We start from the raw sequence: 87,345 nt of genomic DNA, 5'->3' as shown, positions 1-87,345 counted from the left end.
TCCGCATCTGATGGTGTCGACGTCAATGGTATACGGGTGCACCATCGACGTCTTCAATTCAGAAGATATCAGTGCGGAATGTTCCGGAGAGAAACCCCGTCACGCCCCCGGATCCCCTGCGTTTACGGCCTTGAGGTCGGCGTGGGCGGAGATCGTGGCTGATGGGGATACGTGTCCCGGTCGCTGTTTCGCGGCTTTGCCGCGAAAGGCGCGTTACTTTGGCGTGGACGGAGAACGTGGTTATCGCGTTAACTTGTCCCGCTCGCATTTCTGGAGCGTTCCCCCCGCCATAAATTAGCCTCAGCATACTTGCACGAATACCCTCTCGTGCTACACTTGCAGTTGCTGTTTCAGGGCGGGGTGGAATTCCCCACTGGCGGTAAATTGGGCGGTGCCAAAGGGGTGCCGTGGCGCAGGCGAGGACCTGCGTCGAGCCGATGAGTCCGCGACCCGTGCGTGTGTTGGTTCGCATGCCGGCTGAACTGGTGAGATTCCAGTACCAACGGTTAGAGTCCGGATGAAAGAGGCAGGTGATCTTATGTCTGAACAGTCGCAGCATATCCATTTTGAGAACACGAATAGGTGGAGCACCAAACAGCTCGTTACCATGGCGCTGATGTGCGCCTTGGGTGCCCTGTTTATGTACGTGCAGTTGCCCATCCTTCCTTCGGCGCCGTTTTTGACCTATGATCCGTCGCTGGTACCGGCGATGGTGTGCGGGTTTGCGTACGGCCCTGGTGCCGGCACTGCCGTCGCCGCCATGGCGATTGTCATCCATGCGCTCACTACGGGTGACTGGGTCGGCGCGCTTATGAACCTGGTTGCCACGCTGGGCTACATTCTGCCCGCGGCTATCGTCTATCAGAAGATGCATACCTATAAGGGTGCCGTGATTGGCCTGGTGCTCGGCGTTATTGCCGCTACGGCATTGTCTATGGTCGCAAACCTTACCATTGGCGTATGGTTCTGGTATGGCTCGGTCGATGTGATCGCCCCGCTCATGATTCCTGCCGTGCTGCCGTTTAACCTCATCAAGACCGTGCTCAACTCGGTGTTGACGCTGGCGGTGTACAAGGCGGTCTCTAATCTCATCACGCCTAAAAAGGACCAGGTCAAAGGTCGCGCATGATTGAGTGTCGGGGCGTTTCCTTTAGCTATGACGGTGCCGTGTCGGCACTCGACGGTATCGATCTGAACATCGAGGACGGGGAGTTTTTCTGCATTCTCGGTGGCAATGGGTCGGGCAAGTCGACGTTTGCCAAGCATCTGAATGCACTGTTGCAGCCCGATGCGGGCACGGTACGCATCAACGGCATGGATGCGTCCGACCCCGAGCTGGTCTACGACATTCGTTCGACCGCGGGCATGGTGTTCCAGAATCCCGATGATCAGCTGGTGGCAACGCTTGTCGAAGATGACGTTGCGTTTGGTCCCGAAAACCTTGGCGTGCCATCGGCGCAAATTGCGCAGCGCGTACGCGAGGCACTGAAGGGCGTGGGCCTGGTGGGCTTTGAGCGCCACGAGACCCATGCGCTTTCGGGTGGCCAAAAGCAACGCGTGGCGCTTGCCGGCGTGCTCGCCATGGAGCCGCGCGTGCTCATATTGGATGAGGCTTCCTCGATGCTTGATCCGCGTGGGCGCAAGGGCCTCATGAAGGCTTGCCGCGCGTTGCACGATCGCGGCATGACCATCGTGATGATTACGCACTTTATGGAGGAGGCCGCCGAGGCCGATCGTGTCGCGGTGTTTCGGGCGGGGCGCGTTGCCATGCTCGGTACGCCCGAGGAAATCTTGACGCGAGCGGACGAACTTGCGCAGCTCAACCTGGACATGCCGGAGTCGTGCTGCCTAGGTAGGGCACTTCGTGAGAAGGGCGTTTCCGTTTGCGCGCAGGTGCGCGAGGCAGATATGGTTGCCGAGATTGCACAGGCTTATGCCGAGCGGAGCGGGACGGACATCGCAGGGCAGCCTTCCGCATCCGATTCTCATGTGCTTGACAATGGATCCTCTGCGGCCGACGGGATAGCCGCGTCGGAGCCCGTTATCGAGATTTCGCACCTCTCGCATAGTTACTCGCTGAGCGCCCGCGAGCGCCGTCGATGGCGCAAGCGCTCGACCACTGCGGACGCATCGAGCAAACAGGCTCTTTGGGGCAACGATCCAAACAGCCCCTGGGCGCTACGTGATGTTTCGCTGACGGTGCGCCGCGGCGAGTTTCTGGGATTGGCGGGTCATACCGGCTCGGGTAAATCGACGCTGGTTCAGCATCTCAACGGGTTGATTCGTCCGCAGGAGGGAAGCGTTTGCGCGCTGGGGCTCGACCTATCAAGCAAGAAAGACGCCGCCGCGGTTAAGGCCAAGGTCGGCGTGGTGTTTCAGTATCCCGAGCGCCAGCTATTTGCCGAGACCGTGGCGCGGGACGTGGCGTTTGGCCCGCGCAACCTTGGCCTGCCAGAAGACGAGGTTGCACGCCGTGTCGCATCATCGCTTGCGCGCGTGGGCCTCGACCTTGCTGCGATGGGCGACAAGAGCCCCTTTGAGCTTTCGGGCGGCCAGCAGCGCCGCGTGGCGTTTGCCGGCGTGCTCGCCATGGAGCCCGAGGTGCTGGTGCTCGACGAGCCCATGGCGGGGCTCGATCCGGCTGCGCGCGGGGATTTCCTGGGGCTCATCGATCGGCTCCATCGCGAGGGCCTGACTGTTGTCATGGTTTCGCATAGCATGGATGACCTGGCAAATTGCTGTGACCGTATCGTTGTGATGAACGAGGGCGCCGTGTTTGCCGAGGGAACGCCCGCGCAGGTTTTTGCGCACGCGGACGAGCTCAAGTCGATCGGCCTGGGCGTTCCCGCCGCCCAGCGCATGGCGCTGGCGCTCGCGAAAGCCGGTGTGCCGCTCCGCTGCGACAATCTTTATACGGTTGAGGCGCTAGCCGACGAGTTGGCCGGCTTGCTGCTGGGCTGCGCGGACGTGCCTTTGAGGGTTCCGTGTCAGGCTGGTTCCAAGGCGCCCACGCGAGAGGAGGGCTGCTAATGGAGGCGTTCTCATTTGGCAGCTACTATCCCGGGGATAGCGCGGTGCATCGCCTGGATCCGCGCACTAAGTTGCTTCTAGGTTTCGCATTTCTGATCACCGTGCTCACCGTCGGAAGCTTTTGCGGGCTGGTTCCGGTCGCAATATTTGTCGTGCTGGTCTATGTCATGGCCCGGGTGCCGTTGCGCCGGGTCCTATCATCGATGGCACCATTGCTGGCGATTGTCGTGGTGGTCGCGGTGCTCAACCTGTTTTCCGACCAGAGTGGCCGCATCCTGTGGCGGCTTGGCTTTTTGCAGGTGAGCGAGGGCTCGCTGCGTTCTGCGACGTTTATGACATGCCGTCTGACCCTGATGATGGCCGGCATGAGCGCCATTACACTCACCACGCCCACGCTCGATCTCACTGCGGGCTTTGAGCGTTTGCTCGCACCGCTTGCGCGTCTGGGGCTTCCGGCACACGAGCTCGGTATGATCATGGGCATCGCGCTGCGCTTTATGCCGCAATTTGCCACCGAGATGAAGCAGACGGCCGATGCACAGGCAAGTCGCGGCGCGCGCGTGACGGGCGGTCCGCTCGGCGGTGTGCGCATGCTCGGCAGTGTGGCGATTCCGCTGTTCACCGGCGTGTTCCGTCATGCCGAGACGCTTTCGGCCGCCATGGATGCGCGCTGTTATCACGGCGAGCAGGGACGCACGCGTCTGCATGCGCTTGCGTTTGGCCGCGGGGATGCACTGGCAGCGCTGGCGATGGCGCTGCTGGTGACATGCGTTGTCGTTATCAATCTTCAACTCGTCTAAGCTCGATTCGAGCGCAAGAAAGAGGTCTCTATGACCGACATCGATCGCACGGCTCAGCTCGAGCGCGCCTGCTCGTATCTCAGGCGCATTCCGGCGTGGTATCTTGCCACGACCGATGCGAGCGACGGGCATCAGCCCCGCGTGAGGCCGTTTTCCTTTGCCATGGTCGATGATGGCAAGCTGTGGTTTTGCACGTCGCGCGACAAGGACGTGTGGGCGGAGTTGAGCGCGAATCCCAAGTTTGAGGTATCGGGCTGGAAGCCGGGGGAGTGCTGGATCGTGTTAACTGGCGAGGCCGCGCTCGAGGACGATGCATTCGTGAGCGACAAGGTGCGCCAAGCGGGCTTTAAGCACATGGTGGGCATTGGCGAGCAACACGATAGCGCCAACGATGGCCGCCTTGCATTCTTCTCGGTCCGCAACATCGCCGCACGGTTCTGCGATATCGACGGCAGCGAAGAGCGCCTCGAGCTCTAATTTCCCAAATTGGCTACCCATTCCAAAAAGACTGGTCAGGCGTCAGGAGGACACATGGACGGATTGAATACGGTGTTGGAGTATCTGACGTCGGTGCCGGCGTGGTATCTGGCGACGAGCGTGGGCGGGCAGCCGCATGTGCGTCCGTTCTCGTTTGTGCAGATTCAGGACGGCAAGCTGTGGTTTGTGACAGCGCGCACCAAAGATGTGTGGCAGGAGCTGCTGCAAAACCAGCGCTTTGAGGCCACGAGTTGGTGGCCGGGCCATGGTTGGTTGATCCTGCGCGGGCGTGCAGGGCTGGAAGACCGGGCTTCGAGCGAAATGCGCGAGGCCGGATGGAAACATCTTGAGCGCTTGAGCGAGCACTATGAGGGGCCTAACGACCCCGCGCTCGTCTTCTTTAGCGTTGAGGATCCCGAGGCTTTTATCTGCAATCACGACGAATGGGTGCCGGTCGAGCTCTAGCCAGCTGGCTCATCCTAACAACTTAGTTTTCGCATGGGCGGGTCCCGTGTTGCCCGGCGCCGTAAGGAGTGCCGGTCAATACGGGGCCCGCTCTATTTGTCAATTCCTTCAAGTGAATGTGTCGGGAATGTTTCAATGCATGAACATGCAAGCTATTTACGTATAAATGCATCTTTTGGTGCTAAAGTTTCAACCCACTTCATAACGACCGCTGCGAAATGCGCATCGGTGCATAAATCGCAGACAAGGAGTCTGATATGTCTTTGAAGGTTGGAATCGTCGGCGCGGCTGGATATGCCGGAGCCGAGCTCATTCGCCTCGTACTCGGCCATCCCGAGTTTGAACTTGTTGCCATTACGTCCAACGCCGATGCCGGCCAGCCGCTGTCCGCGGTGTATCCGAGCTTTGCTGGCGTGAGCGATCTGGTTTTCACCACGCATGACGCCCCCGAGCTCAAGAGCTGCGATGCGGTTTTTCTTGCCGTGCCGCACACGGCTGCCATGGCACAGGTGCCCGCGCTGCTTGCATCGGGCGTCTCCTGCTTTGATCTTTCGGCCGACTACCGCCTGAACGACGCGTCCGTCTTTGAGACGTGGTATGCCGCCGAGCATACGAGCCCCGAGCTGCTCAAGACCCGTGCCTTTGGCCTGCCCGAGCTATTCTGCCGGGACTTGGAGACCGCCGCATCCGACCATGCCGACGGCAAACCCGTGCTGGTCGCCTGCGCCGGTTGCTATCCCACCGCAACGAGCCTTGCTGCCGCTCCTGCCGTGCGTGCGGGCTGGGTGGCAGAGAACGGCCCCGTAATCGTCGATGCCATTAGTGGCGTGACGGGCGCCGGTAAGTCCTGCAACGCTCGCACCCATTTTTGTAGCGCGGACGAGAACCTGGAGGCCTATGGCGTAGGCAAACATCGCCATACGCCCGAGATTGAGCAGATCCTGGACCTGACCGATCGCGTCGTCTTTACTCCGCACTTGGCACCGCTCAAGCGCGGCCTGCTTTCCACGGTGACGATGCCGCTCGCGCCGCAGGCTCTCGACGCGTTGGCCCTTGAGGACGTCGTCGACCATTACAAGAAGTTCTACGCCGGTCGCACCTTTGTGCGCGTGCTCGATGCCGGCCAGCAGCCCAAGACGGCTTCGGTCGTCGGCACCAATGCTGCCCAGATCGGTCTTGCGCTCAACAAGCGCGCGGGCGTGCTGGTGGCGACGGGTGCTATCGACAATCTGTGCAAGGGTGCTGCGGGACAGGCGGTCCAGTGCGCCAACATCGTTTTTGGCTTTGACGAGCGACGAGGCTTGCCCACAGTGGCGTGCCCGGTGTAGCACATTCGATTGTTAGCGATTTGGTGGTCGGGTATCGAGTTGGGCGCCACTTTTAAGCTGCTCTAGTAGTTTCGACCGGTATGGCGTGCCAGCCGATGCCCGCTTTTTTGTCTGATATAAGGAGTCGTAGGGGACGATGAATACCGACCTGATTGATATCAAGATTCGCGCCGTCGAGGGTGGCGTTACGGCTGCGGCTGGTTTTAAGGCTGCAGGCATCCACGCTGGGTTCCGCAAGAACCCCGAGCGTCTGGATTACGCGCTCGTCGTGCCCGATAAACCCTGTCCCGGCGCCGGCGTGTTTACCACCAATCGCTTTTGCGCGGCGCCCGTGCAGGTGAGCCGTGCCAACCTGGGCGGTGCCGACAAGGGCTACGGTATCATCGCCGGCGTTTCGGTCAACTCTGGCAATGCCAACGCCGCCACGGGTGAGACCGGCCTTGCATGCGCGCGCGAGACATGCAGCATCGCATCGCAGGTCATCGGCTGCGAGCCCCAGCAGATTCTGGTTGCCTCCACGGGTGTGATTGGTCAGATTCTTCCGATCGACACGTTCGAGACTGCCGTTCCCGCCGCCTACGAGGCGCTCTCCGCCCACGGTGGCGCCGATGCCGCCCGCGCCATCATGACCACCGATACTCATTCCAAGGAGTATGCCGTTCGCTACCGCAGCGAAGCCGCGGGGCACGCGGGCAATGTCTATACGGTAGGCGGAATGTGCAAGGGCTCGGGCATGATCATGCCCAACATGGCCACCATGATCGCAGTTATCACCACCGATGCCCCCGTCGAGCCTGCGGCACTTCATGCCCTGCTGCTCTCGACCGTCAAGCAGACCTTTAACAAGGTAACGGTCGATTCCGACACCTCGACCAACGACACCTGCATCATGCTTGCCTCCGGCGCCGCTGCCGCAGATGCCGAGCCTATCGTCGAGGGCTCCGATGCCTTCGACGAGTTGGCATTTGCCGTGCACGAGGTGTGCGAGAGCCTGGCGCGCAATATCGCCGCCGATGGCGAGGGCGCATCCAAGCTCGTTACGGTCAACGTTACCGGCGCCGTGAACGACGAGGAGGCCGATATCGCCGCCCGTGCCGTTGCCAACTCGCCGCTCGTTAAGACCTGCATCGCCGGCCACGACTGCAACTGGGGCCGTGTTGCTATGGCGCTTGGCAAGTGCGGCGTGAAGTTTAATCAGGAAGACGTTTCCATCGACATGATGGGCATGCCTGTCTGTCGCGACGGTCTGACTGTTCCCTTTGACGAGGACGAGGCTCTGCGACGTTTCGAGGCGCCCGAGATCGTGATCTCGGCCGACCTGGGCGCAGGCGACGCGGCAACGACCGTGTGGACCTGCGACCTCACGCATGAATACATCTCCATCAACGGCGACTACCGTTCCTAGACTCCGGGCGCACCGCGCGTTCCACTGTGTTTGCGGACAGCGGAGCACGGCGCGATAACGATACGAAAGACGAGGCAGATTATGAAATTCGCACGCGATTGTCGTTCGAGCGAATCCAACGAAGCAACCGCGCAGCTGCTGTTTGAAGCGCTGCCGTGGATTAAGAACCTGACCGGCAAGACGGTTGTTATCAAATATGGCGGAGCCGCCATGGTTGATGAGCAGCTGCGCCGCGACGTGATGAGCGACATCGTTTTGCTCAAGATCATCGGTATGCGCCCCGTCATCGTGCACGGCGGCGGCAAGGCTATCAACGAGGCGCTGAGCCATTACGATATTCCCGTCGAGTTTAAGAACGGCCAGCGCGTGACCACGCCGGCGACTATGGATATCGTGCGCGAGGTGCTGGGCGGCAAGGTCAACCAGGAGCTGGTTGCCGCCATCAACCACCACGGCAACCTGGCCGTGGGCGTGTCGGGCAGCGATGCCGGCACGCTCATCGCCGAGCCGCTCGACCCCGAGCTCGGTCGCGTGGGCAAAGTGACGCACGTCAACACCGACTATATCGAGCGCTTACTCGATAGCGAGTACATCCCCGTCATCGCTACCGTCGCGGCGGGGGAGGACGGCGGTTTCTTCAACATCAACGCCGACACCGCCGCCGGTGCCGTTGCCGCGGCGCTCCACGCGCATAAGGCGATCTTTTTGACCGATGTCGATGGCCTGTACAAGGACTTTAGCGACAAGGACTCGCTTATCTCCAACCTAACGCTCGACGAGGTTAACGAAATGCTCTACGGCGGCGAGGTCGATAAGGGCATGATTCCCAAGCTGCGCGCGGCCGTCGATGCGCTTACCGGCGGCGTATTTCGTGCCCACATCATTAACGGTACTACGCCGCATTCGCTGCTCCTGGAGCTGCTGACCGATGCCGGCGTCGGCACCGTGATCCATTCCACCGAGACGGCTTACGAATTCGATACGCATCCGCATCCGCTTTCGACGTTTGCTGCGCGTCTGACCGAAAACCTTGACGAGGTCGAGAAGCTTCAGACGGTCTAGCTGACCCGCAGCCGCCCCATTCCTGCACCCATAGGTCTGCGCCGTCCGGCGCTCAACGAAAGGCATCCCATGTCACTTGCAGCTCAGCAATCGCTTGAATCCCATTACGTTATGCATACCTTTGGCCGCTCTCCGGTCGAGTTTGTCGAGGGTCACGGCATGAAGCTCACCGGCGACGATGGCCGTGAGTACCTCGACTTTCTTGCCGGCATCGGCGTGTGCAGCCTAGGTCATGGCAACCTGGCTGTGCTCTCGGCGCTCGAGGCACAGACCAAAAAGCTCATGCATGTTTCCAATTACTTCTACATCGAGCAGCGTGGACAGGTCGCGGCGCTGCTGTCCAAGCTTGCTAACGACGACGTAGATGGTGCGCGCGTGCTTGCCGATGCCATTGCCGCCGGCGATGAGACCACGGCATCTGCTCTTGGTGCCCCGGCTGCGGATGAGCAGGTTTGGGAGACCTTCTTTGCCAACTCTGGCGCCGAGGCCAACGAGGGCTCGATGAAGCTCGCGCGCCTGTACGCCAAGCGTGCCGGTAATGGCGGCAACACCATCGTGTGCATGCGCGGCGGCTTCCACGGCCGTACGCTCGAGACCATTGCCGCCACCATGCAGGATTGGCTGCAGGACAGCTTCCGTCCGCTGCCGGGTGGCTTTGTGGCCTGCACGCCCAACGATGTGGACGAGCTGCGTGCGATCTTTAAGCAGCTGGGGAGCGAGATTTGTGCCGTGATGCTCGAGCCGATCCAGGGTGAGAGTGGTGTGCACCCCATGACCGAGGAGTTTATGGCGGCAGCGCGCGACCTGGCACACGAAGTGGGAGCCGTGCTTATCGCCGACGAGGTCCAGTGCGGCATCTTCCGCTCCGGCAAGCCGTTTGCATTCCAAACCTATGGTGTGGAGCCCGACATCATGAGCCTTGCCAAGGGCATTGCCGATGGCGTGCCCATGGGTGCCGTCGTGGCAAAGAAGGAGATTGCCGACGTGTTTAAGCCAGGCGACCACGGCTCGACCTTTGGCGGTAGCTGCTTGGCCGTCGCGGCGTGCGCCGCGACGCTCTCCGCGCTTGTGCGCGGCGATTATGCCGACCATGCTGCCAAGGTGGGTGCCTATATGGAGGCAAAGCTCGCCAAGCTGCCGCACGTGACCGAGGTACGTGGTCGCGGCTTGATGCTCGGCTGTGATTTGGATGATGCCGCGGGCGACGCGCATGATGTTGTTGCCCGCGCGCTGGCCGCCGGTGCCGTAATCAACGCTACGGGTGCCCATACGCTGCGTTTCCTGCCGCCACTCGTCTGCGAGGAAGCCGACGTGGACAACCTGATCGAGATTTTGTCGGACGTTTTGGCCTAACACGGCGCAATAACTCAATTTGGACCGGGTCCCGGACTGCGGACGTGCCATATGCGGCACGATTCAGCGGTCTGGACCCCGTTTTGTCTTAGATTTGCTAAGGCGGGGGAGACCTGCTGGTCAAAAAACATCAAATATGAGTACTGTTACCGATTTGGTAGCAGCAATTTTGGACTAATAAGGCTAGATAGCAAGACGAAATGGCGATGAATACACGATTTTAATCCAACTGTTAGTCCTTATAATGGACACATGTTGCGTAACTTAAGCAAATGCTATCTTTTTATATGTTGCAAGCAAAGTAACAGTACTCATTTTTGCCATTTTTTGACCACGGACCTTGAAATAAGGGGTCCTTAGAGCTCGAATCCCATGCACTGGGCCCAAACAAAAACGGTCCCCCTTCGAGGACCGTTTCCAATTCAGTGGTGGGCGATGAGGGATGTCCGCGTGCGGCTGGCGCCGCCCGCGCCCCGCTTCGTCGCTCCGCTCCTCGCGTGCTGCGCTGGAAAACGCTTCGCGTTTCCTCAGCTCCGCACCCTGGCGGGTTCGAATCCCATGCGCCGGGCCCAAACAAAAACGGTCCCCTTTCGAGGACCGTTTCCAATTCAATGGTGGGCGATGAGGGATTCGAACCCCCAGCCTTGTGCGTGTAAAGCACCTGCGCTAACCGTTGCGCCAATCGCCCGTGCGGAGAGAGTATAGCAAAACAATCGCCTCATTCACCTCATATCCATTAAAGGTAACTGGCACGTGTCGCAGCGGAGCTGATTCAGTTGAGATTGCCTGAACATTCCGCCCCTCTTTACGCCCTCGGGTATACTCAAAAGCTACTGATTCGATTTGATGCCCAGCAACAGCAGAGGGGATAGTATATGTGCGGTTTTGTCGGTTTTGTCGGTGGGACGGATAACCAATCCGAGGTGCTCACCAAGATGATGGACCGCATCGTCCATCGCGGTCCCGACATGGGCGGTCAGTTTATCGACGGCCGCGTTGCCCTCGGCTTCCGCCGCCTGTCGATCCTCGACCTGACCGAGGCTGGCGCCCAACCCATGGCTAACGAGGACGGTAGCGTCGTTATCGTCTTTAACGGCGAGATCTACAACTTCCAAGAACTCCGTTCCGAGCTCGAAGCCAAGGGCTACAAGTTCCATTGCGGCGCCGACACCGAGAGCCTCCTGCACGGCTACGAGGAGTGGGGCGAGGCCGTCCTCGATCGCCTGCGCGGTATGTACGCCTTCGTCATCTGGGACAAAAAGAAGAACAAGCTTTTTGGCGCCCGCGACATCTTTGGCATCAAGCCGCTCTACTACTATCCCATGGCCGATGCGGGCGACGGCGCTCCGGGCGTGCTCTTTGGTTCCGAGATCAAGAGCTTCCTGGACTACCCGCACTTCCACAAGGCGGTCAACAAAAAGGCTCTGCGTCCGTACATGACGCTGCAGTATTCGGCAACCGAGGAGACCTTCTTCGAGGGTGTCTACAAGCTGCCGCCGGCGCACTACTTTACCGTCGATATCCCGACCGGCAAGATGAACATCGAGCGCTACTGGGATTGCGATTACTCTGCCGTCGAGAAGCCGTTCGAAGAGTATGTCGATGAGCTGGACGAAGTCGTGCACGAGAGCGTCGAGGCCCATCGCATCGCCGACGTCAAGGTCGCGTCGTTCCTCTCCGGTGGCGTCGACTCCAGCTACATCGCCGCTTGCCTCATGCCCGACAAGACCTTCTCGGTGGGCTTTGACTACAAGAACTTCAACGAGACCAACTACGCCAAGGAGCTTTCCGATAAGCTCGGCGTCGAAAACGTTCGCAAGATGATTACCGCCGACGAGTTCTTCGGTGCGCTCGAGGACATCCAGTATCATATGGACGAGCCGCAGTCCAACCTGTCTTCCGTGCCGCTGTGGTTCTTGGCCGAGATGGCCCGCAAGGACGTCACCGTCGTGCTTTCGGGCGAAGGCGCCGACGAGCTTTTTGGCGGCTACGCCTACTACGAGGACACGGTCCCGGTGCGCAAGTACAAAAAGATGGTGCCGCTGCCCATCCGTCGCGCGCTCGGTAACCTGGCGCTGCATATGCCGTACTTCAAGGGACATAACTTCCTAGTCAAGGGTGCCGAGATCCCCGAGAAGTCGTTCCTGGGACAGGCTCTGGTATGGCCGGAGCGCGAGGTCGACGGCGTGCTCAAGCCCGAGTACAACACCGGCGATGGCGCCTTCGAGCTTGCCGCTCCCATCTATGCGCGCGTGAAGGGTCAGCCCGAGCTGGTCAAGAAGCAGTACTTGGACATGAACATGTGGCTCCCGGGCGACATTCTGCTCAAGGCCGACAAGATGTGCATGGCGCACTCGCTGGAGCTGCGCGTGCCCTTCCTGGACCGCAAAGTCATGGAGTTCGCTGAGCACATTCCCGACCGCTACCGCATCAACGAGAACGGCAACAAACAGGTACTCCGCCACGCTGCCAACAAGTCGCTGCCCGATGAGTGGGCCACCCGTCCCAAGGTGGGCTTCCCGGTGCCGATTGTCTACTGGCTACGCGAGCAAAAGTGGTACGACTATGTCAAGGAGTACTTCACCGCGCCGTGGGCAAGCGAGTTCTTCGATACCGACGAGCTCATGCACCTGCTCGATCTGCACTTTGCAGGCAAGGGCGATTTCCAGCGCAAGATCTATACGCCGCTCGTGTTCTTGGTGTGGTACAAGCGCTTCTTTATCGACGAGGACCAGCCCGCTGTTCAGGCTGCCTAGCCTCGGCTTACGAACGCCTGCGCGTAACGGCTCCTCCGGGAGCCGTTTTTGCGTGGGTGCGTTTCAGTTACTATAAAAACCGTCCCTGCCAAATGGCTGAGAAAGGTGAAAGATGCACCATTCGGATTCCGCGACCGTGACCACGGTCGATACGCTTGCCAAACTGCTCGATGTGTGCGGCGAGCTGCGCGCATCAGAGCAGGTTGACGAGCGTGCCGTGACCGGCTGCTCGTTTGATTCGCGCGCGGTCTCGGCAGGTGACGTATTCTTCTGCAAAGGTGCTGCCTTTAAGCCCGCGTTTTTGAGCATGGCGCTCGATGCGGGCGCCGTCGCATTTGTGTGTGAGGAGTCGCTGGTCGAGTCTCTGGAGCCGCTGGCGAAGGAGAGCGGTGCTGCGATGCTGGTTGTTGATAGCGTTCGCACGGCCATGGCCCTGTTGCCGCCGGAGGTCTACGACCGTCCCGACCACGACGTCAAGATCGTGGGCATCACCGGCACCAAGGGAAAGACCACGGCCGCTTTTATGCTCCAGTCGATTATCAAAGCGGCGGGCGAGTCCTGCGGCATGATCGGCTCGGTGAGTACCGACGATGGCATCGAGTGCTACGAGAGCACCAATACTACGCCCGAGGCCCCCGAGATCTGGCGCCATATCGCCAACTGCCGCACGTCCGGTCGCCAGTCCATGGTCATGGAGGTCTCGAGCCAGGCGCTCAAGTACCAACGCGTCGAGAATCTGCCGTTTGACGTGGCGTGCTTCCTCAACATCGGCCGCGACCACATCTCGCCGATCGAACACCCCACGTTTGAGGATTATTTTGAGAGCAAACTTAGGATTTTTGACCAGGCAAAGACCGCCGTGGTGAATTTGGGCACCGAAGAGGTCGATCGTGTGCTGGAGACAGCGTCGACGGCCGAGCGCTTGGTGACCGTTGGCGTCGAGCATCCCGAGGCAAGCCTGTGGGCGAGCGACGTACGCATGGTCGGCTTTAGCATCGAGTTCAACTTGCATGGCCTGTGTGCCGACGAGTCCGAGGCGGGGGAGAAGGTCCTGCTGGGTATCGCGGGAGACTTTAACGTGGAAAACGCGCTGGTCGCTATCGCCGCTGCGCGCGAGATCGGCATCGGTATCGATGCCATCAAGAAGGGCCTCTCCAAACTGCGTGTGCCGGGCCGTATGGAGGTCGTGGAGTCGAAGGACGGTCGCGTGATCTGCGTCGTCGACTACGCGCACAACCAGCTTTCGTTCCGTTCGCTTTTCTCGTCGGTCAAGCGCGCGTTTCCCGCCAGCCCGGTCGTTGCGGTGTTTGGTGCCGCTGGCGGCAAGGCGCAGGAGCGCCGTGAGCAATTGCCGCGCGAGGCCGCACCGTATTCCGACCTGATGATCTTTGCCAACGAGGATCCAGCTCACGAGGACCCGATGAAGGTCTGTCGCGAGCTTGCCGAACATGTTCCCGACGATACGCCGAACAAGATCATCCTCGATCGCGAAGCCGCTGTGCATGCGGCGTTCAAGGCGGCGCGCGAGGAGTACGTCAACCCCGATGCTCCCACCATTGTCTTGCTGCTGGCAAAGGGTGACGAGGAGCTCATGCACGTGGGCGACGAGTTCGTGCCCATCGAGAGCGACCTTTCGCTGGCCAATCGCCTGATCGATGTTACCCAGTTTGACTAATGAACCATGATGGCGGCGGCGCCCTGAGTGCGCTGTCGCCATAAGCGTGTTCCCTCAATCAAAACATGCCGTCCAAGTCCAAACCCTTCTACGTAAACGGAGTAACCATGTCCCACAACACCCTGCCGACCGTTGCCGAGCTTTCGGGCGAGATGCGCGAGCGCTTGGCCAAGGTCAAGTACGTCTTTACCGACCTGGATGCCACGATGCTCGCGCCCGGCTCGTGCGTGCTGCGCGACAACGACGGCAACCCCTCGACCAAACTCGTCGAGGCTGTCGTGGCGCTCGCTCGCGCTGGTATTCAGGTGGTTCCCACCTCGGGCCGCAACCGTACCATGATCCACGAGGACGCGCGCGTGCTCGGTCTCAACTCCTACATCGGCGAGATGGGCGGCCTGGTCATGTACGACCTCAAAGCCAACGATTGGGAGTATCTGACCGGCGACATGCCCTACGACTCCTCTTGCGGCCTCACGCCGCACCAGGTGATCGAGCAGACCGGCGTGTGCGAGAAGATCCTCGCCCGCTGGCCGCACAAGATCGAGTATCACAACGACATGTCGACCGGCTACAAATACCGTGAGGTCACCGTCGGCATGCGCGGCGATGTGCCCGACGATGAGGTTCAGGCCATCCTGGACGAGGCCGGCTGCGGTCTGATCTGGGCTTGCAACGGCCATCTGACTCACCTGTCCAAGCCGACGACGCTCGAGCTCGATCGCGTCGAGGACGGTCGCGCATTCAACATCAATCCGGCGGGTCTCAACAAGGGCGTCGCCATTGCGCGCTTCTGCGAGCACCTGGGGATCGAGCGCGAGGAGACGTTGGCGCTCGGCGACTCCGAGTCCGACTTCTACATGGCCGATCACGTGGGCACGTTCTGCCTGGTCGAGAATGGCCTGACGAGCGCCGGCGCGCCCGAGTTCCTGGCTGCTTGCGAGAACGCTTTCGTTACGCGCGGCAAAATTGTCGACGGTTGGGCGGCGACGGCAGAGCTGCTGGTCGCGGCGCGTTCGTAGCGCGGCACCGCCGCACTTGGACATGTCTTTTCGAGAGAGACTGGTGAGGTAATGTCCGATATCGAGAATCCGGCAGGCGACACGCGCCCGATTGGCGTGTTCGATTCTGGTTTGGGCGGTCTGACGGTTGCGCGCGCGATTGCGACGGCGCTGCCGCACGAGTCCGTCTACTACTTTGGCGACACCAAGCGCTGTCCCTACGGCACGCGCACCGAGGATGAGGTGCGCTCGTTTGCGTTGCAGGCGGGTCGTTGGCTTTCGAAGCACGACGTCAAGATTATGGTCATCGCCTGCAACACGGCGACCGCTGCGGCCTTGCGTCTGGCCCAGCAGGTGCTCGACGTTCCCGTGATCGGCGTGATTGCGCCGGGTGCCCGTGCGGCAATCAACAGCACGCGTACGCGTCGCGTGGGCGTGCTCGCCACCAACCTCACCATTCGCTCGGGCGCCTACACGCGCGCCATTCAAGATCTAGATGCCGGCGTCGATGTATACGGCTGTCCTGCCTCGAGCTTTGTCGAGGTTGTCGAACACGAGCTCGCCTCGGGTGCGCATCTGCAAGAGCAGTGGCTCGAGAACGAGGACATCTTCGATACGCCTGCCGTGCGTGCGCTGGTGGGTGCCACGGTTGAGCCGCTGCGCGACCACGGTATCGATACCGTGGTACTCGGCTGTACGCATTTTCCGCTGTTGGTGGGACCTATCCGGCATGCGCTGGGGCCTGGGGTGCGCGTCGTGAGTTCCGCCGAGGAGACCACGCGCGAGCTGACCGATATCCTCACGCGCCGCGAGCAGCTGGCGGGCGACGCCGCCGAGCCGCAGCATCGTTTTGCCACGACGGCCGATAACATTGCCGAGTTTGCGGTGGCGGGCAGCTTTATCTTTGGTCAGCCGCTCAAGAGCATCGAACATATCGATATCGATGAGCTGAAATAGATGTAAGGCAGCCGCCAAAGCCTTCGCCACATCTTTTGCCGAAAGGATATTTCTATGGAGTACATGCAGGTCAACCGTGCCAACGGCCGCGCCGCCAACGAGTTGCGCCCCGTTAAGCTCACCCGTGGCGTCATGAAGCACGCCCACGGCTCGTGTTTGGCCGAGTTCGGTGACACGCGCGTGCTGTGCGCCGCCACTATCGAGGAGGGCGTGCCGGGCTGGCGAAAGGGAGCTAAGGCCGGCTGGGTGACCGCGGAATACGCCATGCTGCCGGCGTCGACCGGCAAGCGCTGCAAGCGTGAGCACGCCAACCGCAAGGGTCGCTCCATGGAGATCGAGCGCCTCATTGGCCGCAGCCTGCGTACCGTCGTCAACATGAAGGCGCTCGGCGAGTACACCGTCACCGTCGACTGCGATGTGATTCAGGCCGATGGCGGCACGCGTACAGCGAGCATCACCGGCGCCTGGGTGGCGCTGCACGACGCCCTCGCCATGTGGGTCGAGGCGGGCAAGATCGAGCGCATCCCGCTTACCGGCCAGGTGGCTGCCATCTCCATGGGCGTTGTCGACGGCAATACGCTGCTTGACCTCGATTATTCCGAGGACAGCCATGCCGAGGTCGATATGAACCTCGTCGCCACCGACACCGGTGAGATGATCGAGCTCCAGGGTACCGGCGAGCAGGCGCCCTTCGACCGCAAGCGCCTCAACGCCCTGCTCGACCTGGGCGACAAGGGTATCGCCGAGCTCATCGAGCTTCAGCGCCAAGCCATCGCCTAACCTGCCAAAAGGGACAGGTTTATTTTGGTAGGTTTTATCTGCTGAAATGCTGCGTTGAAAGGTCCGATCGCCTGAGAGGGGAGGGGTCAAGTGCCCAAACGCCCCTCACGCGGCTTGCTATAGAGACAAGGAGGCCAGTCATGGCACTTGAGAAGATTGACATCGACACCCTCGACCCGGCGGCGACCATCGTCGTGGCAACGGGCAACGCCCATAAGCTCACCGAGATCGAGGCCATTTTGGGCAAGGTCATGCCCGAGGTGCGCTTTGTGGCGCTCGGCCAGCTGGGTGATTTTGAGGATCCCGAGGAAAACGGCACGACGTTTTTGGAGAACGCCATCATCAAGGCCCAAGCCGCGGTTGAGGAGACGGGCCTTATGGCCATTGCCGACGATTCGGGCTTGGTCGTCGACGCGCTGGACGGTGAGCCCGGTGTGTATAGCGCGCGCTATGCGGGCGTGCACGGAGACGATGCCGCCAACAACGCCAAGCTGCTCGTAAATCTGGAGGGCGTGGCCGACGAGGACCGCACTGCGCGCTTTATGAGCGTCGTCGCGCTCATCGACACGGACGGTTTGGTCACCTATGGTGAGGGCGCCTGCGAGGGCGTTATCGCACACGAGGGCCGCGGCGATCACGGCTTTGGCTACGACCCGCTGTTCCTGCCGGTCGACACGCCGGGCAAGACCATGGCCGAGCTGACGGCTGACGAGAAGAACGCCATCAGCCATCGTTTCCACGCGCTCGAGCATCTGTCCGCCAAGCTGACGGGCGAGGAGTAGGCCATGCGTGCGGTGGTGCAGCGCGTGCTCAACGCCGGCGTGACGGTCGATGGCGAATGCGTGGGTCGCATTGGGCGCGGCTACCTGGTGCTGCTGGGCGTGGGTCACGGCGACACACGTGCCGAGGCCGACAAGCTGTGGGGCAAGCTCCGCGGGCTGCGTATCAACGAGGACGAGAACGGCAAGACCAACTTGGCGCTTGCCGATGTCGACGGCGAGGTGCTCGTGGTGTCGCAGTTCACGCTGTTCGCCGACTGCCGCCACGGTCGCCGCCCATCGTTTACGGATGCCGGCGCCCCCGATGTCGCCAACGAGCTCTACGAGTACTTCCTGACGCTTGTTCGCGAGGACGTCGAGCACGTAGCACATGGCATCTTCGGCGCCGATATGAAAGTCGACTTGGTCAACGACGGTCCATTTACCATCGTCCTGGATACCGATAGTCTGTAAGTAGTCAATTTGGGACGGGGCTTATTTAGCTACTTGCGTATGGCCATAACAGGGTGCTATAGTATTAGAGTTTTGTCTATCTTAGGGGTATTATCCCCTTTTTGAATTGCACCTTCTGGAGGCCCTGTTCATGGAAGAGATGGAAGTCAATCACGTCGACGACATCCACGAGAAGCTGACCGATATGGTGGGCGATCGCGTCAAGGTTAAGGCCAACATGGGCCGTACCCGCGTCGTCGAGCGCATGGGCACCATCAAGAGCGTCCACCCGGCCGTCTTCATTGTTGAGGTTGACGAGCGTCGTGGCCGCAAGTCGCGTCAGTCCTACCAGTATATCGATGTGCTCACCGGTCAGGTCGAGCTGTTCGACCCCGAGAGCGGCGAGCACATCTTTACCCCGCTCGGCAATCAACTCGAGGAGCATTAACGGTGACCGATCGGTCCCTGACTCTTTCCGCGCCGGCAAAGATTAACCTCTACCTGGGGGTTCATACCGAGCGCGATGACCGCGGCTACCACAGGGTCGATTCCCTGATGGCAGCCGTCGGTCTTTCCGATACCGTGACGGTCACGCCGGCGCAGGCGCTGACCGTCCAGACGGTTCCGGCATCAGATTTTCCCATGCAAAAGAATACGGCGTATCGGGCTGCGGTTGCTATGGTCGATCATTATGGTCGCGAGGCAAACATCTGCGTGACGATTGAGAAGCGCATTCCATTGTGCGCCGGCTTGGGCGGTCCCTCGACGGATGCGGCCGCGGTCATTGTCGCCTTGGCGGAGCTCTGGGGCATTGATCGCACCGACCCAGCGCTCGACGATATTGCGCGGGGCATTGGTGCTGACGTCCCGTTCTTTTTGCACGCGAGTCCTGCGTTCTACGTAGGTGGGGGAGACGTGCTGGCAACTGAGTACCCCGCGCTGCCCGCGACGCCCGTCGTGCTGGTCAAGCCGCGCGAGGCAAGTGTTTCGACAATTGAAGCCTATCGACGTTTTGACGAGGCCTGGGTGCCTGCGGACAAGCCCGGCGCGATAGCTTCTGCCTTGCGTGCTGGTGATGCCGAGACGGCATATGCACTCATCCATAACAACCTTGGTGTCATTTCCGCACAGATGGAGTCGCAGATTCAAACGGTCCTCGACTGGCTGCGTAAACAGGACGGAACCGTTGCTGTAGATGTGTGCGGATCGGGTGCCTGCTCGTTTGCCATTTGCGACACCGCTGCCACGGCCGAAAGGCTTGCCGATGCTGCCCAGCAAAATGGCTGGTGGGCCTGCGCGACTGAGCTTATTCCCAACACGGTTCAAATCGACGCTTCAAAGAAATAAAAATTTCTCTAGCACGCGGCGAAAATCTTTGTTACTATAGTCGAGCTAACGGGTTGTGGCTCAGTTTGGTAGAGCACTGCGTTCGGGACGCAGGGGTCGCTGGTTCAAATCCAGTCAACCCGACCAGAGCATGAGGAGGGACCGCTTCTTGCGGTCCCTTTTTTTAGCTAGTGTTGTGATACCGCGATACCCGCGGTATACTCATTCGAGCTTGTCTCGCTGTATTGTGGAGGTCTACATGTTTGGACTGAGGGCTCCTGAGCTCATCATTATTCTCGTCGTTGTCCTGATTATCTTCGGGCCCAAGAACCTGCCGAAGCTCGGCAAGTCCCTTGGCTCTACCGTCAAGAATATCCGTGAGGGTATGGAGGGCGACGATAAGGCCGAGACCAAGCAGGCCGAGGAGGTCGTGGTCGAGCAGTCCGAGGAGGACAAAGAGATCGCTGAGCTCGAGGCCAAGCTCGCTGCTGCCAAGAAGAAGCAGGCAGAGGACAGCGACGCGGACGCAGAGTAGTCCCATCCCTTTGGGGTGAGCACCTGACCGGCTTGCCCGCAGGCTAGCCGGTCTTTTTCGTTTTGTTGACAGTTGATCGTTTGATCAGAGTTGGGGAGATATCCGTATGGACGCAAGCCAGATCGTACTGACCGCTGAGGGCCGCCAGAAGCTCGTCGAGGAGCTTGCTTGGCGTGAGGGCGATTACGCCAAGGAGATCGTCGAGGACATCAAGGAAGCCCGCGCGTTCGGCGACCTTTCGGAGAACTCCGAGTACGACGCCGCTAAGGACAAGCAGGCCCAGAACGCCGCTCGTATCGCCGAGATCCAGGCCATCCTCGCCAACGCTCAGGTTGCTGCCACCACGGGCGACCTGACCGTCTCCATCGGTTCCACCGTTTCGCTGATTGATCCCAACGGCGAGGTCATGGAAGTCACGCTCGTTGGTACCACCGAGACCAACTCGCTCGAGCACAAGATTTCCAACGAGTCTCCGGTCGGCCATGCCATCATCGGTCACGGCGAGGGCGACTCCGTCGAGGTCGTTACGCCTTCCGGCAAGACTCGCGTCTACACCATCGCCAAGATCGCACGCTAGACCACGGTCCCGCGTAAAGGTATGTTTTCGCTCCCTGGGACCGAATCCTGGGGAGCGTTTTAGTTTGAGGAGCTAACTTATGGCAGAGAACCAGAACGCCGCAGATCAGGCATCGACGCTCAACGACGAGCGCGCCACCCGCCTGGCCAAGCGCGCCGCCCTGTTCGAGGCGGGCCAGAACCCCTATCCCGAGCACTCTGAGCTTGAGGACTACGTCGCCGATATCGAGGCTAAGTACGCCGAGCTTGCCGATGGCGAGGACACCGAGGACGTCGTGAAGATCGCCGGCCGCGTGGTCGCCAAGCGCGGTCAGGGCAAGATCATGTTCATCGTCGTGCGCGATGCGACTGCCGAGATTCAGCTGTTCTGCCGCATCAACGACATGGACGAGGCTGCCTGGAGTACGCTCAAGGCCCTCGACCTGGGCGACATCCTGGGCGTGACCGGCGTGGTCGTGCGCACCCAGCGTGGCCAGCTTTCCGTTGCCCCTAAGAGCGCGACCCTGCTTGCCAAGGCCGTTCGTCCGCTGCCCGAGAAGTTCCACGGTCTTTCCGACAAGGAGACCCGCTATCGCCAGCGCTATGTCGACCTGATCGCCAACGACGACGTTCGCGAGACCTTCCGTAAGCGTTCGCAGATTCTCTCCACCTTCCGTCGCTTTATGGAGTCCGACGGCTACATGGAGGTCGAGACCCCCATCCTGCAGACCATCCAAGGCGGCGCTACTGCCAAGCCGTTCATTACCCACTTCAACGCGCTCGATCAGGAGTGCTACCTGCGTATTGCCACCGAGCTGCACCTCAAGCGCTGCATCGTCGGTGGTTTTGAGCGCGTGTTCGAGATCGGCCGCATCTTCCGTAACGAGGGCATGGACCTTACCCACAACCCCGAGTTCACCACGATGGAGGCCTACCGTGCCTTCTCCGACCTCGAGGGCATGAAGGCACTCGCCCAAGGTGTCATCAAGGCTGCCAACAAGGCCATCGGCAACCCCGAGGTCATCGAGTACCAGGGCCAGACCATCGACCTTTCTGGTGAGTGGGCCAGCCGTCCCATGACCGACATCGTCTCCGACGTGCTCGGCAAGCAGGTCACCATCGACACGCCGGTCGAGGAGCTTGCTGCCGCCGCGCGCGAGAAGGGCCTGGAGATCAAGCCCGAGTGGACTGCTGGCAAGATCATCGCCGAGATTTACGATGAGCTGGGCGAGGACACCATCGTCAACCCGACGTTCGTGTGCGATTACCCCATCGAGGTCAGCCCGCTTGCCAAGCGTTTTGAGGACGACCCGCGCCTGACGCACCGCTTTGAGCTGGTCATCGCCGGTCACGAGTACGCCAACGCGTTCTCCGAGCTCAACGACCCGGTCGACCAGGCCGAGCGCTTTGCCGCTCAGATGGCCGAGAAGGCTGGCGGCGACGACGAGGCCATGGAGTACGACGAGGACTACGTGCGCGCCCTCGAGTACGGTATGCCTCCTGCGGGCGGCATCGGCATCGGCATTGACCGCGTGGTCATGCTGCTCACCAACCAGGCTTCCATCCGCGACGTGCTGCTGTTCCCGCACATGAAGCCCGAGAAGGGTTTCCAGTCCGGTGCCGCTGCCGCCAAGGCTGCCGAGGCCGGCAACGCCGCGAGCCCGTTCGTTAAGTCGCTTAAGCCCACGCTCGATTACTCCAAGATCGCCGTTGAGCCGCTGTTTGAGGAGTTCGTCGACTTTGATACCTTCTCCAAGAGCGATTTCCGCGCTGTGAAGGTCAAGGCATGCGAGGCCGTCAAGAAGTCCAAGAAGCTGCTGAACTTTACGCTCGACGACGGTACCGGTACCGACCGCACCATCCTCTCCGGCATTCACGGTTATTATGAGCCCGAGGACCTGGTCGGTAAGACCCTGCTCGCCATCACCAATCTGCCTCCGCGCAAGATGATGGGCATTCCCAGCTGCGGCATGCTCATCAGTGCCATCCACGAGGAGGAGGGCGAGGAGCGCCTCAATCTGATCCAGCTCGACGCTTCCATCCCCGCCGGCGCAAAGATGTACTAGGGGGTTACGCGGGTTTACCAACCCGCGTAACGGCTCGACGCTGCGCGCCGCCCAGAGCGACAATTTGTCATTCAAAAGGCAAGGCATGACCAGAAGGTCTATGCCCTGCCTTTTTCATGCCAACTTGTTCGCTCTGGACGTCGCTCGCTGTCCGTCCTCTATCTGCGGCGTTGACTTGGTTGACACTTAGAACATCGATGTAGTCATTGGGGACGTTCTTAAACGACTACCCACGGCTATTGCGCACATGGTTCGCATGACAGCCGCCTCTTTTATGTTTCCTTTAGCCGTCGCTGTCTAGGATGGGGGTTAGTCGATAGGAAGGGAGCACCGGGATGGACGATGCGAGCGAGCGCGCAATCGAAGAGGACATGCTCGATCAGTTCAATTACTTTGATGATGAGGATGAGGAGCTAATCGATCGTCGCGAGCCGGCATCGCTTGACTCATTTGATCTGGTCGATGAAGAGCCCGACGAGGACGAGGGCGAATTAACGGAGCCCCCACAGCCTTCGCGCCTTGACTCGCTGCTTTCGAGAGCCCCCATGCACCACGGCGTTCGTGCCGGCGCGCTCCATATGAAAACTGACTGGCACCAGATCGTGACGGCAGGCGATGAGCTTGCCGTCGATGCGCCGCTCACCGATAAGTCATCCATCATCTGCCGCACCGGCATGCTTATGCTGGCAAGCGGAACAGGTGCCTGGCGCGTGCGCGATACCATGAATCGTGTTGCTGCCGTACTCGGCGTCACGATTCACGTCGACCTGAGCCTTCTGTCGTTTGAGTGTACTTGCATCGAAGATGGCCACTGCTTTAACGAGGTTGTCAGCCTGCCCACAACGGGAGTCAATACCCATCGCATTTGGATGATGGAGAGTTTCCTCAAGGAAATCGAGACCTATGGTCGTCGCTTCACGGTACACGAGTACCACGAGATGCTCAGGACCGTTGAGAGCTCAAAACCCGATTACTCTCCCTGGCAACAGGGCCTTGCGGCAGCCTGTGCTTGCGGCGCCTTCGTCTTTTTGCTCGGCGGCGGCCCTATCGAGATGGCCTGCGCATTCGTAGGCGCTGGTGTCGGTAACTTTGCTCGCTCCCATATTCTCAAGCAGGGTCTTGGCCAGTTTAGCGCGCTGACGACGGGCGTTGCGCTCGCTTGCGTTTCGTATCTGCTGGCATTGCTCGGCCTTGGCCAGGTCGTACCGGGGGCAATGTCGCACCAAGAAGGCTATATCGGCGCCATGCTCTTCGTGATTCCCGGCTTTCCCCTCATTACGGCAGGCCTCGACATCGCTAAGCTCGATATGCGAAGCGGCATTGAGCGTCTTTCGTATGCCGTGTCGATTATTGTGATGGCGACCCTTGTGGGCTGGATGGTTGCCGAGTGTGTGGGGCTGGCACCGGATGATTTTGCCCCGCTCGGCCTTTCGCCGCTTGCCCTTACGCTCCTGCGCGTGGTGATGAGCTTCGTTGGCGTATTCGGCTTCTCGGTGATGTTCAACAGCCCGGTAAAGATGGCCGCGGCAGCTGGGTTGATCGGCGCCGTTTCCAATACCCTGCGCCTTACGCTCGTCGATGCGCCGACGATGATTCCCTTCCTGGGCCTCAGCACGGGAATGCCTCCCGAGGCAGCAGCGTTTATCGGCGCGCTGGTATCGGGTCTGCTGGCAAGCTTGGCCGAAGTCAAGCTCACCTACCCGCGTATCGCTCTCACGGTGCCTTCGATTGTCATTATGGTGCCCGGTCTGTATCTCTATCGCTCTATGTATTACATGTGCACCTTCGACACGGTCAACATGCTCGGCTGGTTTGTGCGCGCAGTGCTCATCGTGGCGTTTCTGCCCGTTGGCTTGGGCGTGGCGAGAACCCTCACCGACCCTCGCTGGCGCCATACCAGCTAATTGGTGCAAGGGGGACAGGTTACTTTGCACCAAATGAGTTGCGGTGAAATAGGGACTGAATTGTTGCTTAAAGGGTCAAAACAGTCCGTATTCCACCGCAACTTATGGGGTCGGGGGGGGGATTATTGGTGCCATGCATCTCCATAAACTCAACGCTTACGAAGCGCGCGCCGTTCGTGTTAGGGTAGTTCCACCACATAAGTAGTCGCAGACGCACGTACCACGGGCGGGCGAGATGAAGTCCCAACAGCTCCATCTTGCCCGCCCGTTTTTGTTGCGTGGTGCCGCGGCGTAACACAGAAAGGACAATGCCCTTTATGCCTATCAACAAACGAGAGAGACTGCTGTTCACCTTTATCATGTGCTTTTGCATGGTGCTCTGGATGAGCATCTACAACGTTGCCCTGCAGCATGGGGCCATCAACGGCGAGGTTGTTGCCGCCGCGTGGCTCGGCTTCCCCGTTGCCTACATTTTTGCCATGTGCTGCGACTGGTTTGTTGCCAGCCCCCTTGCCAAGGGTTTCGCCTTTAAATTCCTGGTCACGCCGGGCAAGAGTTCGCCGCTTGCCATGACGCTCGCCGTCAGCTCCTGCATGGTCGTTCCCATGGTCATCATCATGTCGCTGTACGGTGCCTGTGAGGGTCTGACGCACATGCCCGGCGGCATCCTTGCGAACCTGTATTCCGTGCCCGCGATCTGGATGATCAACATCCCGCATAATTTTGTGATGGCGCTGCCGTGGAACCTTTTGGTAGCCGGTCCGATTTCCCGCTTCATCTTCCGTCGCGCCTTCCCTGTGGGGACGGTTTTCGAGGAGGAGCATGCCGAGCTCTTGGAGCAGGCTATGGCTCCTGAGTGCGAGTAGCTCGCTTAGGGATCTGCTGAGCGCGGGCGACTTGCTTGGTTGGAGCCCAAAGCGTGGATAGCTCTCTCGGCGACATCGCGGGCGTGAGCGGTGCGCATGACCGGAGGGCCCGTGCTGCTCCGTTGCCCGACGTGCTAGCGCGCAGAACAATCTGTTGGTGCATTCGGCGGCTGCTGAAGCGTTTCGGCAGCCGCTTTTTATACGGAGTTTAAATACAACAGTCTGTTGTATTACGTAGAGTGGTATATCTCTAGCGGGAAAAATGCGAGAGACGGAGCATTATGGCGTTGCTAGTAGGACTGGACGTAGGGTCGACGACGACCAAAGTTTACGCGATGCACGAGGATATGACCGAGGCGTGGTGGGGATATCGCCGCCACGGGGCGTGTCAGACAGCGAGCGTGCGCGCCATGCTCGGCGAGCTCGCCGAGCGCTTTCCCCATGAGTCGCTGCGCGTTGCGGTGACCGGCTCGGGTGCGCGCGATATCGCGACCGCGCTGGGCGCCTCGTACGTTCAGGAGGTGGTCGCCAACGCGCTCGCGATCAGCAGGTTCTATCCGCAGACGCGCTGCGCCATCGAGCTGGGCGGCCAAGACGCCAAGATGATCTTCTTCCGCACCAACGATAAGGGAGACATCGAGGTTGCCGACATGCGCATGAACGGCTCGTGCGCAGGCGGTACCGGTGCATTTATCGACGAGATGGCAAAGCTCATGGGGGTCGGCACCGAATCGGGCGAGTTCGAGCAGCTCGCAAGCCGGGGAACGACCGTCCACGAGGTCTCGGGCCGCTGCGGCGTGTACGCAAAGACCGATATCCAGCCGCTGCTCAACGAGGGCATTCCTACCACCGACCTGGCGCTTTCGGCGCTTCACGCGGTCGCCCGCCAAACGATCGGCGGTCTGGCCCAGGGTATCGACATCGAGCCGCCGGTAATCTTCGAGGGCGGTACGCTCGCCTACAACCCCACGCTGGTCCGCGTGTTCCGGGAGCAACTGAATCTATCGGACGATCAGGTTATCGTCCCGCGCGATCCGCAGATCATGGTCGCGCGCGGTGCCGCCCTGTCGCTGACCGACATGTTCGCATCGTCCCAACCGATCGACCTTCCCGACGCTTTTGTCCGGCTGGATAAGCTCGAGACGGTCGCGCCCGCAAGCGGGAAGGGACGTCTTGCCCAGCCCTTTTTTGCCACACCTGCCGAGCAGGCGGATTTTACGGCACGCCATGGCAAAGAGACGCCGGCAAAGGGTCCGGATGCGTATGCGCCCGGAGAGACGGTGCGTGTGGCGCTCGGTATCGATTCGGGGAGCACGACGACCAAGTTCGCCCTGGTCGATGAGGCGGGTGAGCTTGTCGATTCGTTCTACGCGTCTAATAACGGCAGACCGCTCGACGTCGCCCAACAGGGTCTTGTCAGCTTGAAGAACCGCTGGGAGACAGCGGGAGTCACGCTTGCGATCGATGCCGTGGGCACCACGGGATACGGCGAGGAGCTTTTCGCGCGCGCGTTCCACGCCGACTACCATACGGTCGAGACGGTCGCGCACGCCCGCGCCGCGTGCGCATGCGTTCCAGATGCGACCTTCGTGCTCGACATCGGCGGACAGGATATGAAGGCCATCTGGCTCAACCACGGCGTGCTGACCGATATCGTCGTCAACGAGGCGTGCTCTGCGGGCTGCGGCTCGTTCCTCGAGGGTTTTGCCAAAAACCTCGGAATAGCCGTTGAGGATATCGCGACCGAGGCATTTTCGTCCAAAGCCCCCGCCGTTCTCGGCAGCCGCTGCACGGTGTTCATGAACAGCAGCGTCGTTTCCGAGCAGCGGCGCGGTAAGGGTCCGGGCGACATCATGGCCGGTCTCTGCCGTTCGATTATCGAGAACGTGTTCACCAAGGTCATTCGCGTTTCAAATCTCAACCGTCTGGGCGACAAAGTCGTCGTCCAGGGCGGCACGTTCCGAAACGACGCGGTGCTGCGCGCATTCGAGCAGTATTTGGGCAAACCCGTCACGCGTGCGCCCCACCCGGGGCTGATGGGCGCTATCGGTATCGCCCTGCTCGCGCGCGAGGAATGCCGCAAGGGCGACGCCGCCACGTCGTTTATCGGGCTCGATGCCGTGGAGCGCTTCGAGCATCGCGAGTTCGGCGGCGTTACCTGCCGTCGGTGCAACAACCGCTGCCAGCGCGCGGTCGTGGCATTTGGCGACGGCTCGCTTTACGTCACGGGCAATCGCTGCCCGCGCGGCGGCGCCATCTCATGGGATGAGCTCGTGCGCGAGGTTCCCGCGGCGGAGGAGCTGCGTCCGCAGGGTGCTTGCGAGGCACAGGCACCCGGCACGGGGCGCGACCGGACCGCGGCTGCCCCCAATCTCTTTGTCGACCGCGAGAAGCTGCTGTTCGAGTCGTGCCCCACGGTTCCCGTCTGCGGGGGGCGCGATGTCACGATCGGCATTCCCCGTGTGCTCGAGTTCTGGGACACCATGCCGTTCTGGTCGACGTTCTTCAGCACGCTCGGCTTTAAGGTGCGCGTCTCGGGACGCAGCACCAAGGCGATGTACGAGCGCGGTCTGGCGCACGTCACATCCGACACCGTGTGCTTCCCGGCCAAGCTCGTCCACGGGCACATCCGCAATCTCGTCGACGCCGGCGTCGACCGCATCTTCATGCCCATCATCACGACGGTGCCCACCGAAAACACCGCCTCTACCAGCGAGTGGATGTGCGCCGTCGTAAAGGGATACCCCTACGTGATGCGCAATTCCGATAACCCGGAGGAGCGTTTCGGCGTTCCGTTCGATACGCCGCTGTTCCACTGGTACGACGAGGGCGACCGAAACCGCCAGCTCAAGGCGTGGTGCAAGGAGACCTTCGATATCGATGCCGACCTGGTTGCCAAGGCGACCGAGCAGGCGGACCGCGCGCAGCAGACGTTTGAGAACCAGCTGCAGCTGCGCGGCAGGCAGGTGCTCGAGAACGTGCGCGAGGACGGCGGCTACGCGGTGGTGATCGCTTCGCGCCCGTACCACAACGACCCGCTGGTCAACCACGGGCTGCCCAAGCTCTTCTCTGAGCGCGGCATCCCCGTGCTGACGCCCGATGCGGTGCCGGGGGTCTGCAACGTCGATCTTTCCAACAGCCGCATCGACATCGTGAACAACTACCATGCGCGCATGCTGTCGTGCGCGGTCATCGTCGCATCGACGCCCGAGCTCGAGCTCGTGCAGATGGGCAGCTTCGGCTGCGGCCACGATGCGTATCTCACCGACGAGATCGCGCGCATGATGGGCGAGATGGGCTCCAAGGTTCCGATGATGATCAAGCTCGATGAGAGCGACGTCGCCGGTCCCATGGGCATTCGCGTGCGTTCGTTTATCGAGTCGGTCAACCGTCGTCGCGCGGAGGAGCGTGCCGAGGGCGCCCGGGTGCACGCGGTCCATCCGCTCGACGACCCGTATAAGGTCAAGTACACCAAGCGCGACCGGCACGACAAGATCGCGCTGGTCCCCAACACCTCCCATGCGTTCTGCAGGCTCATGACCGCGGCGATGCGCAATCAGGGCGTGCGCGCCGAGGCCCTTGATATCGGGCGCGAGGATGCCATCCGCCTGGGCAAACGCTATGTGCACAACGACATCTGCTTCCCCGCGCAAATCGTGATCGGCGAGGCGCTCGCGGCACTCGAGAGCGGTAAGTACGACCCGCACGACGTCGCCGTGGTGACTGGCAAGTATATCGGCGACTGCCGCCTGACGCACTACATGCCCCTGCTGCGCCGCGCGCTCGACGACGCGGGATACGACTATGTCCCGGTGCTCACCAACGACGACGTCGATGCCCACAATGCGCATCCGGGCTTCAAGCTCGGCCTTGGCCCGAGCATCCAGATCGCCTACGGTCTTCCCATGATCGATGCCCTCGAGGCCATGCTTAGGCGCATCCGTCCCTACGAGCTCGAGAAGGGCGCGGCGGACGCTGCGTTCGACCGCGCGCTCGATGAGGTTATCGAGGGCATGGAGCGCTCCGGGCTGAGAGGCCAGGCGACGGGCTTCAAACGCGCGCTTGCGATCATGGACGCCGTTCCGTACGACCGCTCGAACCCGCATCCGACCGTTCTCATCGTGGGCGAGTACCTGCTCAATTTCCATCTCGGCGCCAACCACGAGATCGAGCGCTACCTCGAGGACAACGGGCTCGAGGTCATCGAGGCGCGCATGACCGACGTGATCCGCAAGACCTATTTCTACAAGCATGCGCAGTCGCGCGAGTTCCACGTCGACCTGTCGCTGCCCGAAAAGGCCTGGTACGCCACGGCGGACAACCTGTTCGAGCTCGCGCACGACCGTTGCGACCGCCTGGGCGCGGCGAGCCCGCTCTACGAGCCGCCGACGCGCATGCCCGAGCTCGTGCGCGCGAGCGATAAGATCCTGCACCATACGTTCGATGCGGGCGAGGGCGTGCTGATTCCGGCGGAGATCCTCGAGCACGCCAAGCGCGGCTGCCGCAACTTCGTGATCCTGCAGCCGTTCGGGTGTCTGCCCAACCATGTCGTGGGGCGTGGGCTCATCCATGCGCTCAAGGAGCAGTATCCCACGGCACAGTTCCTGCCGCTCGACTACGATCCCGACGTGAGCTTCGCCAACGTGGAGAACCGTCTTCAGATGCTCATCATGAACGCCAAGGCGCAGGGGTGCGGTGAGGCGCATGGCGAGACCGCGTAAGGACGCCGATGCGCCCGATGCACGCACCCGTATCATCGAGGCGTTTTGGGAGCTCATCGAGAACAACAGCATCTTCGAGCTGTCGGTTGGCGAGGTGACCCGCGCCGCCCAGTGCAATCGCGGAACGTTTTACTACTATTTTCACGATTTCGATGAACTCGTCGCCATCGCCATAGCCCAGCTGCTGCAGGATAACGAGCTCATCACCGATGCCCTCTGGCATTTTTCGAGCGAGGGCGACCTTTCGGCGTTCGACCGGCGCGACGTCCGCTGCCTGCTGCGGCGCATCGTCATCACCATGAGGGCGGGTGCCGCCGAGCAGGTCGTGCAGGGCATCCATACGATCATCATCGACCGCGTGAGAGAGATCGTCCACCCCGACGGAGAAGAGCTCAAGGCAGATTCGAGCTTTGCGGTGGGCTTTCTGGTCTCGGGCATCATGGGCTTTGTGATGGCGGTCGGCTTTGCCCGGGAGGGCGGCGAGGAGATAGACCTCGAGCAGCCGGGGGACAGCGCGTGCGCGTACCTGAGGGCGGTCGCCATGCAGACGGTGGAAACGGTCGCGCAAGTCGAGGGCGTCGATACATCCGAGCTGCTCGAACGCGTCTCCAAGGAGGCCGATGCCTATCGCGCATCGCGTGCGACGAGCCCCGACGTGGTGAAAGACGCCTAGGGTTTCTCTTGCGGGGCGCCTGTCGCGCATCGCGCGGTGAGTCCCGCGATGCGGTCATAACCTGCATTCATGTGAGCCGGGTTTATAGATATTCCTCCAGCTGTTAACATAGACAACCTGTGGGTAAAGAGACAAAAGCGCCGCCGACGGGCGGGCGTTTTGATTTCGATGAACTCATGTAAGGAAACGAGCATGTTAGATAGATTTACCGATCGAGCGCGCAAGGTCATGTCGATGGCCAAACAGGAGGCGCTCGATCTGCACTCAAATAAGGTGGGCACCGAGCACCTGCTGCTCGCACTCGCCAAGGAGGACGAGGGCATCGCTGCCGAGGCGCTGCGCTCGCTTGATATCTCCTACGACGACATCATGGACACCCTCAAGGAGGTCCAGACCACGGTTCCCGAGCCCAGCGAGGAGACCGAGGCTGCCAAGCTTGCCTTTACGCCGCTCGTCATTAGCGTGATGGAGCGCTCCTTCCGCGTGGCACGTGAGAACAACCAGACCTACGTGTCGACCGAGCACTTGCTGATCGGCATCGTCGAAGAGGGCAACGGCATGGCCATGGACATCCTCATGCGCCTAGGTGTGTCGTCCGCCTCCATCAAAAAGGCTATCGAGAAACTCACCGCCAAGGACCAGGACAAGAAGCGTCCGCTCGCCGGCGCCGGTGCTGGTCGTCCCGGTGCGGGCCTGCCGTTCTTTAGCGGATCGGATGCCTCTCAGCAAAAGGGGAGTGGCACCGATACGCTCAAGCAGTTCGCGACCAACCTCACACAGAAGGCGCGCGACGGCGAGCTCGACCCTGTAATTGGTCGCGAAAAGGAAGTCCAGCGTATGATGGAAATTCTTTCGCGCCGCACCAAGAACAACCCGCTCATTCTGGGCGACCCCGGCGTGGGCAAGACGGCCATCGTCGAGGGCTTGGCTCAGCAGATTGCAGCCGGCAACGTGCCCGAGAACCTCATGAACCAGAATATCTGGACGCTCGACCTGCCGGGCCTCGTGGCGGGTGCCAAGTATCGCGGCGAGTTTGAGGAGCGCCTCAAGAACGTGATCCAGGAGGCCACCGAAGCCGATGACGTCATCCTGTTTATCGACGAGATGCACACCATCATCGGTGCCGGTTCTGCCGAGGGTTCCATCGACGCGAGCTCCATGCTCAAGCCCGTGCTTGCGCGCGGTGCCTTCCAGATTATCGGCGCCACCACGGCCGAGGAATTCCGCAAGTACCTCACCAAGGATCCGGCCTTCGAGCGTCGCTTCCAGACCATCGATGTCGAGGAGCCGAGCGTCGAGGACACGGTCAAGATCCTGACCGCGCTCAAGCCGCGCTACGAGGAGCACCACCATGTGCGCTATACGCAGGGTGCTATCGAGGCCGCCGCGAACCTTTCCAACCGCTACATCCAGGATCGCTTCCTGCCCGATAAGGCTATCGACCTCATTGACGAGGCCGGTGCCCGCGCTCGCATCGCCGCGAATCGCGCGCCCGAGCCGGTGCGTGAGGCCGAGCATCGCATAGAGGAGCTCAAGGCCGCCGCGCAGGAGGCCACCGAGAGCGATGACATGAACAAGGCCGCCGAGATCACCGAGCAGCAGAAGGCCGCCGAGATTGAGCTCGCCGAGGCCAAGGCCGCCTGGACCGCCGAGCTCGACGCTAGCCCGCTCACCATCGACGTAAGTCAGATTGCCGACATCGTGTCCGTGACCTCTGGCGTGCCGGTTTCCTCGCTCACCGAGAGCGAGAGCCGGCGCCTGCTGCAGACCGAAAGCGTGCTCAAGACGCGCATCATCGGCCAGGATGAGGCAGTCGAGGCCGTCGCCAAGGCCGTGCGCCGCAGCCGCTCGCCGCTCAAGGACCCGCGTCGTCCCGGCGGCAGCTTTATCTTCCTGGGTCCCACCGGCACGGGCAAGACTGAGCTCGCCAAGACGCTCGCCGAGTACCTCTTTGGCAGCAAGGACGCGCTCATCAGCTTCGACATGTCGGAGTTCGGCAGCGAGTTCGAGGTCTCCAAGCTCATCGGTAGCCCTCCGGGTTACGTGGGCCACGACGAGGGCGGTCAGCTTACCAAGGCCGTTCGTCGTCACCCGTACTCAGTCGTGCTGTTCGACGAGATCGAGAAGGCGCACCCCGACATCTTCAATATCCTGCTGCAGGTGTTGGAGGAGGGCCGTCTGACCGATAGCCAGGGCAAGACGGTCGACTTCCGCAACACGGTGATCATCATGACGTCAAACGTGGGCGCCCGCGAGATCGCGCAGGATACGAGCGTTGGCTTTGGCACCACCGGCGAGCAAGGCCTTACCTCGAGCGAGATTAAGGGTCGTGCGATGGGTGAGCTCAAGCGCCTGTTCCGCCCCGAGCTGCTCAACCGTATCGACGACATCGTGGTGTTCCAGAAGCTTTCGGGCGAGAACCTGACCAAGATCGCGCACCTGCTGGTGGACGACCTGCGTCAGCGTCTGATCGCCAACGGCATGAACATCAAGCTCACCGATGCGGCCTACGACAAGATCGTGGCCGAGGGCACCGACCTCACCAACGGTGCGCGTCCGCTGCGCCGTGCCATCCAAAAGCTCATCGAGGACCCGCTGTCCGAGGAGCTTCTGGCCGGCGAGTGGGGCGAGGGCGATACCGTCCTGTGCGACGTGGCCGACGGCAAGTTTGTCTTTAGCCATGGCACGGGCGAGATCCCGGCACCGCGTCCGGCGGGCACGCTCGGTGGCGATATCGCTCCGGCGGCACCGCACACCGGCAACGCCGCGCCCGTGAGCGGCGGCGTGACCTCGGGCCCTGGCGGCATGATGCAAGCCGGTTCTGGCGCGCTGTAGGGCGTGGCGACAATTTGATATGCGCAATCGAGGCGCTCCGGAAAGGGCGCCTCGATTTGTAGAGCTGCGGTAACTGTGACCGTTACGCTATACGGTCCACCGTTAGCCGATGATGCGAGGGCGCTCGGCGTTTTCGACTGGTTTATGCACGCAAAGTCTGGGAATATACAAGTCGCATGTCTTACTGTCTAACCAGTTGCGCCAAGGAGGCACCATGGACTACAAGATTACCGGCTACGAGCCCGCCCAGCTGTTCCATTTCTTTGAGGAGATCAGCGCGATCCCCCGTGGGTCTGGCAACGAGAAGGGCATCAGCGATTTTTTGGTTGCGTTTGCCAAGGAGCGCGGCCTCGACGTGTATCAGGACGAGGTCTACAACGTCATCATTCGTAAGCCCGCATCTGCCGGCGCCGAGAATGCCCCGACCGTGATGCTGCAGGGCCACATCGACATGGTGTGCGACAAGCTTGGCTCCGTTGAGCACGACTTTACGACCGATGGTATCGACCTGGTCGTCAAGGACGGCGTCCTCACCGCTAACGGCACCACCCTGGGCGCCGACAACGGCATTGCTGTCGCTCTGATGCTCACCGTGCTCAACGACGATTCGATTGCTCATCCGGCCCTCGAGTGCGTGTTCACCACCGACGAGGAGACTGGCCTGGTTGGCGCCGAGACGCTCGACAAGTCCCAGATTAGCGCCCGCACCATGATCAACCTCGATTCCGAGGAGGAGGGCGTGGCCACCGTCAGCTGCGCCGGCGGTGTCGTCGTTACCTACACCTGCCCGATCGTGCGCGAGCACAAGACCGGCAGCACCCTTACGCTCGAGATCTCCGGCCTGCTGGGTGGTCACTCCGGCGCCGACATCCACCTGGAGCGCGGCAACGGCAACCTCATCATGGCCCGCATCATCGACCGCCTGATGGTCGCCGGCGAGCCCGCCATCGTCAGCTTTAACGGCGGCACTAAGGACAACGCCATCAACCGTGAGTGCAAGGCCGAGCTGGTCTACACTGATCACGCTGCCGCCGAGGCCGCGGCCCAGATCGCAAAGGGCATCATTGCCGACGTCACTGCCGAGCTCGAGGTCTTTGACCCCGGCTTTACCTGCACCGTCGAGATTGCCGACGACGCCGAGGTCGAGGCCATGGATCAGAAGTCCGCGCTTGCCCTCATCCGCGCCCTGCGTCTTGCCCCTAACGGCGTGATTCGCCGCAACGTCGCCACCGACGGCTCCGTCGAGGTTTCCTCCAACATCGGCGTGGTTGCCACCTCTGACGACCAGGTCAAGATCATGCTGTCCCCGCGCTCCTCGATCACCTCGCTGCAGAACGAGTTCAAGGACCGCCTGCAGACGCTGGCCGATGTCCTGGGCTTCGACGCCAAGTTTGAGTTCGAGTATCCCGGCTGGAGCTATGCCGAGCATTCGCCGGTCCGCGACGTCTTTGTCGAGAGCTATCGCGAGCTCTTTGGCTCCGAGCTGCGTATCGAGTCCATTCACGCCGGCCTTGAGTGCGGCCTGTTTGCCGAGGCCCTGCACGGCCTGGACGCCATCGCCGTGGGCCCGACGCTCTCCGATGTCCATACCCCGGACGAGAGCATGGAACTCGCTTCTGCTGAGCGCTTCTACGAGCTGCTCATCGACGTGCTCAAGCGCCTCGCTGCGTAAAGGTTGCGCTAGCAGCAGTCCGAGCCACGTGCTGGTGGATTGCAAATGACATTACGTGAGGGGGCACCCGAGCTTTTGCGACGGGTGCCCCCTCTCTTCTTTTGGGAAATGGGAGATTGATTGGCGTCTAGCCCATATCCGCCTTGATGAGGTCGAGGGTGCGCTGGCAGTTTTCGCGGACGGGGCCGAGCATATGCTCGCGCAGGTCCGCCATGCCGGGCAGGTCGGCGTATTCGTCCATGATCTCTTCCATGCAAATGGGTACCTCGGAGGCGAGGTCCATCATGGTCGCAAAGCAAAACTTCTCGGATAGCCCGGCATTGGTGAGCGCCGCCTCCAGCGCGGGGTCGTCCTTACCGTGGTATCGGCGGATAGCGCCTGGACCGATGCGCCCCACACGATTTTCGCCGCCAACGCTCATGACAAGGCGCGCTTTTCGCCGCATGCGTTCGTATGCCAGCCCCGATGCAACGTCATACATACGGGCCATCATAGCTGTGTCGCCGTTTCCAAGAAGCAGGGAATAGTTCTTCGCATGCGCGTCCGGTGCGCCGATGATGGCGTTGAAGAACAGTATCTGCGTAAACAGATACAGGTTAAGTTGATGATGACTCGTATTGACGAGGAGTTCCTGAATATCGCGTGCGGTCGGGCCGCCGTCTGCTGTGTACTTTTGAGCGGGCATCACTCCAAGGGCCTGACAGAGGTCTTCTTGATGTAGACGCATGATTGTTCCGTCTTTGTCTTTCACGCGGTCATATCGCTCAACAATGAGGGCGGGTTCGTCCTCAAATAAGCGATACTCAACGTTCGCCGTTGCGATACCCGCGCGCTGGGCGCTTTTCATGCAGACAAACTCATTAAGAGCCTCGAGTTTAAATCCGATAACACCATTTTTGAAAATATGCGTCGTGGGCGAGGAGCCCACGCATTCGCACCAGCGACCGTCTATGAGTGCGAGAGCGAACTTGCCCTGATTGCCTCCAAGTGACCAACTTTCATCTAGGCCCATCCACGATGCCTCGCGGTCATCTCTGATCGACTTGAGGCGCAAGGCAATCTCGTGGTCGTCTATAGGGCGGTATTCGCCAGTGCGATGCAAGACGGCGTCGATATCTTCTTCGGCGCAAAACTGCACTCCGCCCGGACAGTCGAGTCCGATATGGCTGAGCAGCGCAACGGCATTGTTGGGTCTAACGTCGAATTCGGCAGCAATCGCTTTTCGTTGGTCCTCGCTGTCGGGCAGAAGGCCAAACAAGTACGGATTCATGACCTGTTGGCCGTATGGGCGATTTGATACGGGAATGTTGGTCGATAGGGCTGGCCCGTCATAATCTTGATCGTAGACAAAACTGACCAGACCGCTCTCATCTTGCATGAGCGTTCCTGCGGGTACACCACAAATAATAGTCCGAAGCGATGTGGTGGCCATTGGCTACCTCCCTTTAGGCCTGGTTTGGGCAGATGGGTTTGCGGCAATCGAGACTCCGAGATTGGACATGGCGAAATCGGCGAAGGCCTTGTCGTAGAGCTCGGACGTAAAGGGGACATCTGCGAGAGTCGGAATGGCTGCGCTGCGACGGTTGCGATGGTGAAAACATTGAGCGTGATGGCGCCTGGGGGTGCTACGAGGTTGCAAATCAGCATGCGGGGCGTCGACTGGTTGCTCGTTATTCGTTTTAGCGATATCCCCTTGAGCGGCGAGCGCCAGTCCGAGAGCATTGAAGATTGCCAATAGCTTGTCGAGTCGAATGCCGGTGGCGTCTCCTAGCTCGAGCGATGCGAGCAGGCGCTCCGAAACACCGGCTTTTTTAGCGAGGGCCGCACGGGTGATTCCCTGCGCCTCGCGTGCCTGGCGCACGTAGATGCCAGCTTGGCGCGGTGTGGTGATGGGAAGGGTATCCACGGCGATCTCCTAACGTGCAGACTTTTGCATATCAGTATGACATGCAAAAGTCTGCATGAAAAGGCATTATGCAAAACTCTGCATGAGGCCTTGTGCGGCGTTGAGTTTTGAGCGATTGTGTTTGGCGTTACAGCGCCAAAATCCCCAGATGCTCAAGCAAGATCTTAAGCCCGATGAGGATAAGCACGATGCCGCCCACGATGGTGGCAGGCTTTTCGTAGCGCGCACCAAAGGTGTGGCCAATCGCCACGCCGGCGACGGAGAAGATAAACGTTGTGATGCCTATAAGCGATACAGCGGGCACGATGTCGACCGAGAGCGCGGCAAATGAGATGCCCACGGCTAGGGCGTCGATTGAGGTGGCGATAGCGAGGATCAGGTACTCGACCAGGTCAATCTTTTCGGCATCCTTGCCGTCGCCTTCATCCTCGTCCTCGGTAAAGGCCTCCCACAGCATTTTGCCGCCGATGAAGGCGAGCAGGATAAAGGCGATCCAGTGGTCGATGGGTCCGATGATGCCCATGAATTGACTGCCGAGCGCCCATCCGATTACGGGCATGCCGGCCTGAAAGCCGCCAAAGAACAGGCCGAGCACTACGGCGACTTTAAGGTTGATCTTTTTCATGCCAAGGCCCTTGCAGATGGATACGGCAAAGGCGTCCATCGAAAGGCCAACGGCGAGCAACACGAGCTCTGCGAGTCCCATAGTCTGGCTCCCTCTCTGCGGGCGGGCCCGCGTGTACCTCTTGGGGGAGTAACAAAAAAGACCCGTGGCGTACGCGTTGCGCGCACAGCCACGAGTCTCGTTCATTAAGGCAAGCCAGGCCGCATCGGCCAGTGTGTTGACTTGCCGCGCCACCGGAGGCGAACCCGATCACGCGACTACTCCCTCATTTATGCGAATCCCGATGCTACCACATAAGCAGCTCATTTGGATTGGGGCTCTCAGCTGTGTTCGCTCATTCTGTAAGCATCGGATTTTGCGGGCGTCACAGGGGCAAACCGTGAGAAACTTATTGACGTTTATGGAGCGTATACGATGGGAGCGATGCCTTGGATAAGAACGAGCTGCAAAAACGTATGGAACAGGCCATTCGCCTGACTGCCCCCGGCCAGCCGATCCGCACCGCCCTCGACATGATCATTGCTGGTCACTTGGGCGCCCTTATCTGCGTCGGCGACACCGAAAACGTGCTCGCCGCCGGTAACGACGGCTTCCCGCTCAACATTTCGTTTACCTCGAACCGCCTGTTCGAGCTTTCCAAGATGGACGGCGCCATCGTTATCGATGGCGACCTCACCCAGATCCTGCGCGCCAACTTCCACCTCAATCCCGATCCCTCGCTCGCCACGAGTGAGACGGGCATGCGTCACCGTACTGCCGCTCGCATGTCGGTGCTCACCGATGCCATCGTGATCTCGGTTTCGGCTCGTCGTGCCGTCGTCAACGTGTACGTTCACGGCAAGAGCTACGAGATCCAGCCCGTCACCACCATCATGAGCTCGGTCAACCAGCTCGTCGCCACGCTCCAGACTACCCGTCAGTCGCTCGATCGCTCCCTGCTGCGCCTGACGGCCCTCGAGCTCGACGACTACGTCACGCTCGCCGACATTACCGGTATTTTCTCGAGCTTCGAGATCATGCAGCAGGCAAAGACCGAGCTTAAGGATTGCATCGTCAAGCTGGGTAACCAGGGCAAGCTCGTGCAGATGCAGCTCGAGCAGCTCGCGGGCTCCAGCATGGATACCGAATACGACCTGATGATCCGCGACTACGCAAGCGATTCCTCCGAGGCAAACGCCGAGAAGATCCGCGCCGAGCTTGCCCGTATGACGCCTAAGGACCTGTCCGACCCGCAGCACGTGGCGGCAGTTCTGGGCTACGACGACCTGGACGAGGACTCCGTCATGACACCGCTGGGCCTGCGCACACTTTCGCGCGTGTCCGTTGTGCGCGACGGCGTGGCCGAGAAGATCGTCGACGAGTATGGCTCGTTGCAGGAGCTCATGGACGACATCAGCGAGGATCCGGAGCGCCTGGGCGACTTTGGCGTTAACAACCCTGCCATTCTTGCGGACTCCCTGTACCGCATGAAGGGCACCAAACAGGGGAACGCATAATGGCGCCCGTATGCGCCGTGGTCGTTGCCGGTGGCAGCGGCCAGCGCTTTGGTAACCCCGGTGGCAAGCAGCTCGTCAATGTAGCGGGCCGTCCGCTTATGAGCTGGTCCATCCGCGCGTTCGATCGGAGCGATAAGGTCGGCCACATCGTCGTGGTTTGCCCTGCCGAGCGTCGTGCCGAGATGCGCCGCCTGGCCATCGACCCGTTTGACTATGACACGCCCATCAGCATTGCCGATGCCGGCGATACCCGTCAGGATTCCACCCGTGCCGGCGTGCATGCGGTTCCGGCGGGCTTTGAATACGTCGCCATTCACGATGGCGCTCGTCCGCTCATTACGACCGAGGCCATCGACCACGCTATCGACGTGCTCGTGAGCGACCGTGCTCTCGACGGTGTCGTGTGCGGCCAGCCCGCGATTGACACGCTCAAGATCGTTGACGGCGATAATATCGTCGAGACGCCGCCGCGTGAGCTCTATTGGGCCGCGCAGACGCCGCAGATCTTTAGCGTCGATGCTATGAAGCGCGCCCACGCTGCAGCCATTGCCGAGGGCTTTATCGGTACGGACGATTCGTCACTGGTCGAGCGCATGGGAGGACGCGTCCGCTGCGTCCAGAGCCCGCGCGATAACCTTAAGGTGACGGTGCTCGAGGACTTGCGTCCCGTAACCGCGATTCTGCTTGGCCGCATGGCCGAGGGAGAGGACCTTCCCCATGTTCAGTAACCTGCGCATTGGCCATGGCTACGACGTTCACCGTCTGGTGGAGGGGCGTCGATGTATCATCGGCGGTGTCGATATTCCCTACGAGCGTGGCCTGCTGGGCCACTCGGATGCCGATGTGCTCGCGCACGCCTTGGCCGACGCTATTCTGGGCGCCTGCCGCGGGGGAGACATCGGCAAGCTATTCCCCGATACCGACCCCGCCTATGAGGGTGCCGATTCGATGGTGCTGCTCGCTCGCGTGATGGACTATGCGCGCGAGCTGGGCTTTGAGTTTGTCGATGCCGATTGCACCATTGCCTGTCAGCAACCCAAGATCACCCCGCACCGCGATGCCATGCGCGCCAACCTCGCCCATGCCCTGGGCGTTGACGTCGAAAACGTGGGCGTCGCCGCCACTACGACCGAAAAGCTCGGTTGGGAAGGCCAGGGCGAGGGAATCGGCGCCTGGGCCGTCTGCCTGCTACAGAAAACCGTTAAGGAGTAACGAATGCGTATCTACAACAGCGCTACCCATAAAAAGGAAGAGTTCCAGCCCATCGAGTCCGGCAAGGTCCGCATGTACGTGTGCGGCCCCACGGTCTACGACAACATCCACATCGGCAATGCCCGCACGTTCATCAGCTTTGACGTGATTCGTCGCTGGCTCATCGCGAGCGGTTACGAGGTCACGTTTGCCCAGAACCTCACCGATGTCGATGACAAGATCATCAAGCGCGCCAACGAGCAGGGCCGCACGGCCGCCGAGGTCGCGACGGAGTTCTCGGACAAGTTCATCGGCGTCATGCGCGCCGCCAACGTGCTCGATCCCGATGTGCGCCCCCGCGCCACCAAGGAAAGCGGCCCCATGATCGCCATGATCAAGACGCTCATCGAGCAGGGCCATGCTTACGCCGCCGATAACGGCGACGTGTACTTTGCTGTGCGCAGCGATCCCAACTATGGCCAGGTCTCGGGCCGCAACATCGATGACCTTATGGTTGGTGCGCGTATCGAGGAGAACGAGGACAAGAACGACCCGCTCGACTTTGCCCTGTGGAAGGCCGCCAAGCCCGGCGAGCCCAGCTGGCCGAGTCCCTGGGGCGAGGGCCGTCCCGGTTGGCACACCGAGTGCGCTGCCATGGTGCATCGCTACCTGGGCACCCCGATCGACATCCACGGCGGCGGCTCCGACCTTGCCTTCCCGCATCACGAGAACGAGTGCGCCCAGGCCACCTGCGCCTGGCACCAGGGCTTCTCCAACACCTGGATGCACACGGGCATGCTGCTGGTTGACGGCGAGAAGATGTCCAAGTCGCTCGGAAACTTCTTTACGCTGGCCGAGGTGCTCGAGCAGCACTCTGCCGCGGCCCTGCGCCTGTTGATGCTGCAGACGAGCTATCGCTCGCCGCTCGACTTCTCCTGGGAGCGCCTGGAGGGTGCCGAGAATTCGCTCACGCGTATTGCCGGTACGGTCGAGAACCTTCGTTGGGCTGCGAACCATGCGACGGCCGATGCCGATGCGGCTGCCGCCGAGGCGTTTGCCGCCAAGGCCGCCGAGACCCGCGCCGCCTTTAAGGAGTGCATGGACGACGACTTTAACACCGCCGGTGCCATGGGTGCTGTCTTTGGCTTTGTCACCGAGTGCAATCAGTATCTGGAGCAGGCGGGCGATGCTGCCGACAAGGCCGCAGTCCTGGCTGCCGCCGATACGCTGGCCGAGCTGCTCGATACGTTTGGCGTTGAGCTTCCCGAGCCCAAGGTCGAGTTGCCGCTGGGCCTGCTGGGCGTTGCCGCCGGTTTGGTTGCCTACACGGGCGACGACGTGGACGAGGCCGCTGCCAAGATTCTCGAGGCTCGTGCCGAGGCTCGTGCCGCCAAGAACTGGGATCTGGCAGATGCCATCCGCGACCAGCTCAAGGACCTGGGCCTCACCATTGAGGATACTGCCGCGGGCACTCGTATTAAGAGTCTCTAGTATTTGTCGACCGTTCGAGGTGCGGCAGATTGCCTTGAAAGAGGAGGGCATAGACCTGGTGGTCATGCCCGACGATTGAAAGGCAAGGTGCCGTGGCTCGGACGGTCGATTCTTGTTCGTTATCTATTTAAGGAGGCCGTTTTATGGCCGACAATCGCAGGCGTGCGCCTCGTGGCGGCAAGCAGGCTGCTTCTGGCTCGCGTTCGATTCGCCGCAATGATCGCGCTGCTGCTCCCAAGGGCCAGCGCGAGTGCTCCCAAGCCCAGGCTGCGCGTCCGCAGCGAGATCGCAACCGCGACAACGTTCAGGTCTCCAAGGGCGAGTTTATCGAAGGCCGCCGTGCTGCCGCCGAGGCGCTGCGTACCGGCTTTCCCGTCAAGTGCGCGCTCATCGCCGAGGGCGGCGAGCGCGATGCCGCCCTGTCTCGTCTGGTCGATGACCTCAACGCCGCGGGCGCCCGCATTAAGTATGTGCCGCGTGCGCAGCTCGATGCGCTGTCGAGCCATGGCGCTCACCAGGGCATTGCGCTCGAGGTGGGTAATTTCCCCTATGCGGACGTCGCCGACATCCTCGGCCGCGCGGGCGATGGCCCGGCACTCGTCGTTGTGCTCGACCATGTGACTGACGACGGCAACTTTGGCGCCATCGTGCGCTCCGCCGAGGTTGTGGGCGCGGCCGGCGTCATCATCGCCAACAAGCGTGCCGCCGGCGTGACCGTGGGCAGCTACAAGACCTCAGCCGGTGCCGTCATGCATCTGCCTATCGCGCAGGTTCCCAATATCGCCCGTGCGCTCGACGACCTCAAGGCCGCTGGCTTTTGGGTAGGCGGTGCCTCCGAGCACGCCGAAGGCAGTTGCTGGGATGCTCCCTTCGAGGGTCGCGTGGCGCTCGTCATGGGCTCCGAGGGCGACGGCATCTCGCGCCTGGTGCTCGAGAAATGCGACTTTTTGACCAAGCTTCCCCAGCGCGGCATGACCGAGAGCCTCAATGTTGCCCAGGCGACCACGGCGCTGTGCTTTGAGTGGCTGCGCCGCAACGCCGGCGAGCTCATGGGGGAGGAGTAGCGCATGTCCAAGAAGAACCGCACCAAGTCCAAGGCCAAGCGCTTTGGCGAGGGCTCGGCCAAGCCGATTGTTTCGGCCACGACCTATGGCGTGGGCGGCAATGCGTTTGCGCAGGCTATTGCCGACCCAGTCTCGACGGTGCACTCCAACAAGCCCGAGCTGCTGGTGGTCGACGGCTACAACGTGATCCACTGCACGCCGCGCTACGAAAAGCTCGTGTACGACCATTCCGACGATCCGTATTCCAGCGACGTTCACGATATGGCGCGCACTGCCCTCATTAACGACGTGGCGGCGTTTGCCCAGGGCCGCTACGAGGCCGTGATCGTGTTCGACGGCGCGGGCAATATCTCCAACGAGCGTCCCAACCTGCCGGCCCGCGGCGTGCGCATCGAATTTTCGCCGACGGGTGTTTCGGCCGATACCGTGGTGCAGAAGCTCTGCATCGAGGCACGCGAGGAAGGTCGCGCGTGCTCCGTGGTATCGAGCGACGGCACGATCCAGGCTGTCGTCATGGGCAAGGGCGTCACGCGCATCTCGAGCCGTATGCTGGTGGACGAGATCAAACAGATCGATAACGACGTTCACGAGGCAGAGGAAGCTCCGCAGATCAAGATGACTCTGGGCAGCCGCCTGAGTCCCGATGCCCTGGCCAAGCTCAAGGCCCTCCGCGGGAGGTAGGGGAGTTGGCGGGGCGATGCTGTCTCGCTAACTCCATTCAGCGATGTTGATCATTCTTTTGAGGCGCCACGTTAGCGCCTCTTTTAGATAAGGCAGTCTCGCTGTTAGAGCATCGTTTTTAGACAGAATCTCGATTGCCTCGTCAACGAAGCCTTCGAGTTTGTCGCCGTCAAACCAGCCCATGTCCTCGACGAGCAACATTTGTTTGGCGGGGCTTGAATGAAATTGTGCGCTGGTAAAACTGTGCTCTCCTGCCCGAAGCTCCTCAAGAGAAATGTTGCAACAGAGCGATGAGCCCGAATCGAAGATGGGGGCAGGTCTGCAGGCTAGCGTGTTGACGTTTCGCACGAGGCCGAAGTTGCGCCAATGACGATCGTAGTTGGCAATAATGTCGTCACATACGATCATGCGGTCAAGGGCATCCTTGACGCCTGTCACCCCGAGCTCCTCGCAGTTTGCTACATATCGCTCGTAGTCGGTTAGCCGTTCATCTGCGTTTGCGTGCTGGTTTACATAGAACGCAGGGACATACTCTTCTTCATCAGTTAAGAAGACATCGCATGTGCTCAGGGCGGAAGTGCCCGTGCCCTCGAGCGAGTAAGGCACATAATCGCAGGCGTTTAGGATGCGACGGTGGAGCGCGGTCGCCACCAGCTCGTTATAAGGTTCCTGGTCCAGGTGCGCTCCTGCCTTATGCAGAATTCGACGTTCGCCCTCGCACGTCCAGTACTTTTGAAGATTGCCGTCCGAGGTGTTATCGGGCTTTGCGGCAGCCGCTTTTCCCTCTGGGGCAAAGGGTGCAATGGACAGCGAGACGTCATCAAAGGCGTTATTGAAGAAGTTGATATCCTTCCAGGTGAGACCGGAACCTTGGGGCCTAATCCAATACTGGTCGGATAAGGAGAGGCCGAGATTTCGCTGGACGAGTTCATCGGGAACATCGACTGCGGCTTCTGCAAGCAGGGAGGCTAGCCCAATGCGTGCGAGCGGGATACCGCGGCCGCGCCACCAGATGCGGAAGGAGTCTAGCGATATGGGGCTATTAGGGCCAAATACTCCAATAGGGGCGTGGGCGTAATCGATGTCGGCACCGATGTGGGTAAAGTCTTTTCGCGATGTACTGTAGACCAGCTGAGCGACTTCGTACGTGCGGTTCATGAGGGTGAACGCTATCTCGCTCTTACCGTGGCCGCGGCGGGGACGTCCTCCCGTTTTGGTCACGGAGCGGAGTCGCGTATCGACGCTGTCTTTGTCGATGAGCCATACACCAGAAGCCTTGCGGGCCTCAAGTGCTCCGTTTTTTATGAGCTCCTGCACCCTGCGCGGAGTGATGCCGAGCAGTTCGGCTGCTTCCTTGGTAGTAAGCATCGCGAAACCCTTCGTTAGAACGAATAGTTTTATATAAAGCAATTGTAATTAAAACTATTCGTTTTGACGAATGGTTTTGAGATTGGGGGCGAACCGACAGAAATGAACGGGCCTGGTACCTGTTGTTGCTGGATTTTGCATATTTGTATAACGCTGTGTGGCCTGTTGCGCCTCGTCCGCAATTCCTTTATTCTTAACTGGCTTCGCGCGAAAGCGCCAAGTGTGCCAGTGTGGCGCAACGGTAGCGCAACTGATTTGTAATCAGTGGGTTGCAGGTTCGATTCCTGTCACTGGCTCCATGAGAGTTTCGGGCTCTGTCTCTATATGGGACAGAGCCCGTTTCTATTTAGGTGGTGCGCCATCGGGTTAGCGCCCATCCCGTTTTTGGTTTGTCTCGTCCTCCAGTTTGTCTAAATCTGTAACACCAAGACCGATATTTGGCATCTAACTGTTACAGATTGAGATGAAACTTAGGGTGTTTTAGGAATATCTTGATCTGTAACATGTAGAAGCGGAATAGGCCTCTTGCTGTTACAGATCGAGACAAGGGCGGGTGCGGACCTGGATGTTCTGCTCGAGCGTGGATTTCTGGACACGCGAGAGAAGAAAATCTTCCGACCGGAGAACGAGCGTGGATAATTAACTTGGATAGGGAGCTAAGGTAAACACCGATTGTCTATCGAAGGCTTTAGAAACAACGACCCCGATTTCATTGTGGAATCGGGGTCGTTTGTGCCTGAGGAATCCGAATGGATTAATCGAGCTCCTAAGGGACTTCTTGGGTTCTTGCTAATGGTCTGCCGAGGATGTCCCCAATGCAAGCAGCGGGCATCTACTCAATATAGTTGGGATTCTTCTTGATGATCACGCGTGCAGCGATGAACGAGACAACGATGGCGATGACGGCGACAACGCACGCCAGTACGAAGTTGCCCATGGATCCATCGGGAGCGATAAAGATCAGCGCAGAAAGAAGACCGGGGCATGCTCCCGCAACATACTCCTTCAGGACGAAGATGCCTGCAGGGAGTCCCGCGCAGAGGGCGCCGATTGCTGTGCCGACAAGCAGGCGGGGACGCTCGATGAGGCAGCCGTAAAATGCGGGCTCAGTTACGCCACAGAGTGCGGTGACGGCAACCGTGGTGACCATACCTCTCTTCTCCTTGTTGCCTTTCATTGCAGTTGCCAAGGCGAGACTCGTGCCGCCAATGCAGAGGTTTGAGATGAAGCCAAAGATGATGGGCGCCCAGCCGAGCTGCGCCAAGCTCGTAACTTCGATCGCGATGTAGGCCTTATCAAGACCGAGCATGACAAAATAGGGGTTAAGGGCTGCAAGGATTGGAGTAGCGATAAATGCCACGTTATCCATGAGCCACGTGGCGGCATCACTCAGAGCGTAGCCCATCATGCTGCCGGCGGGGCCGAGGATAATCAGCTCAACAGGCACGACGATGATCATGGTGAGCAGCGGCTTCAAGAACAGTTTGGTAATGTCGGGGATGATTTTCTGAAGACCGCGATCAACAAAGTACATGAACACAACGCCCAGTACGATTGGCACCACCGTGCTCGAGTAGTCATTCGTCGGGATGGGGATGCCAAGAAAGTCGAGACCCTCAGCACCGCTAATAGACGAGCTAATCATGATTGCGCCCAGCAGTGCGCCCATGATAGGCTGCATCTTCATGACGGCGGCGAGCTGATAGCCGAGGTAAACGGGCAGGAAGCTAAATGAGGCGCTGAAGATCGCCAGCAGAACCTGGGCGGTTCCGCTATCGGTGCTCAATCCACAATAATTGACCAGGAGATTCTTGATCGAAAGAATGAGTCCGCCAACGATGAGCGCCGGGACGATGGGCATGAATACCTGTGCAGAGACGTTCCCGAATTTCTCAATCAAGCCCATGGCGGTGTTACCGCTTTTAATGCCTTCTGCAAGGTCTTTGGCGGTTTGGGCATCGTCGGCAACCGTGCCACCGCCGACTTCGATTCCCGCGAAGTCGAGGAAGTCGTTGTAGGCCTCGGTGACGTTGGGGCCGATGATCACCTGAAGCTGGCCACCGCTGACTACTGCCCCGAGCGCCTGGTCAGCCGATTTGGCGAGCTGGAGATCGATGATCGAGGTGTCTCGTGCGTCGATGCGAAGGCGCGTCGCACAATGAGTTACCGATGTAATGTTCTCTTTGCCGCCAACAGCCTTTAGGACTGTTTCGGACATTGCCTGATATTTCATCTCTTTCTCCTAACCTTCCTGCTCCTGATACTTCGAGATAAGGTCTCGGTACCAATACCAGCTCTTTTTGGGGGTGCGCTCCAGATTGTTCTCGAAGTCGATATGGACAAGTCCGTATCGTTTTTCGTAGCCGTTGATCCAGCTATACAGATCCATCGTCGACCAGAGGTAGTAGCCCTCAACGCGCGCGCCGTCGCGCTTAGCCCTCATCATGTGCTCGATGAACTGGCCCAGAAGCTCGATGCGGTCATCATCGTGGATTATTCCGTCTGCGTCTGGTTGCTCATAGGCGCCATGTCCGTTTTCCGTAATAAAGATGCGGGGCGCGTCATAGCGCTCGTGGACATCCATGATGGTTGAATACATGCAACTTGGGAGTATTTCGCGGCCCCATTTATTGCGGGGAACATTGCTGTCGCGGGCGCTTTCAAACAAGGGCGCAATGCATTTTCCTTCGACCTTTTTGCTCGAACCGCCCTTATTGTTCGCCGAAACGGCAAGCTCTCCACCGTGCCAGTCGGTTACATACTCTCGGCAATACACGTTGAGTCCAATAAAATCGACTTTACCGTCTCTGAATTCTTCTACGTCATTTGGGGATCGATAGAGCGAGACGCCAAGTTTTTCAAGGATTTCGTCCATTTCTGGCGGCAGTTGACCCTGAAGTGCTGGTGCCAGAATCATGCGATTGGCGAAAAAGTCTGCGTATCGAAATACGTCATCGGGGTGCTCGGTTGCCGGGTCGAGTTCGACAACGCCGCCATCGTGGACGGCGCCGATGATGCCGTCGTAGCCCATTTGACGATATGCTCGGACTGCGAGTGCGCTTGCGCGCATCAGGTTGTACTGAAACTGCATGTACGACTGAACGTCGAGCGATCGATTGGGGGGATAGTTGCCCAACATGTTTACGCAGTAGCTGTAGAAATGCGGCTCGTTAACGGTAGCCCAGATTTTGACGCGGTCTCCAAAGCGCTCAAAGCAAATCTTGGCGTATTTGCAGAACCACTCTGCCATATCGTTGTTCAGCCATCCGCCTTTGCAAGCAAGCGTGAATGGCAGATCGTAATGGAACAGCGTAACGTTGGGCTCTATGCCATTTTCGAGGCAGCAATCAATGACCCGATTATAAAAATCGATACCCTTTTCATTCACTTCACCGATACCCGTGGGGATGATTCGACTCCATGAAAGAGAGAAGCGATAGGTGTTTTGTCCGCCTTCTTTCATCATGCGGATATCTTCTTCATAGCGATGGTAGAAGTCGCAAGATACATCACCGTCAACATGGTTGATGTTCTTATTGCTTGTGTGGTTAAAGAAATCCCACTCGCCAAGGCCTTTGCCGTCTTCGTTCCAGGCACCCTCGCACTGATAAGACGCCGTGGCGGAACCCCAGAGAAACGGGATGTTGTTCACGTTGCCCATGAATCCCCTTTCCATCATTCAACACGGTGGATACGTGTGGCGGAATTACGATTAAGATGACGTCAACTGATTTGAATCATAGGAGAACGACCAAAGCTGTTTGATTCAATAAATGAACTATGATTTCGAGGAGAGCGGAAAGAGGGATCACGTGAATATCAATGACTTCGATGTGCTCAATCGCATTAGCTCCATCATCAACAGCGAGTTTGGGTCAAACGATGCCGCCATCGCTCGATATCTCATCGCTCACATTAGGCGTTCGAGCGAAATCAATGTTGCCACAATAACCCGCGATGCATTCGTGACCCGTTCCGCTGTTCGTCGTTTCTGCAATCGATTGGGCTACCAGTCTCTTAGCGATTTGAAAGAATCATTTACTCAATCAGTCTTTCCAAGCGACTTAAGCCATCGAGAGGAGGAATTTGGCTACGAGGAGTACAGGGCAGAGCTCGACGTTCGCATGATCGAGATGTTCGCTGAGGTTGAAAGCGGCGTGTCCGATATCGCTATTAAGCACCTTGCCGACGAAATTGATGGCCATAAAAACGTTGAAATCTGGTGCACCAATAATGTGAGCGCCAATCTCGTACGATTTCAGCAGGAAATGTTTTATGCGGGCAAGATAGTTCGCATAGTTGCTGGGGCTAACGTCGCGGAATTGAAAAACATGGGAGACGCTTCGCAGTCATTGATAATTCTCGTATCGGTCTCCGGGCTATTTGCGTCCCAGGCGCGTGAGTATCTTGATTGCCGTTCGGGCAGGAAGATTCTAATTACTGCGTTTAGCAACGATGACAAATCGAGGTCTTTTGACCGTGTATATCGTCTTGGTAATGCGGGAAACGGAATTGACCGACTCGGCGTTTATTCGAAATACGCCATGACCTATTTCTTCGACTTGCTATCGTCGTGTTACTTGAGTCGCTACCCCTGCACCAAGGGGGAGCCGCTCTATGGGTCTACTTTGGTCTGGCCCGAGCAGTAGCGGCTCTATAGTTCTCCCGTCTGGAGAATGAGCGTGGATAATCTCCGCTTTGGGCTTAGAGCCGCGCTAAAAGCGGGAGATTATCCACGCTTGAACGTGCCGTGGAAGCACGATCGTGACCTATGTAATAGTGCAAGAGGGTCGGTATCGAAGGTCGATGCTGCAGATGTACTCCACCGTGACAAAGTGTTCCCTCGTGAAATGTCACAAGCGTAGCCAAATCCACCGTCCTTCATATCCAAACTCAATAAAACCGCAGGTCACGGCTATATAGATACGCCCGGCACCGTGTATCTAGAGGTTTTCGTTGACAGCCACCAAGGTGGCATCGTATTATCTTCTTCGTTCGCGGGGGCGGCGGTCCAAAAGACCAAAGGACCTGCGGATACTTGAACGATTGGGAGTTTGCCCGAGTGGTTAATGGGGACGGGCTGTAAACCCGTTGGCTCTGCCTACATAGGTTCGAATCCTATAGCTCCCACCCGTCAAGTGCCTGTATAGCTCAGTCGGTAGAGCACTTCGTTGGTAACGAAGAGGTCACCAGTTCAAGTCTGGTTGCAGGCTCCATCCGGCGGTGTAGCTCAGTTGGTTAGAGCACACGGTTCATACCCGTGGCGTCACTGGTTCGAATCCAGTCACCGCTACCATAGGTAACACGGTGGCTTCTCAATAGTATGTTGAGAGGCCACTATGGTATAAAGGCAAAGTCCCGTCCGGGGACGACCTGTTAAGAGGAGGGCTTTATGGCCAAAGAGAAGTTTGAGCGCACTAAGCCGCATGTTAACATCGGCACCATTGGTCACGTCGACCACGGCAAGACCACGCTGACCGCTGCCATCACCAAGGTTCTCTCCGAGACCGAGGGCTGCAAGGCTGACTTCACTGCGTTCGAGAACATCGACAAGGCTCCCGAGGAGCGCGAGCGCGGCATTACGATCTCCGTCTCCCACGTCGAGTACGAGACTGCTGCCCGTCACTACGCTCACGTTGACTGCCCGGGCCACGCTGACTACGTCAAGAACATGATCTCCGGTGCTGCTCAGATGGACGGCGCTATCCTGGTCATCGCCGCTACCGACGGCCCCATGGCTCAGACCCGCGAGCACATCCTGCTCGCCCGTCAGGTCGGCGTTCCCTACATCGTCGTCTTCCTGAACAAGTGCGACATGGTCGACGATGACGAGCTCATCGACCTCGTCGAGATGGAGACCCGTGAGCTCCTCTCCGAGTACGATTTCCCCGGCGACGACATTCCCGTCATCCGTGGTTCCGCTCTGGGCGCTCTCGAGGGCGACGCCAAGTGGATGGACGCTATCCGCGAGCTCATGAAGGCCGTCGACGAGTACATCCCGACGCCTGCTCGTAACAACGACCTCCCCTTCCTGATGGCCGTTGAGGACGTTATGACCATCTCCGGCCGTGGTACCGTTGCTACCGGCCGTGTCGAGCGCGGTGAGCTCAAGCTCAACGAGCCCGTCGAGATCGTCGGCATCAAGGATACCCAGAACACCGTCGTTACCGGTATCGAGATGTTCCGTAAGTCCATGGACTTCTGCGAGGCTGGCGACAACGTCGGTCTGCTGCTCCGCGGCATCAAGCGCGAGGACATCGAGCGCGGCCAGGTTCTCTGCAAGCCCGGTTCGGTTACCCCGCACACCATGTTCACCGGTGAGATCTACGTTCTGACCAAGGAGGAGGGCGGCCGTCACACCCCGTTCTTCGATGGTTATCGTCCTCAGTTCTACTTCCGTACCACCGACGTTACCGGTACGGTCAAGCTCCCCGAGGGCACCGAGATGGCTATGCCTGGTGACCACATCACCATCGAGGGCGACCTCATCCACCCGATCGCCATGGAGGAGGGCCTGCGCTTCGCTATCCGCGAGGGTGGCCACACCGTCGGTTCGGGCATCGTCTCCACGATCATTGAGTAAATTAGCTCTTTGATATAGCTGACTTAGAGAACCCGGCACTTATATGGGTGCCGGGTTCTTTTCTGCAATGGATATTGAGCCGTTGCTGGTGTCGAGAGGATCGACAATGGTCCTGGATGCACCGTCGATTAGATCTCGATGGCTTCATTGATGTGTTCCAAATATGAATGGATCCACCGAGAACCAATTGACTCGAGGTTTTCATTGACAGCACTTACGTGGAGCTGATAAAGTAACAACTCGTGCCCGTACGGGGCGGAAATGAAAGGTTCAGGATACATGCGTACTCTAGTTACTCTTGCGTGCACTGAGTGCAAGCGCCGCAACTATACGACCACCAAGAACAAGTCGACCATGCCTGATCGTATGGAGATCAAGAAGTATTGCCCCTGGTGCCGTCACCACACGCTGCACAAAGAGACTCGCTAGTCTCTAGTCACATACGCCAGTAGTTCAATTGGTAGAGCATCGGTCTCCAAAACCGAGTGTTGAGGGTTCGAGTCCTTCCTGGCGTGCCAGTCATTATTCCGTAAGCTCCCAATTGGGGGCTTACGGTTTACTCATGTATAAGCGCATTGCGCGGAGGTAACCCAAATGGCCAACAAGAAGAACAAGAAGAAGGCTCAGCAGCAGGCGCCTGCCAACAACGCTGCCGCCAACTCCAAGGTTGAGGCCAAGAAGGCCGTTGCCAAGAAGAACGAGAAGGCTGCGAAGTCCAAGAAGAACGAGAAGCCTGGTTTCTTCGCCCGCACCAAGAAGTATTTCGCTTCGGTCAAGTCCGAGATGAAGCGTGTCACGTGGCCCGATAAGAAGGAGCTCGTGAACTACTCGGTCGTCGTTTGCGCTTCTCTGATCGTCGTCGGCGTCGTCATCGCTCTGCTCGATGCTGGCTTTGGCGAGGCTCTTGCTCTGTTCTCTGGATTGAGGGGCTAAACCATGTCTAAGCGTTGGTACGTCGTTCACACTTACTCTGGATACGAGAACCGTGTTAAGTCCGATCTCGAGCATCGAATCGAGACTATGGGCATGCAGGACCGTATCTTTGATATCGAGATTCCTATGGAGCGTGTCACCGAGATTAAAGAGGGTGGCAAGCGTGAGACCAAGGATTCCAAGATTTTCCCGGGTTATGTCCTTGTCCGCATGGAGATGGATGATGATGCTTGGACGTGTGTTCGTAACACGCCTGGCGTCACCGGTTTCCTAGGCGGCAACGGCAAGCCCGCTCCGCTTTCCCGCGACGAGTACAACAAGATGACTCGTCGTCCCGGTAAGGGCGATTCGCCCAAGCGCACCTCGGTTGATATTGAGGTCGGTACGTCCGTCCGCGTCACCGATGGCCCGCTTACCGACTTTGATGGCAAGGTCTCCGAGGTTAACACCGAGGCTGGCAAGCTCAAGGTCACGCTGATGATCTTTGGCCGCGAGACGCCGGTCGAGCTCGACTTTAACCAGGTCGCTGTCATCGCTTAAGTTTTCGTCCGTTCGCGCGAGCGTGCTTCTTCTGTGACTGCTCATCTCAGGAGTGCTTCTAACACGTGCGTGCTTACGATATAGCAAGTACTTCACACTCGTGATTCGAAAGGAATGACCATGGCTGAGAAGAAGGTTGCCAACGTCATTAAGCTCCAGATTCCTGCTGGTGCAGCAAACCCTGCTCCTCCCGTCGGCCCCGCCCTGGGCGCTGCTGGCGTGAACATCATGCAGTTCTGCCAGGCCTTTAACGCCGAGACGCAGGACAAGAAGGGTGACATCATCCCCGTTGAGATCTCTGTCTACGAGGACAAGTCCTTCTCCTTCATCACCAAGACCCCGCCGGCGGCTCACCTTATCAAGAAGGAGCTGAACCTCAAGTCTGGTTCCGCTAAGCCCCAGGCTGACAAGGTTGGTCAGCTCTCCCAGGAGCAGCTCACCAAGATCGCCGAGATCAAGATGCCGGACCTCAATGCCAACGACATTGACGCCGCCAAGAAGATCATCGCCGGTACCGCCCGTTCCATGGGCGTCACCATCGCTGAGTAGCGATTTCTTATGGTAACGGCGGGTGCTCCGACCGGGGCGCCCGTTAAATGTGTGCAATAGGGCACACGATACGATGTGGGAGGGCTCACGCCCGTTTAACCACAGGAGGTAATGCACATGGCTAAGCATGGTAAGAGCTATAACGACGCTGCCGAGAAGATCGACCGCGCCACGCTCTACACCCCCCTTCAGGCTGCCAAGCTCATCAAGGAGCTCGACACCGCCAAGTTCGACGAGACCGTCGAGGCTCACTTCCGTCTGGGCATCGATACTCGTAAGGCTGACCAGAACATCCGTGGTTCCATCTCCCTGCCCCACGGCACCGGCAAGACCGTTCGTGTTGCCGTCTTCGCCGAGGGCGAGAAGGCCCGTGAGGCTGAGGCTGCCGGCGCCGACATCATCGGTTCCGACGAGCTTGTCGCCCAGATTCAGAAGGGCGAGATCAACTTCGACGCCGCTATCGCTACGCCGAACATGATGGCCAAGGTTGGCCGCATCGGTAAGATCCTTGGTCCCCGTGGCCTCATGCCGAACCCCAAGCTCGGCACCGTGACCATGGACGTCGCCAAGATGGTCTCCGAGCTCAAGGCCGGCCGCGTTGAGTACCGCGCCGACCGCTACGGCATCTGCCACGTGCCCCTGGGCAAGAAGTCCTTCTCTGAGCAGCAGCTCGTCGAGAACTACGCTGCCCTGTACACCGAGATTCTGCGCGTCAAGCCCTCTTCTGCTAAGGGCAAGTACGTCAAGTCCATCTCCGTGTCTTCCACCATGGGCCCTGGAGTCAAGGTCGATCCCGCTGTCCAGCGTGACTTCCTGGCTGAGTAACTGCTAGTTACTGCCTGAGTACAGCAAGCATTGCTAAAGAAACCCGGTTCTGCCTTGTGCAGGACCGGGTTTCTTGCTATCTCGGGCCAAAACCACCACAAAGGGGACAGGCACCTTTGTGGTGGTTTTGGCACTTTGGCGTCAATGTTATGGCATCGCAGCGAGCCGGTTCCAAGTGCCCCAGGTCGTCCCGAAAGAGGAGCGACGCGTACTTTGGTACGCGAGCGACGGCTTGAGGGGCGAGATGGGGTGCTTGGGGCCGGCGCAGCGTCAAGCCTTAAAGGTGGTTACCAGGGTGTTCTGGCGGTAGAGGACTCGATGGCTTCGTGGCGTTTGAGCTCGCGGCGCATGGTTTGTGAGTTGAGCCAAGCTGCTTGCCAGCCGCGGATGGGGTAGTGCGTCTGGTCGAGCTCAAACTGCGTATAGCCGCAGGCGTTGATGATCGTCGTTCCACACACATGCTGACGCTCGCGCTGAAAATCGCAACCGTAGCTTTGGTGCACATGCCCGTGCACCATGTAGTCGGGATTCCAGGATTCGAGTGCTGTGTTAAAACACTCGAATCCTCGATGCGGCAGATCGTCCAGATCACCCATACCGGCGGCGGGTGCATGGGTAAGCAGAATGTCGCACCCGCCGACCATCCTAACCTTACGCGACAGCTTACGCATACGCTTGGACATCTCTCGTTCGGTGTACATGTTGGCGCCGTCGCGATAACGCATGGACCCGCCAAGGCCCGCAATGCGAATCCCTCGGTACGTGTACACGCTGTCTTCTACGCAGATACATCCGCCCGGTGCATGACGTGCGTAGCGGTCATCGTGATTGCCACGCACGTAGATGAGCGGTTTGTTGATGACCGTAACCAAAAACTCAAGATAGTCCGGGTCCAGATCGCCGGCGGACAAAATCAGGTCGACGCCCTCAAAGCGTTCCTTGCGAAAGCACTCCCAAAGGCATCGTTCTTCGGTATCGGCTATGGCAAGGATTTTCATAGGGCAGGGACTTTCGGCTCATCGTCGAGCTGCGGAATGGTGCCTACCACGTTATCCGCCAGCCAATTCATCTCGACAATCTGCGTGCTCGGCAGCGGAGGGAAGCCTTCGATCTGTACCACGCCGTTCTGGCTGTGGAGCTCGCCGCCAAAGGGGTTGATGGATCCCTCAACAATGCCGTTACGGAGCAACTGCACGAGTTTGCGCGTCTGGTAGGGTAGGCCCGGAGCGTAACGGATGTCGATAACGCCAGAGCTCATGCCGTACCAGTAGTTGACGGCGCGCACTTGGTTGTCATCGCTGGTCTCGTCCCACGTGCCGTGCAGAAGGCTGCGAACGATGAGCTCGTAGTAACGGCCCCAGTTCCATACCGGCATGGCGATGCCGGAAACCTTGCCATCGACCAGGCGGTGGAGTCCGTAGGCCGTAGGGTCTTCGAGCGACTTTGACATGTCAGCGCCGGTCATGACGCTCACGCCTTCGCGGCACATGGCCTCGGCAAGACCGCCGGCGGGTACATCGCCCCAGGTGAGGATAATTTGCGCGCGGGGGTCGAGCAGCGAGGCACCGATGGCAAAGGCATTGATCTCGCTGAGCGCGCCGGATGCGAAGACCGACGCGTGGTAGCCGATGCGATGGTTGTCTGCCATGCTGGCGGCAAGGGCGCCCAGGAGGAACTTGGCCTCGTACATCTTGCCAAAGTACGAACGGACGCTTTGGTGGGGAAGGCCGATAGAGCAGTTGAGGAACCGAACCTGGGGATACTCAACGGCAGCTCTGAGCGTGTATTCCATCAGGCGGTGCGAGGTCGAGAAGATGACGTTGTCTCCATGTTTGACAGCCGTTTTCACGGCGGCGTAGAACACGTCCGGATCGTGACAGTCCTCGAACGCCTCGGTGCGCACGATACCGTCAAAGTGCTCATCGAGATACTGGCGTCCTTGGTCGTGCAGACTGTCCCAGCTCGACGCCGCACAGGGGAACTCATGGATAAAGGCGATGCGCAGGGGGTTGGCCGTCGAATAGACAGTCTTGCCCATAAAGAAGTTGAGCACGCCGGAGGTGGACTTGGTGGGCGACTCCTCCTCATCGACGCTCGGCGCTTCGACAAGATCGACCTTGTCCTCGTCATTTTTGCCGGCAATGACCAGCTCGCGCCAAATCTTGCACAGGCGGTTTACGACGATATCCGTCGGCGTATCCAGCAGGCGGTCCTGGTTGTACACATTGAGGTAGACGAGCATGGCGTCGGCAGGCGTAATGTCCAGGTGGTCGCCGCCTGCGCGAAGGTAGGCGCGCTTAAAGAGCAGGAAGGTGTGGCGTAGGTAGTCGACCTTTTTCTGCGGCCATTTTTCGATAAGATTCTGACCGAGCATCTTGGCGAGCGTCTCGTAGCTTCCCTCACGCGAGAACTCGATCTCGTATAGGGGGCAGACGCGCCAAAACGCGCAGAATTCACCGTACAGGCGGCTTTCGACGGAATCCCATGTGCCGGGGTAGAGACGGGTGACCCTGGCCGAAACCGTTGGAGCGTCCAGGAATTTGAGGACACTGACGCGTTTGTTGCCTTCCTGGACATAGAACCGATGCATGAACTCGGTGACGATGATGGGGTCGCGATAGCCCTCGGTTACCTGGATGTCGTAGAGGTTGGACCACTTGCGGGCGAACTCGGTGTTAAACGGCAGCAGGGGCATAAAGTTGCATGAAAAGGCGGGCTGACGGCCCTTGGTGACCGTGCCGACGACCATTTCGAGCGGAATATCCCGCAGGCCGACGCTCACTCGCTGACCTAAGGGGAGCTGAGCAACCAAGCTATCGAGGTCCGTAAGGTATGGATGCTCGCTTTGGCTAATGGCGCGTCGACGTCCTTGCTCGCCGCGCTTGCGTGCTTGACGATAGGCCTCTTCCATAATGTTGCTCCCTTAGTCGTTTAAACAACTATATGAACCATGGTACCACGAATGAAAACCACTACAAAGATGCCTGACCCCTTTGCGGTGGTTTAGGCGATGATGGGGGCGATGGCGCGGATGCAGGCGTCGGCAGCGGTGAAAGTGGTGCTGTCGTCGCTGACGATAAAGATGATCTTTCCTTTGATGCCAAAGTCGCCGATTTCGCTAAAGAGCACGTAGGGCTCTTTGTCAAAGCCCGAGATGGGCGAGACGGCCGTTTTGGTTGCGCTCGTGAGCTCGTCTGCCAGCACGTCAAGGGAAGCCCACTTAGACGTGTCCTTTACAGCAACGGGCACGGCCACGCGTCCAAAGGGCATCAAATGCACGAGCGTGTTCTTGGAGATGTTGGAGTTGGGCACAATGATGGTCTGTCCACAGGCATCCTCAATCGTTGTATGACGCCAAGTGATGTCTTGGACCACGCCGGATACGCCGCCGACCTCGATATTGTCGCCGGGTTTGATGATGCCCATAAAGGTCACTTGCATGCCGCCGATAAGGTTTGACAGCGTGTCCTGAAAGCCGAGCGAGATGGCGATGCCGCCGACGCCAAGAGCGGCGACGAGCGCGTTTGCGTTAATGCCAAAGCAGTTGTCGAGGATAAAGCTGCCGCCAATCATCCAGATGACGGCGCGCGCGATGTTGATGAAGATACTTGATGCCGGAAGCGGGTTATCGTCACGGTTAAGCAGATGGTTCAGGGTCTTGGATACGACCTCGGCGGCGACGGCGGTGCCTATCGCCAAGATGACGGCCCAGATGATGTTGTGGACCCATCGTTGTGCAAAGAAATGAAGAATCGGCTCAAACAATTCCATGTAGGGAAAACCTCCTAATGATCGTCCAACCATGATACCCACCAAGAAGCCCGTCCGGTCACATCGGACGGGCCGATAACTTGAGATGGGGTGGCCGCGGTGGCGTAAGCTGGGGCGCCGGCGAGCACGCCGGCAAGGAGTGCGGCGGTCAAGGCGAGACGGGGAAGAGAGCTTCTCGTGGCAGTTTCCTTAGTCCTTAACCAGTAGTTCCTGCTGACGCTGGATTATCGACATAATATGCGAAAACCGCCGCAAGGGCGTCTGTCCCTTTGCGGCGGTTTTGACGTTTGCGCAGATAAAACCTACCAAAATAAACCTGTCCCTTTTTTGGCAGGTTTTAGCTCAGCAGCATGCGGTCGTTGGCGAGCTCGCCTCCCGAGACCTCCTCGAACTTCTGCAGCAGGTCGGCTACGGTGAGCGACTTCTTCTCATCGCCCGCCACGTCGTAGATCACGTGGCCTTCGTGCATCATGATCAGACGGTTGCCCAGACGGATGGCGTCGTTCATGTTGTGCGTGACCATGAGCGTGGTCAGGTGGTTCTCGTCGACGATCTCCTCGGTCAGGTTAAGCACCTTAGAGGCCGTCTTGGGGTCGAGGGCCGCGGTGTGCTCGTCGAGCAGCAGCAGGCGCGGCCTGGTGAGCGTGGCCATCAACAGGGTGAGTGCCTGGCGCTGGCCGCCCGAGAGCAGGCCGACCTTGGCGTTGAGACGCGTGTCCAGACCAAGGTCCAGGCGCTTGAGCAGCTCAACGTACTCATCTTTCTCGGCCTTGGTGACGCCCCACGAAAGGCCGCGACGCTGGCCGCGACGCTTGGCGAGGGCCAGGTTCTCGGCGATTTGCATGTCGGCAGCGGTACCGCGCATGGGGTCCTGAAACACGCGGCCCAGGTACTTGGCGCGCTGCGACTCGCTCAGGCGCGAGATGTCGGTGCCGTCGAGCTCAATAACGCCCGAATCGAGCGGGTACACGCCGGCGATCATGTTGAGCAGCGTGGACTTGCCGGCGCCGTTGCCGCCGATCACGGTTACAAAGTCGCCGTCATTCAGGGTGAGGTCGACGCCGGTGAGCGCGCGCTTCTCGGTGACGGTGCCCTTGTTAAAGGTCTTCTTGACGTGCGAGAGCTTAAGCATCTGCCTCATCTCCCTTCGTGTAGGAGCTGCGGAGCTTATAGCGCTCCCAAACCACGGGTACGCACAGGGCCACAGCGACAATTACGGCGGAAAGCAGCTTCATGTCGTTGGCGTCCATGCCCAACTGCAGCACGATGGCGCGGATAAGGAAGTACACCACGGAGCCAAAGACGGCGGAGGCAAGACGGACGCTAAACTGCGTGAGGCCGCCGGGCAGCAGACGGCCGAGCACCTCACCGATAACAATGGCGGCAAGACCGATAACGATGGCACCGGTGCCCATACCAATGTCGGCATACTTTTGGCTCTGGCAGATGAGCGCGCCCGAAAGGCCGATGAGGGCGTTGGAGAGCACGAGGGCGATCATCTTGGTGGAGTTGGTGTTGACGCCCAGGGCGCGGATCATGTACTCGTTGTTGCCGGTGGCGCGCAGCGCCGAGCCAATCTCGGTGCCAAAGAACCAATACAGGATGGCAACGATAGCCACGGCGAGCAGGATGCCCAAGATGATGGCAACGGTGGACTGCGGCAGGCCGGTCATATTGCTGACGGCCGAAAACACGGTGCCCTTGGCAAGAATGGGCGTATTGGATTTGCCCATGATGCGCAGGTTGATGGACCACAGGCTGATCTGGGTGAGGATTCCGGCGAGGATCGCGGGAATCTCAAAGACGGTGGTCAGAATGCCCGTGACGGCGCCCGCGATGGCGCCGGCGCACATACCGGCCAGCACGGCGAACAGCGGGTCGACGTTGTTATTGACGATGAGCACAGCGCAGACGCAGCCGCCGAGGGCAAAGCTGCCGTCGCAGGTCATATCGGGAATGTCGAGCAGGCGGAACGTGATAAACACGCCAAGCACCATAATGCCCCAGAGGACGCCCTGCGAAACGGCGCCCTGCAATGCAATGAGCATGCTTCATACCTCCTAGGATAGGGTGGACACGTGATTCACCATAATAGCGGTAACAATGCATAGAAGAGTTACGGACAGACGTTTTGTTTTACCTGAAACAAGCAGGGCGGACGCCGGTCTACAGCGCCCGCCCCTGTGGCTCAGATATTGAATAACGCGGCTAAAGCGCGAGCACGGGCTCTAGACGCATGCTGCGTATGGCATTACGCGTCCAGGGCGGAAAGGTCGATGCCCAGGGCCTCGGCCATTTCGTCGTTCTTGACGACGACCAGGTCCTTGCTTGAGAGGTGCTTGATCGCCATGTCCTCGGGCTTGGCTTCGCCCTTCAGGATCTTGACGGCCATCTCGCCTGCGGCGTAGCCCAGATCCTCGTAGTTGATGGAGAGGGTGAACAGGCCGCCGGCCTTGCACATGCCCTCCTCGCCAGTCACGAAGGGGAGCTTGTTCTCCTTGCAGATCTGGCCGACCTGCGAGGCACCCGCGGCGATGGTGTTGTCGGTGGGGGAGTACAGCGCGTCGACCTTGCCCACGGCAGACTCGACGACGGACTGAATCTCGTTGGAGCTCGAGACGGTGAAGTCAGTGTACTCGAGGCCCAGCTTGTCGAGCTCTTTCTTGGCGGCCTTGATCTGGACGTCGGAGTTGGACTCGGCGGTGCAGTAGAGTAGGCCGACCTTCTTTACGTCGGGCAGGACCTTCTGCATCATCTCGAGCTGCTCGGCGACCGGGGTGAGGTCGGAAGCGCCCGTGACGTTGGTGCCCGGCTTGTCGTTGTCCTGTACCAGGCCGGAGGCGGCGTAGTCGGTGATGGCACAGCCCACGATGGGGATATCGGCCGTGGCGCCGGCGGCAGCCTGCGCGGCGGGTGTGGCGATGGCATAAATCAGGTTGACGTTGTCGCCCACAAACTTGTCGGCAATGGACTTACACGTGGACTGGTCGTTCTGGGCGTTCTTCTGGTCAATCTTGACCTTAAGGCCGCTCTCCTTGATGGCCTTGACAAAGCCGTCGTTGGCGGCATCGAGTGCGGAGTGCTCGGTGAGCTGCAGAACGCCGATGGTGTAGTCGGAACCGGCGGCAGCAGAGCCGGAACCAGAGTTGCCGCCGCATCCGGCGAGCGGGGCGAGCGCGAGCAGGCCGGCGGAGACCAGAAGGCTCCTGCGGCTGATGGTGATGTCCTTCATATCATTACCCCCAGTATAAAAATGGCTGGAAACACTGCACTGGGACAAAGTGCAAGTGGAACTATAGTAGCGCTGATGCCCATTTTTACAACAGCCTGGCGGGTTTTTTAATACAGAATCGGATGGGCGGTACGGGTAGTCGAATGGGCGGCGGAGGGTCTTATGCGGCGGAGGAGGCGTCGTCCTCGTCCAGGGCGGCGAAGAGCTTCTTGCCGTCGAGCAGGCGCGTGCTGACGTTTCTCATACGGGCGATCTCGACGGTGCGCAGCGTATCGTCGGTGCCTCGGGCGTCGTAGACCGTTCCCAGCAGATACGAGATGCCATCGCGCTGCCTGATGGCAAAGGGGCGGAGTGTCATCCGTGCTGCTTCGGTTTCGCCGCGTGTCGTGACGCTCGAAATATCAAAACTCACCGTGGTTCCGTGGTCGATGGCCTGCTCGACGAGCTCGCACGTGTCGATGCGCTTGATGGGCGTGCGTGTTGCCTTGGTAGCCTTGCTGTCTGCGCTTGGAGCGGGTTCGGGTGTATCGAGGTAGCCGCGAACGTCGGCGCTCGCCATGGCAACTAAGTGCTGCGCCATGCGCTTGCGGATAGCGATAGGCGTGGAGCGGTTGCGCATGACCATACCGTGGAGCCGGATGATCTCTTCATCGGTGAGCGGGCGGGTAAGAAGTTTGTAGCCCACGCCGCGTTTGTACTCAATTTCGTATCCGGCATGGCGAAGCGCGGAGATGGCGGTGTAGATGCTGCGCCGCGCCGCCGAGATGGGCATGCGGGCGGGGTCGTCGGGATGGGCGAGGCGCTGGATCAACTCATCGGAAAGCATGGCCTTGTCCTCGCCGGTGTTTTCGCTTAATAGTTGCAGGATTCGAACGGCGCGATAGGCTGCCATCGAGGCGGCGCCTCTCGTCGTGGTGTCGTAGGTTTCAACAGCGGCTTCGGTCATGGTGCCCACGTCCTTTCCGTTTTGGGTGGCGACGGTATGGAGCCTAGGACGTGGGGCTTTCCCAGGGGCGCAGGGCGCTCTGGGCGGTCGGTAGTCGTCGGCAAACGGCGGGTCGAGTTTTCAACAGCCCTGCTCGACTGACCAAAAACTTGCCAAAAGCTTGACGGATGCTGTTGAAAAAAGCGTCTCTCGACCGATGTCGAGAGACGCTTATGCGATGAGCGTTGGCGTGTGGCGACGCGAGCTAGCGTCCGACGATTAGAAGTCGGCGTTGCCCACGGTGCGCGGGTGCGGCAGGACGTCGCGGATGTTGCCCACGCCGGTCAGATACATGACCAAGCGCTCGAAGCCCAGACCGTAGCCGGCGTGCTTGCAGGAACCGTAGCGGCGCAGGTCAAGGTAGTACTTGTACTGCTCGGGATTCATGCCCAGGTCCTTGATGCGGGCCTCGAGCAGATCCAGGCGCTCCTCGCGCTGGGAGCCGCCGATAATCTCGCCGATACCGGGAACCAGGCAGTCGGCGGCGGCGACGGTCTTGCCGTCCTCGTTCATGCGCATGTAGAACGCCTTGATCTCGGCCGGGTAGTCGGTCACGAAGGTAGGGCGCTTAAAGTGCTCCTCGGTCAGGAAGCGCTCGTGCTCGGTCTGCAGGTCGATGCCCCAGCTGACGGGGTAATCAAACTGGTGGCCAGCAGCGACTGCCTGCTCCAGGATCTCGACGGCCTCGGTGTAGGTAACGCGGGCAAAGTCGGAGTTGGCGACATGGTCCAGGCGCTCGAGCAGACCCTTGTCCACAAACTTGTTGAGCATATTGAGCTCGTCGGGGCAGGTTGCCATAACGTCCTTGAGGACGTACTTGAGCATGGCCTCGGCGTTGTCCATGTAGTCGTTAAGGTCGGCAAAGGCCATCTCGGGCTCGATCATCCAAAACTCGGCGGCGTGGCGCGTGGTGTTGGAGTTCTCGGCGCGGAAGGTGGGACCAAAGGTGTACACGTCGCCAAAGGCCATGGCAAAGTTCTCGGCATTGAGCTGGCCGGACACGGTGAGGTTCGCATGCTTGCCAAAGAAGTCCTGGCTCCAGTCGACCTCGCCGGACTCGGTGAGGGGCGGATTTTTGGGGTCGAGCGTGGTCACGCGGAACATCTCGCCGGCGCCTTCGCAGTCACTCGTGGTGATGATGGGGGTGTTGACGTAGACAAAACCCTGCTCCTGGAAGAAGCGGTGGATGGCGGCAGCCGCGACAGAGCGGATGCGGAACACGGCGCGGAACAGGTTGGTGCGCGGGCGCAGGTGCTGCTGGGTGCGCAGGAACTCGACGGTTGCGCGCTTCTTCTGCAGCGGGTAATCCGGGGCGCTCGTGCCCTCGACCTCGATGGAAGTGGCAGAAAGCTCGAAAGGCTGGGGTGCATCGGGGGTCAGTTTGACGGTGCCGGTGCAAATGAGTGCGGCCGAGACGTTTTGATGTGCGATCTCGTCGTAGTTGTCGAGTGCCTCGCGGTTCATGACGACCTGCAGGTCGCGGAAGCAGCTGCCGTCGTTGAGCGTAACAAAGCCAAAGTTCTTCATGTCGCGGACGGACTTGACCCAGCCGGCGACGGTGACGGTTTGGCCGCCGAGCGACTCGGCATCGGCATAGAGCTGCGCGATTTTGGTGCGGTTCACGTATCCTCCCATAACGGTTGAATGATAGTTATCCATACAGTTCGATATTCTAGCAGCTCGGCTCATTTGGGCTATACAGATAAGGCATTGGCGGGATGGTTTTTCAAACGAAAAGCGCCCGCGGCCTAATGGTCGTGGGCGCTCGACGAGGTGCCTTTTGGCTGTGTGGTGCGGGGCCTGGCTACTTGGTCTTGGCTACCAGCAGCGGGTCGCCAAGCTTGACGAGCGGGTTGCCGCCGATAAGCGTTCCGGACTCGCCGACATGGTCGATGCTCTTAAGACGATCGAGCTCGGAGACGATGACGGTCACGATGTCCTCGTGACCAGCGGCCTTAATGGCCTCGCGGTCGAAGCTGATGAGCGGCTGGCCTGCCTTGACCACATCGCCCATCTCGACAAAGCGGGCAAAACCCTTGCCGTTCATTTCCACGGTGCCCAGGCCAACATGGATGAACACGCGAAGACCGTCCTCGGTGATCATGCCGATGGAGTGGTTGGTGACAGTGGTGGCGCCGATGCGGCCGTTGGCGGGCGCATAGATGGTGCCGGTAATGGGCTCGATGCCATAGCCCTGGCCAAGCATGCCCGAGGCGATCGTCTCGTCGGGAACCTCGTCCAGGTTGACGAGCACGCCGTTGACGGGGGCGTAGATGACGCCTTCGCGGGTAGCGAAGCTTGCTGCGGGCGGAACGGACGCCTCGCCGGTCGAGGTGAAGGTGGACTTAAGCGAATCGAGCAGACCCATAGTTGCCTCCAACTTAAATAGGCGCATATCGCGCGTTTGGTTTGCCGGAAACGTTTCGCATGTGTTTCGCGGCTTGGTCAACGCCCCTATTTTACGCTGCTCAACGATACCTCTGAACTGGGATTATGTGATATATCAGTTGAAGGGAAACTTATTGCCGGAGTGTTTCTGCGCCACGGGTTCAAGTGGGGTACGCTTGAAGGCGAAAAACAAGGGCGCATAATTTGCGCGAAGGGAGCACATATGATTGTTGAGAACCATGCGCTGTGGGGCGAGGAGCCGACCGAGGAATATCCGGCGACGTTTACGTATTTGGGTGCCGAGCCGCTGCCCGACAAGCCCAATGGCCGCCGCCCCGCGGTGATCATCTGCGGCGGAGGCGGGTTTACGCATATCGCTCCGCACGAGCAGGACCCGGTGGCGTTTGCGTTTTTGGATCACGGTTACCAGACCTTTGTGCTCAACTATGTCACGAGTTCTACGGGTGACGTGAGCTTTCCGCACCCCCAGGCAGATCTTGCCAAGATGGTCGCCACGGTGCGCGCCAACGCCGACGAGTGGCATGTCGATCCTAAGCGTGTGTGCGTCGTGGGATTCTCGGCGGGCGGCATGATCTGTGCTTCGCTGGCAACGCAATGGAAGACTGGTCCCTTCGCGGGCTTGGCAGGGGCGCGTCCGGACGACATTCGTCCCGATGCCGTGGTGCTGGGCTATCCGCTGCTCGACTTTGCCTATGTGCGCGACATGCAGACGCGCGACCCGCGCATCGACCTGCGCGTGCCCAAGACGGGCGGCAAGACGGGACGCGATTTGCTCAACGACTACCTGTCGATGGTGACGGGCGGCGAGGCAACTGACGAGCATCTGGCCGACATCTGCCCCACCACGCATGTTTCGCGTCAGATGCCACCGACCTTTGTGTGGGGCGTGTCCGACGACAAGACGGCGCCGATCGCGCAGGTCTACCCGTTTGCGCAGCGCATGGCCGAGGAGGGCGTTGCATGCGAGATGCACGTCTTTGACCAGGGTGGTCACGGCCTTTCGCTCGGCAACGCCAACACCGCGGTCGACAACGAGGACAAACAGGTGGCAGTCCGCCCTTGGATTCGCCTAGCCTTCCGCTTCCTGGAGCGCCACGGGTTTTAGTTACGGCGTTTTACCAAACGCCGTAACCACTTGACGCTGCAAGCCCGCCAGGGCGGCAATCTGCCTTTCAACTTCGGCGGCATGACCAGAAGGTCAATGCCGCCTCGTTTCAAGGCACCTTGCTCGCCCTGGCGGGCTTTCGCTGTCGGTTCCAAGACATCGGCATCGTCCTAGCTGTCAAGGGCTTGGCGTAGGTAGTCATTGGGGACGTTCTTAAGCGACTAGTCGAAAGGGACACTCTTGCGGCACTTGGCACTCGGGGACGTTCCTTTTGTGCCGGCACTTGGGGACGTTCCTTGCAGCAATCTGTCGATTGAACGTCGTTGTGTGTTCGCGCTATCATGCATGGTTACAATTGGTTAGCCATGGCAAACGGTTAGCCATGGTGAACATAAATACAACGCCCTGTGGGCGCCGGGGGAGGAACACGGACGTGAAGCTCGATACACTCGAGATTGGAAAGGACGCCGTTGTCGCATCGGTGGCATCGGACGATCAGGCACTCCGACAGCATATTTTGGACATGGGTCTAACGCCGGGCACCGAAGTCACCATGATGAAGTACGCCCCCATGGGTGACCCGCTCGAGATCCGCCTGCGTGGCTACGAGTTGACACTGCGTAAGGACGATGCCGCTCGCATCGAGCTCGTGGGTATTCACGACACCGATACGGGTCCGCGCGCTAACGCCGCAATCGGCACGACGGAGCATCCGGCCCTGGGCGAGGGGACGTATTCGCCCCGTGCGGCAAAGACGGCCGTGCCAGAGGGCGCGCCGCTGCACTTTGCCCTCGCCGGCAACCAAAACTGCGGCAAGACCACGTTATTCAACCAGCTGACGGGCTCCAACCAGCATGTCGGTAACTTTCCCGGCGTGACGGTCGACCGCAAAGATGGCACCATCCGTAACCATCCCGAGGCGAGCGTTACCGACCTGCCCGGCATTTACTCCCTGTCGCCGTACACAGGCGAGGAGGTCGTGAGCCGTCAGTTCATCCTCGACGAGCGTCCGGACGCCATCATCGACATCATTGACGCCACCAACATCGAGCGCAACCTGTACCTGACACTGCAGCTCATGGAGCTTGACCGTCCTATGGTCATCGCGCTCAACATGATGGACGAGGTGACCGCCAACGGCGGCGCCGTGGACGTCAACTTGCTCGAGAGCCTGTTGGGCGTGCCCGTTGTCCCCATTAGCGCTGCCCGCAACGAGGGCATCGGCGAGCTGGTGGACCACGCCCTGCACGTGGCGCGGTTCCGCGAGCGCCCCGGTCGCCTGGACTTTTGCGCGCCCGACGGTCCGGACGGCGGTGCACTGCATCGCTGCATCCACGGTATTGCTAACCTGATCGAGGACCATGCCGTGACGGCGCACATCCCGGTGCGCTTTGCGGCGACCAAGCTGGTCGAGGGCGATGAGCTGGTAACCGAGGCGCTTCACCTGGATCGCAATGAGCTCGACGCTATCGAGCACATCATCACCCAGATGGAGGGCGAGGCCGGCACCGACCGCCTATCTGCGCTGGCCGATATGCGTTTTAGCTTTATCGGCGACGTGTGCGGGCGTTGCGTCGTCAAGCCGCACGAGAGCCGCGAGCACGTGCGCTCCGTCAAGATTGACCGCATCCTGACAGGTCGTTACACAGCCATTCCGGCGTTTCTGGTGATCATGGGCCTCGTCTTTTGGCTGACGTTTGGCGTGATCGGCGCGGCGTTGCAGGGACTTATGGAGGACGGTATCGCTGCCATCATCGCCTCGGCCGATGCGGGCCTCAAGGCGTTCGGTACCAACGACGTGGTGCGCTCGCTGGCTGTCGACGGCGTGCTTACGGGCGTGGGCAGTGTGCTGACCTTCCTGCCGATTATCGTCGTGCTCTTTTTGTTCCTCTCCATTCTGGAAGACTCCGGATACATGGCGCGCGTGGCCTTTGTCATGGATAAGGTGTTGCGTCGCTTTGGCCTGTCGGGCCGCAGTTTCGTGCCCATGCTCGTCGGTTTTGGCTGCACCGTGCCGGCTATCATGTCGACCCGTACGCTCCCATCCGAGCACGACCGCAAGATGACGGTCATGCTCACGCCGTTTATGAGCTGCTCAGCCAAGCTGCCGGTTTACGGCTTGCTGTGCGGGGCGTTTTTCCCGCAGGCGACGGTTCCCGCCATGGTCTCGCTCTATCTGATCGGTATCGTGGTCGGCTGCGTCGCGGCTTTGGTGCTCAACCGCACGGCATTTAAGGGCGACCCGGTGCCGTTTATCATGGAGCTCCCCAATTACCGCCTGCCGAGCGTCAAGACGACGGTGATGCTGGCATGGGATAAGGCCAAGGACTTCATCACCAAGGCCTTTACCATTATCTTTGCCGCTACGGTGGTCATCTGGTTCCTGCAGACGTTCGATATCCGCTTTAACGTGGTCGCCGACCAGTCGCAAAGCCTGCTTGCCGGTCTGGGTAGCATCATCGCGCCGGTGTTGGCCCCGCTCGGCTTTGGCGACTGGCGCGCCTCGACGGCGCTCGTCACGGGGCTCATTGCCAAGGAGAGCGTCATCTCGACGCTCACGGTGCTTTTGGGCGCAACGTCGCCCGCGGCGCTGTCGACCATGTTTTCGCCGTTTACCGCCTACGTGTTCTTGGTCTTTACGTTGCTGTACCCGCCTTGTGTGGCGGCAATCGGCGCCGTCAAGAGCGAGTTGGGCGCGCGCTATGCCGTGGCCGTATTCGCGTTTCAGGTCGCCGTTGCCTGGATCGTGGCGTTTGTCGTGCATTCGGCGGGCATATTGCTGGGGTTGGCTTAGTTATGAATTGACGGCGCAACCTCTGTGTATCGAATTGTTTTCGGCCCCGCATCTGTACTGACGGATGCGGGGCCGTTGCTATATAATCGCCTCCGCTCAAAACGATTGGAGACGTTATATATGACTCAGATAAGGCAAGACGGCATCACGCTCAAGCAGTGGCTCCCGCTCATCGGGCTCACCTGCTGTGCGTTCGTGTTCAACACGTCGGAGTTTATGCCCATCGGCCTTTTGACTGATATCGCCGCGTCGTTCTCGCTCACCGAGGCCCAGGCGGGCATCATGATCTCGGTCTACGCCTGGGGCGTCATGCTGCTGTCGTTGCCGCTCATGGTGTTTGCCTCGCGCTTCGAGTTCAAGCGGATGCTGCTGGGCGTGCTCGCCGTGTTCTCGCTGGGCCAGTTTCTGTCCGCTGTGGCGCCGACTTATCCCATCCTGGTCTGCGCGCGCCTGGTGGTCGCTTGCGCACATGCCGTGTTCTGGTCAGTCGCCTCGATTATGGCCTCGCGCCTGGTCGACACTCGCCACGGCGCGCTCGCCATCAGCATGATCGCTACGGGCTCGTCCATCGCGCAGATCTTTGGCCTGCCTCTCGGTCGCGCCATTGGCTTGGCCGTGGGCTGGCGCATGACGTTTGCCGTGGTCGGGGGCCTCTCAGCCATCGCGGTCGTCTACCAGGCAGCGGTGTTCCCGGCCATGCCGGCGGGTGAGCGCTTTACCGTCAAACAGCTGCCCGAGCTGCTCAAGAACCCGCTCCTCATCGCGCTCTACGCAGTCACGGTCTTCATGGCGACCGGCTATTACGCAAGCTACAGCTATATCGAGCCCTTCCTGGCGCAGGTCGCGCACGTCGATGCGGGCGCCATTACCATGACGCTGACGGCGTTTGGCTGCTCTGGTTTGCTCGGAAGCTGGCTGTTTGGCCGCCTGTTCGATGGGCATCGCTTCCCGTTCTTGGCTATCACGCTCTCCGGCGTGCCGGTGGCCCTGCTGCTCATGGGGCCGGCCGCATCGTCGCTCGTGACAGTGCTTGCCGTCTGCGCACTGTGGGGTTGCTGCGCCACGGCCTTTAACGTGGCGTTTCAGGCCGAGCTCATCAAGTGCACGTCGGCAGATTCGTCGGCCGTCGCCATGTCGATCTTCTCGGGCCTGTTTAATCTGGGTATCGGCACGGGTACCGCGATCGGCGGAGCCGTGGTTTCGGGCCCCGGTATCGCCTTGATCGGCTACGCGGGTGGTGCGATCGCTGCCGTGGGCGTCATCCTCGCTATCACGGTGATGTTCCCGGTCATTCGTCGCGCAAAGCCTGTCGCCTAACCACGTCCCCTCATCAGTTGCGGTGGAATAGTTCCTGTTTAAGGCCTCTGAAGGCCCAGGCAGGAACTATTCCACCGCAACTTATTTTGGGGGAGAGGATACAAGCTGGGCATACAATGGATGTCGTTGTGTTGAGCTTACCGGGAGGTTGCTATGTGGGCATACGAGACGACGTTCTATCAGATCTATCCGCTGGGCTTTTGCGGAGCTCCGCGCGAAAACGCCGCGCCCGTTGCCGAGGATGAGCTCGCCCAGGCTGCCAACGCCGCGCCCAACCCCGATGCGCCCATCATGAAGATCGCCAAATGGGCCGACTACCTGCAAAAACTCGGTATCGGCGCTGTGCTCATTAACCCGCCGCTCGAATCCGATAGCCATGGCTACGACACGCGCAGCCTGCGCCACATCGACTGCCGCCTGGGTGGGGACGCCGACTTTGCCGCCGTGTGCGAGACGCTGCATGCCCACGGCATCCGCGTGGTGCTCGACGCTGTCTTCAACCACGTCGGTCGCGGCTTTTGGGCCTTCCGCGATGTGCAGGAGCGTAAGTGGGACTCGCCGTACAAGGACTGGTTCCACATTAGCTTTGACGGCGACTCCTGCTATGGCGACGGCTTTTGGTACGAGGGCTGGGAAGGCCATTTTGAGCTTGTGAAGCTCAACCTGCAAAATCCCGCTGTGGTCGATTACCTGCTCGAGTCTGTGCGCCGTTGGGCCGAGGTCTTTGGCGTCGACGGCCTGCGCCTGGACGTTGCCTATATGCTCGACCGCGACTTTATGCGCCGCCTGCACGCCTTTGCCCGTGAGCTCAAGCCCGACTTCGCGCTGATCGGCGAGACGCTCCACGGCGACTACAACCAGATCGTCAACGATGAGATGCTCGACTCCTGCACCAACTACGAGTGCTACAAGGGCCTGTACTCCAGCTTTAACTCGGTCAACATGTTCGAGATCGCGCACTCGCTGCACCGTCAGTTTGGCGGCGACCCCTGGTGCATCTACCGCGGCAAACACCTGCTGTCGTTTGTCGACAACCACGACGTGCCGCGCCTGGCGAGCATCCTCACCGACAAGTCGTGCCTGCGTCCCGCCTATGGCATGCTGTTTGGCATGCCGGGCATCCCGTGCGTCTACTATGGCAGCGAGTGGGGGATTCCTGGCGAAAAGGGCGGCCCCGATGGCGACTGGGCGCTGCGCCCTGTGCTCGATGAGCCTGCGCCCAACGAGCTGACGGCGTTCATCACGCAGCTCGCGCACCTTCGCTCGACCGACGACGCAGCTGCCCGTGCTCTTAACTACGGTGCCTATCGCAACGTGGTGATCCAGAATAAACAGCTGCTGTTCGAGCGCGCCTGCGACGATGCGACGGTGCTCGTGGCAGTGAACGCCGTGGACGAGCCTTACACCTTTGGCGCCGGCGAGCTCAACGGCTCCTTTGTCGACCTGCTTGCCGACGGCGCGCCCACGGTCGAGCTGGCGGGCTCCCTTGAGCTTGCGCCCTACGAGGTGCGTTATCTGCTGAGGGCCTAGGCCATGGCTGCGTCCGACGAGGGCTATCAACATATTGAGCATGGGTTTGAGCCCGTGTTTGACGAGCGCTCGCGCGTTTTGGTGCTGGGGTCGTTTCCCTCGGTGCTCTCGCGTGCCAATGCCTTCTACTACGGCAATCCGCAGAACCGCTTTTGGCGCGTGATGGCCGCGTGCCTCGGTGTGCCCGTGCCGCCCAACGAGGGCGATCCTTTGGCAAGCGGTGAGCCCGCGACGCTCGATGCCTCGATTGCCGTCAAGCGGGCCATGCTACTGAACGGCGGCGTGGCCCTGTGGGATGTGATCGAGAGCTGCGACATTGAGGGCTCGAGCGACGCGAGCATTCGCAACGTTGTGCCGGCACATATCGAGCGCATTACCGGCACAGCTCCCATTGGGCGGGTGATATGCAACGGTGGTACAGCTGGCCGGCTCTACAAGCGCTATCTACAAGAACGCACCGGGCTGTCCGCCATCGTCCTGCCCTCGACAAGTCCCGCCAATGCAGCGTGGCGTCTGGAACGTCTTGTTGAGCGTTGGCATGCAGCCGTTGACTGGGCCGCTCTCTAATTTAGATATTGGATTGAGCATGGGTGCTGAGGCGTTTGATGATGGTGCGCCAGATCGGCGCGGGCAGCGCGGGCTCGACACGCACCATGCCGTCGGCGTCGACACTATCGGCATTGCTACCTCCAAGCAGCTGCGCATGTTCAATGGAGCAGCCCATGCGCACGGCGCCCACAAGCTTATCCATCGCTTCCGAAAATGGTCGGCGCAAGAGGCCCATGCGTGGGGAATGGCGAAGCGCCGCGATGCCGCTGCCGGCGCAGATGGCAACGCCGCCACACCACAATTGGTCATGGCGCTCACATGCCTTGTGCAGGCGAACGGCGGTCCCGCGCGCCTGCTCAGTGCCCTCTTGTGCGGCTCGAATCGCGGCATAGACGCGCGTTCCCGTACCGCCAAAGCGCTCAAGCGCCTGCTCGATGGCTGTCAACGTCTCATCGTCAGCCACATCTTCAATGGCCAGCACGATGCCATCGGCAACGCTGCCGGCGTCATTTGCCTTCAAGTCGACCGGGCGGGGGAGCGCGGTGCCAGAAAGCTGTGCATAGGCGGCGATGGCATCCTGCAGGTCCCAAAGCAAAAACTCAAGATCGGCGCTATTGGGAATGCTGATATACGCAATGGTTTGCAGTGTTTTTGGTACATCGCCGTGTGTGGTCGGCTCCATGCTGCCTCCTTTCCGGTTGGTTTCCGTTTAGGTTACACCGTCCGGCGGCGCCCCGCCGCGCTATCCTAGTGCAACCCTTACGAAAGGAACGCCATGCGACTGCCCATGAATACCTCGCTTGCCACGCTCAAGCCCTCCGGTATCCGCCGAATCAACGCGCTCGCCGCCCAGCACCCGGGGTGCATCGCGCTTGCGCTTGGCGAGCCCGATTTTCCCACGCCCGATGTGATTAGCGCCGAGGTGACCGCCGCACTGGACCGCGGTGACACGCACTATCCGCCCAACAACGGTCGCCCCGCCCTGCGTGAGGCGTTGTCTACCTACATGGGAGACGTGGGCCTTACGTTTTCGGCCGACGAGGTCATCCTGACCGATGGCGCGACTGAGGCCCTGTCGGCAGCATTCATGGCTATGCTCAACCCCGGCGACGAGGTCATCATCCCCACGCCGGCCTTTGGCCTGTACGAGAGCATCGTCGTGGCCAACCACGCCAAAGCGGTCTTTTTGGATACGGAGCCTACGCAATTCCAGATTGACGAGGACGCACTTCGTGCCTGTGTGACGCCGGCGACCAAGGCCATCGTCATCTGCTCGCCCAACAACCCCACGGGCTGCATCCTCAGCGCAGCATCGCTCGACGCCGTGGCGCGCGTGGCAGAGCAGGCGGGCATCTACGTGGTCTGCGACGACGTATACAACCGCCTGGTTTATGTGGATGGCTACGAGCGCTTTGCCCAGCGTCACCCGGAGCTGCGTGAACAGACGGTCATCATCGAGAGCTTCTCCAAGCCCTGGTCCATGACCGGCTGGCGCCTGGGCTGGCTCGCGGCAGCGGCACCCGTCATCGCCGAGATCGCCAAGGCTCACCAATACTTAGTATCGAGTGCCGTCTCCTTCGAAATGGACGCCGCAGCCCGAGCCCTGACCGTCGACCCAACCCCCATGCTCAAAGTCTACCGAGCCCGTCGCGAACGCGTACTCGCAGCCTTAGACGCCATGGGCCTCGACGTAGTGGAACCAGCCGGCGCCTTCTACGCTTTCCCGAGCATCAGACAGTACGGCCTAACCAGCGAAGACTTCTGTATCAAAGCCATCAAAGAAGCAAACGTAGCCCTAGTCCCGGGCGACTGCTTCGGCACCGAAGGCCACATCCGCCTAAGCTACTGCGTTTCCGACCAAGATTTGGACGAAGGCCTAAATCGCCTGTCCACCTTCATTTCAACCTTATAGCCCAACGGGACGCAACACATCAGCCCACCGACCCAAGCATTATGAGTGGGGCGCGTCGCTCAACGGACACGAGGATTCGCAGCAAAGTTACCGCAGCTCCGGTCCGAGGGGCCGGGTTGAGATTTTCGTAGATTCCGCACGAGCCGAAGAGCACTTAATGTGCTCTTCGTGCGAGCCAGGACTTGACCGAGCGAAAATCTCAACCCGGCCCCTCGGACCGGAGCGTATGCAGGGTTTGTGTACGAATCCTCGCGCCCGTTGACCGACGCCGGGGTCCCCGCCATAATACTTTCGGTTCACGCACGAATCCGCTGCCAGAGACAGCCGGCGCAAACGGGTCTTACCCGCGAGCTTAATGGGACTTCCCGCCAGCCGAGGTGGTCGAGTAGATATGTCTTCTCGCCCCCGTCGCTCATGCAGCGCGGGGGCTTTCTTTTTGGACATGCCCCCGTCACGTCCTTGTGGCGGACCGTGCCCGGAAAGAATTCGAGGAGGTGTAATTCATGCCCCAGCAGTACAAAATCGACAAGGTTGCAGAGATCGAGTCCCGTATCGCCGAGAACGCCGGTCTGTTCGTCGTCAACTACAACGGTCTGACGGTTAAGCAGGCTCAAGAGCTGCGTCATCAGCTTCGCGAGTGCGGCGCCGAGATGAAGGTCTACAAGAACAACCTGGTCAAGATCGCCCTCAAGAACCAGGAGCAGCCCGAGCTCGACGAGATCCTCGCCGGCCCCGTTGCTTATGTGTTCTACGAGACCGAGCCGGTCGAGTCCGCTAAGGCCCTTAAGGACTTCTCCGCTAAGTCCAAGGGCGTCCTTGAGATCAAGGGCGGTATCTCCGACGGCAAGGCCGTTTCCGCTGATGATGTTAAGGCTATCGCCGAGCTGCCCACCAAGGATCAGCTTCTCGGCCAGATCGCCGGTCTCATCTCCGGTTTCGCTCGCGACATCGCTGTCTGCGTCAACGGCGTTTCCTCTGGTCTCGCTCGTTCGATCCAGCAGGTCTCCGAGCAGAAGGCAGCCTAGTTGCTGTTTTCACCCGCGGCGGCAACGCCGCACCCCTGGCGCTTTCGCGCCGTGTTTTAACTGATCTCCGTGCATCCGCACGGAAACCGAAAGGACTTAGAAATGGCTAAGCTTACCACCGATGAGATCATCGATGCTCTTAAGGAAATGACCCTTCTCGAGGCTTCCGAGCTCGTTAAGGCTATCGAGGACACCTTCGGCGTTTCCGCCGCTGCTCCTGCCGCTGTTGTCGCCGCTCCCGCTGCTGGCGCTGCTGAGGCCGAGGAGAAGACCGAGTTTGACGTCGTGCTCGAGGGCTTCGGCGACAACAAGATCCAGGTCATCAAGGCCGTCCGTGAGCTCACCAACCTTGGCCTGAAGGAGGCCAAGGAGGTCGTCGAGGGCGCTCCCAAGGCTGTTCTCGAGGGTGCCAAGAAGGAGGACGCCGAGGCTGCCAAGGAGAAGCTCGAGGCTGCTGGCGCTGCTGTCACCCTCAAGTAATCAGGCTTTCTCGCCAGATTTCTTTGCAGGCGGGGTTCGCATTGCGAGCCCCGTCTTTTTTGTTTTTCAGTCCCTCGACATCGGTAGCTCAAACTGCCGTATTCTGTGATTTGCGTCGTATCGGGTGCCCTGCCGTTGGGCAATAAAATTGCACCATTCGAGCAATAATTTGCGTTGACCTGCTGAAGAATTGTCTCTGCCTTGTAGCGACATATAGTTCCAGCGGTAAGATGCTTGGGTATCGCAATTTGGTCTGCGGCCGTGCGCCGCACGCATGGGGCGCTTTTGCGCCTGCGAAAGGATCTTTGAATAACATGAAGGCAATCATCCCCGCCGCCGGTCTTGGCACGCGTTTTCTGCCTGGCACCAAGTGCACGCCCAAAGAGATGCTGCCGGTGCTCGACAAGCCCGTCATTCAGTACGTCGTCGAGGAGGCGCTCGACCCCGAGGAAGTCGACGACGCCATCATCGTTACATCTCCCGGTAAGCCCGAGCTACTGAACTACTTCCAGCCCGATCGCTCGCTCGAGAACCTGCTGCGCGAGCGCGGCAAGAACGCCTATGCCGATGCCGTCGCCCACGCTGGCGGTATGCCGGTCGACTTCCGTTATCAGTACGAGCCCAAGGGCCTCGGCCATGCTATCCGCTCTGCTGCCGACGCCGTGGCAGGGGAGAACTTCCTGGTTCTTCTGGGCGACTACGTTGTGCCTAATCGCGACATCTGCGACAAGATGCTCGCCGTTTCCAAGGAGCACGGTGGAGCTTCGGTTATCGCCGTCGCTGCTTGCTTGCCCGAGGAAGTCAGCCGCTACGGCGTTATCGCCGGCGAGCGCGTCGGTTCGCTCGAGGGCGCCGAGGACGTTGCCGATGCAGAGCCGGGCGCTGTCTGGCGCATCGGCGGTCTGGTCGAGAAGCCCGCTCCCGAGGCGGCTCCGTCCAACCTGTACATTGTCGGCCGTTATCTGCTGAGCCCGCTGGTCATGGACCTGCTCGCTGATCAGCAGGCCGGCAAGGGCGGCGAGATTCAGCTTACCGACGCCATGGCCCGCTCGCTCGACCGCGAGGCCATGTACGCGGTCGTCATCGACCCGCTGTCGGGCTACGACACCGGCACTCCCTCTGGCTGGATGGCCACCAACGCTCTCATGGCTGCAAGCGATCCTCGCTTTGCAAGCGCCTTCTGGGACGCCATCGACGAGCGCGGCGGCTTGATGCGCAAGTAAGCCTTCGGACATCGACATTTACGGGCGCGGACCTCGGTTCGCGCCCGTTTTTTATAAGAGCTGCGATTGCCGGCTCTCTGTTCACAGAAAATATATGAACAGATGTTCGGTATACCACTATCTACCTGCGTGTTTTCTGTCGAAAAACTTTGCTACTCCAAAAACTCAATCGCGTCAAGGCTTTTCTTGCCCAACGGTCGGTACCTGATAAACTATTAGGTTGCGATAACTGGCGAAGCTATGCCTCGCCAACCCACCGAGCATTTCCGTGAAGGAGGAAAAACCTGGTGACCTACGCATACACTGCCACTGAGCGCAAGCGCGTCAGCTTCGGGAAAATCCCGGAGGCCATGGAGCTCCCCAACCTTATCTCTGTTCAAAGGGAATCCTTTGAGCGTTTTAAGGACGAGGGCCTTCGTGAGGCGTTCAAGGAATCCAGCCCCATCCAGAGCCAGAACCATGTTCTCGAGGTTACCTTCGGCGAGCATCAGTTCGGCGACCCCGCGCACACCGTCGAGGAGTGCCGCGAGAAGGATATGACCTATCAGGCTCCGCTTCTGACCGACGTCCGTCTCACCAACAAGGAGACCGGCGAGATCAAGGAGCAGCTCGTCTTTATGGGCGACTTCCCCATGATGACCGATCAGGGCACCTTCATCATCAACGGTACCGAGCGTATCGTCGTCTCGCAGCTCGTCCGCTCCCCGGGCGTGTACTACAGCTCCGAGATGGATTCGGGCAAGCAGATCTACAAGGCCCAGATCATCCCGTCCCGCGGTGCCTGGCTTGAGTTTGAGGTCGACAAGCGCGACCAGCTCATGGTCTCCATTGACCGTAAGCGCAAGCAGAGCGCAACGATGTTCCTGCGCGCCCTTGGCATCGCTGTCACCAACGACGACATCATCGAGCTGCTCGGCAACTCCGATGTGATCAAGCGCACCCTCGAGCGCGATACCGCCCTCACCCGCGAGGATGCCCTTATCGAGATCTACCGTCGCCTGCGCCCGGGAGAGCCTCCCACCGTGGACGCTTCCCGCAGCCTGCTCGAGGGCCTGCTCTTCAACCCGCAGCGCTACGATCTGGCCCGCGTCGGTCGTTACAAGGTCAACAAGAAGCTCAACCTCACCACCGAGGAAGAGGTCACGGTGCTCACCGACGAGGATATCGTCGCGACGCTGCGCTACCTGCTGTCCCTCGCTGCCGGCGAGCAGGGCTTCAAGGTCGACGACATCGACCACTTTGGCAACCGCCGCATCCGTACCGTCGGCGAGCTCGTCGCCAACCAGTTCCGTATCGGCATGAGCCGTATGGAGCGCGTCGTCCGTGAGCGCATGAGCTCCCAGGACATCGACGAGATCACCCCGCAGTCGCTCATCAACATCCGCCCGATCGTGGCCTCCATCAAGGAGTTCTTCGGTTCCTCGCAGCTCTCGCAGTTCATGGACCAGGCGAACCCCCTGACCGGTCTGACCCACAAGCGCCGTCTGTCCGCACTCGGCCCTGGCGGTCTTGCCGGCCACAAGTCTGGCTCCAGCCGCCGCACCAACGTGCCGACGGCCGTCCGCGACGTCCACAACTCGCACTACAGCCGCATGTGCCCGATCGAGACCCCCGAAGGCCCCAACATCGGCCTGATCGGCTCGCTCGCCCTCTACGCCCGCGTCAACGAGTACGGCTTCATCGAGGCTCCGTTCCGTCGCGTCGAGAACGGCGTTGCCACCGACCAGATCGACTGGATGACCGCTGACGAGGAAGAGAAGCACGTCATCGCGCCGGCCAACACGCCGCTCGATCCCAAGACCAACGAGTTCATCACGACCGATGCCGAGGGCAAGCTTGTTCGCCCGCACACCGTGATCGCCCGTACCCGCGACTTCGACGGCTCCTTCGGCGCTCCCGCCGACGTGCCTGTCGAGGACGTCGACTACATGGACGTCTCGCCGCGTCAGATGCTCTCCGTCGCAGCCACGCTGATCCCGTTCCTCGAGCACGACGACGCCAAGCGTACGCTGATGGGCGCTAACATGCAGCGTCAGGCCGTGCCGCTGGTTCACCCTGCCGCTCCCTATGTCGGTACCGGCATGGAGCGTCGCGCCGCTCTGGACTCTGGCGAGGTCACCCTGGCCAAGAACGCCGGCGAGGTCATCTTTGCCGACGCCGCCAAGATCATCGTCAAGCATGCCGGCGGCATGGACGAGTATCACCTGGCCAAGTACCAGCGCTCCAACCAGTCCACCTGCATCAACCACCGTCCGCTCGTGCGCGTCGGTGACACCGTTGAGCAGGGCGAGCCCCTGGCTGACGGTCCTTCGACCGATCATGGCGAGCTCGCACTGGGTCAGAACCTCACCGTGGCATACATGCCGTGGGAAGGCTTCAACTACGAGGACGGTATCGTCGTGTCCGAGCGCCTGGTGGCCGAGGACCTGCTGACGACCATCAACATCACCCGTCACGAGATCGATGCCCGCGACACCAAGCTCGGCCCCGAGGAGATCACCCGCGAGATCCCGAACCTCTCTGAGGATATGCTTGCCAACCTCGACGAGGACGGCATTATCCGCATCGGCGCCGAGGTCGGCCCTGGCGACATCCTGGTCGGCAAGGTCACGCCTAAGGGCGAGAGCGCTCTGACCGCCGAGGAGCGCCTGCTGCGCGCCATCTTCGGTGCCAAGGCCCACGACGTTCGCGACACCTCCCTTAAGATGCCTCACGGCGCTTACGGCCGCGTCATCGACGTCGTCCGCTTTAGCCGCGAGAACGGCGACGATCTGGCCCCCGGCGTCAACGAGCAGGTGCGCGTCTACGTCGCCCAGCGTCGTAAGATCCAGCAGGGCGATAAGATCGCCGGCCGCCACGGCAACAAGGGTGTTATCTGTAACGTTCTGCCGGTCGAGGACATGCCCTACATGGCTGACGGTACCCCGATCGACGTTATCCTCAACCCGCTGGGCGTTCCTTCGCGTATGAACGTCGGCCAGCTGCTCGAGTGCCACCTTGGCTGGGCTGCTGCCTGCGGTTGGGATACCGAGCAGGCCGACTCCGACAAGTACGTCCCCGGTCCGTTCTTCACCGCCACGCCTGTCTTCGACGGCGCCAAGGAGGATGAGATCGCCGAGGTCATTCGTCGTGCCAACAAGAACATGCTCAACAAGGCCACCGCTGCCTTTGGCGATCACATGCGTCCCGAGTTCGTCATCCAGCTTGACGAGCGCGGCAAGACCCGTCTGTTCGACGGCCGCACCGGCGAGGAGTTCCGCGAGCCCATTACCGTGGGTACGTCCTACATCCTCAAGCTCGGCCACATGGTCGACGACAAGATCCACGCCCGTTCGACCGGCCCTTACAGCCTGGTTACCCAGCAACCGCTGGGCGGCAAGGCTCAGTTCGGCGGCCAGCGCTTCGGCGAGATGGAAGTTTGGGCACTGTACGCATACGGTGCTGCCAACGTCCTGCAGGAGATCCTGACCGTCAAGTCCGACGATACCGTGGGCCGCGTCAAGACCTACGAGTCCATCGTCAAGGGCGAGAACGTCCCGGTTCCGGGTATCCCCGAGTCCTTCAAGGTTCTCGTCAAGGAGATCCGTTCCCTCGCACTGGACATCGAGCCCATGCACGATGCCGACGAGGACGCCTCCGCCCCTGTGACCGCCGAGGAGACCTCTGCTCTCGACGACCTGGCTGCGCTCGCCGGCGTTGACACCGACGTCGAGGCCCAGGATGCCGAGACCGCCGAGGCACCCGAGGCTGTCGCCGCCACGACCACTGATAAGGAGTAGTTGACTGTGGCAGATTTCGAAGCTACTGATTTTGACTCGGTAAAGATCTCCCTTGCCTCCGCCGACCAGATCCGTTCCTGGTCGCACGGTGAGGTCAAGAAGCCGGAGACCATCAATTACCGTACCCTCAAGCCCGAGAAGGACGGCCTGTTCTGCGAGAAGATCTTCGGTCCCGCCAAGGACTGGGAGTGCTCCTGCGGCAAGTACAAGGGCATCCGCTTTAAGGGCATCGTCTGCGAGCGCTGCGGCGTCGAGGTCACCTCGGCCAAGGTTCGTCGCGAGCGCATGGGTCACATCGAGCTCGCCGCTCCCGTGTCCCACATCTGGTACTTCAAGAGCCCCACGAGCTTCCCGATGAGCCGTATGCTCGACATCAAGTCCAAGGACCTCGAGAAGGTTCTGTACTTTGCCAGCTACATCATCACCGAGGTCGACTACGAGGCTCGCGAGGCCGACGCTGACGACCTGCGCGAGGAGCTCGCCGCCGATCTGGAAGAGATCGATGCCGAGTGCGCCCGCCAGATCGAGTCCCTCAAGGAGCAGGGCAACCCCGAGAACTTCGACGAGTTCTCCGACGAGGAGCCGCTGACCCCCGAGGAGATCGCCTCTGGCATCGTCGACATCGAGGAAGAGTGCAAGGACGAGAAGCAGCTCCGCACGGACGCCTTCAACGCCTTCATGAAGCTTACCGAGCGCGACCTCATCTCCGATGAGCCGCTGTTCCGCGAGATGACCCGTTACTACTCCATGTACTTCAAGGGTGGTATGGGTGCCGAGGCCGTCCGCGACCTGCTCGCTGCCATCGACCTCCCCTCCGAGGCCGAGAAGCTCAAGGCCATCATCGCCGACGAGGATTCCCAGAAGCAGAAGCGCGAGAAGGCCGTTAAGCGCCTCGAGGTCGTTGACGCCTTCCTGAAGGGCGGCAACAACCCCGCGAACATGATCCTGGATGTCATCCCGGTCATTCCGCCCGATCTGCGCCCGATGGTCCAGCTCGACGGCGGCCGCTTCGCCGCGTCCGACCTCAACGACCTGTATCGTCGCGTGATCAACCGTAACAACCGACTCAAGCGCCTGCTCGACCTGGACGCCCCTGCGATTATCGTGAACAACGAGAAGCGCATGCTCCAGGAGTCCGTGGACGCCCTGTTCGACAACGGCCGTCGTGGTCGCCCGGTCTCTGGCCGTGGCGGTCGCCCGCTCAAGTCGCTCGCCGAGGCCCTCAAGGGCAAGCAGGGTCGTTTCCGTCAGAACCTGCTGGGTAAGCGTGTCGACTACTCCGGCCGTTCGGTTATCGTTACCGACCCCAAGCTGCTGCTGCACCAGTGCGGTCTGCCCAAGACCATGGCGCTGGAGCTCTTCAAGCCCTTCGTCATGAAGCGCCTGGTCGAGCTTGGCAAGGTCGAGAACATCAAGGGCGCCAAGCGCGCTATCGACCGTGGTGCCACCTTTGTGTGGGACATCCTCGAAGAGGTCATCGACGGCCGCGTCGTGCTGCTCAACCGTGCACCGACCCTGCACCGTCTGTCCATCCAGGCCTTTGAGCCGGTGCTGGTCGAGGGCAAGGCTATCCACCTGCATCCGCTGGTCTGCTCGCCCTTCAACGCCGACTTCGACGGCGACCAGATGTCTGTCCACGTGCCGCTGTCCAGCCAGGCTCAGGCCGAGGCCCGCGTGCTCATGCTCTCTGCGAACAACCTGCGCTCGCCGGCATCCGGCAAGCCGGTCAACATCCCCTCGCAGGACATGATCATCGGTGTGTACTACCTGACCCAGGTCCGCGACGGTCTGCCGGGCGAGAACCACGTGTTCGCCAGCTTTGACGACGCGCTGCACGCCTATGACTGCCGCTCCGAGGTCGACATGCAGGCCAAGATTCAGGTCCGCGTGTCCGCTGCCGACGCCAATGTCATCAACGAGGACGGCACCCGTATCTTCCGCGTCAAGAACGGCAAGAACGAGTTTGTCGACTACGACGTCACCGGCAACAAGACCGCGCGCTTCGAGACCTCCATCGGCCGCATCATCTTCAACCGCCAGTGCCTGCCCGAAGACTATGAGTTCATGAACTACAAGATGGTCAAGGGCGACGTGGCCAAGCTGGTTGCCGACTGCTGCGATCGCTATCCCGAGGCCAAGGTCGGTCCGATCCTCGACGCCATCAAGTACTCCGGCTTCCACTACGCTACCCGCGCCGGCCTCACCATCTCGGTGTGGGACGCTCTCATCCCTGCCGAGAAGCAGGAGCTGCTCGACCGCGCCCAGGCCAACGTCGACCAGATCAACGAGTACTTCGAGGAGGGCTTCATCAACGAGACGGAGCGCCACATCGAAGTCGTTAACGAGTGGACCGCTTGCACCGACAAGGTTGCAGCGCTCATGCTCGACTTGTTCGACGAGGAGAACCCGCTCTACATGATGGCCGACTCCGGCGCCCGTGGTTCTAAGACCCAGCTGCGTCAGCTCGGCGGCATGCGTGGCCTGATGGCAGACATGTCCGGCGAGACGATCGACCTTCCCATTAAGGCGAACTTCCGCGAGGGCCTGCTGCCACTCGAGTACTTCATTTCGACCTACGGCGCCCGTAAGGGCCTGGTCGATACCGCATCCCACACTTCGGACTCTGGTTACCTGACCCGTCGTCTGGTCGACGTGGCCCAGGACGTCATCGTCCGCGAGGAGGACTGCGGTACGCACGAGGGCGTCACCTACAACCTCATCATCCCAGGCACCACCGACCTCAACACCGACCTCGTCGGCCGTTGCTTCATTGAGGACGTCGTGGCTCCCGATGGCACCGTGCTCTTTGAGCAGGACGGCTACATCGAGAAGGTCGCCGACATCCAGAAGATGGTCGATGCCGGCCTCAAGAAGGTCAAGCTTCGCGCACTGCTCACCTGCCGCTCCAAGTACGGCGTGTGCCAGAAGTGCTACGGCTGGGATCTTTCCACTCGTCGTCCGGTCGCCATCGGTACCGCAGTCGGCATTATTGCCGCCCAGTCCATCGGCGAGCCCGGTACGCAGCTTACGATGCGTACCATTCACTCCGGCGGCGTCGCTGGCGTCGACGATATTACGCAGGGTCTGCCTACGGTCAGCCGTATGTTCGATATCGTCGGCAACGTCAACGAGAAGATTCTGGGTCGCGAGGCCGAGCTGGCTCCGTACTCCGGTCACCTCTCGATTAAGCCCGAGAAGTCCGAGTACGTGCTGACGCTCACCGACTCCGAGGATCACACCCGTGTCCTCGACGAGCGTCGCGTTCCCGCTTCGGTGCGCTTTATGCCCGAGATCGAGGACGGCTGCGAGGTTCGCGCCGGCGACCAGATCACCAAGGGCTTCGTCAACTTCCGCAACCTGCGCAAGCTGACCGATATCGAGTCGACGATGCACACCTTCGTCGAGAGCGTCAAGGACGTCTACACCAGCCAGGGCGTCGACCTGAACGACAAGCACATCGAGGTGCTCGCACGTCAGATGCTGCGTCGCGTTCAGATCACCAACCCCGGTGACTCCAAGTACCTGCTTGGTCAGTACGTCGACCGCTACGAGTTCGCCGACGAGGTCGAGCGCGTTGTCCGTCTGGGCGGTCAGGCTCCCGTGGCCGAGCCCGTCATCCTGGGTACGCTCAAGGTCGCGTCCAACATCGACTCCTGGCTGTCGAGCGCTTCGTTCATCCGTACCGCCGGCGTCCTTACCGAGGCTGCCATCGAGGGCAAGGTCGATCACCTGCTCGACCTTAAGTCCAACGTCATCGTCGGTAAGAAGATCCCGGCTGGTACCGGCCTCAAGCCGTACGCCAACGCCAAGCTGACGTATCGCACGGCCGACGGCTACGTGGACATCGACGGCCCGGCTTCGCCCAACGCCAAGTCGCTGCCCGAGTGGGCTCCGGTGGAGCTCAAGGACCTGGACGAGCAGCTTCCGCAGCAGCTCGACTGGGCCGGCTACGACGAGTTCGGTGGTGCTGACGGTTCGTTCACCCGCAACGGCCACACCATCTCTGCCGAGAAGGCTCGCCTGTACCTGTTCGACGACCTGGGCGTGTCGCAGCGCTGGACCAACAAGTTCAGCGAGGTCGGCATCGAGACGGTCGGCGACCTGGTTGGCAAGTCCGAGGAGGATCTGCTGCGCATCGATGGCATCGGTGCCAAGGCGATCGAGGAGCTCCGTGACGGCCTGGAGGCCCACGACCTGCTCTACATCCTCGAGAACAACGACGACGTTGCCGACGAGGAAGACCTCTCGCAGCTGCTGCAGATGGTCTTTAGCCCCGACGGTCCGGACGATATCCTGCTGGGTACCTCCGCTCCGACGCATCACGCCGACGCCGACGAGGAGCTCCTGGGCGCCCCGATCGACGACAAGAAGGCTCCCGCCAACGGCGCGATCAACGAGGACATGGCTTCCCTCGACGAGCTGCTCAACCAGCTCGTGGACACCGACGACGCCGAAGAGGCCAAGGACAACGACGAGGAGTAATTTCCTAGTACGTTAACCGCCCTTCCAAAGACCCGTTTCCCAACAGGGAAGCGGGTCTTTTTTGTTGAAGAAAACCTGCCAAAAAGGGACAGGTTTATTTTGGTAGGTTTTTCCTGCTTGAATTTGAAACATTCTGTTCGGTCAAAGCGTATCTATGGTGAGGACCTCAGCAAGAATCATTAACGTCACCGGGTGGTGATTATGGAAGAACAAGCATTTAGACAGGCGGTCGAGGATCACCGTGATGTCGTGTTTCGGATCGCATTGACGTACCTGCGCGATCGCGCCGATGCCGATGATGTTGTCCAAGATGTCTTTCTTAAGTTGCTTAAAAGCGATGGACACTTTGAAAGTTGGGAACATCTTCGTCGCTGGCTTATCCGGGTCACGATCAATGAATGCAAATCGCTCTTTCGAAAGCCATGGAGGCGTGTGGAGGATATTGAGAACCTGGCCGATTCGCTTTCGGCGGCGCAGGATGAGACCAAGGCGGTCCTGTCAGACGTTATGCGACTTCCGGAGCGATTCCGCGTTCCCATCGTGCTCTATTACTATCTGGGCTTTTCGACCTCAGAGATTGCCGAGTTGATGCATGTACCAGCCGCGACCGTTCGAACGCGTTTAGCTCGTGGTCGATCGAAGCTCAAATTCATCCTAGAGGAGGGCGACCGTGAAATCCAATCAAATCAAGCAGGCCTTCGAGTCCATCCAAGCCGATAGCGACCTTGCCGACCGTGTTATTGATGCTGCGGCTGGAGAGCCGCTTCGTCGAAAGGGTCACGCGAAGCCTCTGTATGTTGCCGTAATCGGATGTCTTGCCGGAGTACTGGCGACCGGAGGGGTCGCCTACGCCGTTATCAATTCCAGCTATTTTGCCTCAGCCTGGGGAAACCACGGCAATGGGGATTCCATTACCTGGACCAACGGTGGCTCATCGGGGACTAAATACACCTACACCAGAGAGTTTGGTGATGGCATCGCGCCCCAGAGCCTGGAGGGTTCAGTACAGAAGGTTAATCTGTCCGTCGAGGGTAACGGCTATACGCTCGATATCCATGAGATGGCTATCGATAAAAACGGTTGCGGTGCCGTGACGTTTACGCTGTCCAATCCAAATGGAGTTAACTACTACAAGCCGGCAGCAGAGACAGGCGAACTTGTTCTCTATGGTGAAGAAGAACAAGGCATCGGCACGCCCAGCATGAACTTCGGCGAGGAATGGGCTGACACACGCTGCACCATTGATAAGGACACATCAAGCGATGCTGTCATTAATGGCACGATGTACTTTGCTTCTATGGATCGCGAGCGAGGTTTTCAACATGCGGTCACCTGGAATATCTCGTGGACCGAGGGCGAAGGCGAGGATGCGAAGCCGTTCGAGGCATCGACGCCCGAGTTTAGCGTCGGAGCGTACGTCGATACAAAGGAACTCCGCTCCGATGACTCGCCTCTCGAGATCAGCCCGTTTTCCATCCAGACGCACATCGATGATCTGGGCATTGACGCAGTCACGAAAAAGTTGACCGTTACCTACAAGGATGGATCGGAGCAGATTATCGAAGATGATACTGCGGGCGCGTACAATTTCTATGTCTCGCTGACGCGCAATAGCGGAGAGAACATCTCGGTGCCGACAAAACTGATCAATGTCGATCAAGTGGTCTCGGTAACCCTTGAGGGCACGAGGTACACATCAACAGGAGAGACCGAAACAGAAGTACCCTTTACGATCGTTTATTCGTAAAGTCTGGGCCGCTTCCCAAGTGGGGAAGCGGCCTTTTTAGCGTTATATGGACGAGTAGATTGGACGTTATTCGTCTGATTCTCGGAAGAACGTGGCAAATGGATGCGAATCACCGTGAAGAGTGGCGTTTTCCCAGATAAAACCGACCAAAATAAACCTGTCCCTTTTTGGAAGGGAACGTTGCCCCGACGAGCACGTCGGATTCCCGGCCCGGGCGGCCCGCTGTTTAAGTTTGTCGCGAGTTCCGCACGCAAAGGAAAGCACTTAATGTGCTTTCCGTCTTGCGCAGGACTGTAGAGCAGC

Annotated in this window: 69 protein-coding genes, 7 tRNA genes and 1 riboswitch; of the genes, 59 read left to right on the top strand and 17 right to left on the bottom strand. The window is 60.1% G+C overall.

The genetic code is table 11. The features are described 5' to 3' along the window. Window positions 1-342 precede the first annotated feature (342 nt). Window positions 343-533, top strand: a riboswitch (FMN riboswitch). 5 nt (window positions 534-538) lie between these two features. From I4W07_RS04835 to I4W07_RS04795, 9 genes are all read left to right on the top strand, one after another. Beyond that, window positions 539-1,129 carry an ECF transporter S component gene (locus I4W07_RS04835; RefSeq protein ID WP_055252299.1) on the top strand — a complete coding sequence of 197 codons (591 nt, stop codon included), beginning with the start codon at window positions 539-541 and terminating at the stop codon, window positions 1,127-1,129. After that, on the top strand, window positions 1,126-3,030 hold the full coding sequence (locus tag I4W07_RS04830) for an energy-coupling factor transporter ATPase (RefSeq protein WP_196025793.1): 1,905 nt from the start codon (window positions 1,126-1,128) through the stop codon (window positions 3,028-3,030). Before I4W07_RS04835 ends, I4W07_RS04830 begins: the two co-directional genes overlap by 4 nt. Beyond that, window positions 3,030-3,830, top strand: coding sequence for an energy-coupling factor transporter transmembrane component T family protein (locus tag I4W07_RS04825; protein WP_195239397.1), 801 nt, complete (start codon window positions 3,030-3,032; stop codon window positions 3,828-3,830). Before I4W07_RS04830 ends, I4W07_RS04825 begins: the two co-directional genes overlap by 1 nt. A 30-nt stretch (window positions 3,831-3,860) precedes the next feature. After that, window positions 3,861-4,307: a pyridoxamine 5'-phosphate oxidase family protein gene (locus tag I4W07_RS04820; protein WP_195239396.1), complete on the top strand. Its 447-nt coding sequence runs from the start codon at window positions 3,861-3,863 to the stop codon at window positions 4,305-4,307. Between the two features lie 54 nt (window positions 4,308-4,361). Beyond that, window positions 4,362-4,772 (top strand): pyridoxamine 5'-phosphate oxidase family protein, encoded by a 411-nt coding sequence (locus I4W07_RS04815; RefSeq protein ID WP_196025792.1) that lies wholly within the window; start codon window positions 4,362-4,364, stop codon window positions 4,770-4,772. A gap of 257 nt (window positions 4,773-5,029) precedes the next feature. Then, window positions 5,030-6,100, top strand: coding sequence for an N-acetyl-gamma-glutamyl-phosphate reductase (argC, locus tag I4W07_RS04810; RefSeq protein ID WP_196025791.1), 1,071 nt, complete (start codon window positions 5,030-5,032; stop codon window positions 6,098-6,100). Window positions 6,101-6,236: 136 nt separating this feature from the next. Then, window positions 6,237-7,505, top strand: a complete 1,269-nt coding sequence (gene argJ / locus I4W07_RS04805) for a bifunctional glutamate N-acetyltransferase/amino-acid acetyltransferase ArgJ (RefSeq protein ID WP_196025790.1) — start codon at window positions 6,237-6,239, stop codon at window positions 7,503-7,505. 81 nt (window positions 7,506-7,586) lie between these two features. Continuing rightward, window positions 7,587-8,567, top strand: a complete 981-nt coding sequence (argB, locus tag I4W07_RS04800) for an acetylglutamate kinase (protein ID WP_055252306.1) — start codon at window positions 7,587-7,589, stop codon at window positions 8,565-8,567. A 69-nt stretch (window positions 8,568-8,636) separates the two neighbouring features. Next, window positions 8,637-9,920 carry an aspartate aminotransferase family protein gene (locus tag I4W07_RS04795; protein WP_196025789.1) on the top strand — a complete coding sequence of 428 codons (1,284 nt, stop codon included), beginning with the start codon at window positions 8,637-8,639 and terminating at the stop codon, window positions 9,918-9,920. Window positions 9,921-10,532: 612 nt separating this feature from the next. On the opposite strand, the gene I4W07_RS04790 is transcribed toward I4W07_RS04795, so the two are convergent. Then, window positions 10,533-10,608: transfer RNA gene (locus I4W07_RS04790), tRNA-Val, on the bottom strand. Window positions 10,609-10,795: 187 nt separating this feature from the next. Between I4W07_RS04790 and asnB the strand changes: the two genes are divergently transcribed. The 19 genes from asnB to I4W07_RS04695 all read left to right on the top strand — a co-directional run bounded on the left by asnB (window position 10,796) and on the right by I4W07_RS04695 (window position 35,450). Beyond that, window positions 10,796-12,676: an asparagine synthase (glutamine-hydrolyzing) gene (gene asnB, locus I4W07_RS04785; protein ID WP_117563808.1), complete on the top strand. Its 1,881-nt coding sequence runs from the start codon at window positions 10,796-10,798 to the stop codon at window positions 12,674-12,676. A 112-nt stretch (window positions 12,677-12,788) separates the two neighbouring features. Continuing rightward, window positions 12,789-14,351: a Mur ligase family protein gene (locus tag I4W07_RS04780; RefSeq protein ID WP_196025788.1), complete on the top strand. Its 1,563-nt coding sequence runs from the start codon at window positions 12,789-12,791 to the stop codon at window positions 14,349-14,351. Window positions 14,352-14,458: 107 nt separating this feature from the next. Next, window positions 14,459-15,370, top strand: a complete 912-nt coding sequence (locus I4W07_RS04775) for an HAD family hydrolase (RefSeq protein WP_055309432.1) — start codon at window positions 14,459-14,461, stop codon at window positions 15,368-15,370. 51 nt (window positions 15,371-15,421) lie between these two features. Continuing rightward, the gene (murI, locus tag I4W07_RS04770) at window positions 15,422-16,306 is read left to right on the top strand and encodes a glutamate racemase (RefSeq protein WP_035137557.1); all 885 of its coding nucleotides are present in this window, start codon (window positions 15,422-15,424) and stop codon (window positions 16,304-16,306) included. Between the two features lie 54 nt (window positions 16,307-16,360). Continuing rightward, on the top strand, window positions 16,361-17,086 hold the full coding sequence (gene rph / locus I4W07_RS04765; RefSeq protein WP_118260142.1) for a ribonuclease PH: 726 nt from the start codon (window positions 16,361-16,363) through the stop codon (window positions 17,084-17,086). 140 nt (window positions 17,087-17,226) lie between these two features. Then, a complete protein-coding gene (gene rdgB / locus I4W07_RS04760) occupies window positions 17,227-17,868 on the top strand; it encodes an RdgB/HAM1 family non-canonical purine NTP pyrophosphatase (protein ID WP_022094898.1) in 642 nt (213 codons plus the stop codon). Between the two features lie 3 nt (window positions 17,869-17,871). Further along, window positions 17,872-18,318, top strand: coding sequence for a D-aminoacyl-tRNA deacylase (gene dtd / locus I4W07_RS04755; protein ID WP_117848025.1), 447 nt, complete (start codon window positions 17,872-17,874; stop codon window positions 18,316-18,318). Window positions 18,319-18,448: 130 nt separating this feature from the next. Further along, window positions 18,449-18,745, top strand: a complete 297-nt coding sequence (locus I4W07_RS04750; protein ID WP_006234957.1) for a Veg family protein — start codon at window positions 18,449-18,451, stop codon at window positions 18,743-18,745. A gap of 2 nt (window positions 18,746-18,747) precedes the next feature. Then, on the top strand, window positions 18,748-19,644 hold the full coding sequence (ispE, locus tag I4W07_RS04745; RefSeq protein ID WP_271739756.1) for a 4-(cytidine 5'-diphospho)-2-C-methyl-D-erythritol kinase: 897 nt from the start codon (window positions 18,748-18,750) through the stop codon (window positions 19,642-19,644). Between the two features lie 49 nt (window positions 19,645-19,693). After that, window positions 19,694-19,770 (top strand) — tRNA-Pro (locus tag I4W07_RS04740). 112 nt (window positions 19,771-19,882) lie between these two features. Then, window positions 19,883-20,158, top strand: a complete 276-nt coding sequence (gene tatA, locus I4W07_RS04735; RefSeq protein ID WP_022094895.1) for a twin-arginine translocase TatA/TatE family subunit — start codon at window positions 19,883-19,885, stop codon at window positions 20,156-20,158. Window positions 20,159-20,264: 106 nt separating this feature from the next. Then, a complete protein-coding gene (greA, locus tag I4W07_RS04730; RefSeq protein ID WP_006234960.1) occupies window positions 20,265-20,735 on the top strand; it encodes a transcription elongation factor GreA in 471 nt (156 codons plus the stop codon). A 79-nt stretch (window positions 20,736-20,814) separates the two neighbouring features. After that, a complete protein-coding gene (gene lysS / locus I4W07_RS04725) occupies window positions 20,815-22,779 on the top strand; it encodes a lysine--tRNA ligase (protein WP_196025787.1) in 1,965 nt (654 codons plus the stop codon). Window positions 22,780-23,114: 335 nt separating this feature from the next. Further along, window positions 23,115-24,683 (top strand): threonine/serine exporter family protein, encoded by a 1,569-nt coding sequence (locus I4W07_RS04720; RefSeq protein ID WP_230308486.1) that lies wholly within the window; start codon window positions 23,115-23,117, stop codon window positions 24,681-24,683. A gap of 317 nt (window positions 24,684-25,000) precedes the next feature. Further along, entirely contained in the window at window positions 25,001-25,549 is a 549-nt protein-coding gene (locus I4W07_RS04715; RefSeq protein WP_196025786.1) for a DUF2798 domain-containing protein, read from the top strand. Window positions 25,550-25,830: 281 nt separating this feature from the next. Then, the gene (locus tag I4W07_RS04710) at window positions 25,831-30,270 is read left to right on the top strand and encodes an acyl-CoA dehydratase activase (protein ID WP_196025785.1); all 4,440 of its coding nucleotides are present in this window, start codon (window positions 25,831-25,833) and stop codon (window positions 30,268-30,270) included. Further along, window positions 30,254-30,943, top strand: coding sequence for a TetR/AcrR family transcriptional regulator (locus I4W07_RS04705; RefSeq protein ID WP_055309426.1), 690 nt, complete (start codon window positions 30,254-30,256; stop codon window positions 30,941-30,943). The genes I4W07_RS04710 and I4W07_RS04705 overlap by 17 nt, the downstream gene beginning before the upstream one ends. 192 nt (window positions 30,944-31,135) lie before the next feature. Further along, window positions 31,136-33,778, top strand: coding sequence for an ATP-dependent Clp protease ATP-binding subunit (locus I4W07_RS04700; protein ID WP_196025784.1), 2,643 nt, complete (start codon window positions 31,136-31,138; stop codon window positions 33,776-33,778). 214 nt (window positions 33,779-33,992) lie between these two features. Continuing rightward, entirely contained in the window at window positions 33,993-35,450 is a 1,458-nt protein-coding gene (locus tag I4W07_RS04695) for an aminoacyl-histidine dipeptidase (protein ID WP_196025783.1), read from the top strand. Window positions 35,451-35,577: 127 nt separating this feature from the next. Here I4W07_RS04695 and I4W07_RS04690 read toward each other — a convergent pair whose 3' ends face one another. The 3 genes from I4W07_RS04690 to I4W07_RS04680 form a co-directional block, all read right to left on the bottom strand. After that, window positions 35,578-36,882, bottom strand: a complete 1,305-nt coding sequence (locus I4W07_RS04690) for a type II toxin-antitoxin system HipA family toxin (RefSeq protein ID WP_196025782.1) — start codon at window positions 36,880-36,882, stop codon at window positions 35,578-35,580. A gap of 3 nt (window positions 36,883-36,885) precedes the next feature. Beyond that, window positions 36,886-37,356 (bottom strand): helix-turn-helix domain-containing protein, encoded by a 471-nt coding sequence (locus I4W07_RS04685; protein ID WP_006234970.1) that lies wholly within the window; start codon window positions 37,354-37,356, stop codon window positions 36,886-36,888. 127 nt (window positions 37,357-37,483) lie between these two features. After that, window positions 37,484-38,062, bottom strand: a complete 579-nt coding sequence (locus tag I4W07_RS04680) for a manganese efflux pump MntP (protein ID WP_196025781.1) — start codon at window positions 38,060-38,062, stop codon at window positions 37,484-37,486. Between the two features lie 374 nt (window positions 38,063-38,436). Here I4W07_RS04680 and disA point away from each other — a divergent pair, with 374 nt between their 5' ends. From disA to I4W07_RS04650, 6 genes are all read left to right on the top strand, one after another. Continuing rightward, complete coding sequence (gene disA / locus I4W07_RS04675) at window positions 38,437-39,477, top strand: DNA integrity scanning diadenylate cyclase DisA (RefSeq protein WP_006234973.1); 1,041 nt, start codon at window positions 38,437-38,439, stop codon at window positions 39,475-39,477. Further along, window positions 39,477-40,205 carry a 2-C-methyl-D-erythritol 4-phosphate cytidylyltransferase gene (gene ispD, locus I4W07_RS04670; protein ID WP_196025780.1) on the top strand — a complete coding sequence of 243 codons (729 nt, stop codon included), beginning with the start codon at window positions 39,477-39,479 and terminating at the stop codon, window positions 40,203-40,205. The genes disA and ispD overlap by 1 nt, the downstream gene beginning before the upstream one ends. Beyond that, window positions 40,195-40,689, top strand: coding sequence for a 2-C-methyl-D-erythritol 2,4-cyclodiphosphate synthase (gene ispF / locus I4W07_RS04665; protein WP_006234975.1), 495 nt, complete (start codon window positions 40,195-40,197; stop codon window positions 40,687-40,689). Before ispD ends, ispF begins: the two co-directional genes overlap by 11 nt. Before the next feature lie 3 nt (window positions 40,690-40,692). Next, complete coding sequence (cysS, locus tag I4W07_RS04660; RefSeq protein ID WP_196025779.1) at window positions 40,693-42,159, top strand: cysteine--tRNA ligase; 1,467 nt, start codon at window positions 40,693-40,695, stop codon at window positions 42,157-42,159. A gap of 143 nt (window positions 42,160-42,302) precedes the next feature. Continuing rightward, window positions 42,303-43,223, top strand: a complete 921-nt coding sequence (rlmB, locus tag I4W07_RS04655) for a 23S rRNA (guanosine(2251)-2'-O)-methyltransferase RlmB (protein ID WP_196025778.1) — start codon at window positions 42,303-42,305, stop codon at window positions 43,221-43,223. A 3-nt stretch (window positions 43,224-43,226) separates the two neighbouring features. Then, window positions 43,227-43,904, top strand: coding sequence for an NYN domain-containing protein (locus I4W07_RS04650; RefSeq protein WP_196025777.1), 678 nt, complete (start codon window positions 43,227-43,229; stop codon window positions 43,902-43,904). A gap of 27 nt (window positions 43,905-43,931) precedes the next feature. Here I4W07_RS04650 and I4W07_RS04645 read toward each other — a convergent pair whose 3' ends face one another. Beyond that, entirely contained in the window at window positions 43,932-45,272 is a 1,341-nt protein-coding gene (locus I4W07_RS04645; protein ID WP_196025776.1) for a DNA-binding protein, read from the bottom strand. A 224-nt stretch (window positions 45,273-45,496) separates the two neighbouring features. On the opposite strand from I4W07_RS04645, the gene I4W07_RS04640 reads away from it, so the two are divergent. Next, window positions 45,497-45,571 (top strand) — tRNA-Thr (locus I4W07_RS04640). A gap of 533 nt (window positions 45,572-46,104) precedes the next feature. On the opposite strand, the gene I4W07_RS04635 is transcribed toward I4W07_RS04640, so the two are convergent. Together I4W07_RS04635 and I4W07_RS04630 are read right to left on the bottom strand one after the other, a co-directional pair. Further along, complete coding sequence (locus tag I4W07_RS04635; protein ID WP_196025775.1) at window positions 46,105-47,505, bottom strand: PTS transporter subunit EIIC; 1,401 nt, start codon at window positions 47,503-47,505, stop codon at window positions 46,105-46,107. Window positions 47,506-47,514: 9 nt separating this feature from the next. Further along, a complete protein-coding gene (locus I4W07_RS04630; RefSeq protein ID WP_195444114.1) occupies window positions 47,515-48,933 on the bottom strand; it encodes a glycoside hydrolase family 1 protein in 1,419 nt (472 codons plus the stop codon). 151 nt (window positions 48,934-49,084) lie between these two features. Between I4W07_RS04630 and I4W07_RS04625 the strand changes: the two genes are divergently transcribed. From I4W07_RS04625 to rplA, 11 genes are all read left to right on the top strand, one after another. Beyond that, complete coding sequence (locus I4W07_RS04625; RefSeq protein ID WP_195232391.1) at window positions 49,085-49,921, top strand: MurR/RpiR family transcriptional regulator; 837 nt, start codon at window positions 49,085-49,087, stop codon at window positions 49,919-49,921. A 399-nt stretch (window positions 49,922-50,320) separates the two neighbouring features. Next, window positions 50,321-50,402, top strand: a tRNA-Tyr gene (locus I4W07_RS04620). 10 nt (window positions 50,403-50,412) lie between these two features. Continuing rightward, window positions 50,413-50,488, top strand: a tRNA-Thr gene (locus tag I4W07_RS04615). Between the two features lie 3 nt (window positions 50,489-50,491). Continuing rightward, a tRNA-Met gene (locus I4W07_RS04610) sits at window positions 50,492-50,568 on the top strand. A gap of 96 nt (window positions 50,569-50,664) precedes the next feature. Beyond that, entirely contained in the window at window positions 50,665-51,855 is a 1,191-nt protein-coding gene (gene tuf / locus I4W07_RS04605; protein ID WP_196025774.1) for an elongation factor Tu, read from the top strand. 279 nt (window positions 51,856-52,134) lie between these two features. After that, entirely contained in the window at window positions 52,135-52,284 is a 150-nt protein-coding gene (gene rpmG, locus I4W07_RS04600; protein ID WP_022093895.1) for a 50S ribosomal protein L33, read from the top strand. A gap of 13 nt (window positions 52,285-52,297) precedes the next feature. Continuing rightward, a tRNA-Trp gene (locus I4W07_RS04595) sits at window positions 52,298-52,373 on the top strand. A 76-nt stretch (window positions 52,374-52,449) separates the two neighbouring features. Next, the gene (secE, locus tag I4W07_RS04590; RefSeq protein ID WP_006234983.1) at window positions 52,450-52,788 is read left to right on the top strand and encodes a preprotein translocase subunit SecE; all 339 of its coding nucleotides are present in this window, start codon (window positions 52,450-52,452) and stop codon (window positions 52,786-52,788) included. Window positions 52,789-52,791: 3 nt separating this feature from the next. After that, window positions 52,792-53,328 carry a transcription termination/antitermination protein NusG gene (gene nusG, locus I4W07_RS04585; RefSeq protein WP_099432095.1) on the top strand — a complete coding sequence of 179 codons (537 nt, stop codon included), beginning with the start codon at window positions 52,792-52,794 and terminating at the stop codon, window positions 53,326-53,328. A gap of 120 nt (window positions 53,329-53,448) precedes the next feature. Continuing rightward, window positions 53,449-53,877, top strand: a complete 429-nt coding sequence (rplK, locus tag I4W07_RS04580; RefSeq protein WP_022093893.1) for a 50S ribosomal protein L11 — start codon at window positions 53,449-53,451, stop codon at window positions 53,875-53,877. Between the two features lie 117 nt (window positions 53,878-53,994). Beyond that, complete coding sequence (gene rplA / locus I4W07_RS04575) at window positions 53,995-54,702, top strand: 50S ribosomal protein L1 (protein ID WP_196025773.1); 708 nt, start codon at window positions 53,995-53,997, stop codon at window positions 54,700-54,702. 287 nt (window positions 54,703-54,989) lie between these two features. Here rplA and I4W07_RS04570 read toward each other — a convergent pair whose 3' ends face one another. From I4W07_RS04570 to I4W07_RS04530, 9 genes are all read right to left on the bottom strand, one after another. Then, the gene (locus I4W07_RS04570) at window positions 54,990-55,700 is read right to left on the bottom strand and encodes a metallophosphoesterase family protein (RefSeq protein ID WP_117799696.1); all 711 of its coding nucleotides are present in this window, start codon (window positions 55,698-55,700) and stop codon (window positions 54,990-54,992) included. Further along, the gene (locus I4W07_RS04565; RefSeq protein ID WP_196025772.1) at window positions 55,697-57,613 is read right to left on the bottom strand and encodes a BMP family ABC transporter substrate-binding protein; all 1,917 of its coding nucleotides are present in this window, start codon (window positions 57,611-57,613) and stop codon (window positions 55,697-55,699) included. Before I4W07_RS04565 ends, I4W07_RS04570 begins: the two co-directional genes overlap by 4 nt. 92 nt (window positions 57,614-57,705) lie before the next feature. After that, window positions 57,706-58,473: a mechanosensitive ion channel family protein gene (locus I4W07_RS04560; protein ID WP_196025771.1), complete on the bottom strand. Its 768-nt coding sequence runs from the start codon at window positions 58,471-58,473 to the stop codon at window positions 57,706-57,708. A 337-nt stretch (window positions 58,474-58,810) separates the two neighbouring features. Continuing rightward, a complete protein-coding gene (locus I4W07_RS04555; protein WP_055250279.1) occupies window positions 58,811-59,605 on the bottom strand; it encodes an ABC transporter ATP-binding protein in 795 nt (264 codons plus the stop codon). After that, entirely contained in the window at window positions 59,598-60,521 is a 924-nt protein-coding gene (locus I4W07_RS04550) for an ABC transporter permease (RefSeq protein WP_055309412.1), read from the bottom strand. Before I4W07_RS04550 ends, I4W07_RS04555 begins: the two co-directional genes overlap by 8 nt. 203 nt (window positions 60,522-60,724) lie before the next feature. After that, window positions 60,725-61,705 carry an ABC transporter substrate-binding protein gene (locus tag I4W07_RS04545; RefSeq protein WP_196025770.1) on the bottom strand — a complete coding sequence of 327 codons (981 nt, stop codon included), beginning with the start codon at window positions 61,703-61,705 and terminating at the stop codon, window positions 60,725-60,727. Between the two features lie 160 nt (window positions 61,706-61,865). Further along, the gene (locus I4W07_RS04540; RefSeq protein ID WP_196025769.1) at window positions 61,866-62,651 is read right to left on the bottom strand and encodes a hypothetical protein; all 786 of its coding nucleotides are present in this window, start codon (window positions 62,649-62,651) and stop codon (window positions 61,866-61,868) included. Between the two features lie 258 nt (window positions 62,652-62,909). Further along, window positions 62,910-64,313, bottom strand: coding sequence for an asparagine--tRNA ligase (asnS, locus tag I4W07_RS04535; RefSeq protein WP_271739755.1), 1,404 nt, complete (start codon window positions 64,311-64,313; stop codon window positions 62,910-62,912). Between the two features lie 181 nt (window positions 64,314-64,494). Then, window positions 64,495-65,058 (bottom strand): PTS sugar transporter subunit IIA, encoded by a 564-nt coding sequence (locus tag I4W07_RS04530; RefSeq protein ID WP_022093882.1) that lies wholly within the window; start codon window positions 65,056-65,058, stop codon window positions 64,495-64,497. A gap of 243 nt (window positions 65,059-65,301) precedes the next feature. Here I4W07_RS04530 and I4W07_RS04525 point away from each other — a divergent pair, with 243 nt between their 5' ends. From I4W07_RS04525 to I4W07_RS04505, 5 genes are all read left to right on the top strand, one after another. Beyond that, the gene (locus I4W07_RS04525; protein ID WP_196025768.1) at window positions 65,302-66,204 is read left to right on the top strand and encodes an alpha/beta hydrolase; all 903 of its coding nucleotides are present in this window, start codon (window positions 65,302-65,304) and stop codon (window positions 66,202-66,204) included. A 382-nt stretch (window positions 66,205-66,586) separates the two neighbouring features. Then, window positions 66,587-68,998, top strand: coding sequence for a ferrous iron transport protein B (gene feoB, locus I4W07_RS04520; RefSeq protein ID WP_196025767.1), 2,412 nt, complete (start codon window positions 66,587-66,589; stop codon window positions 68,996-68,998). Between the two features lie 120 nt (window positions 68,999-69,118). Then, window positions 69,119-70,315, top strand: coding sequence for an MFS transporter (locus I4W07_RS04515; RefSeq protein ID WP_196025766.1), 1,197 nt, complete (start codon window positions 69,119-69,121; stop codon window positions 70,313-70,315). Between the two features lie 153 nt (window positions 70,316-70,468). After that, a complete protein-coding gene (locus I4W07_RS04510) occupies window positions 70,469-71,845 on the top strand; it encodes an alpha-amylase family glycosyl hydrolase (protein ID WP_196025765.1) in 1,377 nt (458 codons plus the stop codon). 3 nt (window positions 71,846-71,848) lie between these two features. Then, window positions 71,849-72,412: a uracil-DNA glycosylase family protein gene (locus I4W07_RS04505; RefSeq protein ID WP_196025764.1), complete on the top strand. Its 564-nt coding sequence runs from the start codon at window positions 71,849-71,851 to the stop codon at window positions 72,410-72,412. Between the two features lies 1 nt (window position 72,413). Here the strand turns inward: I4W07_RS04505 and I4W07_RS04500 are convergent, their stop codons facing one another. Continuing rightward, complete coding sequence (locus I4W07_RS04500) at window positions 72,414-73,076, bottom strand: hypothetical protein (protein WP_196025763.1); 663 nt, start codon at window positions 73,074-73,076, stop codon at window positions 72,414-72,416. Window positions 73,077-73,169: 93 nt separating this feature from the next. Here I4W07_RS04500 and I4W07_RS04495 point away from each other — a divergent pair, with 93 nt between their 5' ends. From I4W07_RS04495 to I4W07_RS04460, 8 genes are all read left to right on the top strand, one after another. Further along, a complete protein-coding gene (locus I4W07_RS04495; protein WP_196025762.1) occupies window positions 73,170-74,306 on the top strand; it encodes a pyridoxal phosphate-dependent aminotransferase in 1,137 nt (378 codons plus the stop codon). A 503-nt stretch (window positions 74,307-74,809) separates the two neighbouring features. Further along, a complete protein-coding gene (gene rplJ / locus I4W07_RS04490; protein WP_196025761.1) occupies window positions 74,810-75,331 on the top strand; it encodes a 50S ribosomal protein L10 in 522 nt (173 codons plus the stop codon). A gap of 102 nt (window positions 75,332-75,433) precedes the next feature. Further along, window positions 75,434-75,811 (top strand): 50S ribosomal protein L7/L12, encoded by a 378-nt coding sequence (gene rplL / locus I4W07_RS04485; protein WP_006235005.1) that lies wholly within the window; start codon window positions 75,434-75,436, stop codon window positions 75,809-75,811. A gap of 314 nt (window positions 75,812-76,125) precedes the next feature. After that, entirely contained in the window at window positions 76,126-77,034 is a 909-nt protein-coding gene (locus I4W07_RS04480) for a UTP--glucose-1-phosphate uridylyltransferase (protein WP_196025760.1), read from the top strand. Between the two features lie 287 nt (window positions 77,035-77,321). After that, a complete protein-coding gene (gene rpoB / locus I4W07_RS04475; RefSeq protein ID WP_271739754.1) occupies window positions 77,322-80,813 on the top strand; it encodes a DNA-directed RNA polymerase subunit beta in 3,492 nt (1,163 codons plus the stop codon). 6 nt (window positions 80,814-80,819) lie between these two features. Continuing rightward, the gene (locus I4W07_RS04470) at window positions 80,820-85,295 is read left to right on the top strand and encodes a DNA-directed RNA polymerase subunit beta' (protein ID WP_196025759.1); all 4,476 of its coding nucleotides are present in this window, start codon (window positions 80,820-80,822) and stop codon (window positions 85,293-85,295) included. A 201-nt stretch (window positions 85,296-85,496) separates the two neighbouring features. Beyond that, on the top strand, window positions 85,497-86,015 hold the full coding sequence (locus tag I4W07_RS04465; protein ID WP_196025758.1) for an RNA polymerase sigma factor: 519 nt from the start codon (window positions 85,497-85,499) through the stop codon (window positions 86,013-86,015). After that, window positions 85,966-87,042, top strand: coding sequence for a DUF4179 domain-containing protein (locus tag I4W07_RS04460; RefSeq protein ID WP_196025757.1), 1,077 nt, complete (start codon window positions 85,966-85,968; stop codon window positions 87,040-87,042). Before I4W07_RS04465 ends, I4W07_RS04460 begins: the two co-directional genes overlap by 50 nt. Window positions 87,043-87,345: the final 303 nt, after the last annotated feature.

It is taken from the genome of Collinsella aerofaciens, assembly GCF_015670745.1.
GTDB classification, from domain to species: Bacteria; Actinomycetota; Coriobacteriia; order Coriobacteriales; family Coriobacteriaceae; genus Collinsella; species Collinsella aerofaciens_T.
Note: the sequence above shows the minus strand (reverse complement) of the source record. Positions and strands in the feature narration are given on the sequence as shown.

Coding starts and splice junctions, on each gene's coding strand:
- I4W07_RS04555 (WP_055250279.1), bottom strand. CDS start 59,605: ATGCTTAAGCTCTCGCACGTCAAGAAGACCTTTAACAAGGGCACCGTC.
- ispD (WP_196025780.1), top strand. CDS start 39,477: ATGGCGCCCGTATGCGCCGTGGTCGTTGCCGGTGGCAGCGGCCAGCGC.
- I4W07_RS04545 (WP_196025770.1), bottom strand. CDS start 61,705: ATGAAGGACATCACCATCAGCCGCAGGAGCCTTCTGGTCTCCGCCGGC.
- I4W07_RS04505 (WP_196025764.1), top strand. CDS start 71,849: ATGGCTGCGTCCGACGAGGGCTATCAACATATTGAGCATGGGTTTGAG.
- I4W07_RS04680 (WP_196025781.1), bottom strand. CDS start 38,062: ATGGGACTCGCAGAGCTCGTGTTGCTCGCCGTTGGCCTTTCGATGGAC.
- greA (WP_006234960.1), top strand. CDS start 20,265: ATGGACGCAAGCCAGATCGTACTGACCGCTGAGGGCCGCCAGAAGCTC.
- I4W07_RS04480 (WP_196025760.1), top strand. CDS start 76,126: ATGAAGGCAATCATCCCCGCCGCCGGTCTTGGCACGCGTTTTCTGCCT.
- ispF (WP_006234975.1), top strand. CDS start 40,195: ATGTTCAGTAACCTGCGCATTGGCCATGGCTACGACGTTCACCGTCTG.
- I4W07_RS04565 (WP_196025772.1), bottom strand. CDS start 57,613: ATGGAAGAGGCCTATCGTCAAGCACGCAAGCGCGGCGAGCAAGGACGT.
- rplL (WP_006235005.1), top strand. CDS start 75,434: ATGGCTAAGCTTACCACCGATGAGATCATCGATGCTCTTAAGGAAATG.
- I4W07_RS04835 (WP_055252299.1), top strand. CDS start 539: ATGTCTGAACAGTCGCAGCATATCCATTTTGAGAACACGAATAGGTGG.
- I4W07_RS04465 (WP_196025758.1), top strand. CDS start 85,497: ATGGAAGAACAAGCATTTAGACAGGCGGTCGAGGATCACCGTGATGTC.
- I4W07_RS04825 (WP_195239397.1), top strand. CDS start 3,030: ATGGAGGCGTTCTCATTTGGCAGCTACTATCCCGGGGATAGCGCGGTG.
- rplA (WP_196025773.1), top strand. CDS start 53,995: ATGGCTAAGCATGGTAAGAGCTATAACGACGCTGCCGAGAAGATCGAC.
- asnB (WP_117563808.1), top strand. CDS start 10,796: ATGTGCGGTTTTGTCGGTTTTGTCGGTGGGACGGATAACCAATCCGAG.
- I4W07_RS04750 (WP_006234957.1), top strand. CDS start 18,449: ATGGAAGAGATGGAAGTCAATCACGTCGACGACATCCACGAGAAGCTG.
- I4W07_RS04720 (WP_230308486.1), top strand. CDS start 23,115: ATGGACGATGCGAGCGAGCGCGCAATCGAAGAGGACATGCTCGATCAG.
- tatA (WP_022094895.1), top strand. CDS start 19,883: ATGTTTGGACTGAGGGCTCCTGAGCTCATCATTATTCTCGTCGTTGTC.
- rplK (WP_022093893.1), top strand. CDS start 53,449: ATGGCTGAGAAGAAGGTTGCCAACGTCATTAAGCTCCAGATTCCTGCT.
- rlmB (WP_196025778.1), top strand. CDS start 42,303: ATGGCCGACAATCGCAGGCGTGCGCCTCGTGGCGGCAAGCAGGCTGCT.
- feoB (WP_196025767.1), top strand. CDS start 66,587: ATGGTGAACATAAATACAACGCCCTGTGGGCGCCGGGGGAGGAACACG.
- rph (WP_118260142.1), top strand. CDS start 16,361: ATGGAGTACATGCAGGTCAACCGTGCCAACGGCCGCGCCGCCAACGAG.
- I4W07_RS04815 (WP_196025792.1), top strand. CDS start 4,362: ATGGACGGATTGAATACGGTGTTGGAGTATCTGACGTCGGTGCCGGCG.
- I4W07_RS04650 (WP_196025777.1), top strand. CDS start 43,227: ATGTCCAAGAAGAACCGCACCAAGTCCAAGGCCAAGCGCTTTGGCGAG.
- I4W07_RS04820 (WP_195239396.1), top strand. CDS start 3,861: ATGACCGACATCGATCGCACGGCTCAGCTCGAGCGCGCCTGCTCGTAT.
- I4W07_RS04500 (WP_196025763.1), bottom strand. CDS start 73,076: ATGGAGCCGACCACACACGGCGATGTACCAAAAACACTGCAAACCATT.
- I4W07_RS04700 (WP_196025784.1), top strand. CDS start 31,136: ATGTTAGATAGATTTACCGATCGAGCGCGCAAGGTCATGTCGATGGCC.
- tuf (WP_196025774.1), top strand. CDS start 50,665: ATGGCCAAAGAGAAGTTTGAGCGCACTAAGCCGCATGTTAACATCGGC.
- I4W07_RS04530 (WP_022093882.1), bottom strand. CDS start 65,058: ATGGGTCTGCTCGATTCGCTTAAGTCCACCTTCACCTCGACCGGCGAG.
- I4W07_RS04570 (WP_117799696.1), bottom strand. CDS start 55,700: ATGAAAATCCTTGCCATAGCCGATACCGAAGAACGATGCCTTTGGGAG.
- secE (WP_006234983.1), top strand. CDS start 52,450: ATGGCCAACAAGAAGAACAAGAAGAAGGCTCAGCAGCAGGCGCCTGCC.
- I4W07_RS04695 (WP_196025783.1), top strand. CDS start 33,993: ATGGACTACAAGATTACCGGCTACGAGCCCGCCCAGCTGTTCCATTTC.
- rplJ (WP_196025761.1), top strand. CDS start 74,810: ATGCCCCAGCAGTACAAAATCGACAAGGTTGCAGAGATCGAGTCCCGT.
- I4W07_RS04540 (WP_196025769.1), bottom strand. CDS start 62,651: ATGACCGAAGCCGCTGTTGAAACCTACGACACCACGACGAGAGGCGCC.
- murI (WP_035137557.1), top strand. CDS start 15,422: ATGTCCGATATCGAGAATCCGGCAGGCGACACGCGCCCGATTGGCGTG.
- I4W07_RS04645 (WP_196025776.1), bottom strand. CDS start 45,272: ATGCTTACTACCAAGGAAGCAGCCGAACTGCTCGGCATCACTCCGCGC.
- I4W07_RS04705 (WP_055309426.1), top strand. CDS start 30,254: ATGGCGAGACCGCGTAAGGACGCCGATGCGCCCGATGCACGCACCCGT.
- I4W07_RS04515 (WP_196025766.1), top strand. CDS start 69,119: ATGACTCAGATAAGGCAAGACGGCATCACGCTCAAGCAGTGGCTCCCG.
- I4W07_RS04715 (WP_196025786.1), top strand. CDS start 25,001: ATGCCTATCAACAAACGAGAGAGACTGCTGTTCACCTTTATCATGTGC.
- lysS (WP_196025787.1), top strand. CDS start 20,815: ATGGCAGAGAACCAGAACGCCGCAGATCAGGCATCGACGCTCAACGAC.
- I4W07_RS04710 (WP_196025785.1), top strand. CDS start 25,831: ATGGCGTTGCTAGTAGGACTGGACGTAGGGTCGACGACGACCAAAGTT.
- I4W07_RS04550 (WP_055309412.1), bottom strand. CDS start 60,521: ATGCTCATTGCATTGCAGGGCGCCGTTTCGCAGGGCGTCCTCTGGGGC.
- rpmG (WP_022093895.1), top strand. CDS start 52,135: ATGCGTACTCTAGTTACTCTTGCGTGCACTGAGTGCAAGCGCCGCAAC.
- argJ (WP_196025790.1), top strand. CDS start 6,237: ATGAATACCGACCTGATTGATATCAAGATTCGCGCCGTCGAGGGTGGC.
- I4W07_RS04560 (WP_196025771.1), bottom strand. CDS start 58,473: ATGGAATTGTTTGAGCCGATTCTTCATTTCTTTGCACAACGATGGGTC.
- I4W07_RS04525 (WP_196025768.1), top strand. CDS start 65,302: ATGATTGTTGAGAACCATGCGCTGTGGGGCGAGGAGCCGACCGAGGAA.
- I4W07_RS04630 (WP_195444114.1), bottom strand. CDS start 48,933: ATGGGCAACGTGAACAACATCCCGTTTCTCTGGGGTTCCGCCACGGCG.
- I4W07_RS04635 (WP_196025775.1), bottom strand. CDS start 47,505: ATGAAATATCAGGCAATGTCCGAAACAGTCCTAAAGGCTGTTGGCGGC.
- disA (WP_006234973.1), top strand. CDS start 38,437: ATGGAACAGGCCATTCGCCTGACTGCCCCCGGCCAGCCGATCCGCACC.
- I4W07_RS04830 (WP_196025793.1), top strand. CDS start 1,126: ATGATTGAGTGTCGGGGCGTTTCCTTTAGCTATGACGGTGCCGTGTCG.
- I4W07_RS04690 (WP_196025782.1), bottom strand. CDS start 36,882: ATGGCCACCACATCGCTTCGGACTATTATTTGTGGTGTACCCGCAGGA.
- I4W07_RS04780 (WP_196025788.1), top strand. CDS start 12,789: ATGCACCATTCGGATTCCGCGACCGTGACCACGGTCGATACGCTTGCC.
- I4W07_RS04495 (WP_196025762.1), top strand. CDS start 73,170: ATGCGACTGCCCATGAATACCTCGCTTGCCACGCTCAAGCCCTCCGGT.
- rdgB (WP_022094898.1), top strand. CDS start 17,227: ATGGCACTTGAGAAGATTGACATCGACACCCTCGACCCGGCGGCGACC.
- I4W07_RS04795 (WP_196025789.1), top strand. CDS start 8,637: ATGTCACTTGCAGCTCAGCAATCGCTTGAATCCCATTACGTTATGCAT.
- I4W07_RS04775 (WP_055309432.1), top strand. CDS start 14,459: ATGTCCCACAACACCCTGCCGACCGTTGCCGAGCTTTCGGGCGAGATG.
- dtd (WP_117848025.1), top strand. CDS start 17,872: ATGCGTGCGGTGGTGCAGCGCGTGCTCAACGCCGGCGTGACGGTCGAT.
- nusG (WP_099432095.1), top strand. CDS start 52,792: ATGTCTAAGCGTTGGTACGTCGTTCACACTTACTCTGGATACGAGAAC.
- cysS (WP_196025779.1), top strand. CDS start 40,693: ATGCGTATCTACAACAGCGCTACCCATAAAAAGGAAGAGTTCCAGCCC.
- argB (WP_055252306.1), top strand. CDS start 7,587: ATGAAATTCGCACGCGATTGTCGTTCGAGCGAATCCAACGAAGCAACC.
- argC (WP_196025791.1), top strand. CDS start 5,030: ATGTCTTTGAAGGTTGGAATCGTCGGCGCGGCTGGATATGCCGGAGCC.
- I4W07_RS04510 (WP_196025765.1), top strand. CDS start 70,469: ATGTGGGCATACGAGACGACGTTCTATCAGATCTATCCGCTGGGCTTT.